Genomic DNA, 93,680 nt, shown 5'->3' with positions numbered 1-93,680 from the left:
TCACGCTTCACGCTTCACGCTTCACGCTTCACGCTTCACGCTTCACGCTTCACGCTTCACGCTTCACGCTTCACGCGATGGCTGGCGCACGCAGTAGCGTCAACAGAGACTGAGCATGCAAGCATGCATCACGGCCCAAATCCGTTAAATAGCCGCCGTCATCTAAAGTAATTAAACCTTTGTCATATAAAGATTTTGCGGCAGCAACTACAGTAGGCTCCGCATCTTTATGCACCTTAATACCTTGTTGTGTGGTGTTTAAGTCAAATTTCAGCAACAAATTAAGTTCGTGTAATGATGAAGTCTCATAGCGCATAGGGCGTTCCTCAATAATAAAGATAACACCCCTACGTTAGCCTGTTCCTGCGCGTACAGTTGCGCCTTCGCTCACAGAAAGCCCTTTATCATTTTCCTTACGGTGTGACTTGCATCACAGGCTAGAGATGTTGATGATAGGGTTTTTCTTTACACCGACTAGGGAAGTTTGCGTTCATGACCGCCAATTCTATTGCCGCTATTCGTATTGCTGCTATTCGTATTGAAAGTGCCGAGTTTATTATTAGTGACCAGCATAGGTTGACCATTGCTCAGCTTGAAATACAGGCAGGCCAGTGTTGGAGCTTTGTCGGTGCCAATGGTAGCGGCAAAACCGCACTGGCGCGCGCCCTGGCCGGTGAGCTAAAACTGGCCAGCAATCAGGTAAACGCTCAGGTAGAAAATAGCTTCAACGCCATAGAATGGGTTTCGTTTGAACAGCTACAAGCTTTAGCAGATCGCGAGCGCGAACAAGATGAAAGCGACTTCTTGGATTATCAAGATGCAGGGCGCACGGCGCGCCAAATTATGTTGGAGCAGGGCGGTGATGAAGAGCAGCTTATTGAGTTGGCGGCGCGTTTTGGCATTAGTGGTTTGTTAGACCGCAGCTTTCAAATTCTCTCTACCGGTGAAACCCGCAAGGTACTATTATGCCGAGCTTTATTACAACAGCCTGACTTATTGATTCTAGATGAGCCCTTCGACGGCTTAGACGTGGCCGCCCACCAAAGTTTAATGAGTCTGCTGCAAGCGCTAGTGGCGAGCGGTTTGACCTTAATACTGATAGTTAATCGCTTAGAGGAGCTCCCCGACTTTAGTGACCAATTAGGCTTACTCACCGAATGTGAGCTGAGCGTGACTGGCCCCCGCGCTCAAGTTGTGGCCTCGGCTGAACTTGAGCAATTACGCCATTTGGCCAGCATGGAAGCGGCACAGCACGCCTTGCCGCCTGCCGATCCCGATGCACAGTATCGTGCGTTAGATGCCCATACGCCACGGATCATAATGCGCAACATGCTGATCAGTTATGGCGATAAGCAGGTGCTGGCGGGCTTAAATTGGCAAGTAGACGCTGGCCAACACTGGCAGGTGATAGGGCCAAACGGTGCTGGTAAATCGACACTACTTAGTCTGGTGACCGGCGATCATCCTCAAGGTTACAGCAACGATTTAACGCTCTTTGGTCGTCGGCGTGGCAGTGGCGAAAGCATTTGGGACATTAAGCAGCACATCGGCTACGTGAGCACCACCATGCAGCAAGATTACCGAGTCACCTCCACGCCGAAGGCGGTGATCTTATCGGGATTCTTTGACTCTATTGGTGTGTATCAGCAGCCCGGTAGCACTCAGATCGCTTTGGCCGATCAGTGGTTGAACTTACTGGGTATGGAGCATTTGGCTAATGAGCCGTTTCGCCATCTCTCTTACGGCCAACAGCGCTTGTTGTTGATTGCGCGCGCCATGGTCAAGCACCCGCCGCTGCTCATTTTGGATGAGCCGCTGCAAGGACTAGACAGCTTTAACCGCCACTGGGTGAAGCGCTGGATTGATCTCTTGGTGGCGGAGGGCAGCACTCAGCTGCTGTTTGTGTCTCATCATCAGCAAGATGCCCCCAGCTGTATTAGCCATCGTTTAAGTTTTGTGCCTGATGGCGATGGGTTTCAATTTGTAACCACAGAGGCATAAATGTGACGAAAAACGGCGTTCTTATTAGATATAGAGATCCGCATGCATAAAGGTGCGCCGTTTTTTATTGATAGCTGGACTTATAAGTGGGATTTTTGCTGCTTAAATGCACCAATAAACCCGCGATTTACGGGGCGAGTTCACAGCGGTTACGGCCATTATTTTTTGCCAGATATAACGCGTTATCGGCACGGCGCAGCAGGTTTTCGAAATTTTCATCGGGTTGCAGTTCTGCGATGCCCACACTAACGGTAATGGAAAAAGAAGGATGGCTTTTGTTAGTTTCCATTAAGCTGGAGTCTATTTCAAAGGCGCACCGTAACCGATTAGCGACGCTTAACGCCGCCTGCATTGAGGTGTTTGGTAGTAAAGCCACAAATTCTTCACCGCCAAAGCGACAAAATATATCTTCCGTGCGCAGTGTCTTTTGCGTCACCGACACGAATCGGCACAATATTTTGTCCCCCAGCGCATGGCCTAACTGGTCATTCACTTTTTTAAATTCATCGAGATCCATCATTAATAAACTTAACGGCTGTGCGTGGCGCCGTGAGTGGGCGATAGCTTTCTTATAAAGCACGTTAGAGGACCGTCGATTAAGTGCACCGGTTAAGGGATCATGATTCGCTTGAATAATAAGGTCCGCTTGCAGGCGCTCGGCCGTCATCAATATCATGCCAAGGGTAATGGCAATCACAGAACACAACAACCAAAGCAACATGAACGCGGCGACCCCATTTGGATTTAAGGGATCGACCATAGTGGGGCTTTCCTGAGCAATCATTGCGCGAGTTAAAAACACAGCGCCATTAATAGCATAAATACTGCCGGTGATGCGCAGTGCAGGTGTGTGTTGTTGAGGCGAAAGCAGCAGATCACGGGCAATTAATAACGATAAGGCTGCCATTAGCACAGAATTACCGATGGCTGTAATTGCTACAGAGAAGTGGCTATATGTAATTAGAGCCCAAATTAAAGTTAAGGTCGTGGCCCAAGCTAAGGTACTGAGTGTTAAGGGCTTGCCAAGGAAACGTCGAAAACCATCCCAACTCAGCATCAGGCTGATAACGACAAATAGTTGTGCCAGTAATAAAGCGGGCTGCCAATGGAATATTCCATAATACAGGATCCAGATAAAGGCGATGATGGCACTGCCACCGGCCAATGCCCAATGACCCAATCCCGGAATAGTCAGGTGCATCCGCCACAATAACAGACGGGCGCCTGCGCAAAAGGCGGTGGCTAATGTCACTGCAACCAATAACGTGCGAATATCAAAAGACATGGTTCAATTATGACTCGCTAGGCTAATTATGGTAATGCGCATTATGGGTACTTACTTAACCTTAACTTTAAATTGGGAAGGAAGTAGACGACCGCATTAGGTGAAAAATTAGGCATGATAAAATTAGCCAGGTTAAAAGTGATCTCCGGCAAAAAGCCGCAATGCCAAATGGGTTTGCGGCTTTTTATTTGGTTTGATTTATCGCGATAGCATTCTAGGGCAAGTTAATACTCAGCATTAACTTAAGCGTTGGTCTGCTGCTCGGTTGCGTTGTCACCTTCGACTGCGGTAACGCCAGAACCCAGGGTGTCGTTTTCAATGGCCGCTAATGGCCAGCCGCCTAAGGCTTTCCAGCGGTTGACTATCAAGCAAAATAGTTCGGTGGTTTTTTGCGTGTCATACAGCGCGCTGTGTGCTTCTTTATTATCAAACTTGATGCCCGCCGTTTTACAGGCTTTTGCGAGCACGGTTTGCCCCAGTGCTAAGCCCGCTAATGCGGCGGTATCGAAGGTGGCAAAGGGATGAAAAGGATTACGCTTCATGTCAGTACGCTCGGCGGCCGCCATCACAAAACCATGATCAAAAGACGCATTATGCGCCACCATAATCGCGCGTTGGCAGTTATTGGCTTTTAAGCCTTTGCGTATACCTTTAAAGATCTGCTCCAGCGCTTCTCGCTCACTCACGGCACCGCGCAGTGCGCTGTGTGGGTCTATGCCGGTAAAGGCGAGGGCGGCGGGCTCAAGATTGGCGCCTTCGAAGGGGGCGACATGAAAATGAAAGGTTTGATCCGGCACTAACCAGCCATTTTTATCCATTTTTAGGGTAATAGCGGCAATTTCAAGCAAGGCATCGGTTTTGGCATTAAAGCCGCCGGTCTCTACGTCTATCACTACAGGGTAGTAACCACGAAAGCGTTCGTTAAGCTGAGTAAAAGTTGCAGTTGCCGTCATTATTGTCCTAATTCACCTTAAAAACTGGGTCGCTATTATGCCAGAATTGGCAATCATAATCGCCTATCTCGCCAACGATCAGCGCTAAAATAGCCAAAGTGGTTATAAAGTGTGCAAGCGATTCTTTATAACTAAAAAAAGATTGCAGCTTAGGCACAGCTTGCCTATCATGCGTCTCGCTTAACGGGGCAGCCTGTTACAGCAAGGTAATGAAAATTTGGTGAAGTGTCCGAGTGGCTCCAAGGCGAAGCCTGTTAAAAGGTAAAAGTCTCGTAGCGAGCTACGAAAGCCCGAGGACATATGTCATCAATAGAGTAGGAGTGAACATGACACTCTTAAATAAAATATGAAATAAAAATTTGGTGAGGTGTCCGAGTGGCTTAAGGAGCTCGCCTGGAAAGCGTGTATACGGCAACGTATCGAGGGTTCGAATCCCTCCCTCACCGCCAAATTAGAAAAACCCGTTGAGCAATCAGCGGGTTTTTTGCATTTCAATATCGCCAGTTTATCTCATCTCAGGCAGTTTATGCCGGAATGCTGCGTTTTTTAGAAGTTTTAATACGGCAGCGATTCCTCTACATTAGAGTTACTTAAACAAGGCTCCGCATGTATCTGCTTGGCTAAGTCCCGCTCGACACGTCTGACGCGAAAGGAATCAATACGTTGACGCTACATCCTGGTTTTATAAAAAATCGTTGGTCATTGCTTACTCTGATGTTCGGACTGGTAATGAGTACATTATTGGCTTGGCAACTGCATCAGAGTAACGAGCAGCGAGTCGAGGAGGCGGTAGCCGACGCTGCCGCGCGAGCCAACACCGCGGTTGTCCAGCGGCTTGACCTCTATCAATATGGATTACGCGGGGCTCGTGGCGCTGTGCTGAGCGCCGGAAATGCCCGACTCGATCGTGAGCTGTTTCATCGTTACAGCCTGGCGCGCGACATCGACAGGGAGTTTCCCGGTGCCCGAGGCTTTGGCTTTATTCGCCGGGTGTCACAGGCCGGCACCGACGCTTTTGTCGAACAGGCCCGTGCCGATGGCTGGCCGGATTTTCGCGTCAGAGAGCTGAATGCCCACGACAGCGAACGTTATATTATCCAGTATATTGAACCCGTGGAGCGTAATATCGAGGCGGTCGGCCTGGATATCGGCTCTGAGAAAACCCGCCGTGTCGCGGCAGATGCGGCGATGCGTAGCGGGAAAGTTCGGCTAAGCGGACCCATCACTCTGGTGCAGGCCAGCGGCAAGCCATTGCAATCCTTTTTGATCCTGATGCCGGTTTATCGTCATGGCATAACGCCAGGCACTGAGGCCGAGCGTGAGCAGCAGGCGATTGGCTGGAGCTATGCGCCCTTGCTGATGGAAGAGGTGCTGTCTACCTTGAATCTGGATGTTGATGCTGCACAACTCGAATTGTTTGATGTGAACTCGTCTGGCGAGCGCACACGCTTCTACAGCAGTAACTCCAAGGCCATCGCGGCTCTTTCTGCCTATACCCAGACCATTCAATTCGAGGCGTATGGTCGTCGCTGGGAGTCCCAGTTTAGTGTTGCTCCGGCCTTTATTGCCGCCCTGCATCAAAGCTCGCCGCTGCAACTTTTCCTGCTGGGCGCGCTGATCAGCCTGTTGGCGGCCTTGCTTATCGGCACCACTCATCTTAGCCGCCAACGTCGCCATCAAGTACTGGATGAGCAGGCCAGGCTGGCGGCCATCGTCGAGAGCTCGGCTGATGGCATTATCGGCAAGACGCTTGATGGGGTCATCACCAGCTGGAACCGGGGTGCCGAACAGCTCTTTGGTTATCCCGCGTCGGTGGCTATTGGCCAGCCGTTGACTCGCCTAGTGGTGCCACAAGACCGGCAGCAGGAAGAAGCCAGCATTCTTGCCCGGGTTCGCAATGGCGAGCATATTCCTCATTTTGATACCCTTCGCCAGCGGCAAGACGGCAGCCGATTCCCTGTGTCTGTTACCGTCTCGCCCATTCTTAACAGCGCAGGCCAGGTGATCGGAGCGTCGAAGACGGTACGGGATATCACCAGTCAGAAAGAGGCCGAGGCCCAGGTACTTGAACTTAACAGCAACTTGGCAGCCGAGATTGCCCTGCGGACCGCTGAACTGACGGCGGCTCGGGATCAGTTGTTGATGGCGGCAGATATTGCCCAGCTGGGTATTTGGACCTGGACGCTGGCGGACAATGCGTTGGACTGGAACGACAAGATGTTCGAGCTTTACGGTTATCCGGTGAGCTTACGCAAGCAAGGCATTGGCTACGAGCACTGGCATGCCCGGCTGCATCCAGACGATGCAGAGCGCGCCGTTGCTGCCATGGAAGCTGCAATGAAGGAAACGGCCTCCTACGATCCCGTGTTTCGGCTACGGTTACCCAATGGCGATATCCGCTATATACAGGCGGGTGCCCAGATCGAACACGATGCCGAAGGTCATGTGATTCGGATCACGGGCATCAATCTCGATATCACCCCCCAGCGTGAACTCGAAACCGGCTTGCGTCAGGCCAAGGCCCGGGCCGACGAAGCCAGTGCCGCCAAATCGACCTTTCTCTCCAACATGAGTCATGAAATTCGCACCCCCCTGAATGCGGTACTGGGCATGTTGCAGCTGGTGCAGCAGACGGCGCTGGATCAGCGCCAATGTGATTACATTGCTAAGACTTACAAGGCCGCCCGAGCCTTGCTGGGGCTGCTAAACGATATTCTCGATTACTCCAAAATTGAGGCTGGCAAGCTGCAGCTGGAGCCTCACCTGTTCGAGCTGGAAGATCTGATGCAGGAGCTGGCGGTGGTGCTGTCCGGTAACCTGGGCATCAAACCGGTGGAGCTGATGTTCGACTTTTCGCCCTCGCTGCCCCGCAGCCTGATTGGCGATCGCTTGCGCCTGCAGCAGGTGCTGATCAACCTAGCGGGTAACGCCATCAAGTTCACCGAGCAGGGAGAGGTAGTCATTCGTCTCAGTGAGCTGAGTCGAGGCTCGGAATGGGTGCGACTGCGGGTAGATGTCATCGATACCGGTATCGGCATTGCCGACGACAAGCTCGATTATATTCTCGAGGGGTTCAATCAGGCGGAAGCCTCGACCGCACGTCGTTTTGGCGGGACCGGCCTTGGGTTGGTGATCAGCAAACGGCTGCTGGCGCTGATGGGGACCGAGCTGCATGTGACCAGCACCTTGGGTGAGGGAAGCTGCTTCTGTTTTGAGGTGGTACTGGGTCTTGAACAGGAAGTGCAGCCGCTGGTGACGGCTGAGGTGTCCGAGCGGCCGCTGCGGGTACTGGTGGTGGACGATCATCAGATATCGGCCGAGATCCTGGCCCGGGTGGCCCGCCAGCAGGGCTGGCAAGTGAGTACTGCCAACAGCGGGCAGCAAGCCTTGCTGGAAATAGAGCAAAACCACGACTATGACCTGGTGCTGATGGACTGGGCCATGCCGGACATGAACGGCCTGGAGGCGGCGACTAAGATCCGGACTCTGGTTCAGGAGCACCTGCCTACCGTTATCATGATCACGGCCTATGGTCGCGAGCAACTGGCTCAGGCTCAACAGACGGCGAATCCGCCCTTTACCGACTTCCTGACTAAACCCGTGACGCCGCAACAGTTGATCAGCACAGTGCAGCGAGCTTTGGCAGGAGAGACCATGGCGTCGGAGCATAAGGCCATTCCTGCTCCCTCACGGCAACGACTCATAGGGTTGCGCCTGTTGGTGGTGGAGGACAATGCCCTCAACCGTCAGGTTGCCGCCGAATTACTGCGCGGCGAAGGCGCCCTTGTCGAGCTTGCCGAAGGCGGGCTGGAAGGCGTCAGCAAGGTAGTTGGGGCACCGACGGCGTTCGACATGGTATTGATGGACATGCAAATGCCCGATATCGATGGTCTGGAAGCCACCCGGCGTATTCGGGCTCATGGTGCCTGCTTGGAATTGCCGATACTGGCGATGACCGCCAATGTGAGCATGGAAGATCAGCGAGCCTGTCTGGCGGCGGGCATGAATGCGCACATCGGCAAGCCGGTGGATATAGAACAACTGGTGGCTGTGCTGCTGTCGTTTTGCTCCACTTCCGGCGGTCTGGTCGTCGAGCGGGCGGTACCGGGCCAAGCCGAGCCTGGCGACAAGATGGACACCATTCTCCGTCGTTTCGGTGGCGATGCCGGTTTGTACCAACGACTGCTGATCGGATTCGAGAAAGAAGCGGGCGCCTTGTTTGATGAGCTGGAACGCCATGTTGGAGTGCGAGATCCGGTGGCAGCGGCGGCGACGCTGCATACCTTCAGGGGCGCGGCGGGCACCATGGGGGCGGCAAGCTTTGCCGCCCGCTTGTCTGCGTTCGAGCAACACCTCGGTGAACAGCACACGGAACAGGCCTTTTCCTCGTTGAATGCCGCCGCTCTGTTTGCCTTGAAAGCACAGCTGGCGCAGGAGCTGACGGCTTTACTTGAAGCCGTCAGCATGCAGGTGACGGCGGCCAAGCCGGTGACGAGTATTGCGGCGATACCAGACACTCGGGATGTCACAGAAGACGGCATCAAAGTACAACTCGAGCAGTTACTGACGCTGCTCGAGGCGGGAAATATGGACGCCATCGACTGCTTTGAACGGCTGCCGGTTTCGGTACTTGAGTCATTGAGTCATCAGCGGGACGTGCTGACGGAGAAGGTCCAAAATCTTGATTTCGCTGTTGCGAGTAGAATAGTACGTGAACGATTGGAGGTTTTATGAATCTGACCCAATTACTGGATGCCTATCCTCATCCGGTCGGTCCGATAAGGATCCTGATTGTGGACGATCAGCCGGTCAACATCCGAGTGCTGCATCAGGTGTTTCGCGGCGAATTCGAGGTGCTGATGGCGACGAGTGGAGAGCAGGCAATAACCGTTTGTCGGGAACAGCACCCAGACATCATATTGCTGGACGTGATCATGCCCGGGATCAGCGGCCATGAGGTGTGTCGCCGATTGAAAGCGGATCCGGGTACTCGGGATATTCCGGTTATTTTCGTGACCTCGCAAAATCAGGATGGCGACGAAGCCCTGGGTTTTGAAATGGGGGCGGTAGACTTTATTACCAAACCGATCAACCCCATTATTGTGCTGGCCCGAGTGCGCACCCACTTGGCGCTAAAGCTGCAAAGTGATCTGTTGCGTTCCATCGCCATGATTGATGGTCTGACCAAAATCGCCAATCGGCGAAAATTTGATGAAGAGTTAGCTATTAACTGGCGTGCCTGTCAGCGAGAAGGGCATCCCTTGTCGTTGGTGTTGCTGGATCTGGACTCGTTCAAGCAATATAACGATACCTACGGACACCAGCAGGGGGATGCCTGCTTGGTGGCGGTGGCTGGCGTATTGACTCAGTCGGTGAGAAGACCCCATGACGTGGTGGCGCGCTACGGTGGCGAAGAGTTTGTGTGTATTCTTCCCGAAACCGATAGCCTGGGTGCTATGCAGCGGGCGGAGACGATGCGGGCGGCAGTCAAGGCGCTGGCGATAGCGCATCAGGACTCGGCCGCCGGCCCCTTGGTGTCGATCAGTCTTGGTGTTGCCACTCAAATACCCAGCGCGGATTCCAGCCCTGAGGCCTTGTTGGCGGCGGCCGATGCGCAGTTATATCTGGCCAAAGCAGCCGGTCGGGATCGGGTGAGTGCGATTGAGCTGACCTGACAGTGATGGTGATTGCCCTCGATTATTTGTGAAATACATCAATCACCTGGGCGTATTTCGGTGAAAAGTTTCGGCTAGGCTATTAAATATGTCACTTCTCAGTTGCCAAGCATGCCCATGACTGACCGCCGATAAGTTGCAGTTGGCCATGCTGTATGAGCGAGCCGAGCGTCAGCCCCAAGATGTTTGCTTACGCCGTACGGCGCTGAACGTAAGGCGCTGTCTGTATTTGCTGACGGCTATTACTTAAGCCGTCATCCTGACGCAGGTCAGGATCTCGCTCTGGCCCTGGCCCTGGCCCTTAGACACAAATAGACACAAATAGACACAAAAACGAGATACCGGGGCAAACCCGATGTATGGCGGCATAATACCAAGAACAGTGTTTGTCTTGAACGTACGGCGTACAGCGCTGAACATACTGCGATGTCTTCACATCTTCAAGGGTGTAAATAACGGCGTAGTAAGGTGACAAATTCAGCAGCGTCGCGGTCCAGTGACGATTCATGGATCAGCAGATCGTAACCATACAGATCCCGTAAATGGGTCATGCGATGGCCAAGCATAGCGATAATGCCCACATATTGCTGGCCGTTCGCCGAGCGAAATTTGCTGTCTTCAATTAACCAGTCATGCAACTCATGGCGACTGATGGCCCCATAGCGAAGCGCCAGCGATAACAGCGGTCTTTGCTCCGTTAGTAAATGCACCGCCAAACGCGCCGTCATTAAGGGCAAAAATTCGTCATAATCGCGAATTCTAAGACCGATATAGGGTAAGTCGACCATTTCAAATCCGCGATTGAGTTTGGGCTGATCGATGCGCATGATATTGCTCCAGTGCAAGCTCCAGCCACCCACTTTATGATGATAATGCAGATTAGCGGCACTGAGGGTGAAGCTAAATTCCGGTTCGCGTAATTTAAGTACCCCTAATAAAGCCGTGACCATGGCTGCTAAAAATAAAAACACTATCACCAGTTGAGCGCGGCCATCCAGCCAATAACCGACGGCCAGCAGCATAGGCATAAGCACCAGTCCGGCTGCGGTGAGCGCTAAACCATTTTGGCGAGACATGGGCTGTATGTGTTGGCTTTCGCGTACTGGATTAATCACATATTTCCTTTCAGCGATGTGGTAGTCCTTATCATACACACAGATAGCGCCAGAGATCATGCTCTGCCACTCAAGGCCTGCGTGAGCAACGCAGGCCTTGAGTGGGTGCTGGTGAGCAAGAGAGATTAAGATCCGAGCTTGGATTCAGACTCGGTGGGGATTTTATCGGATAATTTGATCACCAGCAGATCACAGCCGTCGATGTCGAGAAAACCGCTGGAGTGAGAAAACAGATGGCCGAAAAAGGGCCGCTCTTGTTGGCGGCCACAAATTAATAAGTCGGCTGCCTGAGCTTTCACCGCATTTTGCACGGCTTGACGAATATCCCCATCGGGGAGCGAAATGCTGCTGGCGTTAAACGCCTCTTGTTTGAGCATTTGCATGATTTCATGACCATTTTCAAGGCGCAGCTTAGTTTTAAGTTGGCGTAAATCCATACTCAAGCTACCGGTATACACAGAGCCCAGCTCAGGCGATACATGAATGATGTGCAGCCTTGCTTGATGGCTCTCGGCTAACTCAACCGCCCGCTTAAGCAAGGGCTTTTCACGGGCGTTGAGCTCTAATGCCAACATAATATTGCGATACGGCATCTTGACCTCCTTGTGCAGTGGGTAATCCACTCTTTATAAACAAGCGGCAACCCAGCTGTCTCAATGGCTTATAACCAAGTGGTGGCTAATTGAGTCACTATTAGCCCTGTGACTATTAAATGCAAGAATAGGATGGCGCCAAGCGCCATGGGTTTCCAACCCACAGACTTAAGTTCACTCAAGTGAGTACTTAGCCCCAAGGCGGCCATGGCCATGGTGAGTGCCCAGCTGTCGAGGTGCTTAATGCCCTCCACCAAGTTTAGAGGTAAGGCGACAACCGAGTTAATGATCACCACTAAAATAAAGCCATAGGCAAACCAAGGTTGAGGAGCACGCACCGCGGTTGCGCCTTGGTTACGGCTTAACCAATTACCTAGCAATACTAATACCGGTGCTAGCATCATGACTCGCGTTAGCTTAGTGATCACCGCGGTTTGTGCCACGTCAGGGCTGATCGCATCACCTGCCGCCACTACCTGTGCCACTTCGTGTATGGTGGCGCCGGTGTAAATACCCATGGCTTGTGGGCTTAGGCTTAATAGCGGATACATTAACGGGTATAAAAACATAGCAATGGTGCCAAAAATAACCACTGTGCCCACGGCCAACGTGGCTTGTTGTGGCTTGGCGCGCACCACAGGCTCGGCGGCCAGTACGGCGGCGGCACCACAAATGGCCGAACCGGCACCCACCAATAAGCTGGTAGGGGCATCTAAGCCAAACCACTTGTGACCAATCCAATAACCAAGCAATAACGTAGAGGACAACATGACGATATCGACGACCAAGGCGCCCGTACCTACGGCTGCTATGTGTTGTAGCGTAATATTAATACCGTAAAACGCCACGCCGATGCGCAAGAGTCGCTTCTTACAAAAATCTAAGCCCGCATGCCAGCTGCCTGAGGTAAGTTGTGGGCGAAGATTACCGACTATGAGTCCTAAAACGATGGCAAAAATCAGCGGGCTTATGCTGCTGTGCATGACTTGATTAAGTAAGATACTGATCACAGTGATTAGCGCTGCCAGCCCTAAGCCTTTGATAATTTTAGGCATAACGATATTCCTTTTAATAATATGATTGCAGTGTATGCCTGTTTTGGTGTTGATTAAAATTGAAGTTTTTGACTTTGTTTATCAATATTTCTGATTAATTGAGCGGAGATAGCGCTGAACGCGGCATAAAAATCGTGTTAATATTGGCCAATATTGGAGGTTCATATATGTTTTTTATGTTGATATTGGCCGCGCCTATCTGTGGTGGTTTGTTTTATATTGCAGCCCTGTACAGTGGCTTGCCCCCACGGCGCTGGGCGGTATTAGGCACAGTCTTTGGACCGGCTATTTTACCGCTGTTTATGGCCAAGCGGCGTTGGTCTCTGGTGTGTACCCGAGGTTTGAATGACGACTTATTGCAGGCCTAAACGCGGTGGTCAGATGTTGTGGAATCTAGCTGCAGCAGATAACTCGGACTAAAGGTGTCAGATGGACATATTAAAAGACGTATTTTGGGAACTCTTGGGCGATCTGGCCATGCCGACGCTGTTTGTCTTGGGCTTTATCAGCTTGGCGCTAGTCAGCTGTGTGCTGTTGTTTTGGCTGGAAAAAAAGCGTTAAGTCTACCTGATTACCCACAAAGTTCAGCTATGTTTCAGTGACTTCAGCATCAATAGATTCAATGGGTTACAACGTAGGTGGCCGTCTCTTCGGCGAAGAGGACTTCGCCACGGTTTTATGTTTTTATTTAAAAATTGCCAGCAAAGCTGGCCTGCCGAACAAGTTGGCAGCTACAAAAACCTAAATAAGGCAGCATACTGGCTGAGGTTCATAAGTAATCAGGTAAGTCTAAGTGCTGCGTGAGTTAGAAAGGCGATAAACGCATTTATTGATTGAGATCATGACGCTTAATGGCGAAAGTGATTAGTCTAAACGGGCTTAGCGATGTTTCAGCGTCGCACACTGTGTTTTCAGTAGGGCTTAGGCTCAGCTTGAACAGTTTTATGTTATGCACCTAATATGAGTTTTTTAACTGGCCGCTTGGCCAGTTTTTTTTGTTTTATTGAGCCCTATCTCAAATCCCCATTTATCTATCCCCACTTTATGTACCCCCATTCCGCTTCAAGGGACTAGTCTGGCTATACTGCGGACTATAATAAGTGCCATGGCGGCAGAGCATATTTCGTGAGGGCAGATGTTAATGGATGAAGAGCCTAGTGGATAAAGAGCTTAGTTAAGTTATTTTGGTCGCTTTGATAAATTTTTTTGTATTAGGTTTGGCACATTTTTTACAGTTATTTCGGGAGCTTGGCCTTCAATAGCATACATATGAACGGCAAAGCGTGAGCCAGCTCCTTGAGCCCAGCCTATTGCAGGGGTATGATGCCCGCCGTTGAAAAAGTGGGTTCGCCTGAAAGTGAGGTGTAGATGAATATCTTTGTCATGCGCCATGGTCAAGCAGTACCAGAAGCATCCGAGGATGCGTTACGACCGCTGACCAAGCAAGGAAGAGACGAAGTCAGTTTAATGGCGCGCTGGTTAGCCCCTCAAGTGGCTCAGTTTGATTTGGTATTAGTGAGCCCCTATGTGCGCGCTCAGCAAACTTGGCAGCAGTTATCTAAGGAGCTTCTAGGCTTGCAGGTTGTAGGCTTACAAATAGAAACCTGCGATCAGCTAACACCTGATTGCGATGCAGACTTGGCAGCTAGCCTAATATTGGCCTACGGTGATACGTTTTCAAACGGCAACATTTTAGTCATCAGTCACATGCCTCTGGTAGGCTACCTCGTTGAAAGCCTGTGTGCCGGTATGATGGCGCCCATTTTTGTGACCTCTGGTATCGCTAAGATTACGGTGAATGCAGGGACGAGTGGCATATTGGCGTGGTTAGAAGGGCCGCACAATATTCAGGCGCTGCATAAGCCTACTTTTCAAGCCTTAAGACAATTGGGCTAGGCGACACTGGGCTACCAAAAACCGAGTTAGCTCTATTGAGATGGCTTAACATCACTAGGCGCACCAAATTTAGCCGCGCTAGGCCAAGCAATGGATGCTAGGCGTAGCGTGATTGACTGCATGTCTTTTGCGCCATCGTTGGCCGAGAAAAATGACGACAGCAGTCTTTATAGCCGTAGCTTTTAACCCTACATTTATAACCGTAAAATAAGTCATCGCAACATAAGCAAGGAGTGCTAAATGCGAATTTTTCAGAAGTATCAGCCGTTATTAGTGGCAAAACACGTCAAGGGATTTTTTAGCGGTCGTTTATATATTCACGGTCGTGGTGGTTTTAATTATGCCCAAGGCATGCTGGTGTTGCCCGAAGATGCCAAGCCGAGGCATGAAGAGACGGTACAAGAAATTAATCAGCTGATCAGCAAAATGCAAGCGGCGGCGTAAACTCGTTACGTCTATTAGGCGAGCAGTAATCTGAACATCAAACACCGAGCCTCAAGCTCGGTGTTTTTGTTTTCGCCTTTAAATCTCTACCTTCAATAGCACCAGCAAAGCCGCATCGCCGCCTAAGGCGCGGGTGGCTTGGTGAAACGCCAGTACCTGCGGGTGCTGCACTAGCCACATGGGTAGCCGCTGCTTTAAGACGTTTTTCCCATGACCGTGCATGATGGACACGCATTCGACGTGCTGGCGCTTAGCGGCGAGTAACAGCGCCGATAATTCGTCTTTGGCCTGCTCTTGGGTTAAGCCGTGCAAGTCTAAAAAAAACTCCGGCTGATAGTCGCCGCGGCGCAGCTTTTTTAGCTCATAGGCCGAGGTGTCGGGCTCGCGATAGCGGGTAGGGCCTTCTTGATCTAAATAAGGTTCATAAACATCAGAAAAAGGGTGCGCCTCGGCTCTGTCTTTGCGTACCATTTGTCGCTGGGCTTTTACCTTGACCGGCGCTCGATGCGGACTTATGGTATCCTGCTTTATTTTGCGGACACCCTGCACCGCTGCTTTAAAAAGCGCTTGATCGTCGTCTTCTGGGAAAGAGGAGGGTGTCATGGTAATGGATTCCGTAGTATCTGATTATTAAAAAATAGCCATCTTAGCGAGGCGGAGGTGTTTTGGACACGCTTATTAATGAAGAAGCTCTTACAGAGCTGCATACCATAGGAGATTGGCTGCGTTTTTCCGTTAGCCATTTTCAAAAAGCAGGCCTGTTTTATGGCCACGGCACCGACAACGCCTGGGACGAGGCGGTGCAGCTAATACTGCCGTTACTGCACCTGCCACAAGGGTGCCCGCCGCAAATCCAAAATGCCCGTTTGCTGACCAGTGAACGCAAATTACTGTTCGACGCTCTAAAAGTGCGGGTCGAGCAGCGCATTCCCACGCCCTATATTACCAATACCGCTTGGTTTGCCGGTTTCGAGTTTTTCGTCGATGAGCGGGTGCTTATTCCACGCTCACCGATCGCCGAGCTGATAGGTGGCCGTTTTGCCCCTTGGTTGGCTTTGGAGCCTAAGCGCATCTTAGATATGTGTACCGGCTCAGGCTGTATCGCCATTGCCTTGGCGCACAGTTTTCCGGATGCAGAAATAGACGCGCTGGATATCTCTCGCGATGCATTGGACGTGGCAGAGATTAACATTCAAACCCACGGCCTTGAGCAGCAAGTGACGCCTATTGAGTCGGACATTTTCTCGGCGCTGCCGAAAGGCGATAAATACGACTTAATGGTGGTCAATCCGCCCTACGTCGATGAAGAAGACATGAGCGACTTGCCAGATGAGTTTCATCACGAGCCGGAATTGGCCTTGGCCTCAGGTTTTGATGGCTTAGACTTTACCCGTCGTTTATTGGCCGAGGCCTGCGACTTCTTATCAGAAGATGGCCTATTAGTGTTGGAAGTGGGCAACAGCCAAATCCACATGGAACAGGCGTACCCTGAGTTGCCGCTTACTTGGATAGAGTTTGAGCACGGTGGTCATGGCGTGTGTGTGATCAGTCGCCGTGACTTGGCACCTTTTCAATCGCAGTTTTAATTATTAATAAAGGACATCACTATGGCAGGGAACAGTATTGGCACCCTTTTTCGCGTTTCAACCTTTGGTGAAAGCCATGGTATTGCCTTAGGTGCGGTAGTGGACGGCGTACCACCCGGTATTGAGTTGTGCGAAGCCGACTTGCAGCAAGATCTTGACCGCCGTAAGCCCGGCACCTCACGCTTTACCACCCAAAGACGCGAAGCGGATGAAGTGCGTATTTTAAGTGGCGTGTTTGAAGGTAAAACCACCGGCACTTCGATTGGCTTGTTGATTGAGAATACCGATCAGCGCTCTAAAGATTATTCCGACATTAAAGACCTGTTTCGCCCAGGCCATGCCGATTACACCTATCACCAAAAATACGGCATTCGCGATTATCGCGGTGGCGGTCGCTCCTCGGCTCGTGAAACCGCAATGCGGGTAGCGGCCGGTGCCATCGCGAAAAAGGTGTTGGCGAAATACGGCGTGTCCATTTTTGGTCATTTAACGCAACTCGGCCCTATTAAGGCCGAAGCGTTTGATAAAAGCGTAATTGAAACTAACCCCTTCTTTTTTGCCGATGCGGGCAAGCTGGAAGCGCTTGATCAATACATGCGCGATCTGAAAAAAGAAGGCAACTCCATCGGTGCCAAAATTCAGGTGGTGGCGCAAGGTGTGCCCGTAGGACTGGGCGAGCCAGTCTTCGACCGTTTAGATGCGGACATTGCCCATGCCTTAATGAGCATTAACGCGGTAAAAGGCGTGGAAATTGGCGACGGTTTTGACGTGGTCGAGCAAAAAGGTTCCGAGCACAGAGACGAAATGCAGCCCTCAGGCTTTGCCAGCAATCATGCCGGTGGCATATTGGGCGGCATTTCCAGCGGCCAAGATATAGTGGCCAGCATAGCGTTGAAACCCACCTCCAGCATTATGGTGCCAGGTCATACCATTAGCACGACCGGTGAAGCGGCAGAATTAGTGACCCGTGGCCGTCACGATCCGTGTGTGGGTATTCGTGCCGTGCCCATTGCTGAAGCTATGCTTGCGATAGTCTTGCTGGATCATCTGTTGCTGCACCGTGGCCAAAACGCCGAAGTGTTTACACTGACGCCCAAGCTAGTTTAATACGTGGTATATTTTGCCGCCTTTGCTTAGGCTAGGCGGCAGGGTAGAATAACGGTCCTTAATTGAGGGCCGTTTTTTATGTCATTTTACTATGGGGATCTCATTTCCCTGTTTAACCAATGCTTTGCCGCCAGCACCAATACGCGCCTTGAATTGAGCGATGGCGAGCCGATTTATTTGCCTGCTAACGCGCACATTGATCATCATCGTATCTTGTTCGCCCATGGCTTTTTTGCCAGTGCCTTGCATGAAGTGGCGCATTGGTTGTTAGCCGGTGACGCACGCCGCTTACAAGAAGATTACGGCTACTGGTATTGCCCCGATGGCCGAGACGGCGAGCAGCAAGCCCAGTTTGAAGGCGTTGAAATAAAACCCCAAGCCATCGAATGGGCTTTGTCCTTGTGCTGCGGCTTTCACTTTAACGTGAGCTGCGACAACTTAAACGGCAGCGTAGAGCCAGACCGCCACGCCTTTAAGGCGCGGGTGCGTGAGCAAGCATTAGTGTATTTGGAGCAAGGTTTTCCCGCACGGGCGCAAACCTTAATGCAGGCGCTAGCCAAGCACTATGGCCAAACGCTGCCTACGGCGGCGAGTTTTAGTCTGTGATTGAACATTTTTTGTTAGGTCGCCTTAGGTTAGGTAAAGCGTATTCGACCTCTTTAACATGTAGCCAAAGGTTATGAGCACTAAGAGGCAAGAAAATACCTGACGATTGGCGACTTAGGTTAAACTCAACGCTTGCAGGTCGTCCACTGCGAGTAGACACACAGGTATCACGGTTAGACCTGTCTTAAACGGGTTAAAGCGTGTGATTACTGACATAATGCTAAAGTTTTGGTACGGGTGGCACACCCAGAGTTTGAGGCGTAATACATGAATATTTTTGAGTTTGAACGACTGCTGTTAGCTGAAATTGACGACAATATCGCCACCGCTACCGACGACCAGTTGTTTGCTGGTGGTTATCTGCGTGGCCACATTACTTTGTCGGTTGCTGAATGTGACATTGACGGGCGCACCCACTTGCGTGACGTTAAATCTCGGGTGAATCGCAGCTTGCATGACGCTATTATGGCCGGCGAGCTAAACGAACAAGACCAAGCTTTAGTCGAAGGTTTTTGGAGCAATCTGATCAGCAAGGTTGAACAAACCACGCCCGTAAAATAGCCGTCAGCAAACCAGTAACCCACACCGAGCCTAGGCTCGGTGTTTTTTTTACGTCCGCCATTTTGCTGTTGGTGGTTTGTGTTGATTTTTAACCGCCGGTTTATCCGCAGGTCATAAAAAAGGAGCCTTTCGGCTCCTTTTGTTGTTTACGGTTTGGGTGCGAATGTTCGCATCTTAGCCGTGAATAATGCCGCGCTTACGCAACTCTATGATGACCAAGTCAGCCGCTTCGTCGGCACTCAGGTTAGCTGCATCCAAATGGATTTCTGGCGCAGCTGGGCGTTCATAAGCGGAGTCGATGCCGGTGAAGTTTTTCAACTCACCCGCTCGCGCCTTCTTATACAGGCCCTTAACGTCGCGCTCTTCGGCCACGTCTAGCGGGGTATCGACAAACACCTCGATAAACTCGCCTTCCGCCAACTGCTCACGAGCCATACGGCGCTCTGCGGTAAAGGGCGAGATAAAGGCGGTGAGTACGATTAAGCCCGCGTCCACCATCAACTTAGACACTTCACCAATGCGGCGAATGTTCTCTACCCGATCCGCATCGGTAAAGCCCAAGTCTTTGTTTAGGCCGTGACGCACGTTATCGCCGTCGAGCAGGTAGGTGTGATTGCCCAGTGCATGCAGCTTCTTCTCCACCAAGTTGGCAATGGTCGACTTGCCGGCACCGGATAAACCGGTAAACCACAACACACTCGGCGTTTGGCCTTTGGCTGCCGCGCGTACCGCTTTATTTACATCCACATGCTGATAATGAATATTTTGACTGCGGCGCAGTGCAAAGTGCAGCATGCCGGCCGCGACTGTGGTGTTGCTTAAGCGGTCGATTAAGATAAAACCGCCGGTGTCTTTGTTGGTTTGGTAATCATCAAAGGCAATGGCACGGTCTAGGTTGATATTACATACCGCAATGCCGTTTAGCTCTAATTGCTTGGCGGCGGTGTGCTCCAGCGTATTGACGTTGACCTGATATTTAATATCGGTCACGCTGGCGGTCACGGTTTGGGTGCCAATTTTCAGCAGGTAAGGGCGACCAGGCAGCAGGGCGTCTTCATGCATCCACACGACAGTGCTCTCAAACTGATCAGCGGTTTCGGCTGGAGCTTCGGCAATGGAGATCACATCGCCACGCGAGATATCAATCTCATCTTTCAGCGTTAAGGTAATGGACTGACCCGCGACCGCTTGCTCAAGATCACCATTGTAAGTGACGATGCGTGCCACTGAGCTTTCTTTGCCCGAAGGTTGCACGCGAATACGGTCACCCGGCTTAACGACGCCACTGGTGATGGTGCCCGAGAAGCCACGGAAGTCTAGGTTAGGGCGGTTTACCCACTGGACGGGTAAGCGAAACGGTGCGCGCTGCATGCGAATATCATCGATTTCGACCGTCTCTAAGAAATTCATTAGCGACTCGCCATTATATTGAGGCGCCGAGTACCAAGGCATGCGCGGGCTGGCTTCAACTATGTTGTCGCCTTTAAACGCCGACAGCGGAATATAGGTGATATTCTTTAAGCCCAGTTGTTCAGCAAAGGCGGCGTATTCGGCTTGGATCTCATCAAAGCGTGCTTGAGAATAGTCCACCAAGTCCATCTTGTTGATAGCAACGATAATATGGCGAATACCCAGCAGCGACATTAAATAGCTGTGACGACGAGTTTGGGTGAGTATGCCTTTACGGGCATCGACCATTAAGATGGCCGCATCCGCCGTAGAGGCGCCAGTTACCATGTTGCGGGTGTATTGCTCGTGGCCTGGAGTATCGGCGACGATAAACTTACGCTTATCGGTAGAAAAGAAGCGATAGGCCACATCGATAGTAATGCCTTGCTCGCGCTCGGCGGCAAGACCATCCACTAACAGTGCGAAGTCGATATCTTCGCCTTGGGTGCCCCATTTTTTGGAGTCCGCTTCCATGGCCGCTAACTGGTCTTCAAACAGCATCTTGGATTCAAACAGCAAACGCCCAATCAGGGTACTCTTGCCGTCATCCACACTGCCGCAGGTGATAAAGCGCAACAAACTCTTCTGTTCGTGAGCTTTTAAATATTCTTCAATATCCGTTTCAATCAGAGATGATAAATTCATGTTTTTTCCTTCGGAGCGGTGAGCCTTCCGTTTCTTACTGGCGCCCATGTAGGGCACTCAGCATTATTTATTTCTTTTAGCTTGGTGTTTTCTAAGCTGTGTCGTCGCTTAGAAATACCCTTCTTGTTTCTTCTTTTCCATGGACGCAGCAGAGTCGTGATCTATCATGCGGCCTTGGCGCTCTGAGGTTTTAGTCAGCAGCATTTCTTGAATAATTTCTGGCAAAGTGGTGGCTTCTGACTCCACCGCACCCGTGAGTGGGTAACAGCCCAGCGTTCTAAAGCGCACATTCTTGATCATCGGCACTTCGCCTTCTTTCAACGGCATGCGTTCGTCGTCGACCATGATCAAAGTACCGTCGCGCTCGACTACCGGGCGAGGGGCGGCCAGATACAAAGGCACAATCGGGATGTTTTCTAAATGGATATACTGCCAGATGTCCAGCTCGGTCCAGTTGGAAATCGGGAACACCCGAATAGACTCGCCTTTGTGCTTACGCGCGTTATACAGCTTCCATAATTCTGGGCGCTGATTCTTCGGATCCCAGCGATGCTGCTCGGTACGGAACGAGAAAATACGCTCTTTAGCACGGGACTTTTCTTCATCACGGCGTGCGCCACCAAAGGCGGCATCAAAGCCATAATGATCCAATGCCTGCTTTAGGCCCTCGGTTTTGGTGATATCCGTATGAACAGCCGAGCCATGGGTGAAAGGATTAATGTTTTTCTCTATGGCTTCTGGATTGATGTGGGTCAGCAGCTTAAGGCCGAGCTTCTCCACCATTTGGTCGCGAAAGGTGTACATTTCGCGAAACTTCCAGCGCGTGTCCACATGCAGTAGCGGAAAGGGTGGCAGAGAGGGATAAAAAGCCTTCATCGCCAAGTGCAGCATAACGGCGCTGTCCTTACCGATGGAATACAACATCACAGGATTGTCGGCTTCCGCCACCACTTCCCGCATAATGTGAATACTTTCGGCTTCAAGCCGTTGTAGGTGCGTTAGGTTCATGAGTGATTTCGCTCTCAATTAGGGATTATGCTAATAACCAAATGTTATAATCTATCTATGTATCAAGTTTATTTGATATATATGTACAATGATAGCCCTGCTAAAGAGCGAGTGGTTATATATGACAGCATATTGGGTATTAGCATCGATTGGTGTTTTGTTGGCTTTGCTGATCCACGGGCGCGTGTCGCCCGCAGTCTTGTTTACATCTTGGGCCGTGGCGTTAGTGCTGCTCGGCGTAACTGAACAGCAAGAGCTGCTCAGTAGTTTCTCTAATTCCGCACTTATCACCTTGGTAGTACTCATGCTGGTGTCTTTGGCATTGGAGCGCTCGCCATTGCTGGACCGATTGTCGGATGCCTTATTAAAAGGCCGCGAGTCCATGGCCAGTCTGCGCTTAATGGGCGTGACCGCCTTTATGTCAGCATTTTTAAATAACACCGCCGTGGTGGGATCGCTGCTGGGTGTTATCTCTCGCCAGCGCTATATCCCTGCATCGCGCTTGCTGATCCCGCTGTCGTACGCGTCCATTCTTGGCGGTATTACTACCTTAGTCGGCACCTCCACTAACTTGGTGGTGAACTCGTTTGTGATTAACGCCGGTTTGCCGCCGCTGGGCATGTTTCAGTTTACCTTGGTCGGCTTGCCGGTCGCCATTATTTGTATTTTCGGTTTGATGTTCAGTGCGCGCTTATTACCGAAAAACCGCGTGCTGGATCAAGAGGTGGCTCAATCCTATTTCTTAGAAGCCCAAGTCACAGCTGGCTCGTCACTGATTGGTAATAGCATTGAAGATAATCAATTGCGTAATCTCGATGGCTTGTTCTTGTTGGAAATTGTGCGTCACGACCGCTTATTAAGCCCAGTTACTCCCGAAGAAGTACTCGAAGAGGGCGATGTGCTGGTGTTTACCGGGGAAGTGGAAAAGGTGCAAACCTTACAGCGTTTTTCGGGCTTACAGCTGTTTGGCACCCAAGTTGACCGCCTATTAGCGTCCAATTTAGTGGAAGTGGTGATCAGTCATGAGTCTGAGCTGCCTAATCGCACCTTGCGTGAAGTGGACTTTAGAACCTTGTTTAACGCAGGCGTAGTGGGTATTCGCCGTGGTAAGCGTCGCTTAACGGGTCAACTGGGTCAGATACCGCTGCGCGTGGGTGATAGTTTACTGTTGGCCGTGGGCCCAGATTTTAAAGAGCAGCGCAACATAGACCGCAACTTCCATGTGATGAGCGGCAGTTTGCAAAGACCCAAGCTGGCACCTAAGCAAAGTCTATTAGCCTTCGCCGGTTTTGGAGCCGTGATCGGCCTGTCGGCGTTAAATCTGGTGCCGCTGCTGAATGGCTTGCTGATATTGCTGGCGCTGTTACTGGTGACTAAAGTACTCACAGTGAGTGAGTTACGTCGGCGTTTCCCATTTGAACTGTGGCTAATCATTGGCTCTGCATTGACAGTAGCTAAGGCACTGGAAAGCTCGGGCGGTGCCCAGTTAGTGGCCGATGCGGTGCGCAGCGTCTGCGATGGTTATGGGGTGTACGGTGCGTTTATTGGGGTGTTTTTTATTACGCTTATCTTAACGGAAGTGGTAACCAATAACGCGGCGGCCGCCTTAGTGTTTCCGATTGGCTTATCCACGGCCACCGCCTTTGGTGCCGACCCCATGCCTTTTATTATGGCGGTGGCCTTTGGTGCCAGCGCTTGTTTCATTATTCCGTTTGGTTATCAAACCCACTTGATGGTGTATTCACCGGGCCGCTATCGAATGCTGGATTATCTAAAGGCGGGCTTGCCGGTAAGTATTTTGTACTCGGCCAGTGTGCTCACACTGGTGCCTATGGTGTTTCCGTTTTAATGTTTACTTGTGTAAAGAGGGCCGTATTTGGCTAGTGCGCGGCCTCGCGTTGACACCCGTTGATTAATAAAGCTGCAGTCAGTTTGGCAGGCATTGCAATCAGGCTCAGCTTTGTTAAACTGGCCTCTCTATGGTGACCCCGTTGGTCCTCTCGCATCAGAATCTTGTTTACTAGGCCAGGCCCGGAAGGGAGCAACCAAAGCAGGAACCTCTGAGTGCCGGGATGCGGCTGGCGGGGTTGCCACCCAAATTTAGTATTTGTCGCTTTCACCATAAGTTGACAAATCTTCCCTAATTGCTGACATAAATTGCACCATAAGCTGACATAGCCCGGCTTTGTAGTAACAAAACTACATTCAGGTTGTTTTTATGTATTGGCGTCAATTAACATACTCCCCTATAAAAATCTGTTCCGCTTTGCCAGCTATAAGACTAAATCAGTGCTTACGGTTGGGTCATGTCTTGAGTTTGATACCTGCTTTCACCTTGAATACTCCCCAGAAGTATCATTAATAAGTATTATCAATAAGTACTCTCCGTAATTACTCCCCATAAATAATCTCCCATCAGCGTGAAATCGCGATTTTCTAAGCAATTTATTTTGCGATCAAGCCTTCGAATGCTAATGGCGATAGCGGTATGAGCCTCGATAGCTTAACGGCTGGCATTGCGTATCACCTAACCATGGCATGCGATAAGTATGCAGTCCGACTCTGGTATCAGATTTTTTCTGAGGCAGAAGGTATATGTATTGTTTGTCAGAGGCTTCTTACGAGCAGTATTTGCAGCTGAGCTAAGCTCAATGGCTTCAGATGAGGTGCAAGAGTACGGGGGGGGCGTTAGCAAATAGCTCTTTTCTTTGGGAGAAAGCGTGGGAGTGTTTTTCTCAATTTAATACCCAGTTTATTAAATCGCGTCTACAGTAGATTACAGTGTGTAAGAGAAACTCAGGATGAGTGTTGCTCGCTAAAAGGTATCGAACAAGCATATACAAGGGAGTATGTAATGCGTCTTCTCATCTGGATATCTTTACTGCTACCAAACCTGTTTACTCAGGTGATTGGGGCAGAGCGTACGCCCAAGTCCATCGCTTTTTATTACAACAGCATTGATTCAGTATGTGAGCTGATGATCTATGACAGGGTGGTCGTGACGCCCAATGTAATATCCCAGCAACAGATAGCAAGCTTACATCAAGCCGGCACCCAAGTTTTTGCCTACCTCAGTATCGGGGAATATGACGGCAAAACACTGCCGCAGTCGTTAACAGAGGTTTCCCCAGTACAAAACGTCAGTTGGCAAAGTCATGTGATGGACTTGTCTGCCGTTGAGTGGCAGGAGCATATTGCCGCACTTGCAGCCGAGTATCTGCGGCAAGGCTTTGATGGCCTCTTTCTTGACACCCTCGACAGTTATCAACTGTTTGCTAAGCAAGCCGCGGACAAAACTAAGCAACAACAGGCGCTAGTACAAATCATTCAGGATTTGGCCGCGCTCAAGCCAACACCTACCTTGATACTTAATCGAGGCTTTGAGGTGTTGGAGCTGCTGAGTGGGGTTGTTCATGCTGTAGCTGCGGAGTCTCTTTATCACGCCTACTCTCCGCTCAATGACCATTATCGAAAAGTGAATGCACAGGACCAGGCATGGCTGAGCCAGCAATTAAACAGGGTCAAGGCACTGGGTCTGGAAGTGATCGTGATTGATTATATTCCTGAAAGTGATCAAGGCGCACAACAGGCCGCAGCCCAACGTTTACTCAACGAAGGTTATACCCCCTACATTAGTGACGGCCTCCTGTATCAGTTTGGCGTCAGCACCATGAAGCCGCTAGCAAAACGCCTACCCGAATTTTTCGATGGCAGACCAGATGCCTACCCCTGATCCCTTGATAATGATTGTGCTGCGCCTACGAACCCGACCTATGGTGCAGCGTTGCGGCTTAAGTATGCAGTAACCACACAGCGCACCTGACAGCCCGTTTTATCCGTGATGACGAGTGACACTAAGATTGAATTGAAACGCTAATAGAGAACAACTGACGACGAGAAAAAAATGGAATTATTTTCTAAACGCGTCCTTGAACACGAGCCAAGTAACGGCCAGTTGCATTTGTTGAATCGTCGCACCTTAATAGTGCTGGCGGTCATTATTATTTGGATCTTGTGGTTACTGGCGCCCAGTCAAAGCAGGCTAATACAGCTCTTGCACCAAACAAGCTCACCCCAGGTATCGCGGATTTTTTTACAGCAACTGCATGCCAGAGCCCCCGAAAACGAGGAGCTGAGTAAACTACTGATCGATAATTACGCGCAACTTGGCGAGCTAGACGAGGCCATTGCATTGGCCGGATCAATCCTTGATAAAGATAGCTCGGCACCCGACTGGCCCTTTATCATCCGTTACGCCCAATTATTACAGAATAAATACCATCAAGCTAAAGGCGCATCAGAAACAGAACAGCAAGCCGCCGCGTTAGAAACTGAGCATAAGCTTCAGCAATTTTTTGCTGGAATAGTCTCCCCGACCGAAGCGATGGATGCCAGAGCTCTGGCGGATATCGCGATTTCGATGTCAATGACAGCCAAAGGGGCTGAGTTGTTGTTGCCTCATTTAGAAAGCGGGCACACCAGTCATCAGGAACTGGTGGCGCTGTCACTGCAGATCGCAGACTTTGAGCAAGCCGTGCACCTGCAACAGGCCGCGTTTAAGCAAGCCCCCACCTTAGAAACCGCCACGCGACTGCTGGATTTGTATCTGAGCACTGGGCAAGCGCAGCAAAGCCAAGCATTTATTGCCAATTATCAGGGAGCGTTAAGCAAGAACTTGGATTATCTGCGCCTGACTATCGATCATTCCCGTGCGGTCGGTAATATCGACACGGCACTGGCTCAGTCAAAGATATTGCTGGCCCTCACGCCGAGCAAGGCCTTAAAAGTATCTACTGCCGAGCTGGCCATCGCTGGCGGTGATTTTAAGTTGGCTACCGCTTTGCTTATGGCAGTCAGTGAGACTGATAGCGAGATAGGTGGCTCGGCTACCCACCTTGAACAATTGCATGCCTTATATCGTTGGCAAGGCGATATTGCTGGCGCATCCGGGGTAAGCCGGCTTTTATTGGCGCAGGGAGCAACGCCGGTACAATTGCGCGAAGGCATAGCGGATGCCAACTACCTTGGGGATGTTCCGCTTGAGAGTCTTTATTATCAAAAGTTGGCACAGACAAATCAGCTTAACGCAGCTGAGTATGATGAGGGGCTGAACGCCATCACCCAGGCTCAGGGCACGGTAGCTGCTCTGCAAAGCGCACAAGCGCTGGCGGCATTACGGCCCCATGATACGGCACTCATTATGCATCAGGCTCGACTTTATGCGAGTCTTGGCGATTACCCTAACGTCATCAAGCAGTGGCATAAATTGGCGGCATTGCGCCAGCCCATGCCCACAGAGGCGTTTCTTTTTGCTAACGCCTACATTAAGACAGGCCAAGCCAAGCATGCACTGCAGGTGCTAACCACGACGAGTAATTGGTTGCATGGCGACGATGAATATCTCAGCACGGTGGCAGCCTTGGCTTGGGAGACCCAGCAGCCTGCACTTGCGCAACTGACCAATGAACAATTGGCTGCTCGAGTCAGTAATAAGCTGGATATCTATCGTTATTTAAGCCGCAGTGAGCCGTTAAAGTCCGATGCCGACATAAAGCAATTACTTGGACTTTATCAAGCTAAAGGCAATAGCGCCCCCTTAGTGGCGGCGATTCAGGCCAGTTTGGATAATGAGGATCAGCCAATTTTTGCTCAGCTGGTCGAATTTGCCAGTCAAGATTCGACGCTGACAAATAACACCGTAGTTTTGTTGTATCGAGCCAAGTTGGCCAAAGACACTCAACAGAACGATTCCGCTATGGCACTCTATCGTCAAATACTCGTGCTGGCGCCCGATAATGAGTGGGCGATTAATGGCTTACTGTGGCTGGCCATTGACACCCAAGATCACGCCCTGATGGCCGACATTTATGAGCAGTTTCGCCACACCAAACAAGATCAAAGTGCTTTCTGGCTGACGTTTGCCACCGCAGCCCAGCAGCTGGGTCGACTTGAGGAAGCCAACCTTTGGTATCAGCGCGTATTACTGAGCAATGATCATAATAGTCAGCCCCAGGCTGCGGTATTACTGAATTACGCGACGCTATTGGATAAACAGGGTGAACAGGAAAAAGCGCAGCGAATACGCCATTATCTTGCCAGCCAGCTCAGCGAACAATTGCTGTTATTGCCTGAAGGTGAGATCTCCTATCGTTCTTTAGTGGCCTTGTTTGTGGGGGAGGGGACGGCGCTGCAACTCACCGAGCAAGCGCTAATCAATCAGCAACATCAACCTCCTAACCATAGGCTTGCTCAAGAGTTGTTTGGCTACTATCTGACACTTGGCAAGCCGGACAGCGTGCAAGCTTGGCATCAAGACGCCGCTTTTAGTGGCTATGCCTTACCGGATTGGCAAAAGTTGGCGCTGGCTATGCGAGCCAAAGACCAAGCGGCCATACACGCCTTGCTGGAGCAGTCCATCACGCTTTCGGTGGCTGACCGAAATACCGCTTTGCAGTTAACGGGCCAGCAGACCGCAGCTTGGCAACACGGAGAAGCCTTGCTCGGTAAGTTGAAAGATCCGCAAGTCGAACGGCAATTGCGCCAAACATATGTTGGCCTGCATCCAGATCAAGTCACTGGGGTTAGCGCTCGCGCAGCTCATAACACTGAATGGGAAATTACCCGTTACAGCCTTAATTATTTTGCGCCCTATCAGCCGGATAGTTGGCAGCAAGGCAACTGGCGTTTGGGCACAGACCTGCAAACCGCGACCATGCCGGCTCAGCTGTTAGGTCTTGAGCGAAAAGACGAAACGCGTCTGCGCGCTGGCACGCTTTATCTAAATCCGTTTGCACCAGACGCCTTGATAAATCATCAAGATAGCCGCTGGTCGTTTGGCATTGATGTGGCCGATGGCCTTGGCGACCAGCGCTTAGGATTAGCGACCGAGTATCTGCAGCGTTTGAATGACGATTGGGCAGTTTCACTGCGCTTAGCCGTTAACGCTCCCGTTGAAACCAGTCAACTGCTTACGCTCACCGGTAAAGACAATACCGCAGGTGTTGGCTTTAGTTATCAGCCCACACCCCGTGAAGCCCTCTCGGCTCAGTTCGACTGGCATGACATCAGCAACCGCTTTGGTGATGACATAGCGCAAGGCTGGAGCCTTAACGTGCGGGCCAGTGAGCAATTATTTTTTAATGATCCCGCTTGGCAAGTCTATACCAGCCTCGCCATGCAACAGCTTGAGCTCAGTGATGAGCCGCTTGACGGCATTAATACACAGCTACAAGGCCCAGCCCCACTCACCAGTGGCGACTTTGTCAGTGAGGATTATCAGCGTTTGGCCGTGGGCCAGCGTTTGTGGCATGGCACGCCGGGTTTGCCAGGGTCAACTGTGCCAGCGCCCCGTTATTGGCTAGATACTTCCCTTGGTTACAACGTCACTACTCAGCAACCTGATATAGCCGTGTCGGCGGGCTTGGGCGTGCAAGTGCTCGGTAATGATGAGGTCTCGTTGTCGGTCGACTGGCAGAGTCAGGACCAAAATGGGGATCAAGCTTTGATTTTTTCGTTGGGTTATTCCTATCGTTTTTAAGGGCGCCAAACTATGCAAATACACATGCAAACAAACACGCAAACAAACACCAAGCACATCATAAAAATAACATGGTTACTTGCGGCAAGCTTGGCGCTGGCCGCCTGTGCTCATTATCAGGTGCCCGCCAGCCCAACGTTTGCGGCCCATAGCCGCTGGGCAATTATGCCGATGGTTAATAACTCCAATACGCCGCTGGCGGCGGAAAAAGCCGAGCAAATTCTCGGCGCCGCGCTTTATGCGAAGGGCATTAACGCCACCTTTTATCCGGCCAGCGAGGCTAACGACTTAGCCAGTATTCTTGACAGTCATGCCCGGCAAAAAAAGGCTCAGGCTTGGCTGGCCCGCCAGCAGTTTGATTACGTGATCACAGGCTCAGTAGAAGAATGGCATTACAAGAGCGGTTTGGATGGTGAGCCTGCAGTAGGCATTACGCTGCACGTGCAATCTGCAGCTGATCATGTCACCCAATGGCGAGCGAGTGGCGCGTTAAGCGGTTGGGGGCGAGAGAGCGTGACTGGCGTCGGCCAAAAAGTGATCAGCGAATTACTGGAAGGCTTAAAGGTAGAACGAAACCAATAATATAAAGGGCGAGAATAACCTATGAGCACTTTACAAAAGCGGTTAGCGTCAGGTTTTAAACGCAATGGTATGGCCTGGCTAGAGACCTGTGCGGTTGCAGTCATTGCTCTTTATATCTGGTTACAAACGGGCGGCCCCCAGCTTGCATCTACCCAGATATTTTTCTGGCCTTTGCTGGGTCCTTTGCTGGTGGCATTACGTTATGGTTTTGCTAAAGGGGTGAGCTGTGCGCTTTTGATGCTGGCGGGGTTGGCAAGTTTGATGAACAGTCAAGGTGAGCTGGCCCTTTTTCCACCCTCAATCGCGGTGGGGGTGTTGCTGGTCGCCATGTTGGCGGGTGAGTTTCATGACTACTGGCAGAAGTTGAATAATAAACGTTTTCTTGAACATCAGCAGATGACTCATAAATTGGAGAGCTTTACCCAAAACTACCATTTACTCAAAGTTTCCCATGATAAGTTGGAGCAAAGAGCGGCGGGGCAGACCGTCAGTCTACGTGCCAGTATTAGTGCGCTGCAGCAATTGGCGATCGCACCTAGCAGCAACCGCTTTGATAAACTCGGACAGCCGATCTTGCATCTGTTAGCCGAAATAGGCGGCTTAGAAGTCGCTGGGATTTATCAGGTGATCAACGGCAAACTGGATGCCGAACATAGCGCTAGGCTCGGTGACTATCATGCGCTGGATCTTAATGATCCCATGTTGCAAGACATGCTGAGCCAGCGCACCTTGCTGTCGGTCGCCAGAATGGAGACTTCCCAGACCTCGCAGTCTCGTTATCAGCTCTGTATTCCTTTGCTCGATACCCAGCAAATGCTGCAAGCGATTGTGGTGGTAGAAAGTGCCAAGTTCTTTCAGCAAACGCTCGCCAATCATGCCTTGCTCTCCTTGGTTGCCAGCCACGCCGCCAATCTGCTGAGCGACACCTTAGTTACCCCCCTCTTTGCATCGCAGCACAGCGACCTCTTCTTGGAATACTTAGCGCAGGCTGAGCAGAACCTGCGCCAGTTTGGCATCGATAGTCAGTTGGTATTGTGCAAGGCCAGTAATTTGCTGCAGAAAAAACGCCTAGATGCCATCGTTAATCATCGTCGTGGCGCCGATATTTACTGGGCCTGTCAATCTGCCACTGCAGGGCCTGCATTGTTTGTATTGTTGCCGCTCTCGTCGGCCGCCGACGCCCAGCAGTATATACAGCGGGTCGCACCTTTATTTGGCCTGGGAGCGAGCGCATCGCGCTCGGATTTCGCTATGCAAGGGCCTTTTTCTATCAAGCAGGATCTTAAGCAAATCAAGATCCTTATCGACCAATATGGAGTGTGCGATGAAAATCTTGCTGTTAATGCAGGCCATAGCCGTTGAAAGCCTCGGTCTTTATCTGCTGGCCAGCACTCCTCTAACACTATCAGATTGGTGGTGGCCGTTGGCGTGCCACGGACTGGCTTGCCTCAGCTTTACAGGCTGGTGCTGCTTGATACTGCCGAAAAAATACAGCGAACCGCGGTGGGGATCATTTTGCGCCTTGCTGTTATTTAGCTTGTTGCTGCCAGTGGTCGGCATAGTGGGCATGGCGTGTTCAATATTGCTGGCAGGGTATTTTCCTAAGCTACAGCAGCAATACCAGTGGCAGTCCATAGAGGCATTAGCACTGCCGCCAAGCTCTAGGGATCTGATGACCCAGACTCAATTCGGAACGGGATCGCTGAGAAATATACTGCTGTACCATGACTCGCCAGAGCAGCGCTGTCAGGCCGTGTCTGCTATTAGCCTACTGCCTCGCCAACAGTCTGTGCCTTTGCTCCAACTGGCGCTAAAAGATGTCTCTGATGACACGCGTTTGTTGGCGTATGCGGCGCTGGAAACCATTGAAAATAGCATTAACGAACAAATTTCTCGCTGCCAACAGCGCTATGAGCAGCTGTTGGCAGATACTGAACATGGCTCCATTCTCGCTGTAACTCCTTCTCAAGCCCACACCACCGCTCATGATCTAGCTTACGACATAGCCCAGCATTACTGGGAGCTGTGCTACTTGGGTATTGCGGAAGGTATCTTAAAAAAACACTACCTCACCCAAGCCGAGCAGTATCTTAGGCGCTCACTTGCAGATACTCGTCGTGGGGCCTATGGCCTGTTGCTGGGCCGAGTGCTACTAGCACAACGGCGAGCCGAGGAAGCCCTTCCTTATTTAACGCATGCCTTGGAGCAAGGTTTAAGGCTGGATCTGGTGCTGCCTTATTTGGCTGAGGCCGCTTATCTGGCAAAGGACTATGGTCAGGTTCGAGCCTATCTCTTTGCTTTGGCGGATAATAATAACAACCAATTAGCTCAGCTCAAGGAGTATTGGTTATGACCAAAAAAGTTGATATCTGTCTATTACTAGAGGGGACTTACCCTTATGTGCGGGGGGGCGTTTCTTGCTGGCTGCATCAAATTATCAGCGGTTTGCCTGAGTACAGCTTCCATCTTATTTTTTTGGGTGGCAAGCCTGAGTCTTACGGGGCGCCTGCCTATGAGTTACCGAACAACGTGGTTGGCTTTGAAGCACATTACTTGTTTCATACGCCCAAGCAAACGCCGCCCAAACCGCGCGCGGGTGACGCCGCTATATTCCAGCAATGGGAACAACTTATCTCTTATTTGGAAGACGCCTCTGGGCCAATTAGCGCCGAATTATTGGAGGGCTTGTTTTCACAGCTTGGCAAGCATCAGCGGCTGTCTTTGGAGGACTTTCTCTGCAGCCGCGCTTCTTGGGACGTACTGAGCAAGCGCTACTTGCATACCTCACCCGACCAGTCTTTTGTCGATTATTTCTGGACCTATCGCAATGTCCATCAACCTTTATTTACGCTGGCACACATTGCGAGAAACCTGCCCGACGCTCAGGTTTTTCATACTCTTTCTACCGGTTATGCCGGTTTATTAGGCGCGCTTTGCAAGCAAAAAACCAAACGGCCCTTCATCATTACCGAGCACGGCATTTACACCAAGGAGCGAAAAATCGATTTGGCTCAAGCGAGTTGGATCCCTGACCGGCACAGCCTGATTGATACCAGCATGCACAAAGACATGGGCCAGACCCGAAAAACTTGGGTCCGCTTTTTCGAACAGTTGGGGCTTACCGCCTATCATCAGGCCGACAACATTATTTCCTTGTTCGAAGGCAACCGCCATCGGCAACACTCAGATGGCGCACCAATAGAAAAAACCAAGGTGATCGTCAATGGCATAGATGTCGAGCGTTTTGCCAACGCCTACGCTCAACGACCGACTACGCCGCCGTTAGTGGTAGGGCTTATCGGGCGCGTGGTGCCGATCAAGGATATCAAAACCTTTGTGCGTGCCATTCGGGGAGCCGTCGAAGTCTTGCCCGCGCTACAAGGCTGGATTATTGGGCCCACGGCAGAAGATCCCGCTTATGTACGCGAGTGCGAGCTACTGATTGAAAGCTTAGGGCTAACGGAGCATATCAAATTGCTGGGTAGCCAGAATGTGGCTGAGATGATGCCTAAGCTTGGGGTGGTCATGCTCACCTCCATCAGCGAAGCTCAGCCCTTGGTGCTGCTGGAGGCCATGGCCTCAGGCATACCTTGTATTACTACGCAAGTGGGGGCCTGTAGCGAAATTATTGATGGCGCAAGCGGAGAAGATGCTGCTTTGGGAGCGGCAGGCACCATTATTCAGATTGCTAATCCAGCACAGGCGGCACACGCCATCATAGACACCTTGACCAATACCGCCCAATGGCAAAAAACCGGTGATATTGGTAAGCAACGCGTCACTCGCTATTACCATGAAGCAGATATGTACGGCGCCTACCGCACACTTTATCAGGAGGCTATCCATGGCGGGAATCGGCTTTGAACTGCGTAAAATACTCAAGAGAAATACGCTGCTTTGCGTAGTAGAAGCTTATGGCTTGGCGGGTATTATTAGCTCAGGACCTTGGGTTGTCTCTATTCTGGCGTTGCTGACCATAGGTTTGCTTGGTATGGGCTCGGCCTTTCCAACCTATGAGATTATTCAGTTTCTCATTATCGTCACCTATCTGATGGCCGGCTCCTTGATCATCAGCGGTATTTTTCAGCTATTACTCACCCGCTTTATTTCCGACCGGCTCTATGCCAAAGAAGACGATCAGGTACTGCCTAACTTACTGGGTGCCATGCTAGTGACCAGTGTACTTGCCAGCTTGGTTGGCATCGTCGTGATGAGCGCCGCCGATACCCTGACCCCCATGATGAAAGTGACCACTTTTACTAGCTTGGTGCTCTTGTGTAACCAGTGGCTGCTTATTATTTTTCTCAGTGGGATGAAAAAATACTACCGGATCTTACTCGCGATGGCGTTGAGTTATGCTCTGATGATAGTGCTGAGCCTGACCATTCCTAAGCTTAACCTGCTCGGTTTGCTACTGATTTTCTGCTTTTGCCAAGCCTTACTGACCTTTACGTTTCTGTTTTTTGTGCTGAGGGATTTTCCTGCTCGACAGCTAATAGCATTTGATTTTTTGCATCCTAGCAAAGCGTTTTATTCGCTGATGGCCTGCGGTGTCTTCTATAACCTCGGGGTCTGGCTAGACAAGTTCGTGTTCTGGTTTCGTGAGGAAACATCTCATGTCGTCATAGCGCCATTTCGCGCCTCCTACATTTATGATTTACCTATCTTCATTGCCTATCTGGCGATTGTACCCGGCATGGCGGTATTCATGCTGCGCATGGAAACCAGCTTTGCTCATGCCTGCCTGACGTTCTATGCCACCGTTAGAAAAGGGGCCACCTTAACGCGCATTCGCCAACTGAGAGATAACATGGTGCTGTCTTGCCAGCAGAGCATTTATGCCATTTTTAAGGTACAGGGGATGGCGCTGATATTACTGCTGCTCTGCGCCGAGGATATTTTGAGCTTACTGCACATAGATCTCACCTATCTGCATCTGTTTCACATTATGTTGGTCGGCGTCAGCCTGCAGGTGTTGGTGATGGCAATTTTGAACGTCATGTACTATCTCGACCGCCGGTATGGCGCCTTATGCCTGACCTTGTTGATGATGTGTAGCAACCTAGCGCTGGCCAATGTCAGCATTGATCTTGGGCCCATTTTTTATGGCTATGGGTTTGCCATCACTATGTTAGCAACCACACTGGTAGGCTTGGTGATGCTCAACAAACAGTTTAACGACTTGGAGTATCGAACCTTTATGTTACAGCCTTCTTAACTATCGTTAGAGCGCTAAACGAACATAACGCCAGTAGTCTGTGTGTCGTTAATGTGTGGCATGCCTGATGATTATCAGTAGCTGAAGTCTATAAATCGTAGGATTTTAAAGGAGTAAAAGATGACGATTTTGATAACAGGAGGAGTCGGTTACATTGGCTCACATACGCTGGTGGAATTGCTCAACGATGGCCAGCAGGTGTTGATATTGGATAACTTATGTAATGCCTCAAAAGAGTCATTGCGGCGTGTGATGAGGATCACCGGTCAGCTGCCTCATTTTGTAGAAGGTGATATTCGTGATGCGGTTTTGCTTGATAGGTTATTTCACGAGCACAGCATTGATGCCGTCATGCACTTTGCCGGTCTAAAAGCCGTGGGCGAGAGTGTGGCTCAGCCACTGCGTTATTATGATAACAACGTAAATGGCACCTTAGTGCTGGTGAATGCCATGCAAAAAGCGGGGGTGTTCAAGCTGGTATTCAGCTCGTCTGCCACTGTGTATGGCGAACCTCAGTGCATGCCGATTACCGAAGACTGCGCCGTGGGAGGAACAACGAATCCCTATGGCACCTCTAAACTCGTAGTCGAAAAAATACTGCAAGATGTGGCCAACTCGGACTCGCGTTGGGCGATGGCCTTGCTGCGTTATTTTAATCCGGTAGGTGCCCATGAGTCGGGCTTGATCGGGGAAAACCCAAACGGTATTCCCTGTAATTTACTGCCTTATATTAGCCAAGTGGCGTTAGGGAAATTAACCGCCTTGGCGGTGTTTGGACATGATTACGCGACCTTAGATGGCACAGGCGTGCGTGACTACATTCATGTGATGGATTTGGCGAAGGGCCACCTAAAAGCGCTCATACGTATTGCCAAACACACAGGCGTTAGCATTTATAATCTGGGCACAGGGCAGGGCTATTCGGTGCTGCAAATGGTGAAAGCCTTTGAACAGGCCAGTGGTCAGCCGGTGCCGTTTAACCTAGTACCTCGTCGGCTAGGTGATGTTGCCGAGTGTTGGGCCGATCCGACTAAAGCGCGACTTGAGCTGGGCTGGCAAGCCGAACGTGGCCTAGCACAAATGATGACTGATGCGTGGCGTTGGCAGTCGCAAAACCCCAGTGGGTTTTAGTCGGCAGAGTTTAAAAACGGTGTTGCATGGTCGGCTGTTAGTGGCGGGTAAAGCATGCAGTCAAATAAAGGCCTGTATTGACACCGTAAGTTAGTCATAAGCTATCGGTAACCCATTACTCATGCAAAAAAGCAGCTAAATAAGTGAGTTAACTTTATTTAGCTGCTTTTTAATTTAATTCGTACTCAAATATGTACGCGCTTACCCAAACGTTGTTAGAGGCCGAGCGCTTCATGGAATTATTGATAGATGTTAATTAGCAATTATACACACCTACCGCACAGCGTCTTACGGTTCTGCGAGCTACGCCTGCCACGCTCACTGGGGTTAGCGGCCTACCCACCCGAGCTTGCGCCGAGGATATAGGGCTTTCAAAACCTGGAATGGATAACTGAGCGCCCATTTCTGCACCCGCAAAGCCAATAACAGCCATCACTACTGTCAGGCCAATTCGTTTGAGTTTATTCATTGTGCTGCTCCTTCACTGTGCTTGAAGTTTTCTGGTAAGTGACTGGCGTCAGACAGTTTTTCTAACTTAACCAAAGCGGCATCCGTGCGATTTTTAAAGCTGTAATCCCGTGCCGCTACCGCATCGCCCGTTTGCCAATTACGGGTTTGTATGCTGTATTGCGGGCCATTTTTTACTTGTTTGGAGGTAATCACATATCTAACGGGATAGGGGGTGTCGCCTTGAGCAATCCAAATTTGCCAGTCCACTTCGTCGGTACGAAAGGCCAAAGAGTCACACTCCACGCCGTTCACTACGCCTGTGCCTAAGTCTTTTATATCAGTCACGTTTTCTAAGAGCACCACAGAGGTATTAGTTAACAGTAAGTCTGCGGCGGGCATAGGGACGTGATAGACATTTTTGAGTTCATCAATCAGCTTGTCAGTATCTCCCTCTATTTTCATTTGCGCATACTGATTGGCATCTTTGCCTAATACGCTCAGCGTTTTACCGTCGAAACTCATCTCCACATTGGCGAAACCGCCAAAGCGCGTGGCGTAAAGTTTATTGGGTCTTTGCAGGGAAGCTGAACCTGAACTGGCGATGCCGATGATTTGGTTGTCAGCTGTGACTATGTCTAGTACAGCATCGTAGTCAAACGAGTAGGCTTGCTGGGCATCCAGATAATCGGACATGTTTTTAAGTAATTGTTTAGCATCGTTTTCATCAGCAGTCGTGAGCGGCGAGCCGAGTACGAAAAATAGCGCAAGAACGCCAGTTAGCATCTGGCTTGCGGTGACGCGCGAATAACAGGTCGGTTGTTTAAACATAGGATGGCACCTTTATAGGTAGGGCTATAAAGCCGAGCGGGGTCGAATCAAGTGTAGTCTTGGCTTAAATCTTCTGCAGATAGAATAAAGCTAGGCGCACTCAAAACGTCAGTAGCGAAAAGGCTAATAATAAACACCAGCCACTTAATAAAACTGAATACTCTCGAGGGAAGATGCAGTGCGGGAATGGCGGGAAACCAAGCTAAAGAAATTAAGCAAGGGGCAGCATCCTCAACTAGTATTCGATTAGCCAAAAACTACGATAATAAAAAATATTCTATATCTTACTTTTAAGATTTTGGGTTTGTGATGCGCTGAGTGATAGTTTTCGGTTGTGCTTGTCCAAATACAATATGGTCTGGAGATTGCCATGAAAACCCTAAATATTACCTGCAATGGATTAGTGCTGGGTGTGTGTTTGGTTTTAGGTAGCGTATTTTTTTCATGCTCGAGCGTGGCACAAACTGAATCGGGTGCTAGGCCCAAAATTGGCTTGGCATTAAGCGGTGGCGGTGCCCGTGGCACGGCCCATGTGGGAGTGATCAGAGTACTTGAACAAATGCATATCCCTATCGACTACATAGCCGGCACCAGCATGGGTTCTATTATTGGCGGCTTATACGCATCAGGCATGACGGTGGACGAGATAGAAGCCACACTCAAGACCATGGACTGGGAGCATATTTTTAATGACGATCCCCCGCGTAAAGATCGCTCGTTTCGTCGCAAACGCGATGACAATTTGTACTTTGTCAAAGCTAAGCCCGGCATTACAGACCAGGGTGAATTGAAGTTTCCGACCGGTGCTGTTCAAGGGCAAAAGTTCGATCTGGCGTTACGTGAACTCACCTTACCCATCTCGACCACCACGGACTTTGATAAGCTGTATATTCCCTTTCGCGCGGTTGCCTCAGACATTGAAACGGGCACTAAAGTGGTACTGAGCTCCGGCGATCTGGCCACCGCCATGCGCGCCAGTATGTCTGTGCCCGGCGCATTTGCGGCTACTAAAATTGACGGTAAATTGCTGGTGGACGGTGGCATCACCGACAATATCCCCATAGATGTAGTACGTGATATGGGCGCCGACATTGTGATTGCCGTCGATATTAGTAGCCCTTATATGCCGGGCGAGGATGTAGATAATTTATTCCAGATCACCCTGCAGCTGACTTCGATTTTAACCCGCGTCAATGCCGACCGCCAGATTGCCACCTTAACTGGACGTGATGTATTGATCGTGCCCAAACTGGGCGATATTACCAGCAGTGATTTTACGCGATCCCAAGAGGCAATAGTGAAAGGACAGGAGGCCGCAGACACACAGCGAGCTAAGCTGACCGGTTTGTCCTTATCAGTATCTAGATATCAAGATTATCTGGCGATGCGCAGTGCCCGTCCCGCTAAACAGCTGCCAGTCGTGAATTTTATTCGCGTCGAAAACGACTCAAACGTCAGTGATGGTATGGTCCGTGACCGACTGCATCAACCTATTGGTGAGACCTTAGATCCGTTATTGCTAAATCAGGATCTCAGTACCATTTATGGGCTGGATCTATTCCAAACCGTGCAATACGACATTATCGAAGAGGATAACCAAACGGGGCTATTAGTCGATGCTCAAGCCCGCAGTTGGGGACCTAACTATCTCCAATTAGGTCTCCAGCTATCCAGCGATGAGCTGGGTCAGAGTAGCTATAATTTGGGGCTTGCCTACTTACGTACTGGCATTAACCCCTTGAACGGTGAGCTGCGCCTTGGTACTCAGCTGGGCGCTGAGCCTTTGATTGTAGGCGAGTGGTACCAACCGCTGGACACGCTGTCGCGATATTTTGTTGATACCAGCCTGCGCTATGGTGTGCAGAATATAGGTATCTATGACGCAGACCTAAAAAATGTCGCCGATTATCGCGTTTATAACGGGCAAGCTGATTTAGCTTTTGGCCGAGAAATCAGTGTTTACAGTGAGGCACGACTGGGTTATCGCTATAATACGGGGCAGGTTAAGCTAGAAACAGGGCTGCCCCAGTTGCCGGAATTTAGTTTTGATACATCAAAAATTTACGGCAGTCTTTTTTTTGACCGACTGGATAATTTCGACTTCCCCAGTGATGGTTGGCTCAGTCGCTTGGAATATAGTACTGCGCGTGAGGACCTTGGTAATGATACCAGTTTCGATCAGTTTACCGTGGGCGGCAATCAGTTCTTTACCATAGCTGACGAGCATATTTTTGGCCTAGGTGGATTTGTGAACACGACGGTGAGCGGCACAGCCGAAATCCAGGATCGTTATCGCTTAGGTGGCTTCCTCAATCTGTCTGGCTTTGCTGATAATTCATTAAGCGGCCAGCAAGCGGCAGTGGTCTCTGCACTCTACTACCGACGTTTCCAACCCTCTCGGCTATTAAACTGGTATCTCGGCGGCTCGTTAGAATATGGCGGCGTCTGGGAAGATAAAGAGGATATAGGTACCGATGGTATTGCTGCCGGCAGTGTATTTCTAGGCGCAGATACGCCGATCGGACCTGTGTATTTGGGTGTGGGGCATGCCGAGGGAGGAAACAACGCTATATTCTTCTATCTAGCCAGACCTCTTTTCTATTAAAAAATGATGTCTAATTTTTTATGTTTATATTTTCCATATTGAGGTTTAAATGAATCCAGATTAATAAGCGCATGTGATTAATATGATTTATTTTAAAGTTTAATTTGTGTTTATTTAAAGTTCTGCTAATAAAGTTTCATTTGCATCTATATTTATAAGGTTAATTTATTTTTATCCTTGTGATCGCTAATTTTTTAATTATTAATTTAGTAACTGTAAAAAAATTAACTATGCTCTTAGCATTGTATGGAGATATTCATTTTACCAATGGAGATAGGGACATGGCACCACCATTAAAATATACCCTGCTAAAGTGCTGTCATCTAAAAAAGTACTGTCATCTAAATTACACCCTGTCTTTAAGATATATCAGCCCGCTGAGTCTATTGCTTGTCATTGGGTGGGCTGGATCTTCATCGGCATTTGCCCAAGGCTCAGCCGATGAACTGGCCAAACAATTAGCCAATCCTATCGCTAGCCTCATTAGTGTACCTATGCAGTTGAACTACGACGATGGTATAGGAGCGCTCGATAAAGGCTACAAATTTACTCTCAATGTGCAGCCCGTTATTCCGGTTTCTATCGGTGATGACTGGAACATGATTTCGCGCACCATATTGCCGATTGCGTTTCAAGAAAACATCTTTCCAGAAGCGGGTAATCAATTTGGTCTTGGTGATACCACTCAGAGCTTGTTTTTCTCGCCCAAGGAGTTAACCGCCAGTGGCTGGACGTGGGGGGCGGGCCCGGCTTTGCTCATTCCCACGGCGACCGATGAGCTGCTGGGCGCAGAAAAGTGGGGCGCAGGGCCGACTGCGGTCGTGCTTAAACAAACCACGAACGGCTGGACCTATGGTGGCTTGGCGAATCATATTTGGTCATTTGCCGGTGACAGTGATCGCAATGATATCAACGCTACTTATTTGCAGCCATTTTTGGCCAAAGGCCTTGGTCAAGGGCGTACCATTAATGCCTCATTAGAGTCTACATATAACTGGGAAGACGATCAGTGGACGGTGCCGTTAAACCTTGCTTACAGCAAGGTTACAAAAATTGGCTCACAAATGGTCAGTTTTCAAGGTGGTGCGCGTTACTACTTAGAGGCTCCCGATAATGGCGCTGAGTGGGGGCTGCGTTTTACGGTGACCTTGCTGTATCCGAATAAGAGTTAGTGCTAGCGCTTAATTAACGGGTCTGTAGCGGGAGAAGGGCAATGATCACCGGATGGATAACCTCGGCATCTATACCCAGCATCTTTTTGGGTACTGTGGTACTGGCCTTGATGGCATGCGAAGCGGGTTTTCTGATTGGCCGCCGCCGTGCTCGACTAAGTAAAGAAACCCCTGACTCGATTAGTGCGATGGTCGCCGGCTTACTTAGTATGTTGGCTTTTATCCTCGCGCTCATTTTCTCCATTACTGTGTCTCAGTTTCAAACCCGCAATCAGAACGTGGTGACCGAAGCGGCGGCGGTGCAAAGCGCATACCTGCTCGCAGACTTAGTCGCCACGCCGCAAAAACTAGAGATGAAGCGCCAATTGCGCAGGTACATCCAAGTTCGTCTGCAAGTTATTCAAGATCGCGATCTGCAAACGGCGTTGTCGCAGTCCCATGAAATTTATCAATTGTTATGGGTTCACGCCACCGCCGCGGCTGAAAACAAGCCTGACGATATCACCTCTATGGTGGTGCAATCCATCATAGAGGTGATAAGCCAAGGCGAGCAAAGAAAGGTGGCGGCAGTGCACAGTCAGATCCCAGAAAATGTCTGGTACGGACTACTGGTGATCACGCTGCTTTCCATGGTGATGTTAGGGCTGCAACTTGGCTTTTATGGCAAGCGCAGGCTGGTCGCGGTACTGCCGTTGAACATAGCGTTTGCGGTACTGATCGCGCTGGTGGTAGATCTTGACCGACCGCAACGTGGCTTTATTACCGTCAGCCAGCAGGCGATGGTGGATGTACAAATCATCATGGGCACCATTGATGCGGCTCCTTAAGGTTTTAGTTTGAGTCTTTATTGTTAGCTCAAAATTTAGCAGCTAAATACCCAGCAGCGAAACACTGCAAGCCAAGAATGAAGGGGGTTTGTATGTACAAGGAGGTACATACCCACGCAACACTAAACAGGCACTTTGTTTAAACGTTATCCGTCCGTATGACACAGGTTCGGTCGGTGAAATTCCCGTTTTTTATGGAGCTAGGATGAATATGAGAATGACATTAGCCACCTTCACTTTTGCCGTTATGGTTAACACCACAGCAATAGCCGCACCTACAGATCAGCTCAGCACCGAGCAAGTTAAAGCCATTGCCGAAGAGGGATACATTTACGGCTTACCGCTAGTCATGAATTACGCCGTTATGAACGAGTATGCCGTTGACAAGGCGGGTAGCCAGTTTAAGGCTCCTTTCAATCACATCAAGAACGAGCCGCGCCTCTATACCTACCAAGACACCGCCATCCTCAGCCCGAACAGCGATACGCCCTATTCGGTGACTTGGCTGGACCTACGTGCCGAGCCTGTGGTGATCACAGTCCCCGAGGTCGAAAAAGACCGTTACTACTCAGTACAACTAGTGGACGCTAATCTCTACAACAATGGCTACATTGGCAGTCGTACCACCGGCAGCCAAGCTGGTTCCTATGCGGTAGTCGGCCCAAACTGGCAAGGGGATACGCCTGAGGGAGTCGGCAAGGTCTTCCTGTCGACGACTCCCTTTATGCTCGCTATTTTCCGCACTCAGCTGTTTGATGCCAAAGACATGCCTAACGTAGAAAAAATCCAAGGCCAATATAAGGTAGCGCCACTGTCGGTATTTCAAGATAAGCCCGCTCCAGCTGCGCCCCCCGCCATCGACTTCGTGCCGGCGAACTCGGCTGGGGTCAAAACACACTTTTGGCGCTACCTCGGCGCCGCGCTGGAATTCATTCCCCCCACTGATGACAACCAAGCGATCCGCGCTAAGCTGGCAACGATAGGCGTCGAACCTGGCAAGGAATTTGATATGAACAGTCTTTCGCCTGAGCACCAACAGGCGATGGCCGCAGGCATGAAAGCCGGGGATGATAAGGTCAACCAGTTTGTGAGCAGCGGCGCCACAGACGTTAATAGCTGGCAAGTAGGATCATTATGGGGCGACCGCGCTTTTTACAACGGCGACTGGCTTAAGCGTGCAGGCGGCGCTAAAGCTGGGATATATGGCAACGATGCTGAAGAGGCCATGTATTTGCTGGCGCGTAGCGACAGTAAAGGTCAGCTCTTGGATGGCAGCAAGCATGATTACAGGCTAACTTTCGCCGCCGATAAGCTGCCACCGGTTAATTCTTTTTGGTCGGTCACCATGTACTACGGGGACAGCCAGCTGCTGGTCAAAAATCCGATCAATCGTTATTTAGTCAATTCGTCGATGTTGAAGGACATGCAGAAAAATGCAGACGGTTCGCTGACTCTCTATATACAGCATGAATCGCCCGGCAAAGATAAAGAGTCGAACTGGCTACCGGCACCGAACGGCCCTATTTACTTGGCGCTGCGCATGTATTGGCCCACACCGGCAAGTGACGATTCGTCCGTTTTACCACCTGGCAAAGGCACTTGGCAGCCACCGGGCATTATGGTTGCCGATTAATCCGAAAGTATGGATTTAGTAGCTAGCTGAACCTAGGAAGCGCGAGCAAGACCTGAGCGCTTCCTAAGCAAGGATCTACGGCTATTCGTTTGGAGAACATTATGAACAAATCACTCAAGTCGATAAAAGATTGGCATCGCTATTCAATCGCGTGTGTTGTGCTGTTGGCGGGCTCCTTGCCGACCTACGGGGAGCAAGCAACGCCGGGATACAATCACAAGATCCCGACAAAAATAATGACCCCTGATCAGGTGGAAACCCCCATAGGTACCTTGCGCTTTTTTGATGGCATGCCCGATGCGGCCACTGTGGAGAAGGTGTATGACAACCTTGATTTGATCCGTGCCACAGAAACTTTTTTGAACGGTATTCCTGCCACCTCGATTGAAGGCATGCGCCTAGGCTTTAGGGAGATGGGCGCCGATGCGTCGCACAAAGCCATCATCATGGACAAGCTACTTGATTCCAGCCCACTGTTTCTGACGGGGAATACAGATACTGTTTACTGCTTGGCGTTTCTGGAGCTGGATAAAGACGGGGCAACTGTGGTGGAAATCCCGGCCAATTCAGGGCCTGGAACCGTAGACGACGCCTACTTTCGCTTTGTGACCGATATGGGGACCCCAGGACCTGACGCCGGTAAGGGAGGCAAGTATTTGATCCTACCGCCTGACTACGACGGCGACCTTAATCCACCAGTAGGAGGCATGCAGGCCGAGGTGGATGGAGAAACCTACTTCGTCTCAAAATCTTCTAGCTATGTGAATCTCTTATTCCTACGTGGATTTTTGGTGGATGGTAAGCCAGATGTCGCCACCGCTATGTTTAAAAATGACCTCAAGGTTTATCCGTTAAAGGATGCGGCCAACCCACCCAAAATGGAATTTATCAGTGGTTCAGGGAAAAGCTTTAACACCATTCATGCCAACACTTACGACTTTTATGAAGAACTGCACACAGTGATCGAGCGCGAACCTGCATCGCTGCTAGAGCCACAATTAAGCGGCCTATTTGCCTCGATCGGCATTGAAAAGGGCAAGCCGTTTAACCCAGACGCACGGATGAAGAAAATCTTGACCCAAGGTGTGGCCATTGGCAACGCGACTGCCCGTGCTATCACCTTTCGCCCAAGGCTCGAAGGCTTTGCTTATTATCCTGATAGTAGCTGGGGTACCGGCTTTGTTGGTGGCTCTTACCAATGGTTGAAAGAGGGCGACAAGGGAGCCCGTAACTTGGATGCGCGCACACTCTTTTTTTACCAAGCTACGGTTAATACACCGGCCATGGTCGAGAAAATGGTGGGCAAAGGATCTCAGTATGCCGTTACAGCGGTGGACAATAATGGTGACTACTTACATGGCGACCAGACTTATCGGCTAAATATTCCGGCCAAGGTACCCGCGGCTAACTTTTGGTCGGTAGTAATCTATGACCCGCAGACTCGCTCCGAGCTGCAAACCAGTCAGCCGTTCCCTAGCAAGAACAGCACCCGAGATCCCTTGGTGCAAAACGCAGACGGTTCTGTGGACCTGTATTTCGGCCCGACCGCCCCTCAAGGCAAAGAGGCGAATTGGATCCAGACTGTGCCAGACAAAGGCTGGTATCCGATTTTTCGCCTCTATGGGCCACTGGATCCTTGGTTTGACAAGACCTGGCAGCCTGGGGAGTTGGAGGTAGTCAATTAGGGTCTGTTGACCTTTCGCGGTTAAATTTTGTTCGAGTTAAACGCGTTTTTATCGCGGCGAGTGGGGTGTAGCCTAGTCGTTCTAAGCAAACTCCCACTCAACAAAGAGAAAAACGCGTTTAGCCGAACCCGAAGGGCAGCATTTGTGGCGCCTTTCTACGGCGTTATCGCTTATTGATGGAGAATGACTCCATGGCACAAGCGATGCCTTGTATAAAGACTCCACAACCTGCTGCAAAAATCATCTCGAAAGGTCAACAGACCCTAGTTCCAGCTAAACAGCATAAGCCGCCTTCACAAACAAAGAGCGGCCTACGGCTTTCAGTCTGATTAATGCCAGAGCCCGTGAGTCAGGGCAGACAAACAGACGAGCGATTTGGAGAAATAATGATGAATACTAACTCTTACATCGTCAGCAAGCTGACCTTAGCCAGTGTGTTTGCGCTGGCGCTATGGTCAGTCAGTGCCAAGCAGGCAGTGCAGGCGGTGACTGCCGGACAAGATATGAAAGCGTTGGCGAGCTCAGTTTCTGTCACACCCACCGAAGCCCGTGCCATTGCCAAGGAAGCCTACATCTATGGCTACCCTATGGTGGACAACTACCGTGTCCAGTACTCGTATTTCGTGGATAAGAATGATCCTGAATACATGGCGCCTTGGAATCAGATCAAGAATCTGGCCAAAGTCTATACACCGGACGACAAAGCCGTACAGACCCCTAATTCGGACACACCTTATTCTTGGGCGGGCTTAGATTTGCGCGCCGAGCCTATCGTGATTTCGGTACCAAAAATTGAAAAAGAGCGCTACTACTCTATCCAGATCTTCGACGCTTACACTTATATCGTCGGCTACGCAGGCTCGAGAACTACGGGCAACGATGCGGGCAATTTCATGGTGGCGGGGCCAAGCTGGAAGGGCGAAACGCCCAAGGGCATTGATAAGGTGTACCTTTCTGATACCGACTTCGATCTCGCCGTGTTTCGCACCCAGTTGTTCAATGCGCACGACATGGACAAGGTTAAGCACATCCAAGCTCAATACCAAGTGCAACCACTGTCCGCGTTTCTGGGCACGGCACCGCCACCTGCACCACCGGCCATAGACTTCATTAAACCTATCACCCAAGAAGAGCAGAAAACGTCGCTGGAGTTCTTCAACATCATGAACTTCGTGCTGAACTACAGCCCAGCAGTACCGAGCGAAGTGGCGCTCAGGGAACGCTTCGCCAAAATTGGTATCGAGGGCGGCAAGACCTTTGATCAAGCCGCGCTTTCACCTGAAATCAAGACCGCCATCGAACAGGGGCGCGCCGATGCTTGGGCAGACTTTGCCGGTGGCGTTAAACAGCTGACCGAAGGCAAGATCACTTCAGGTGACGTCTTCGGCAGCCGCGAATTTCTCGGGGACAATTACCTCAACCGTTGGCTCGGTACTGTCGGCATTTATGGCAACGCTAAAGAAGAAGCCATGTATCCGGTTTATCGGATGGACAGTGCAGGGCAGCCGCTTACTGGAGCTAATCGCTACACGCTGAGCTTTGCACCAAATGAGTATCCACCTGTGAATGCCTTTTGGTCGCTGACCATGTACGAGTTACCGTCCAGTTTGTTGGTCGCTAATCCGATCAATCGCTATCTCATTAATTCGCCCATGCTGCCCCAGATGAAGAAGGACGCCGATGGCGGCTTGACTATCTATATTCAAAACGAATCACCCGGCCCAGACAAAGAGTCGAATTGGCTGCCCGCCCCTAAGGGACCCTTTGCCACCTATATGCGCCTGTACTGGCCGGCTGAAGCCGCGCTGGATGGCTCTTGGACCCAACCAAAACTACTGAAGGTTAAGTAAATCAGAGCATCTAGAAAGTATAACGATTGAGCCAAAAGGATTTCGACAATGGAGCGCATAACATAGCGCTTAGTTTGACGTGTTGGTGGGCTTATTCTGCTCTACTCAGCACAGTGACAGTACTTAGATACAAGGAGGGACACATGACTAAGACAGACATGCACGTAACTTATAACAATGAATAATGTTCGCCATAACGGCACCGTCCATAACTACCGCGCCTGTTATGGCCTGAGGCAGCAAGTATGAATACTCACTTAATAATCCATAGCTGAGCCTAGTACTCAGTTATTGATAACGAGACACAGGGATAAATTTACGAGGTGTATCATGAGTGTTAAAAAATACCCCAGCTTATTTATGCTCACGGTGACGGTCATTTTTGTGCCCGCCTACGCACAGGAGGTGCTGCCGTTTCCACCCAAGGCATCTGGTAGTAAGGCGGCTTACAGTATGCAAGAGTCGACTTACAGTCCGCTGGCCCCATCTCGTCATTTACCAGATGACGCGCCTAATATTCTGATTGTACTGATTGACGATACCGGCCCAGGCCAGACTAATACTTACGGCGGTGAAATGAACACGCCCACCTTGAGTGCCATTGCCGATGAAGGTATTTCCTATAATCGTTTTCACACCACGGCTATGTGTTCACCGACACGTGCGGCACTGTTAACGGGGCGCAATCATCATCGCGTTGGCAGCGGCCAGATCACGGAACTTGCCAACGATTGGGATGGCTACATGGGTGTCATCCCTAAGAGCAGCGCCACAGTGGCGGAAGTGCTGAAAAACTACGGCTACAGTACGTCTGCTTTTGGCAAGTGGCACAACACACCAGCCATGGAGACTACCGCCGTAGGGCCGTTTGATAACTGGCCGACCGGTTATGGCTTCGAGTACTTCTATGGCTTTCTCGCCGGTGAAGCCTCCCAATGGGAACCGCAATTGGTGCGTAATACCTCCTACGTGGAGCACCCTAAAACCTCTGGTGGAAACGATTATTATCACCTCAGCGAAGACTTAGCCGATGACGCCATTTATTGGCTGCGAGAGCACAAAGCATTGGCTCCTGATAAACCTTTCCTGATGTATTGGGCCAGTGGGGCACTGCATGGGCCACACCATGTGCCTAAAGAATGGGCCGACAAATATAAAGGGAAATTCGACTCTGGCTGGGATGAGTACCGCAAACGAGTATTTGTGCGTGCTAAAGAACAGGGTTGGATCCCAGAAAACGCGCAGCTCACCCCAAGACCCGATAGTTTGGCATCTTGGGATTCCATCCCAGAAAGTGAAAAACCCTTTCAGGCACGGTTAATGGAAGTGTTTGCGGGTTTTGCTGAACACACAGACGCGCAAGTGGGTCGGATTGTGGATGAAATCGATACCCTCGGTTATCGCGACAATACCCTGATCTTTTATATTTGGGGGGACAACGGTGCGTCGGCAGAAGGGCAAAATGGTGCCATTAGCGAATTACTGGCACAAAACGGTATTCCCGCCACCATTGAGCAGCAGATAAAAGCGCTTGACTCCTTGGGTGGGCTAGATGTACTCGGCTCCCCAAAAACGGACAACATGTATCACGCCGGTTGGGCATGGGCTGGAGGTTCTCCGTATCAAGGCACTAAGTTACTGGCGTCTTATTTCGGCGGCACCCGTAATCCGTTGGCGGTACGCTGGCCAGAAAAAATCAAACCCGATACGGTGGCACGCGCACAGTTTTTGGATGTGAACGATATAGCACCGACTATCTACGATATTTTGGATATTAGTCCACCGAAAGAAGTGAATGGCATAAACCAAGACCCCATAGATGGTGTCAGCTTTACCAGCACCTTTAACGACAGCCAAGCTAAGGAGGTTCAAACCACCCAGTATTTTGAGATCATGGGCAGTCGCGCCATTTATCAAGATGGCTGGATAGCATCTGTTATAGGGCCGCGTTTACCTTGGGTACCCGGTACGCCTAGCGGCCTAAAAGACTGGAACCCCGCTAATGATCAGTGGGAGTTATATAACCTCAATGAGGACTGGACTCAAGCGAATGATCTGGCCGAAAAGATGCCAGAAAAACTGACAGAGATGAAAAAATTATTCCTTGACGAGTTTACCGAAAATAAAGGCTTACCGGTGGGCGGTGGCTTATGGATTATTGCTATGCACCCTGAGTTACGTCTGGCGCCACCTCATACTTCTTGGGCCTTTCCGGGAGCCATAACCCGTATGCCTGAGGTAGCCGCGCCTGCACTGGGTAACAAGGAAAACTTAGTCACGGTAGAGGTTGAGGTACCGGAGAATGCCAATGGTGTTATCTATGCATTGGGCGCATTTTCCGGTGGCCTCAGCTTGTATGTCAAAGAGGGGGTGCTGAGCTATGAATACAATTTATTTGAGATTGAGCGCACCCACATTCGTGCCAAAGAGAAACTCGCGGCAGGCAAACATAAAATCGAAGTAGAGACCACCTATGTCGAGAAAAAGCCAGCGGGTCCCCTTAACGTGGTTATTAAAGTTGATGGTAAAGAAGTCGCCTCTGGTGTGGTGCCCATAAGTGCTCCTTTATTGTTTACCGCCAATGATGCTCTTGATTTTGGTATCGATCTGGGATCGCCCGTAGGGCTGGAATACTTTGATGATGCGCCATTTAAGTTTAATGGCACCATTAAAGGTGCGACGGTGAATTATTTATCACTCGAGCAGGAGCAGAAAAAGTAAATGGCTAAAGGACTCATGGCGGCGCGGGTCGCCGTCATCGCGACCATATTGAGTCTGCATACTAGGGCTTTGGCTAATTCATGCCATACAGGAGGTGCTCAGGGTAATAAGCAGGCTTAAGGTCAGAGAAGGGTAGAAGTGAGACACAATGACAGCGTCATCATTATTTTGAACAAACCGCTAAGGAGAGTAGTTAATGAAAAATTTAAAGCTAGGTTGGAGTCAACCACTACCTGATCAACTCATCTATGTTGCCAAACATGAAAAAAGATGCCGATGGCGGATTGACGATTTACATCCAGAGCGCATCACTTAGCTCAGACAAAGAATCTAACTGGTTGCCCGCACCGCAGGGACCTTTTGCCGCCTACATACGTCTGTACTGGCTCGCCGAGGCCGCGCTGGATGGCTCATGGGCCCAGCCTAAGCTGATCAAAACGGAGTCAAACAGACCCAGAATCGCCCGAACGTTGCGCCTGCCTCAGATTGAGATCCTCCTTGGGCAGAGCAAACAGATCCACGAATCAGGAGCTACATCATGAGCACGTTCCGCCGCACCACCAGTCTGGCATTGGCCAGCGTATTTTCACTGACCCTACTGACGGGCTACGCCAACGAGGTTTCGCAAGCCGCTGTCACGCCAGCCGAAGCACGCGCGATCGCCACTGAGGCGTACATCTACGGCTACTCGCTGATGACTACCGAAATCACGCGGGTGCAGATGACCAATGTTCCCAAACCGACAGAGGATTTAAAGGCGCCGACAGGGATGTTCAGCAATGTCCCTCGCTATCCCGGAGCCAACTATCGTGGTGTGTCGGCACCGAACGCCGACACGCTGTATTCTTTCGCTTGGCTCGATCTTTCCGAACCGCAGGTGTTCAGCCATCCGGATTTTGGCTCGCGGTATCATTTGTTCGAGGTCGTTGATCTCTGGATGAGTGACCTGGCGAACTCACCGGGTTCGCGGACCGGCGACGGTAAGGCCGCAAACTATCTGTTCACCGGGCCGGACTGGAAAGGCAAAGTGCCTGCCGGCGTGAAGCACATTCCAGTGGCCACGCAGTATATGGTCATCGCTGGCCGCATTTTCGCCGACGGCACCGAGCAGGATTACAAGGCGGTCAATGCCGTGCAAGCGCAACTGAAGATTACTCCGCTGTCGGCTTGGGGCAAGAATTACACCCCTACGGCTGCGCCAGTGGACAAAAGCCCGGCATTCTCGATGACCGACAAACCGCAGCAGGTCATTACCGATCTAGGGGTCAAAGGCTATTTCGATATGATGGCAAGACTACTGGTTAAAGCCGCACCGCCGGCCGCCGCAGATGCCCCGATTCTCTCCCGCATGGCACGCATCGGTATCGAGCCTGGCAAGGCATTTGATCTGAGCGCTCTCGACAGTGCCACCCAGGAGGCGTTGAAGGGGGTGCCCCAGCAAGCACTCAAGACAATCGAGGGCAATGTCTCTGCGATGGGTGAAATTGTGAACGGCTGGATCATCAGCAAGGGCTTGGGCGAATACGGCACAAACTATCTGAAGCGGGCCACGGTGGCCGCGTTTGGCTGGCCCGCCAATAGACAGGAGGATGCCGTCTACCCCTACGCACAAGTGGACAGCACCGGTGCTACGCTCAATGGTGCAAACCAGTACACGCTGACCTTTCCCAAAGGGGAAGAGCCTCCGGTGAAGGGCTTTTGGTCGATCACCATGTATGAGATTGACAATGGCTGGTGGTTTGTGCCGAACGTGCTGAACAAGTTCACCGTCAGTCCGCGGGACAATCTGAAGAGCAATGCCGACGGATCAATAACCCTGTACTTCCAGTACGAGTCTCCCGGCAAGGACAAGGAATCCAACTGGCTGCCAGCGCCAAAAGGCGACTTCCTGCCGATGCTGCGCATGTACTGGCCGCAGGACAAGAAACCTTCGGTCCTTGACGGCACTTGGACACCGCCGCAGATCATCAAGACCAAGTAACAAATTGCTTGCAAGCAAGCCCTTGGTATTCAACCCCGAGCGTGTTTGTAGATTGCCCCGAATGGAGAGCTATCCGGGGCCGCCTACAAACAAGCAAAAGTGCAAGCATAGGAGTAGACCCCATGGAAACGATATCTGACACCACCACCATCAGGGTGGTAGGCGTTGTTCTTACTGCCCTGCTGTCCGCGCCAAACGCATTGGCTCAGACCAGCCCCAAAATGAAGATGACGACCCAAATCCCGGCGTCGATCACCACGCCCGCCAAATTAGAAACTCGGCTTGGCGCGCTGGAGTTTCCGCAGGGTTTTCCGACCGAGGAGACTGCCGACAAACTCTATGAACATCTGCAGTTCATGCATGGCGTGGAAGCTTTTCTCTACGCCTTGCCGGGTGCATCGGCTCACGCGGCTGGTAGGGGTATCAAGAGCCAGGGCGGAGACAACCAGACGGTTTTGATCTTCGAGCAATTGATGGACTCCAAATCGCTGTTCCTTACCCCCAATACGGAAAGCATCTACAACATAATGTGGCTGGATCTCAAAGACGGCCCGCTGGTAATCGAGTCGCCACCCGATATTCTCGGTATTGTTAACGATCACTGGTTTCACTATGTTGGTGATATCGGTAACGCAGGACCTGACAAGGGCAAGGGGGGTAAATACCTGCTGTTGCCACCCAGTTACAAGGGGGAGGTGCCGGAGGGCTACTTTGTTTTGCACAGCCAAACCTATCAGAACCTGTATTTCTGGCGCGGATTCATTAAAGATGGCAGCACTGCGACCGCAGTCGCGAACACCAAGAAATTTGCCAAAGTCTACCCGCTGGCCGACGTCAATAATCCACCTGCGATGAAGTATCTCGATGTTTCTGGCAAGGCGTTCAATACCATAGGCGGCAACGATTTCAGCTTCTTTGAGGACATCAATGAGATCGTCCAGGCAGAGCCCAACGAAGCTTTCAGCCCAGAAATCCTCGGCATACTCGCCGCCATCGGCATTGAGAAAGGCAAGCCCTTTGCTCCCGACGAAAAGCTTAAGCAGACGCTTACAGAAGCCGTGGCCGTGGGCAATGCAACCGCACGCACCATCGCCTTCAAGCCCCGGATTAAGGAAGCATACCTTAGTCCGGGCAGCGCATGGTTCTTCCCTTTTGTCGGCGGCAGCTACCAGTTCCTCTCGCAGCCGGGTGTGCGCAACCTTTCGGCACGCGTGTTGTTTCACTACAACTACACCGGCGTCACCCCGGCGATGGCCTTCGAAATGGTGGGTATAGGCTCGCAGTATGTCATGGCGACTACCGACGCCAAGGGTAGCCCGCTGGACGGTGCCAAAACCTACAAAATCCAGCTGCCACCGAACATCCCGGCCAAGGACTTCTGGTCGTTCGTCGCTTACGACAACCAGACCCGCTCAATGCTACAGACTGACCAGCAGTTCCCAAGCATAGGCAGTAAAGACCAAGACATCGTCATTAACGCCGATGGTTCAGTGGATGTCTGGTTTGGACCGACGGCTCCCAAGGGGCATGAAAACAACTGGATCCAGACCGTTCCCGGCAGAGGCTGGAGTGTGCTGCTGCGCCTGTATGGCCCTGAGAAAAGCTGGTTCGATAAAACGTGGAAGCCGGGGGAGTTCGAATTGCAGGGGTAACTAGGCTAGAAAATAGTCGGCTTGGCGAGGACATCACAGTAAACCCTCAGCACCCGAAACTGAACTAAAGTTATGGTTGCCGTGACAGTTTAATCATTATTTTGAACAAACCGCTAAGGAGAGTAGTTAATGAAAAATTCTAAACTAGGTTGGAGTACAGGTTTTCTATGCGCCATGTTGACGGCACCTTTGTTTGCCGCTGAACCTGCCATGGATGCGATGAGCCAAAAGCCAGCAGTGTCGGCAGGCATGCATATGACGTCCACCGCCACGGTGGAAGCCATCGATCAGGAAAATAGGGTGGTTACTTTGCGCAGTGAAGAGGGCGAAGTCACTCGTCTGGCGGTTGGCGATGAAGTGCGTAATCTCGCACAAGTTAAAGTGGGTGATAAAGTTAGCATCACTCACGACATGGGGCTTGCATTGGCACTCAGCCCAGCAGCTGAGGCGGGCGCGCTGCGCACTCGCGTTGAAACCGATACCCTTACTCGCTCCGCCCTTGGTCAAAAGCCCGGCGCCACTATCCGTAAAACAGTAGAAGTAGAGGGCACAGTTAAAGCTTTAGATACCACAGCGCGCACCGTGACGTTGCAAGGTGCCGAGCACTCCATGACGCTGGCGGTAGATCCCGCTATTGATATGTCCGCTATCAAAGTGGGCGACAGAGTCGATGCTGTCTATCAAGAGTCGGTAGCCATCAAAGTGGTGCCTGCTTCTTAAGTTTTAGACTGGTACTGAGGCACAGAGTGCTGAAATGTAGCACAGCACTAAGGTTCGCTAGTACAAAGTGAAACCCTGTGTGGGCAGTGACTTATGCTTGGCTAAGTTAAAAGTCAGGCTAGGTTAATAAGCGAGATCAGGCAGAAGTCAGACCATGTAAAAACAGCCCTAGCAGAGAGTTCACACAACTTCAGGCTGGGGCTTTTTATGGCAAGAGCAATGTCTGGGCAGGAGAGATAACTATGGACAGTCATAAGCAGGATAGTAAGAAGCCCGACAGTTACAAACAAACGGCCTTGTGGCTGGGGTTGCTGAGCTGCGGCTTGAGTCTAGCGAGCTTGGCAGACGAAGGTGAGCACTGGCAATTTGAAGTGACGCCTTATTTGTTCGCCGCAGGTCTGGATGGAACCGTGGGCGTGCGCGGCGTGACCAGTGAGTTAGATGTGCCTTTTAGCGACCTTGTTGATGACCTAGACATGGGCTTTATGGGCTTAGTCACCGCTCGAAAAGGGCCATGGAGTTACGGTTTAGAAACTATCTACGTTAAATTATCCGATCAGGGTTCAAAAAGTGTCACCGGGCCTTTTGGTCGAGTAACGCTTAATGGCGCCTTAGATGTGAGCAGCGAAATGTATATCACCCAAGGCTCGGTGGCATATCGCGTACTGGATAACAGCACTGCCCTCGACATGATTTGGGCGCTGCGCTACACCCAGCTTGATACGCAAGCCAGTGTGGCTATCAACTCCACGCCAAGTATAGTTTTTCCCGGCGGCGAAAAGACCGCCAGCGGTTCAGACAGCTGGACTGACGCCGTGATTGGCGTTCGGGTATTACATCCGCTTAATGAGCAATGGTCGCTGTTGGCCTATGGAGATGTGGGCGGCGGAGGCTCTAAGCTGACTTATCAGCTACTGCTGGGTGCAGATTGGCAGTTTGCTGAAAACTTCACTGCCAAAGCAGGCTATCGCCAGCTCTATTGGGATTACGAAAAAGGGGGCACCGTATGGGATATGACGATGGCCGGGCCGTATCTGGGATTAGGCATTCAGTTCTGATAGCACTCAGGGCTATTTTTACCGTAATGATGCAAACAGGGGCAAATACGGCGCACTGATGACTTATGCAACACATATCATCAAGGCTGGCTAAGCAGCTGGCTTTGTAACTGTAATAATCTTGGGTCTTGATGCCGAGATAAGTAGTCTTTAATTACCGTTAAGGCTTGTGAGTGTTGGCCGTTAGAGCTTAATGCTACGGCGTACACATAAGTGTATTGCGCATTGTCAGGTATTATCAACGCCGCTTTTGCCAATGATGCTATAGCAGGGGCAAGCTGTTGTTGCCGAGCATAGGCTAACCCTAGGCTATGGTATAAATCACCGGCTGTGGGGAGCTGCGTTATGCCGCGTTGTAATATCGCAATCGCCTCATCTTCTCGCTGCATCATCCGATACAGATCAGCAAAATTAATATAAGTCGCCAGCCAATCGGGGTCTAATACCAGCGCGTCTTGATAGGCCGCTTGTGCCTTAGTCCATTGCCCCTGAGCCGTATAAAAACTCCCCAAATTAACATTGGCGGCGGCGGTATCGGCGTTGTGTAGCTGCGAAGTAATATACTCCTGACTCGCTTGTTCAAACGCGCTGCGCTGTAGCGGTGGCAATGATGCCAGTGGCATATCTGCCAACGTCTCGGCGGCCAAGCTTCTCACCACGCGCACCGGATCCTTAAGCAAAGGTGCTACTAATTGCCAACGCATAGGCAATGGCAAAGGTTTAAGCCCAGATAGGGCACCGGCGCGCACTAAGGGATCAGCGTCTTGTAATGCGTGTTGCAGGGTAGCCACAGATGCCTTGGTCAACGGGTGCTGTAATGCGCTTGCTGCGGTGGCCCGTGCGATAGCAGGCTGGCTTAAGTCTTGTAAGAGTGAGCGCAGTTGGTGCTCGGCATCGGGAGCGAGCTGGCGCTGAGCACTCAAGGTCTCAGCAAAATGCTGGAAACCTTGCGGCTCTCGCCCAGTCCAAGTTTGGATATTGTCGGCGGCCCATTGCGCCGTTTTATCTTGGTGACAGTCATTACAGGCATTAGGCGTATTTAAGGTGGAGCTTAAATCAGGGCGAGGAATACGAAAGCTGTGATCGCGCCGCCCATCGACCACCATGAAGTTTTTGGTCGGCATATGGCAATCGACACACTGAGAACCGGCTGCGCCTGGTTGATGAAAATGATGCTGCGGACTCGCATATTGCTCACTCTGATGACACTGCATACAAACTCCATCACCGGGTACCTTAATGGCCAAACTATGCGGGTTATGGCAGTCGCTGCACGTTACACCTTTGGCGTACATCTTACTTTGTATAAAAGAACCATACACATACACCTCGGCATCCACTTGGCCGTCGGCGTGGTACAGCCCTTCATCGAGCAAGGCTGGCAAATAACTGTCCATATACGCTTGCCCTTGGCGGTCATCTTCAAATAATTGTGCCCGCCGAGAATGGCAGGCCGCGCATACTTGGATCTCGGTCTCTGTGGTGCGCATCTGGCTGCGCACCGGTTGCTGGGTGCTGGCATCATGTTGCCAAACTATGCCTTTACGTTCATTAAACTGATGGGTAAGCCCATTATCCTGTGCTTGGCGGTTATCGGCTTTGCTATTATCTACTTGCAGTGCCCAGCTAATATGGTGTGAGCCTGGGCCATGACATGCCTCGCAACTGACATTAATCTCGGCCCATTGCGTGTCATAGGTTTTAGTTACAGCGTCATAATTTTTATTTAGCTGGGTCGAATGACACTCAGCACACATAAAATTCCAGTTCTGCGAGGGTTTACTCCAATGCAGAGGTGATTCAAAGGTAACGGCTAATTCAGGATATAAATGAAACCACTTTTGTCCGCCCAGTTTTTTATCCCGACTGTCCCAAGCAATGCTCAGCGCCTGCAAGCGCCCCCCTGGTTGGGCAATTAAATATTGTTGTAGCGGCTCAACACCAAATACATATTTAATTTCAAAATCTTGTAATTTTCCATCGGCGCCATCGGTGCGCACCATAAAGCGTTTATCATCTTTGAAAAAATGGCTGCGCGTGCCCGCATAATCAAAGTCGGTATTATTAAAGTCGCCTAACACGGTCTGGGTATTGACGGTTTGCATGGATAAGTCGTGGTGCGAATTTTTCCACTGCTTACTTTCTGCTTGATGGCAGCTTTGGCAATGTTGGCCACCCACATAACTTGGCGCTGTGGGGGGGAGGGCAGGGGCAGCTGCTTGGGCTATTGCAGAGGAAACGAGGGATGGGCTAATCGGGTCTGCGATTTCCTTTTTAGGTGGAACAGCTTGATTCAAAGCAGCTTCATATACATCTGTGCTAGATGTTCCTGTATCGGATAGAGGCGTATCAGTCTTGCTCTCAACCAATACCCACCACAGGCCAATAGCCATCAGCATCACTATAACCACCATCACTAGAGGTACGCGCCACGAAGGTGTGTTGCTGTGAAGCGTCGCTTGCTTAGCGTTTGGTTTATTGGGGTGTGCTTTTGATTTGCGGCTCATATGCGGTTAACAGTCCTAGTAGTGTTAAAGACAGTGGTATTGCAGACTCGTGGTAAAAAACATAGCACATCGCCTTGCTGCTCGGCCCAGCTTATCGCGAGAAGCGCGCGGGTGAGCACATAACTGAGTGTGAAATACAGAGTGAGGCTAGGTGTTAGCTCATAACAATGCCCCTGACGTACTTTCGCCCATCAGGGGCATGTGGCGTATTAAACGTTAATGATCGCAGTACTTACGCCATTAATTTCCGAGCGGTAGCGGTACGCTAATGCCCTCGTTTGCAGCGCATACATACTGGAATCGCTGGTAGTCAGTTAGCGTGATTGTGACTGTGTACACCTCATTGTGTAACTTACGTGGCGGATCCTGCTATAAGTCGAAGACCTGCGGCATAATAGCCGCGTACTTCTGTGCGCCTTTCCAGCCTAGGTTTCGGTCAACCGCCATACGTCGGTGGATTAACCGTGGCCACCGCACAGATTAAGCACCGCCTTGTAGTGACCTGCGCAGATCTTAGCTACGCAGATATTACTTACGTGCATATATTAGCTACGCGGAGGGCCACGTTCGACAAGACGGTAGCCTCTAACCCGTCTATCTTCAGCTTCTTTCTTTTTCAGCACAGCCACAGCCCGCATGACTGCATCCTTGGCCCTCAGCACAGGCTTGGCAGCAAAATAAACCGGTTGCAGTTTTAACATTGTTATCATCATTGGCCACTTTACAATTGCAGCCATCAGCCGCGCAATGATAGGTGATGTTCGCCATGTCTATTCTCCGTTTATTAAGTTGTAAATTATAGATTTTTATTGAAATACGCCATTGACTCTCTCACCCGATTTAATAGTGAATGTTCAATTAGATTGGTTGGGTAGAGCTAAATAAATATTAAAGTGTATTCAATAGCAGCGTGTGTATGTTGAAAATAGAAAGGTGGCCTGTTCAATAAGGCCCATTCGGACCTTATTAATTGCTGCTCATTACCATTTATATTTATGCGATTCTTCCCAGTCAGAAACTTGCTTTTCAGCTTCGTCTTGCGCTATGCCGAAGCGTTCTTGAACTTTGCCAACCAGCTGTTCGCGTTTGCCGTCAATGACATCGAGGTCGTCATCGGTTAATTTTCCCCACTGCTCTTTGACCTTGCCTTTAAACTGCTTCCAGTTACCTTTAACAATATCTTCGTTCATAACACTGACCTCTCAAGTGAGACTAAAAAGGTGAGACAGAGTGCCTAAGCACGGCTTAAAGTGTAGCTATGTTTTTAAGAAAGTTTTTAAGAAAGTTTTAGGAAATCCTCCCCAATGGTGTTTTAGCTATTTTCCGCGCCAAGTAAGTGTTTCTTCCCTCAAGAGTCGGCCGATATGGCACAGTGTCAGGCTGATGTATTGAATATTATGGCGTGCCATGCTCATGGCTACTTCCTCGTACTACTCCGGCCTTTTGGTCAATGAGGTTGTGAAACGTAATTTCGCTCGTGCTAATGTTATTTGTATGACAAACCATTTCCCTTCTGAGGAATATTTATAATGGCGAATGACTTAGCGTTTTTATCCAGCTATTTATTTAGTCAAAATATGCGGTTTGGTACTTGGCTGGCCGCCAGCGTCATAGCGTTAAGCGGCTGTGCCAGCATGAGCAAGCAAGAGTGCTTAACGGCTAATTGGTTGGATCAGGGCTTTCGCGATGGGCGTAACGGCCAGCCCTTATCCCGCATTGCCGATCACCAAAAAGCCTGCGCTAAAGTTGATGTTAGACCTGATCATGTGCTTTATGCTCAGGGCCGGGAACAAGGCATAGTGCTCTATTGCACACCTGAAAATGCACTGATAGTAGGGCGTCAAGGTCAGCCTTATCGCAATGCTTGCCCTGCGGCATTAGAGCAGCAATTTTTAGTTTCTTACGAGAAAGGCAAACAACTTTATGATGCAGAGCAGCGCATAGAGGCACTGAATCAAGATACGCGGCAGCTAGAGCTGTTATTAAGAGATGAAGACAATAATGATATACGGCGCTACTTACGCCACAACATTCGTGAGCTGGACTGGGAGCGACAACGCGCCCGAGATGAGCAATATTATTTAGAGCGGCGCTTAGGTGATTGAGTGACGAGCAATGCCCTTTGCTCGATGCCGCGTGAGGTAAATGAAACACGCATAATTGAAACTTAAGTCGGTTCTTAAAATACTATGTTGAAAAACCATATTGAACTTAATGGCTGCGCCGTTGCGAACAAAGACGCGCAAAAGGGTGACGATTTATCAAATTGATTGCCACTTATCATCAACGTCATTTTTGCAGTGGCAATCCGTTTAGACGCGACGAAACACATTCTCACGCCAGACATACACCATGACAGCAAGCGCGGCCATTCCAATAGATAAGGCGGGGGCATAAGGGCCGCCTATCAAAAAGCCGAGCGTGTAACAAGGCGTGAGTATAGCCGCGGCTATGAGTGCGGGCCGATTGATGCCCCCGAAGATGAGATTAACAGGAAATAACACCCCGATAACAAAGAGCAGGGTGCGATAAATGAGATCACCAAACGCGAATTTGAATGCTGGCGCCAGCCAAGCGACGGCGAAGTGAAACCCACACAGCAGGCAGATAGACACCACTGTGGGCAGAGCAAATTTTATCTTCAACCAGCGGCTGCCTTCTAGCTCACGTAAGTGTGCGGCTGTGGTGAAGGATGTTTGCAGAACGAGCAACCCCACAACAAGTTGCAAGGCTGGGTTAGCCAAACCTTGTTGGGTGATCAAAGCGGAAAAAATAGGGGTAGCGTAGAACATACCCACTAATAACAAAGCAAATAAGCCACCAAAGCCAATCAGGAAGCTCAGCCGCGGATTTGGGCTTTCGGCAAAGGCGCGATGAAACGTTAAGTCAAAGTAAGGTGCCAGCAGAAAGCCAAGGGCTAAGGGCAGAATATAATGTATGAAACCCTCGGCAATGGGCGTTGGTGGGGCAATGGGCGCAGGATAGCTTAATGCCATTACAAACAGCGCCACCGTCGCCACAAACACCCCAATAGACAGGCCAATCAGCCTGTGGCGCAGTGCAATAAAGGCAAAAGTTGCAGCAAGAAAGCCAATAATGGGCCAAAGCGTGCCGAGCAGGGTGGTGAGCCACGAAATAAAAACGAAATGATATGCGATCACGACCACGGAGAATAACTGCGCCGATGGCGCGAAGCGTGCTAGAAATCGAGCCCTTTTTTGAGCATCTAATACGAAGCCAAACAGTGCCGCGCCCGTGACATTAACGATAAAGAACACCACAAAGGCCACAGGGCCAAAGTCATGATCAAGCAATACCGGGAAAAATCCGCCGATGCACCAGAACCAAGCGCAAGCAAGAAAAAATGCCGTGGGCAGATTGCGCATCACTCACTCTCCTGAACGGGCCACAAATGAAAGGTGACTTCGCCTCGTCCGATACGGTGCCCTGGTTTTCCGGGGGCGTCGCCACGGGTATAAACATTGACCTTAAGCTCAGCATTAAAGGGTTTATTGCTTTTGATTCCCTCCTCTATGTCTTGGCTGATGGGCTCTACCTTAAAGTGGAGGCCATTATTCGACGGCAGCCTAAAACGATAAGATATGTTTCTACACACCAGACGATGCCCGCCATCGGTACGCATAAACAGATAAGAACCCGCGGCCAGCTCTAAGTTGGCCAATAAGGCAGCCCCACCAATAGTGCCATAGGCATTGCGATTGAATCTTTTATGCGGTACTTCAACGTAAAAGTTATCCGCTGAATAGTTAATGCGCATGCCAAAGCGACAAACCATAGGCAAAAATAGAAATGACAACAGCCACCGTAAAATAGGCGACTTTATGGTGGCTTGGTTAAGCGCGCGTTCTAATCTTGGGCCTGCCCACTTAAAGCCAGTCGCTGGCGGCCGGTATTTTTTATCGCCGCTACTTGCCGTTTCCTTTGACATCATTCGTTTCCTAGTCGTGCTTTGCCATTAAATGTTTGGCCGAGACCATAGAGTTTCCTTGGTCTGCGCGCAAGTATTAGACTCAATTTTTGTTATTATGCTGCAACTTTGTGCAGTAAATTGGCCGCAATCCTTGGTGGCAGTCTCGAGCCGCTACCTCGAGTCACAGTGCCGTCAGATTGAAGACAAGGTGCAGCGTGTTTACCAGGCCACTCACAACGTCAATCTAAAGGACTCATGATGAAACAGGTAAAGATAGATATTGTTTCCGATATTGCCTGCCCATGGTGTGCTATCGGTTATGCTCGATTAGCGCGTGCCATGAAGCAATTGACCGCAGAATATGAATTTACCATTCAATGGCATGCCTTTGAATTGAATCCTGAACACAGCGGCAAAGGTGAGCCCATCTTGCCCGCACTTGCCAAAAAATACGGGCGCAGTGAAGAAGAGATGCGTGCCAATCAGCATAATATGATGACGGTTGCCAAAGATCTTGGCCTTAATTTCGAAAAAATACAGCAGCGATCAACGTGCAATACCTTCGATGCCCATCGCTTGGTTAAATGGGCGGGTGAACAAGGCCGGCAAACCGCGCTCAAGCAAGCCCTGTTCGAGGCCTACTTCGGCAAGGCAATGGACGTGTCCGACCACAAGGTGCTCTTAAGTTGCGTTGCCGCACTGGGGTTAGACTCAGTAAAAGCCAAACAAGTATTAGCATCGGATCAATACGGTGCCAAGGTGCGTGAAGACGAAGCCAACTATCGGCAGGCGGGCATCACTTCGGTACCGGCGTTCATTATTAACAACAAATATTTAGTTTCTGGGGCTCAAGAACCCGAGGCTTGGGTGCAGACGTTGCTGACCTTGGATAAGGCAGGCGCTGAGCCCGTGTGAGCGACTAAAGGACTGATCAGGAGGCTTACATGTACGTACCCCGTCATTTTAAAGAAGACGATGTAGTAAAACTGCAGCAATATATTCGTGACTATAGCTTTGGCACTTTGGTGATTGCCGATGAGCAAGGTATAGAGGTTAATCATGTGCCTTTTTACTTAAGCCTTGGAGCAGACGGTGGGCTGGGCACCTTGCAGTGCCACCTGGCGCGCAGCAATCCCGTGTGGCAACGCTTGAAGAGCGGTTGTTCTGTGTTGGCGGTATTTCAAGGGCCTAATGCTTATGTCTCACCATCTTGGTACCCCAGCAAAGCAGAGGCGGGGCGCGCAGTGCCCACCTGGAATTATCTGGCGGTGCATGCAGGCGGCAGCGCGCGGGTTATTCAAGACTCGGTGTGGCTTAAAGCGCACCTTAGTCAGTTAACTCATCAACATGAACAAGCGCGAGAGCAGCCTTGGGCTGTGGATGATGCGCCTAAAGCGTACCTCGAAGGTTTGATGCGCGGGCTGGTGGGAATTGAGATCCGCATTGAAACATTAATCGGAAAGCTAAAATCCAGTCAGAACCAAGCTGTGGGTAATCAAGCTGGGGTGAAGGCGGGCTTGCAAGGAGAACAGTCGAGTCACGCCCTTGCCATGTCGGAGTTTATTCGCTAACCCTTAGTTTCAGGGGCGGGCAATTTCTGCCGAAGTACCCTGTTTATTTGTTATGCCGATGGCAGACACAGAGCTTATTCTTCTACGGTATCAAACAGCTCTGCCATGGACTGATTGTGAATACGCGAGCTTTTGAACATGGCTTTATTACCGGTGTCGGTTTCTGCCCAAAAGTTGATGTTAAATTGCGCGTCGTCACTTAGCTCCACACGATGCCAATATTGTGGCGGGCTCACCGCAAACTGGCCGGCTTGGATCTCGACTGTCTTTTCTGGCGCGGTAGCGGCTTCATTAGCAAACCCATAAAAGGTGACAGTGCCTTGCATCACGCAAATTTGGCCGTACACACCTTCCGCCGTGTTGTGATGAGTGAGCAGCGCTTTAGGAATATTATCCTTAGTGAAGAAATGGGTGGAACGCTTTATTTTCCAATGGCTCGGGATTATCAAATCATTCATGATCATTCCTCGGTGAGTTAGGCATTTTTCTTGTTGCTCTGTAGCCTGAGTACCATATTAATCTTCAAAGCCTAAACCTTTTGCCAAACAAGGGTCAAGTGAGTGGCTGCGGCTCGGGCTGCAAAAAATGCGTGATAAATCCCTTCAAAGAATAGGTATTTGAATATGAGTCAAGATACGGCAGGAATCTTCGATAGAATGCTAGCGGGTGGCATCATTAACCACGATGACCCCGAGATGAAGCGAGTCTGGGCAAAAATTGCCCGAACCATTAAGTTGTCATCACTGCTGAATGCCTCGACGGATGTGCATCAGATCAGGGGGCGGCTGAGTGAGATTACGAACAGCACCATAGATAGCAGTACTATTATCTTTGTGCCTTTTTACACCAATTTTGGGCAGCATATAAAAATCGGCCGTCAGGTGTTTATCAATCATGATTGTAGCTTCTTGGATATGGGCGGGATCACCATTGAAGATAATGTACAGATTGGGCCTAAAGTCAGCCTCATTACCGAAAATCATCCGCTCGCACCCGCGCGAAGAAAAGATCTCGACCTTAAAGGTATTACGCTTAAAAAGAATGCTTGGCTGGGGGCTGGGGCAACGATTTTGCCGGGGGTGACGATAGGTGAAAATGCGGTGGTGGCTGCAGGCTCGGTTGTGAGCAAAGATGTAGCTGCTAATACTGTGGTTGCGGGCGTGCCGGCTAACGTTATCAATACTATCCCAGACCAGGAAATGTGAATGCTTGAGAGAGGGTCTTTAATGTTATTGAGCCGTTACCGACTAATTCAGTCACTGGATGCACAGTGAGCCGTGCTAAGGGAGTTGATATGAGGTGTCTTATGTTAGGTTGCATGTTGCTCTCGAGCGTGGCGATGGCTCAAGTTGATTTGGTAACGGTTAAAAAATCTGAGCGTAAGATGGTGTTACTGGCGGGAGACCAGATCGTTAAGACGTATCATGTCTCATTTGGTGGTGATCCTAAAGGCCATAAGCAGCAAGAAGGGGATCAGAAAACACCCGAAGGTTTGTATATTTTAGATTATAAGAAAGAAGATTCTATCGCTTATAGATCCATGCACATCTCTTATCCGAATGAGCAAGATATAGCGAATGCTGAGGCTAAAGGTGTGGCGCCAGGCGGTTTTATTATGGTGCACGGTCAAATGAATGGTTGGGGTTGGCTGTCGCCGATCAATCAACGATTTAATTGGACCGATGGTTGTATTGCCTTAACCAATGCGGAAATGGATGAGTTTATGGCCTTAGTAGCGGTGGGCACGAAAATACACATTACTTATTAGACTCGTCAGCTATCACCAGTTACATAACACTTATCATATAAATATCTGATTACTTATGAGCCTCAGCCATTACGCTGCCTTATTTAGGTTTTTGTAGCTGCCAACTTGTTCGGCAGGCCAGCTTTGCTGGCAATTTTTAAATAAAAAACATAAAACCGTGGTGAAGCCCTCTTCGCCGAAGAGACGGCCGCCTTGTAACCCATTGAATCTATTGACGCTGAAGTCATATAAACAAGCCATATAAGGATAAGTGAGATGTCTGGAATAACTGCGTTGGATGAATTGTTGTCGTCATTAAAGCCAAGGTTATTCGCTACAGAGTATGTGTTTTGCAGCGTATCTGGGAGTGTGGATCAGTATCTTGGCTTAGCGCCGATTGCTACCTTTGCGGAGCCAGAAGGTCTGACACTGGTGCTGAAAAAAACAGATGCACAAGCCGCTGGGCTCAGCTTCGACGGCTCGTTTCGCCAAATTACGCTTACCGTACATTCTAGCTTAGCGGCGGTGGGGCTAACGGCGGCGGTTTCTGCTCAGTTGGCGTCAAAAGGTATCAGTGCCAATGTTATTGCGGCCTTTTATCACGATCATATTTTTGTGCCGACAACGGATGCCGAGGCGGCGCTGCTAGCATTACAAGAGCTAAGTATTTAGCCTGCACGGTGCGAGCGAGGCGGCAAAATGGCGAGCTATGTTTTGTCCATAAAACTCAAATTAGCTCTGAATGAGGCTTGTAGAGGCCCTTGGTAGCGTACGGCTTGCGCTTGAGCTGTGCTTGGCGATAGAAATCCACTGAAATTGGCAGTTATCTTGTGGCTAACCATGTAGAATGCGTCATTCAATGATCATTCAACCCTTGAGTGTTGAATGCAGCGTTATCGAAACCCAGTAGGAACTCCATGAAAAAGACATTCGCTTTAGCTGACCCTAAGTTACCACTCGCGCGCAGGGTAGATGCCATTAAGCATGAAATTAAAAAATACCTGAAGAGAGAGCGTAACAAAACACTGCCTAGCGGTATGAACTACTGGGCGTTTGACTGCCGTTTTGGTGTTTCAGCTGAGCAGGCCACGCCAACCTTTCCTTCTGAACTCAACAAGCTGATTGATAACGTTGTGGCCCAAGAGCTGCCCGAGTTTTATGTTGAGATACTGGCCCGCGCCTGTAAGCATGATCCACGCTCGCCGTTGTCTTCCATGAATGATCAAGCTTAAGTGACTGTTTAATGCCGTTGAGTAAGCTAAATGAGCTCGGCGGTACAGATAATGAGGAACTGAGTTCCTCTTATCCTATCCGCTCTAATTTCCCTCTACTACTAACAAGTAGCTCTTTGCTTTAGCCGTAGCTCGGCATCAGCCGTTAACGCCTCAAAGCTAAACGCCACCATACATGCCCATCATGCCAAACTTGTGTTGCCCCACTTTCTGAATTCTGAATAATGCCAACGCTAGCTAAAACCGAATAATTTTTTGCTTACTTGGCGATGAGGAGTGGCGTTGGTCTTTATGCGATATGCGACTCGCGCCTTAGGTCGGCGAAAATTTACGCCAACTAAGAGCAAAATAGAGAGGTTATTAGGCAAAGCAGTGCAGTCCCTTAGCGTCAGCACTGCTCTTAATCGCCAAAAGTGATATCCTGTTTGTTCTCAATACTCAAATTCACATAGAGCATCTTCGTTAACATTATGATTGAACACCGACACTACTTAGCAGGTTGCCTGTGAAGACACCCAAACGCCTACAACCACTCGTTGAAGAGGGGTTGATCGATGAAGTTATTAGCCGCCTGATGAGCGGCAAAGAAGCCGATGTGTTCGTGGTTCGCTGTGGTGAGCACATTCGTTGTGCGAAAGTCTATAAAGATGCCATTAAACGCAGCTTTAAAAAAGCGGCGCAATATCAAGAAGGGCGCCAAGTGCGCAGTGGCCGCGAAGCGCGCGCTATGGCTAAGCGTTCGAAGTTTGGTCGCGAGCAAGAAGAGAAAATTTGGCAAAATGCCGAAGTGGATGCGCTATCTCGCTTAGCCCGAGCGGGTGTGCGTGTGCCTGAAACCTTCGGTTGTATCGATGGTGTGCTTTTGATGGAGCTGGTTACCGACGACACCGGCGATGTAGCGCCTCGACTCAACGACGTTGTCATGTCAGACGAGCAAGCCCTTGAAGATCATGGCGTTATGATGCACTACATCAAATTGATGTTGTGTGAGGGTATTATTCACGGGGATTTATCCGAATTTAACGTGCTGGTAGATGATGATGGCCCTGTGGTGATTGATTTACCGCAAGCGGTGAATGCGGCGGCCAATAACAGCGCTAAGGCCATGTTTTTGCGCGATGTAAATAACATGCGCCGCTATTACGGTGCCTTTGTGCCTGAGCTGATGCACACCCAATACGGCAAAGAAATGTGGGCGCTCTATGAAGAAGGTAATTTAACACCTAACTCAACGCTCAGTGGCGACTTTGCCGACACGGGTGAAGATGCTGACGTGGGCTCAGTGCTTGATGAAATCAATGCGGCCATGGAAGAAGAGTTCGAGCGCCGTGACCGCATTCGTGATGCGGATCAAGGCGACTGATCCGTCCGCATCCAATCCCCTTATGGCTGGGCCTTAATCGGGCGTAGCCATACTTAACACCTCAAATAATTATTTAATAATGAGCACCTCATGTTTAAACATCTTATCTTGAGCGCCATCACATTATGTTTACTGAGCGGTTGTAAGCCTGAGGCTGAGACGATCCAGCAAGCAGCGGCCGTCATAGATCAACAACAGCTCTGCGAAGTAAAAAACTGGCAGAAAGATGTCACCGCCTTGGCCTGTCAACCTGGCCAAAAACTCCTGTTTTTGCCGACTAGCTTTGGTAATGAACAATTGCCTGTTTTATTCGCAGCGGTTAATTGTGATCACCGCTTTAGCATAGCCCTGACCAATGGCGGCGTGTCTTGTATCTATACGCCGCTAAAGATGACGGCAGCAGAAGCGCGAGACGCCATCGGTAAAGATGAAATAATTAAATAAGCGTTGCCACACTTATCCGCCCCTTTCTTCACTCCTCACTCATACTGTTCAGCCATTAAACGTTAAGCCAGCGTTATTCCAGCTCGGGCTGATGCTGATTTTTTAGTCACGTTCGCCTTTTGCCGATTATTGACGACGTAAGCAAAAAATTAGCGTTCCGTGCCTTCGTGACTTTCGGCTTGAATCTGCTCAAGCTGACTTTTCTCTATGACGGTAACCCCAGAAAAACGCGCCGATGCGAAGCGTACCACTAGTATGGCAATGGCTAGCAGTAAGATGGCGCCTGATACATAGAGCACGCCCATATCGGGGGCATTATGGTGCGAGATATCGGAGATCATTAAGCGGGTTAATGCGGTGATGGCCACATAGATTAAAAAACGCACCGGCATATGGTTGGTTTTAAAGTAAATGCCGACCATGGCGCCCAGTTCAAGATAAATAAACAACAATAAAATATCGTCGATGGAGGCCGCACCTTTGGCAAACATGTCGATGGCGGCCAGCGTGCCGGCCCACACCGTCATGGCGCCAATGGCGAACAAGGCTAAATAGTGGAACACTTCCACTAATAGGTTGCCCATCGATTCAGCAGAGTGATGCAGTTTAGCGCGCAAGCGATTGGCGAGATTATTGGTCATGGATTTTATCCTTGTTAGTTGTGCAAAGCACTGAGCATAGCGGGCAACATTGGCGAAAATAAAACCAGACAAGCGTTTTGCGAGGTTACTGTAGTTTAGTCGGCCATAAATGGCGTGCATAATGCATCGGTGTGGGTAATAAATAAGAAGCTGATAAATAAGCGCCCTGAGTGTATGACCTGCTGTTACGCTTTGAGCTATCGAGGGTTGACGGTAGAGTGCAGTAATTAGGCTGTGAGCAGCAGCAAGAGGGAGATGACTTGAAATGATGAGATATAACGTCTTAGTGATAGCCTTACTAGTTGGCTCCGTTTTACCCGCTCACGCCGCGGATGATATGCGTTTTGTGACTAAAACCAGCTTGCCCAACGGGCAAACCCTGGTGGTCGCCGAAGGGGATTTTGAAGCGCGTTCTATCGGGAGTGTTAGCGTGCGTCTCTATGAGACGGCAGACGAGCCTAATGAAACCACGTTCTTTATGGATGGACTGATCCTGCCCCGAGAGGGTGTGCTAGAGAAAGTGTTGCTGGCCGATATTACTGGAGATCAGCAGCCAGAGATTATTGTGCTGGCGCGTTCGGTGGGGACGGGCAATTTTTTGTCAGCAACGGCCATTGCCGTGACGGATAAGCAGTTGGTGTTAAGTGCCGCAGTGACTGGGCTTAACGCGGATGCCGACCCCGTGATTGCCTTACAAGATGCCCACCAAAACAGACCTTAAAACCCGAGTAAAATCGAATAAAAAGTCGTTAATAAAGTAGGCGCGTATTAAGGTAGGCTTAGTACGAAAGTTCGGCCTGCCTTGAGTCTTACGCGCTCATAAATGGATAGTCAGCAGCGCCTGAGGGATAAAAGGTATCTGAGTCGGGGGTGTTGAGCTCGGCACCCGCCTTGATACGGGCCGGTAGATCGGGATTGGCCATAAAGGTGTTACCAAATGTGACTGAGTCAGCCCTGTTGTCGCGTAACAGGGCCGCGGCTTCGGTGGCGTCAAATGCCATATTCACCATCAGATGGCCTTGGTAATGCTCGCGCGTCATCGCCCGTACGTCTGGACCTTCCATACTGAAAAAACCACCGCGCATCGCGTGCAGATAAGCTAGCTCCAAGTTGCTAAGACGCCGGGCGAGATAGCGGATAAATTCCAGCGGCTCGTGGGTGTTCATGCTGTTGAAACTGTTCAGCGGTGACAGGCGCACGCCCACGGGGGCAGTTAATTCCCTCGCTCAGCACTTCCATCAGAAAACGGGCGCGATTCTCCAGCGAATTCCTGTTTTCGTCGTTACGCGGGTTGGCACTTTCACGCAAAAACTGGTCGATAAGGTAGCCGTTGGCGGCGTGTATTTCCACTCCACTAAACCCGCCGCCATGGCGTTGGCCGCCGTTTGACGAAAATCTGCCACGATAAGTAATCACGCATAACTTATGTGCTTGTATGCGACTGCCCAACTTGGCAAAGAAAAAACGAACACTTAAACCTATTTTTGCCACGCTTGTTTGTTGCGAGAGGCACGGAACGCACTGACGAAGAGCGACAAACCAAGAGCATATCTCTTGTAAGGTCTTACCAAGTCAATGTTCGTTTTGGTCTTAATCTTACCTGATTACGTATGAACTTCAGCCATGATGCGCGTTGTTTTGGTTTGTCCTTTGTAGCAGCCCGTCTCTTTAATAAAGAGGACTTCGGCTGGCCAGCTTTGCTGGCTGTTATTGAGGTTTAGATTTAGACCAAAACACTAAATCGGGCCGAAGTCCTCTTCGCCGAAGAGACGGTCCCCTACAAGGTCAAAACACCAAACTGAGTCCCATATTCTTACCGAAAATACGAGTCGTTTCATGTATCTTTTTGAATTTATTGATGATTAGTTTACTGAAACATGGCTGAGCTTTGTTGGTAATCAGTTAATCTTAATTTTTCCGTGGGTTCAGTGCTTATCGTAGCAAAGAGTCGTGGCGAAGAAGTCTTGAGTCTTTAAAAGCAAAATTTCGACAAAATCCACATTAGTTTCGAGGTATTACTTAGCGGTAATCTCGACGTGTCTAATCTCGAGTGGCACCGTATAGCTTGCTTGTCGGCGGGAGTATGAACGTCTCCATCAATGGCAATCGCGCTGGAGCCAACGGCGGGCTTGCCGTTGTTTAACTGCGGGTGCGCGGCGCGACCTGAGTGCCAAATTTGCACAAATATTTTCCCGCCTGCTTGGTGCAGGGCTTGGTGCTATGCCCTACTTGGCTATTGCTTACTCATCTTGAGACGGGCGCCTTGTTCCCTGTACTGGGTGCGTGGGATGTGGCCGCCGAGCCTGGCACCCAAGAGCTTAATCTTATTTATCCGGAGAACAAGCTGCGCTTGCCTAAGGTAGCGGTTTTTATCGAGCATTTGCTGAGTCACGCCAAGCAACTCGTCGGCCAGTCTTATTAACGTCTGCGGCTATAAATAGTTGACCGTGCTCATATCATGCATAAAAGTTTTAATATTCAGAGCGTTACCATCGCGCAGTAAAAAAGGATTCAGCCCATGAAGACAAGTAAACGAATGACGTTAAGTTCTGCACTGCTGGCGTTCACACTCACCGGTTGTGATCACAGCCCAACGGCAGACGAGCAAGTGGCTGCGGCCATTGCCAAATTTACTGAGCAAGCGGATATTGACTATCAACATGGCTTTTTTGACTTAAACAGTGACGGTGTGGAAGATGCTCTAGTGTTGCTCACCGGTAGCGATTGGTGCGGCTCAGGGGGCTGTACGCTGTTAGTGCTTGAGGGCAAAGTATTAAGCCCACCAAATATGCTCCCCAGTTTTAATGTCATCTCCCAAAGCACAGTCACGCGCACGCCTGTAGGCGTGGCCGACTCTAAAAGCCAACGTTGGCATGACGTAATCGTGCACAGCGGGGGAGAAGAAAAAATTCTGCAATCTGATGGCCAGCATTATCCACACAATGCCTCTATGCAGCCCGCGGCTACCGCCGAGCAGCTTAATGGCGCCAAGATAGTGCTGCCCTGATCCGACGGTGCGAGGCTTATCACCATTCCTCGTCCACACTCTCTGTCCACTCTTACCGGCAATAATAAGGACCCACCACCATGACGGCACTATTAAAAAAAGATACGGCTATCACGGACTCAGTACTCAGAGCCATGGCGCATATGCCGACCCTAAGCCTTGGCGTATTAATCGATGATACGCTGGTGGCGCACTTAAGTGCGGCGGATTTTATGCGTATCGCCGTGTATTTGGCAGAAAAAAGTCTTGATGAAGGCGGCTGCCCGATAGGGGCCGTGATCGTCGATAATGATAGCGGGCTGATTGTCGGCAAGGGGCACAATACCTTGGTACAAGAAAATCATCCCTATAACCACGGTGAAACCGCCGCTATTAAAGATGCGGGGCGCCGTGATTTTAGTCGCACTACCTTGTATACCAGCTTGAGCCCCTGTGTGGTGTGCGCCACTTTGCTCTATATGCGTGGCTTTGGCAAAGTGGTGGTGGGGGATGTAACCAATGCGTCCGGCACTGAAGCCTTGCTGCAAGAAAAAGGCGTGCAGGTGGTCATACTCGAAGACGTGCTCGGTATTAAGCAATACGCGCGCTTTCGCCGTGAGCACCCAGAGCAAGACTTAGAAGACTGGCAAGGCGTAAGTGCGGTACAAAAAACTGCGGTGCAAAAAAGCGCGGTACACACAACTCATGAACAGGGCGTCTGAGCTTAGGGCTAGATCCTGATAGCGCGATTAGAGTTAGGTTTAGGTTCGGTATTTCTGATGGGAGCGTACAGCCTATGGCAAGCCAAGAAGCAAAGTTTAGCCTGCTAGTTAAAGAAATGCCTTTTGAAGTGCGCGAGTATGAGCGCCATGTGTTGGCGCAAACTCAGGTGAACGGCGATTTTAGCGAGGCGGGTAAGCAGGCCTTTGGCCGCTTGTTTCGCTATATTTCTGGCCATAATCTCAGTCAGCAAAAAATCACCATGACAGCTCCCGTCACTCAGCAGCAAGAAGGTCAGCAGCAACACAGCCCGAGCCAAGCAAGCGGCGGCTGGTGGGTGAGTTTTATTATGCCTGCGGAATTTCAATTAGCAGATACGCCACAGCCCAAAAACGCCAGCGTGCATTTGCAAGAGGTGCCCACACAGCAGATGGCGGTGATCCGCTATTCCGGTAGTTGGAGTGAGGCAAGCTATAACATCCATAAACGTAAGCTTGAAACCTGGCTACAGTCTAAGGGCTATCAGGCAAGCGGCGAGGCTATTTGGGCACGTTATAATCCGCCTTTTACGCTGTGGTTTTTACGCCGCAATGAGGTGCTTATCCCCATCGCAATGCCACCAGGACTGACCAAGAAAGTCTGATCAAGAAGGCGAGTGAGCGAGACCGAGCACAGGCCTAGGGCGGTCTGCATATGGCGCTTGCTTATAAACGGAAAAAGTAGAAAAACGCGCGGTGTGAGATCTAAAAAGGGTAGCCAACAGGCTACCCTTTTGCATTATGGCAAAGCCAGCCGATTATTCATGGGGCAGGGCTTACTGTTTCTAAGTCTACTATTTGGGGCTTATTGTTTTTGAACCAGTGCCGTGCCAACGCCGTGGCGCTTAGACTCACTGACTGCGGTGACAGTACCGTCAGCGTTAAATACGATGCCGTTGGCGGCGCCTATTTGGTCGGTTTCACTGAATTTATGACCTTTGGCCTCTAATAACTTGGCTTGCTCGCTGTTAGGGAAGTTTAATAGGGTTTCTACCAGCGTGGTGTCGCCGTTACGTTGACTTAAGCGCGGTGCGTCTATGGCCTCACTCAGTGACATGCCCAGATCGATATGATTAACCATGGTTTGTAGCACTGTGGTGATAATGGTTGAGCCGCCCGGTGAGCCTATGGTGAAGGCGGGTTTGTTATCTTTGAGCACTATAGTCGGGCTCATGCTGGAGCGCGGGCGCTTATAGGCTTCGGCCACGTTGGGGTGTGGCGCGTTAAAATCGAAGTCGGTCAACTCGTTGTTCAATAAGAAGCCGCGACCGGGCACCACTATGCCGCTGCCGCCCCAATCTTCGATGGTAAAGGTGTAGGCCACTACATTGCCCTCGCGGTCTGAGACGGCTAAGTGCGTGGTGTGCAGGGATTCGTGGCCGAGCTTGCTGCTTGCTGGACGCTGCGGCATAGATGGATCGTCTTGATACAGAAACGGGTCGCCGGCGTCACTTTTGGCCAGTGCCGTGCCTGTCATTAACTTGGCGCGCGCTTTGGCGTAGTCTTTCGATAGCAAACCAAGTGTTGGCACATCCGTGTATTCTGGGTCGGCCACATAGGCGTTACGATCCGCAAAGGCTAAGCGCGAGGCTTGCAGATACAAGTGCTCCACCTCGGCGCGAGGCATGTTCGCTAAATCAAAGGTTTCTAGCATATTTAGCGCTTGGGCGATGGCGATACCGCCACTGGAGGGCGGCGCCATGCCATAGACATCATAACCCCGATAGGTGGAATGGATAGGCTGGCGCAGTCGTACTTCGTAATCTTTAAGGTCGTTCAAGCTCATTTGGCCGGAGAGCACGTGCGTACCCTCGGTAACCGGCGGGGTATTCACGGCGGCCACTATATCGGAGGCAAGCTCACCCTCATAAAATGCCTTAGCGCCGCCTTTGGCCAACAGGCGATAGGTGTTGGCTAAGTCGGGATTACTAAAATGATGGCCGATGGCATGAGCTTTGCCTGCTGTTAAATACAGTTGGCTGGCGCTGGTGAAGCGGGCAAATTTTGGCTCATTGATTTGGCTAATACGATTAAAGTTTTCGCTGACAGCAAAGCCGTCGTCGGCGACCTTGATGGCGGGTGCTAATAACTGTTCAAAACTCATGGTGCCATAGCGCTCAAGCGCGGTTTGCCAACCTAAAACTGTGCCGGGTACGCCCACCGAAATGCCATTGGGAACTGCGGCTTCCCATTCCAGGGCCACGCCATCGGCTAAAAATACCGAAGGGGTAAAGTAAGCAGGCGCGGTTTCTCGGTGATCTATGCTAATTACTTTGTCGTCTTTAGCTGAGTAAATCAGCATAAAACCGCCGCCGCCAATGCCACAGCTAAAGGGGGCGGTAACGCCCAGGGTGGCGGCTGCGGCTACGGCCGCATCGATGGCATTGCCACCTTTATCTAAAATCTGTAATGCAGCTTGGCTGGCTTGTTCCGATACGGTGGCCACGGCGCCGCCATGACCTGTGCTTACGGCGGGGGCCGCTTGCACGGACAAGGCCGTTAATAACAGGGTTGTGGTGAGGGCGAGCCTTAAATTTCTTTGCATATTACTCTCCTGAAATATATCAATGGCAAAACACGCAGATCATGACGCTCTGGCAGTCTAGTATTTTTAGATGTATTCAGGTGAGTCAGATGGTCAAAATGTGTCTGAGCTCTCGCATTATCCCTTCTCAAGCGCTGTGAAAATCTTGCATCATAGCGATTCGGTTGTGTTGTTAAAGGAAAGCAAGATGGCAATTAAAATGAGGGTGTTACGCGCCGCGACTTTAGGAGGCAAGCGGTTAACAGCCAAGTCATTAACAGCGATGGCGGCTACCCCTTGGTTGCTTGGCTGTGCGGCCTTAGGCTTAATCGGGTGTTTTGATGACAGTGGTGAGCCACCCAAGATTGAGCCTGAAGCCCAAATGAGTGCGCAAGTGCAAACCAGCGCCGCGCAGCAAGCGAATACAAATAGCCCTCAGTTAATCACGCCCAGCGAGTTGCCACCTAGTCTGTGTCATACCACTTGGTATCAGGCCGTGGAAGACGACCTTAATACAAGTGATGGGCAAGGCCATGGTCCCGACTTGGGCAGTGCAGAATGGCGCTCGGTCGTGGAATTTAAACTGAATATTCGCGACGACAGCGAACTGCCTCAGGTGGAGACTGATGCCTGGTGTCGCTATATTGATGAGCACTACTTGCAAACCCAAGATTGATTGCTCGCACAAGGCGGACGCTAGGCACAAGGTCGAGCATCCTACAATGAGAGGTGTTTCGCATTTCATTAAATAAATCTAATTTAGCTATCTTGATTATAAGTACTAGGTGTAGAGTGCAGCCGTCTTTTAACCGTTAGGAAGTATGCATATGATCAGCTATATCACCTTAGGTGTCAGTGACTTGGCCGCGGCCAAATATTTTTACAGCGAATTATTAGCCGACCAGGGCGCGAAAGTGCTGATCGACATGGATCGCATCAGCTTTATTGGTAAGAGCATGGCCGCGCCTATGCTAGCCGTGTGTATTCCTTTTAATAATGCGCCGGCTCATCCGGGGAATGGCAACATGGTGTCATTTGCTCCGGGCAGTAAGCAGGGGGTTGATGCGTTATATCATAAGGCCATTGCGTTGGGCGCGAGCTGTGATGGCGCGCCTGGCCAACGCATTGCGGACGTTTTTTATGGTGCTTATGTAAAAGACGTGGATGGCAATAAGCTGTGCTTTAACCACTTCGGTTAACATGAGCGATTCGTTTCTAGGGCATCCCAAGGGCTGCCCTATCTTATATTCTGCTCTAAATTACTCAGAATCAGGTGTGGTAAAGGCGCATCCGGCGACTAAGCTCAATGAGTCAGCTAATTTAGGTCGCTAAACCTATACAAAGAACGTGTGCAAAGAAACCTATGCAAATAAACAGTGATTTCAACCAAAGGGTGGTGATACGCCCAGAGCAATATCAATTTATTGACTCGCCATTAGCGGGTGTCAGCCGGATGATGCTTGACCGAGCCGGTGCTGAGGTGGCGCGCGCCACCAGCATAGTGCGTTACGCGGCGGGTGCGGGTTATAGCGGCCACACTCACGATGGCGGAGAAGAAATTCTGGTGCTAGAGGGTATGCTTTCTGACGAGCACGGCGATTATCCAACCGGCACCTATTTGCGCAATCCGCCGGGCAGTCACCATCAGCCCTACACGCTGGCAGGCTGCACGCTGCTGGTTAAACTGTGGCAGTTTGCCGCCGATGACAATGCGCAAGTTAGGGTGGATACCCAACAAACGCAGTGGCTACCCGGCTTAGTTCTTGGCCTGTCGGTCATGCCCTTACATGAACATAATGGCGTGAATACCGCCTTGGTACGCTGGGCGCCCCATACCCAATTTAGTGCACATATGCACGTGGGCGGTGAAGAAATTTTAGTGCTGGAAGGGCTGTTTTGTGATGAATTCGGTGAATATCCGGCGGGTACTTGGCTGAGAAATCCCAGATACAGCCAACATGCGCCTTTTACCGGTAAAGAAGGCGCGTTAATTTATGTGAAAGTGGGGCACTTTGATGCGGGCTTATTGGGTGACCGCTTTATTCAGCAAGAGAGCTAGATGAGCGGTGTTCGATGCGGGGTAATGGATGCAAAAAGTTAGGCGCGCTTAGTCAGTGAAAGAGGCAAAATTTTGGCCAACATATTTGAAAACTTGCCTGATGATCTCAGCGCAGAGCACTTTTTAGATTTATTTAAGGGCACGGCACTTCGCATCGAGCGCATTGTGTCTAAGGGGCACAGCTCGCCGGCTACCGGTTGGTATGATCAAATAGAAGACGAATGGGTGCTGGTGCTGCAAGGTGAAGCTTGCTTGGTGTTTGCCGATGGCCGCGAGTTGACGCTGAGCGCCGGTGACTTTATGCATATTCCCGCCCACACGTTACACAAAGTCAGGCATCCTCAGGCAGATAAAATTACCGTTTGGCTGGCAATTTTTTTTAATACGGCCTAACACTGGACTCTCGCAGACTAGTCAGTCACCTAGTCGCAAGGATAAGCGTTTCACGGCTAGCGGATAGCGAGGTGTCTATGGAATTGCAGTTTTTAGGTACGTCGGCGGGCACGCCCACTAAAAGCCGTAATGTATCGGGTTTGGCGGTGAAAAAAGCCCAGAGCAAGCTGTGGGTGTTGGTGGATTGTGGCGAAGCCACCCAGCATAGGGTGTTGCACACGGCGTTGTCGTTGCATCATTTACAGGCTATTTGCATTACTCATGTGCACGGTGACCATTGCTATGGCTTGCCGGGGTTACTGGCCAGCGCGAGTTTACAGGGGCGCACGGCGACCCTGATGATTATTGGCCCCCGTGAGTTGCAAGAATGGTTGCGCCTGACTTTGCAGCTTACACAAGTAAGCTTGAGTTATGCGTTGGATTATATCGATGTGGCGACCCTTACCGAGCCTGTTCCTCTGCAGGAAATGAGCGTCTCGGCCTTCCCCTTATCCCATCGCGTGCCGTGCTTTGGTTATCAATTTACCGAAGCTGAGTTGCCATGTCGGCTCAATAAGGAAAAATTACTGGCCGAAGGCATACCTTCTGGGCCGATTTGGGGGCAATTACAGCGGGGTGAAACCGTCATCTTGAGTGATGGCCGCCGTCTAGATAGCGCCCAGTACCTGTTGGCTAATAGGCCTGCGCGTAAGGTGGTGGTGGCGGGTGATAATGATAATCCTGCGTTACTGCACGAGGCGGTGCGCTCGGCACAAGTACTGGTGCATGAAGCCACATACACCCAAGACATTGCTGACAAGATAGGCGTTGCCCAAGAGCTTGCTGACTCCGTGAGCCAGCAGTCTAAAGTCGATCCCCAGCATAGCTCGGCTAAATTAATCGCCGAGTTTGCCCACGCCGTGGCCTTGCCCAATCTTATTCTCACCCACTTTAGCCCGCGTTATAGCGGTGGGGCCAAAGGCCGCAGCATGAATGAATTAGGGCAAGAAGCGCTGTCCTATTACTCGGGCACATTGTTTTTAGCTCGAGACCTGGCGCGTTATTATTTAGATACCGCAGGTGTGCTGAGAAAAATACCGATGGATAATACTAAGTCATACCGTCTTTAGTCATACCCTGTTAGCCAGCCGTCCCTTCTCGTGCCCCAGCTTAGCTAAACCGGCTAGCACCTTATTTTGCCGAATTTGACGCAGAGTCCTCAGTCAGCTCACCGCGTCTTACCGGCGGCTGAGTGAATGAAACAATTGATGGCTAAGCTCAACGTATAACTGAACGAAGGAACTGAATACTAGATGAATTGAGGATTAGGTCAGGGAAGATAGCTGGAGATTGGCGTATGAAGAGGTGTGTTATAAGAGCAACAGGCTCAGCCGCATTAGCGGCTGAGCCTGTTTAATTTAGCGACAGGTATAGCGCCTAAAAAATTTACTCGGCCTGCTCACTGACGATGTGGGTACCGGCCTGACCGGCCAATAATGCCAACGCCTCAGATAAACGACCAATGGCACTAAAGCCACCGGATTCGGCAAAGGTGCATGCGGCCTTGATTTTTGGTCCCATGGAGCCTGCGGGTAGGTTAAGCGCATCACTTTCGGCTACGGTCAGCGTGCTTAACGGCTGCGCTTCTGGAGTCCCAAAGGCATGGTATACGGCTTCAACATCCGTCAGTAGCAATAGTGCATCGGCACCAAGCTGCTTAGCCAAAAATGCGGTAGAGAGATCTTTATCGATCACAGCTTCAATGCCTTGTAGGCCGTTATTGGCATCACGTACCACAGGAATACCGCCACCGCCGTTGCAGATCACCACCACGTTTTTTTCCACCAACAGTTGGATTACGCCTAAGTCAGGAATATCCAAGGGTTGAGGGGAGGCTACTACGCGGCGCCATTTATTGCCATCTTGGGCAATCTGCCAGCCGGCTTTAGCGGCGCGCGCTTCGGCTTCTTCTTGGCTGTAGACGGGCCCAATAAACTTAGTCGGCGTTAAAAATGCCGGGTCTGCGGCGTCCACCACTACCTGCGTGAGCAAGGTGGCAATCGGGCGACTGTTTTGCAGGGCATTTTCTAGCTCTTGTTCAACTAAATAGCCAATCATGCCTGCGGTTTGTGCGCCTAATACGTCCAACGGATAGCTTTCTGCTGCGTTATAGGCTTCTGCTTGCAAAGACAATAAACCCACTTGTGGGCCGTTGCCATGGGTGATCACCAATTGATGACCGGCGCGAACAATTTGCGCCAAGGCTCGCGCGGCTACTTTAACGTTCTCGCGCTGTACTTGGGCCGTAAGCGGCTCACCGCGCTGTAATAAGGCATTCCCGCCTAGTGCTGCTACAACTAACATAATTATTATCTTACATTTGTTTACATCAGGCGTGCTGACGTGGATAGGACCCTTGCTTGAAAAGACACCGGCAAGCCGGTGCTCAAACAGCTCTAAAATGATGCGCATCGCAGACTGAGTCGGCGAAGGCTGGCTGTTTATTAGCGAAGCTCAGCTTGAGAAACTTCAACCGGCTCGAATAATGCAGCAACACATTCTACTCATTTAGCTCAATAAAAGCAGCAAAAACTGACCTTAACGACAAACCTCAGCAGCAAAGGCCGATTTTATGCCAGCCTTGCGGCTCAAGAAGCTGAAACTATTAGTATTTATGTCTGACTAGGCTGCATATTCAGTGTGTTGCGCTCGCGTTACACAAGGCGCACGTTTTAGCTCTTATTAGATGAATAGTTAAGTGAATAGTTAAGTGAATAGATAAGTGAATAGATAAGTGCATCGTTAAGTAGATAATTAGGACGATAAGGTAGTGAATAGCTCAGCTTAAAATCACCGACACTTTACTGTAACTGCCTAATGCGGGGCGCTCGCGAACACAGACTTGTGCATGGCTAAAGCCTAAGTGCGGCGCGCTTACCAATAGATTTAGGTGGCGCCCTCAGCTACCAAGTGGCTATCAAGCGGTAAGCATGCACAGTCCTGACGCTTGCCCTGGCAGAAAAACGCTAAAAGTGTAATTTTGCTTAGCAATAAACGATATCTGAAAATTAACAAATACTGAGCAAGTCATTTACTTTCAGGCAGAATCCATGTCAAGTTGATGATAATCATGTTGATTTTATATCTTTATTTAAAGATGGTTTTATTGACTGAGTGTTAAAATGTAACGGCTTTGTGACTCCATATTCGCAATATGCTAAATATGACTTTTAATTCAACTTTTGTATCCTAGTGTCGATATAATAAGGTCTTCTTTTGCCCACTGGCGGCCATTAGCACTTAATGTTGCCGATTTTTTAGTCAAATACGCGGCGCGCAAAGGAACATTAGATGAAGTGTCCACGCCAATGCTGGCGCTGGCACGTACTTTTTGGCTGTTGGAGCAGGCATGCAAAAATTTAAATTACGCACGGTATTTATTGGCTTTGTCGCCTTGGCATTGGTGTTATTAACGCTGGTGTCGACGCTGATTAACGTAAATCAATTCTCGGGTTTGTATTATGGGCAGACCGAAAAAGAATATTTGCCTAATAGCGTGGGTCGTATTGCCGAACAGGTGCGGGCTGAGTTGATGCCGGCCATTATTTTATCGGATGACATGTCCAACAACAGCATCTTGCATGACTGGATGAAAGATGGTGAAGAGGCGGGCGGACAGCACGACCAAGTGCTGCGCTACTTTAAGCAGCAAAGGGCCAATGCCAACGCCAACACCTTATTTTGGGTCTCGGGTTTATCGAATACTTATTACACGGATGCGGGCGCCTTTAAAAAAATATCCACCACGGATCCCCGAGATAATTGGTATTACAACTTTTTAAAGAGTGGCGCCAAGCAAAGCTTGTCGATTGACCCAGATGAACGCACCGAAAAGTTAACGTTGTTTGTGAATACGTTAGTCACCATAGAGGGTAAACCTGTGGGCGCTGCGGGCCTAGGCTATGACGTGTCTGCTGTGGTTAATATGATTGCCGATTATAAATTGGGCGAGAACGGTTTCCTGTTTTTGGTGGACCAAAACGGCATGGTGGCCGTGCATCCTGAGATGGCCTTAACACGTAAAAATATTGCTGAAATTGACAAGTACCGCCCTGTAACTCAGTTACTGGCGCAGAAAAAATCTGGTTTCTCTTTTGAGCTGACAGAGCTAGAAGACCAAGAGGTGTATTTGGCAGCGCAAGAGGTGCGTGATACCGGATTAACGCTGGTGGCGGTACTGCCGTCGGCAGAGATCAGTGGCGCCATCAATCGCGTGATTTCTTCCTCTGTGTGGGTGAGCGTCTTGCTGACGGTTGGCTTTATTTTGCTGACGGTATTATTTGCTAACTCCCTGAGTAAGTCGATTCGCCAAGTAGGTGATGATTTGTTAAGCATGTCTGGCAATGGTGGTGATTTAACCACACGCTTAGATGATAGCAATGACAATGAGTTAGGGCACCTTGCTAAGGGATTTAACGCCATTATTGGTAAAATTCGCGAATTGGTGGCGGAAATTAAACAAACAGAAACGGCGATGAAGAGTGGTATAGAGCAACTCGCGCAGTTGGCCAATGATACCTTTACTTCGACGGATCTGCAGCGTGGGCAAACCGATCAAGTCGCGACAGCTATTACTCAAATGGGTCAAACGATTACTGAGGTGTCCGGAATTGCCCATCGCACTGCCGAAGATACCGAAAGTGCGGTTTCAGATACGCAAAGCACAAATGACAACATGGCGCTCACTTCCAATACCATGCAAGAGCTGACCTTAGTCATGAGCGACATTGAAAAAACCATCATCGACTTCGCGACTCAAGCGGGCGCCATTAATTCTGTGGTAGAAGTGATCAACGGCATTTCAGAGCAAACTAACTTATTAGCGCTGAACGCGGCCATAGAAGCAGCTCGGGCCGGTGAGCAAGGCCGAGGTTTTGCGGTGGTGGCAGATGAAGTGCGAAGTCTAGCGCAACGCACCCAAGCCTCGACGTTAGAAATTCGTGAGCAAATTAGTCAGTTGCAGCTCACGGCAGAACAGTCGACCAAGGCCATCCAGCAAGGGACCGTTAGCAGCCAACAGGTAGCGGCCAATACCGAGCTGTCAGCGATTGCTCTGCTGGGTATTAAGAAAAAATTTGAAGCCATTAGCTCAGGCAACCACCAAGTGGCGGCGGCGACCGAAGAACAAGGTGCGGTGGCCGAGCACATTAATGAGTCGGCGCACCTGATTTCTGATAGTGCGGCCAGCATTCACCATAATGCAGAACAGCAATTAGAAGCCATTAATATGCTGCAGTCCCGTGCCGATCATTTACGCGCTCTGGTGACGCAATTTAAGGTGTAATCGAAAGCACTCAGTCACACGTTCTATGCGAATACCTAACACCCTGACACTTTGTGTCAGGGTGTTTTTTTATCTGGCGCGGCGGCTGATTTTGGACGTTTAATCAAAAAGTTGCGTATATGCTAATATAGCGAGCTGTCAGCTAGGCTGACGTTCATGATGGATAGTAGGAGTGGGGCGTGTTTAGCGAATTTATTCTTGGCGATGGCGTTGAATTTAACTCAGATCTTAATGTGCCTTTCGTGCCCTCTGATGAATTGATAGTAGAAAGCATGCTCGATTTGGCTCGGGTGACCAGCCAAGACCTGATCTTTGATTTAGGCTCAGGCGATGGCCGCATTCTGGTATCGGCGGCCATGGGTCGAGACGCGCGGGGCGTGGGCGTCGATATGGATCCTTTACGCTTAGAAGAAAGCCGAGAATTTGCCGCCTCCATGAGCATGGATCACTTGGTTGACTTCATCGAAGATGATTTTTTTAATGCCGATATTAGCCGCGCCACTGTAGTCACGCTGTATTTGTTGCAAAGCATTAATCTACTATTACGACCCAAGCTCTTAACCGAGCTGAAACCGGGGACTCGCATCGTCTCAAATTCATTTGATATGGGCGAATGGGAGCCCGATGACCGCTGCTATGCGGCGGGTTCACATATTTATAAATGGGTAATACCGGCCAACGTGGCAGGTGTATGGCAGTGGCAAATGCAGGATAAGCAACACTATAAAATCGCGCTCAGTCAGACGTTTCAGCGTCTTAGTGCTAAGGCGTGGTTGAATGATGCGCCCGTCGAGGTGCTGGCCACCGATCTGTGTGGCAGTCGCTTAATGTTGACCATCGCAGGCACAGATTTGAATGAGCCGCGCACCTTTTATTGGCGCTTGGTGGGCGAACAGCTTCAGGCCAGACCCGGTGAAACCGATTATATGACGGCCACGCTTATCTAGTTTTTGCTCGGCCTAGGCTCACTAACGCCACCCCAGTACCAATTAATAGCGCGCCCCATAATAGCCCCGGCGGCGGCGCTTCCCCCTGCAATAACACGGCAACAGGCACGCCCACTATGGCGCCGACCGCACCGAGCAAACTTAATAATACGGGGCCACCGTTTTTTTGCAGCGTAAATAAGACTAAGAATTGCCCAGCAAACACCAAAGACTGAGCGCCAATTAAGGCCAAGGGCAGGGCTTTGGTTTGCGGTAAGCTCAAGGGCAAGTCGGTAAGCAAACCGGTTGCTAATAGCATCAATGCCGCAGCCAGCAGCATGCCGGGCGCTAAAGACGCTGCCGCCACGCCGGGTGGCCAGCGCAGCGTACGATAGAGATTGCCTGTGGCCAGTAATACGGGACCCAGTAGCGCCACTAAAATCCAAAAATTATCCGCATTAGGTCCGCTTAGTTTATTGATGGCTAATACGCCAGCACCGGCTAAGGCGGCCACCACGCCGCTGGCGCGCATCAGATTAAAGCGCTCCATGCCTAATGCTAAGGCACCCACATAAGTTAACAGTGGCGGCAGTGAAATGATCAAGGCTACAAAGCCAGCACCCACATGGGGCACGGCAGAAAAGAAGATAAAGTTTGATCCCGCTACCCCTACTAATGCAGAAACCGCGTAATATTCCACGGTACGCTTGGTGAGGGGCGGCAAGGTATTGCGTACTATGGCAAGGCTGAGCAACATAACGGCGGCACCAACGATGGACCACGTTAAGAACGCCAAGGGCGCGAGCGACATTTCACCGGCCAGTTTGGCTAAATTCGTGGATAAGCCGAGTAAGGCGCCCCCTAACAACAAGCATAATAAAGGCACTAACCATGCTTTATGCTGGGCGTTAGGGTGAGAGAATGCCTTCGTCATGGTTGCGGCCTATGTTAGAGGAAATATTAGGGGAAATAAGTGTATGAAAAGAATTAATAAAACATAACCCTAACATGTATGTAAGCTGAATATGCATGTAACGTGCATAATGAACATAACCTGATCGCGGGCATTCGGTATTGTCGTTGGGATGTTGCCTAAGGTATTAAAATGAAAGCGGATGGCTGTCCGCTTTCGCGTGCTTGGTGCTTGTTTCTTGGTGTAGGGCTAACTACTCGACGTTAGCCTCTGCCATTAGCATATCGTTGGGTAACATATCGACCGGTAATACGTCGGCAAACACTAAACCGTCGCGGGTGACCACGTCACCTATATGTACGTCGAGAGCGTACTTAAACATGGGGCCATCAAACACAAAGGTATGGTATTCGCCATTCTCGCCGCACGGATCGGCATCATGGGGCAGGGCGGCGAGTATTTCTGGGCATAGCTCTAAGCCTGCAAAGTGGGATGGGACTTTATTGGGATCCAGACAGGTGATTAAGGCTCGCTGGCCGGCATTAAACATGGCTTGCGGCAGCAGATCCGTGGCCAAGCCCCACAGGGGAAATAAGGCTTGCATGCCGACTGCAGTGAGCTGCTGCTCTCGAAAGTTTCGTACATCTTCAAGCAATAGGTCGCCAAACGCCATGGCCGTCACGCCGCATGCTTTAGCGCTCTCTACAAAGTTTTGCATCAACTGACTGTATTGTTCATTGGTACAAGGGTTTGGCAGGCGAATGATCTCCAGCGGCAAGCCCAGACTGTCTGCTTGCATCTGCACTAATTGAGTGCGTACCCCGTGCATGCTGACGCGCTCAAACTCCTCGTTCACGGCAGTAAACAATCCTACTACCTCAAACTCTGGATTTTGTTGTAAACAATACAGCGCCCAAGCGCTGTCTTTGCCACTACTCCAAGACATTAATATTTTTTTTATCATCATTTCCTTCGCTTTATTACTGGTCTGTCCAGTGGGGCCTGAATGTTAGGATCACTATTAATGGCGTTTATTGAGACCATTGTGTGTTTATTGAATAGTCGGCGGCCAAGACCAACAATGTTTTATTGTGTGCTACATCTGGTTAACAAATGTAAGTGTGACTAGGCTCAAAGGCAGCAATCGAGAAAGCAGACTTGGCTTCTTGAGCTTTTCAACAGAATGACCATACTCAGAAAACGTAATATGCATCCCATATGAATCAATAGGATCCATTATGACGCCTACCATAGCAGTCTTGCTAATTATTACATTTTTGCTGTCAACAGTGGGTTTACTGCTATTGATTTGGTCAATTGCCACCAATCAATTTAGTCAAAGCCAAGCGGCAGCTCGGACCATTTTTACCCCTGGGGAAGAAGGACACAGCGAAGATCCCGCACTCAAGAGTGATCAGCCTTTTTTAGGCGAGAATAAAGAACAACACGAGGCAGTAACGGCGCGCTGGATAGCCGACCACTCATCTAAAACGGCCGTACTTACTTGGCTAACCTCCGCCATCATCTGGTTATTAATCGGGTCTGTCTACGGACTTTTTTCCTCCATCAAGATGCATTATCCCGAGTTTTTGGCCGACAGCCAATGGTGGACCTTCGGTCGTATTCGACCCATGCACCTTAATGCCGTGACCTATGGTTGGGCGTCAATGGCGGGCATTGGGGTGGTATTATTTTTAATACCCCGATTGTTTAAAACGCCCTTGTTTGGTGCCAAATATGCGATCAGCGGCGCCGTGCTGTGGAATGTTGGCATGCTGCTGGGGTTGGGCGCCATTAATCTCGGGCTGTCTGATGGTCAAGAGTGGCTGGAGTTTCCTTGGCAAATAGACACCTTATTCGTGGTGGCTGGCGGTCTGTGTGCCGTGCCCTTACTGATCACCTGCGCCAAGCGCAAAGTGCAGCACTTGTATGTGTCTAGCTGGTATTTTTTGGCCGCCTTGGTGTGGTTTCCGTTCTTATTTTTAATTGCCAATGCCCCTTACTTGTTCCCGGGTGCATCAGGCGCCACCGTAAACTGGTGGTTTGCCCATAACGTATTGGGCTTGTGGGTGACGCCGCTCGGTATCGGTATTGCCTATTATATGATCCCTAAAATTTTAGGGCGGCCGATTGTTTCTTATAAGCTGTCGTTACTTGGCTTTTGGGCGTTGGCCTTGTTTTACAGTCAAGTGGGTATTCACCACCTCATAGGCGGACCTATTCCAACTTGGTTGGTGACCTTGTCTATCGTGCACAGTGTCATGATGTCGATCCCCGTCATTACCGTGGCCATCAACCACCACGGCACCATGTGGGGACATTTTTCACGGCTAAAAGACTCACCTACCTTGCGCTTCGTCTGGATAGGTGCGCTTATGTATACCTTCACCTCTTTGCAAGGCTCGATGGAGGCACTGCGCAGTGTTAACGTTATTACTCACTTTACTCACTACACTGTTGCTCACGCGCACTTAGGCATGTATGCCTTCTTAAGCTTTATCTTGTTTGGTGCCGTGTATTTCATCATGCCGCGTTTAACCGATTGGGAGTGGCCATGGCGTAGCATGATCACCTTGCATTTTTGGCTAGTTTTCATCGGTATCTTGATTTACTTCGTCTCGCTCACCACCGCCGGTTGGTTACAAGGGGTCGCTTTGTTGGACGCGAAAACGCCGTTCCTTGAAATTGTGCAAATGACCATTCCTTATCTGCAAGGTCGTTCGGTGGGGGGCGGAATGATGGCACTGGGTCATGTGGTGTTTGCCGTGCATTTCTTTGCCATGCTGAAACGCCGCGGTATTGTTAAAAATGAGCCGACGCTGTTCCGTGTTAATACCAAGGAGGCCTCATTATGAAGCGTGCTCTCGCAATTATGGTGGGTGCGGCCTTTATTCTGCTGCTGGCCACCTTAACCTTAGTGGTGCTGCCCTACATTCAAATGACCTCAGAAGCCGTGCCACCGGATCTTAAGCCTTATACGGAGCAAGAGCTGGTGGGTCGTCAGTTGTACATCGCCAATGGCTGCGTTTATTGCCATAGCCAACAACCTCGCGACCCCAGCTTTGCACCGGGTGACCGAGACCGTGGTTGGGGGCGCCCAAGTGTTGCAGGTGACTATATCTACGATAAACCCCACCTGCTGGGCACCATGCGAACCGGTCCCGACTTATTTAATATCGCGGCCCGTCAACCCAGTGCAGACTGGCATCTAATTCATTTATACAACCCACAAGCGGTAATGAAGGGCAGTATTATGCCGCCATACCGTTTCTTATTCCGTGAAGTGGATAAGGCAGGCCCCGATGACAGAGTAGTGAATATTCCGCCTCCCTATGGTCCTGAGTCTGGCCAGATTGTGGCAACCGACGAGGCTCTTGCGCTGCTCGCCTATTTATTGTCGCTTGATCATACCTATCCGGCACCCACGTTACCGCAGCCCTCAGCACAACCTAAAGCAGCTAAGGAGTAGATGATGAGTCCAGATGAACATCGCGCGCAACGCCGTGAAGCTCCCGAGCCTGAAGAAGGTGATCGCGGGATCCCGAAAATTGTTATGGTGTGGATAGTGGTGCTGCTGTTTTGGGGCGTAGGCTATTACCTCTGGCAAATAGGCAAACCTATGCTAGGTGGCGACAGTCGCAGTGTGCCGGTACAGGTGGTGGCGAGCACCGAAGGTGGCGCGGCCGCCATTGATGGTGGCGTTATTTATAATGCCAACTGCAGCGCTTGTCACCAAGCCACCGGCCTAGGTATTCCGGGCGCCTTCCCGCCGTTAGCCGGCAGTGAATGGGTGATCGGCGATCCGGCTATTGCCGTGTCTATCGTTCATGATGGTTTACAAGGCGCGATTAACGTGGCCGGTGGCAGCTATATGGGAGTGATGCCCAAGTTTGGCGGTAATTTATCTAATGCCGAAATCGCTGCCGTGTTAACGCACATCAGAAGCGAGTGGGGCAATCAAGCCGGTGCCGTTGAAACCTCATTAGTTGATGAGCATGTGACTCGCTTTGCTGAGCGTGGCCCTTGGTCAGAAGCGGAGTTAATAAGCACCTTTGGCAAGCCATAACCTTATGGCGGCCACAGCAGCGTTTCCGTTTATTGACGAAGATAAAGGCCGACAAGATGACACTGAGCACAGTGTCATCTTGATGGTTGAGGGAATGCGCTGTGCTAGCTGTGCCATCGCGGTGGAAGCCCGCTTGAAAAAACAGCCTAAGGTGAGCGATGCGGCGGTCAATTTTTCCGCAGACATCGCCATGATAAGCTGGCAGTATGATAAGCCTGATATAAACCAACTCAAGCGTGCCGTGGCGCGTTTGGGCTATCAATTACATACCTCTGTCTGCTCTGAACGCAGCGCCCAACAAGCCGAGTGCATGCGCCAACAATTGCAACTGCGCCTAGCGGTGGCTGTGGTGTTTGGCATGTGGAGCATGATGCCAGCCATCTTGCTTTATTTAGCGCCCCTAGGAGCTGTAGAGCCCGAGCTTATGTGGCCACTGGCATTAGCCAGCGGCCTGTTTGCCATTCCCGTGCTGCTGTATTCTGGCAGCCATTTTTATCGGGTGGGTTGGCGCACATTAAGCGCGGGCTCCCCAGGGCTAGATAGCTTGATAACGCTTGCCGTATGGGCGGCGGTGCTGCTCTCTAGCTGGCAGCTATATCTAGGATCGGCGCACGTCTATTTTGATGCGGCTGTGATGCTCATCACCTTTCAACTGGTGGCGCGTCTGCTCGACACCAGCGTGCGCCGCCGTGCCTCAGAAGTGGTACGGCGTTACTTTCAACACCTGCCAGAACAGGTCGAAGTACTGGGTGCTGCAGGTAATATAAGCCCGCAAACGGCCAGCAGCGTGACGTTGGGACAGCGCATTAGGTTACGGGCGGGCCAACAGCTGGCGCTAGATGGTGTGGTACAAAGCGGTACTGGGCAAGCGGATTTATCTCTGCTGACCGGTGAGCACGAGCCGCAAATGGTGACGCTGGGTGACGAAGTATTAGCAGGCTGCAGCTTGGTGGAAGGTGAGCTCACGTTAATCGTCACCGCTACCGTCGGCGAGCGGCGCATTGACCGCCTTTCGTATTCAATCAGCAAAGTGTTAAGTCGCAAGACGGCGCTGCAGCAGTTAACGGATCGTATCGCACGTTTTTTGATCCCTATTATCTTAGTGGCCGCTTGCTTAAGCATACTTCTGGCGTGGTGGCAGGGTGCTGATCTTACCTCGGCCTTCGGGCGAGGGGTGGCGGTCTTGATTGTCAGTTGCCCTTGCGCCTTGAGTTTGGCTATTCCCTTGGTGATCACCATGGGCCATGCGCGCATGATCAATGCCGGCATTATCTTACGCGATCCGGCGGCACTGGAAACCGGTGCCGATGTAAAGGTAGTGGTCTTTGATAAGACAGGTACCTTAACGACAGATACGCCGAGTATTAAAAAGCTGCTGCCTGTGATCGGCTGGAGTCAGCAAGCGTTACTGCAACTTGGATTAAATATTTTAAGCCAAGGGAGGCATCCGGTAGCGAAAGGATTACTCGCGCATGTGGCGCAGCTGAATAAAGAGCGAGATGAGCAGTTAAACGAACAGCTAAATACAGAGCCAGACAGCGCTGAAGGCGGGGCTGAGCTTAAGCCAATGAGAGCCGTTAGCGAAGGCGAGCGAGAAAGTATCGTCGGCCAAGGAACCTATTGGCACGCAGAGCATGGCGTGGCACTGGCGGGGCGTGCCTCTTGGTTGGCGGCGCACGGCATTAGCTTACCTGAGTTAATGGATTCGGGCATGCAGTTGCATTTGGCCATTCAGGGTCAATATGTGGGCAGTATCGAGTTTCAAGAAACCTTGCGCCCTGCGGCTCAGTCGACCATAGAGACCTTGCAACGCCAAGGTTATGTGACTTATTTGCTCAGTGGGGATACGGCGTTGGCGTGTCGCGAGTTGGCCTCCCGACTCGGTATTGCTCAAGCGCAGGTTTTACATGATCGTAGTCCAGAACAAAAGCACCGCTTTATTGAAGCATTGGAGCGCAAAGCTAAGGTCGTGTTTGTGGGTGATGGCCTTAATGATGGCCTGGCATTAGCCAGTGCCGGCTTAGGGATTGCCGTGGGGCATGCGAACTCAGCCACCGGCATGGCCGCCGCCGTGTATTTACCGGATGGCGTAGCACAGGTGCCCACCACCTTGCAGTTGGCTACACGAGCGCGGACCTTGATGTATGAAAACTTGTTTTGGGCATTGGCTTACAATAGTGGCGTGATCCCCTTGGCGATATTTGGCTGGATCCATCCGGTGATTGCCGCCGTTGCCATGTCGTTAAGTAGCTTATGTGTGTTATTTAATAGCGTGCGCATGCAACATAAAGCGGCCTGAAAACAGGCTAGTCTAGGCACATTAGTCACTTAGTCAGAAGCCAAAAAGCAAACAGCCAGCGCTAGGCTGACTGTTTGCTGTGCTTATTACATTACTTACTGCTGTACGGGTAGAGGATTATTAGAAGTTATAACCCATACCTACCACATAGTTCCAGCGACCATTATCGTAGTTTTTGCCAGCACTGTCGCTGCTATCAAACAAGAACTGATATTCAGCACGAGCCTGCACGAAGGTCGAAGGCAGCACGTAGTACTTGGCACCCAACTCCAAACCTGCGGTACCGGTTTCTTTTATGCCATCACCATATGCTGCGCCTAGTGTTGCACCCACAAACGGACGAAACTCAGCCTGACCAAAGTGATAGTCGATAAAGCCAGTAGTGCTACCTTGCCAAACATCATCACCGTTATCTACGGCACCCCAGTTAACTGCTTGACGAACACCTGCCACGGTTCGGTCATTCAAATACCAACCCATATCACCAGATAAGCCCATGCCACCGTTGTCGAAGTTTTTATCGCTGCTACCTGAGCCACTGATAGAAAACTCGCGATCGCCTTGTTTAGGCCCCACACCCTGATGAGTACCTTGTGCCTGTGACAGTGTCGGAATTAATAAAGCACTAACAGCCACTGTCAAAGAAATCTTTTTGAATGTTTTCATGAAAAAATCCTCGTATTAACTAACAGGTCTTATCGTAAAAAAGGGTGTACAGCACGATACTTACTATCAAGTTACCATGATGAACCTAGTCTCACCTGTGGAGACAAACCCGTTGCAATCACCATTAAGGTTTAAGCATAGGGGACTCGGATGTCAAACCTTGAATCCCAGATAAATCCGTTAGATCGTGTTTTTTTAACCATTATCATCGAGTGAACGTCTTGCTATCAGATGACTAAAATACCAACATCATTAGACAGCGTTAGAGATGGATAAAAGGGCATTAGTTACAGTAAAAGCAAGCCCCACAAGGACTACATTAACTTTAGACGTTGTCGCTAATTTTGCCATTTTTGATGATAAAAAAATAAATAATCACTGAGATATCAACTGAATTGATGGGTAAAGTCTGCTAGTGCGCGCGACATAACATGACGTAAATGACAGGGCGTAGAATGAGTGCAAGGGCCCCAACGTGAGCTAAAAGAGTGATGAGACTGGCTAGCCTGGCCGTGTTTATTTTGATAGAGAGCTCTGAACTGTCGATATGAACCTTGCAAAGTAAGGCGCGATTGAAATCAATAAGCGCAGTAAGATAAGGCAACAAAGTGATCATAAGCCGTGATTTTTTTGTTTATCAATACGTTAAATGCTTTGAATGTGGGGTTGGCAAGCAACAACACAGAGCTCAAATAGAAGGTGCGTATGAAAGTAGTAAAGTATTGGGTACTGGCCGTGTGTGTTGGTCTGTTATCGGCTTGTAACCATGGTTTTGAAGGCGAATACAAAGTTAAGCCGGGCTCCAGCATTGAGGTGCTGAATGAATTGTCCGCCTTGGTGGGCGTAAAAAATATGATAGTCGGTCGTGACTATCTGGAATCAGAGGGAGAGCGTACTTACTTCGATAAAATTTTTGTGCGTAAATCGAATAATGGTCAGCGCTACTTGGTTTTTAAGAAGGGTGAGCAAGAAGAAGTGTGGAAAATCATCGATGACAATACGCTGCAGCAAGGCAATGACTTGATTAACGTAACGCTACAAAAAATTAAGTAGCACTCATGCTCAGTCGATGGCTTAAGTAGTCATAAAATAGACATAAACCCCTCACCAAAGAGGGATCTTTTTCGGTTATAAAACAGGTCAGGATGATGTTTTGGTTTATGTGACACGACTGCATAAAGTACTGGGGCTGTTGATATTATTACCTGTATTAGGCTGGGTGGTGACGGGTCTCTTGTTCTTTATTAAGCCTGGCTATCAGGCGGCGTATGAGAGCTTAACGGTCAAAACCTATCCGTTAGATGTCAACGTACAGATTACACCAATGAATGATTGGCAAGAGCTGAGGCTGTTGCACACCGTCTTGGGCCATCATTTATTAGTTAAACAACAAGGACAGCTGCTGCACTTGGACCCATTAACCTTGCTACCATTTACGCCATCGCTTGAACAGACCACCTTATTGCTCAGTGAAGCGATTGCCGAAAATTCTGAGCGTTATGGTAGCTTAATAGAGTGGGACGGCAGCCAAGGGCTGACCAGCACGGGAGTGGCGCTTAGCCTTGATTGGCAGCAACTAAACTTGCGCCAGTTAGGGCCCGACACTCAGCACATTAATACGTGGTATAATACCAATCGGATTAAACATTAGATCAGTTTTGTCCAGCTTCGATTACATAGTGATTTCACTCGATCCACGTCG

General features: G+C 50.2%; 83 protein-coding genes, 1 tRNA gene and 1 other RNA gene. 61 read left to right on the top strand and 24 right to left on the bottom strand.

What is annotated here, in order from left to right:
- Positions 1–70 precede the first annotated feature (70 nt).
- On the bottom strand, positions 71–316 hold the full coding sequence (locus tag ACEN2G_RS08570; protein WP_442021065.1) for a TIGR02647 family protein: 246 nt from the start codon (positions 314–316) through the stop codon (positions 71–73).
- Positions 317–492: 176 nt separating this feature from the next.
- On the opposite strand from ACEN2G_RS08570, the gene modF reads away from it, so the two are divergent.
- Complete coding sequence (modF, locus tag ACEN2G_RS08565; protein ID WP_442021064.1) at positions 493–2,001, top strand: molybdate ABC transporter ATP-binding protein ModF; 1,509 nt, start codon at positions 493–495, stop codon at positions 1,999–2,001.
- A gap of 127 nt (positions 2,002–2,128) precedes the next feature.
- Here modF and ACEN2G_RS08560 read toward each other — a convergent pair whose 3' ends face one another.
- Together ACEN2G_RS08560 and rnt are read right to left on the bottom strand one after the other, a co-directional pair.
- Positions 2,129–3,286 carry a diguanylate cyclase gene (locus ACEN2G_RS08560; RefSeq protein WP_442021063.1) on the bottom strand — a complete coding sequence of 386 codons (1,158 nt, stop codon included), beginning with the start codon at positions 3,284–3,286 and terminating at the stop codon, positions 2,129–2,131.
- Positions 3,287–3,528: 242 nt separating this feature from the next.
- Entirely contained in the window at positions 3,529–4,239 is a 711-nt protein-coding gene (gene rnt / locus ACEN2G_RS08555) for a ribonuclease T (RefSeq protein WP_442021062.1), read from the bottom strand.
- Between the two features lie 361 nt (positions 4,240–4,600).
- Here rnt and ACEN2G_RS08550 point away from each other — a divergent pair.
- From ACEN2G_RS08550 to ACEN2G_RS08540, 3 genes are all read left to right on the top strand, one after another.
- A tRNA-Ser gene (locus ACEN2G_RS08550) sits at positions 4,601–4,688 on the top strand.
- Between the two features lie 280 nt (positions 4,689–4,968).
- Entirely contained in the window at positions 4,969–8,973 is a 4,005-nt protein-coding gene (locus tag ACEN2G_RS08545; protein ID WP_442021061.1) for a CHASE domain-containing protein, read from the top strand.
- Positions 8,970–9,914: a diguanylate cyclase domain-containing protein gene (locus tag ACEN2G_RS08540; protein WP_442021060.1), complete on the top strand. Its 945-nt coding sequence runs from the start codon at positions 8,970–8,972 to the stop codon at positions 9,912–9,914. The genes ACEN2G_RS08545 and ACEN2G_RS08540 overlap by 4 nt, the downstream gene beginning before the upstream one ends.
- A gap of 440 nt (positions 9,915–10,354) precedes the next feature.
- Here the strand turns inward: ACEN2G_RS08540 and ACEN2G_RS08535 are convergent, their stop codons facing one another.
- From ACEN2G_RS08535 to ACEN2G_RS08525, 3 genes are all read right to left on the bottom strand, one after another.
- Positions 10,355–11,029, bottom strand: a complete 675-nt coding sequence (locus tag ACEN2G_RS08535; RefSeq protein ID WP_442021059.1) for a DUF2982 domain-containing protein — start codon at positions 11,027–11,029, stop codon at positions 10,355–10,357.
- Positions 11,030–11,154: 125 nt separating this feature from the next.
- Entirely contained in the window at positions 11,155–11,622 is a 468-nt protein-coding gene (locus ACEN2G_RS08530) for a universal stress protein (protein WP_442021058.1), read from the bottom strand.
- 68 nt (positions 11,623–11,690) lie between these two features.
- Entirely contained in the window at positions 11,691–12,677 is a 987-nt protein-coding gene (locus ACEN2G_RS08525) for a YeiH family protein (protein WP_442021057.1), read from the bottom strand.
- Between the two features lie 167 nt (positions 12,678–12,844).
- Between ACEN2G_RS08525 and ACEN2G_RS08520 the strand changes: the two genes are divergently transcribed.
- From ACEN2G_RS08520 to ACEN2G_RS08505, 4 genes are all read left to right on the top strand, one after another.
- Positions 12,845–13,045, top strand: a complete 201-nt coding sequence (locus tag ACEN2G_RS08520) for a hypothetical protein (RefSeq protein ID WP_442021056.1) — start codon at positions 12,845–12,847, stop codon at positions 13,043–13,045.
- 61 nt (positions 13,046–13,106) lie between these two features.
- Positions 13,107–13,238, top strand: a complete 132-nt coding sequence (locus tag ACEN2G_RS08515) for a TIGR02808 family protein (protein WP_442021055.1) — start codon at positions 13,107–13,109, stop codon at positions 13,236–13,238.
- Positions 13,239–14,045: 807 nt separating this feature from the next.
- Positions 14,046–14,573 (top strand): phosphohistidine phosphatase SixA, encoded by a 528-nt coding sequence (gene sixA, locus ACEN2G_RS08510; RefSeq protein ID WP_442021054.1) that lies wholly within the window; start codon positions 14,046–14,048, stop codon positions 14,571–14,573.
- A gap of 240 nt (positions 14,574–14,813) precedes the next feature.
- Positions 14,814–15,017, top strand: a complete 204-nt coding sequence (locus ACEN2G_RS08505; protein WP_442021053.1) for a DUF1107 domain-containing protein — start codon at positions 14,814–14,816, stop codon at positions 15,015–15,017.
- Positions 15,018–15,095: 78 nt separating this feature from the next.
- Here the strand turns inward: ACEN2G_RS08505 and smrB are convergent, their stop codons facing one another.
- Positions 15,096–15,620: an endonuclease SmrB gene (gene smrB / locus ACEN2G_RS08500; protein WP_442021052.1), complete on the bottom strand. Its 525-nt coding sequence runs from the start codon at positions 15,618–15,620 to the stop codon at positions 15,096–15,098.
- 62 nt (positions 15,621–15,682) lie between these two features.
- On the opposite strand from smrB, the gene prmB reads away from it, so the two are divergent.
- The 4 genes from prmB to ACEN2G_RS08480 all read left to right on the top strand — a co-directional run bounded on the left by prmB (position 15,683) and on the right by ACEN2G_RS08480 (position 18,877).
- Positions 15,683–16,603, top strand: a complete 921-nt coding sequence (gene prmB / locus ACEN2G_RS08495) for a 50S ribosomal protein L3 N(5)-glutamine methyltransferase (protein WP_442021051.1) — start codon at positions 15,683–15,685, stop codon at positions 16,601–16,603.
- Between the two features lie 21 nt (positions 16,604–16,624).
- Positions 16,625–17,710 carry a chorismate synthase gene (aroC, locus tag ACEN2G_RS08490; RefSeq protein ID WP_442021050.1) on the top strand — a complete coding sequence of 362 codons (1,086 nt, stop codon included), beginning with the start codon at positions 16,625–16,627 and terminating at the stop codon, positions 17,708–17,710.
- 78 nt (positions 17,711–17,788) lie between these two features.
- The gene (locus ACEN2G_RS08485) at positions 17,789–18,316 is read left to right on the top strand and encodes an elongation factor P hydroxylase (protein ID WP_442021049.1); all 528 of its coding nucleotides are present in this window, start codon (positions 17,789–17,791) and stop codon (positions 18,314–18,316) included.
- Between the two features lie 267 nt (positions 18,317–18,583).
- The gene (locus ACEN2G_RS08480) at positions 18,584–18,877 is read left to right on the top strand and encodes a YfcL family protein (RefSeq protein ID WP_442021048.1); all 294 of its coding nucleotides are present in this window, start codon (positions 18,584–18,586) and stop codon (positions 18,875–18,877) included.
- Positions 18,878–19,051: 174 nt separating this feature from the next.
- Here the strand turns inward: ACEN2G_RS08480 and cysN are convergent, their stop codons facing one another.
- Together cysN and cysD are read right to left on the bottom strand one after the other, a co-directional pair.
- Complete coding sequence (cysN, locus tag ACEN2G_RS08475; protein WP_442021047.1) at positions 19,052–20,971, bottom strand: sulfate adenylyltransferase subunit CysN; 1,920 nt, start codon at positions 20,969–20,971, stop codon at positions 19,052–19,054.
- Between the two features lie 108 nt (positions 20,972–21,079).
- Positions 21,080–21,979, bottom strand: a complete 900-nt coding sequence (gene cysD, locus ACEN2G_RS08470; RefSeq protein ID WP_442021046.1) for a sulfate adenylyltransferase subunit CysD — start codon at positions 21,977–21,979, stop codon at positions 21,080–21,082.
- 121 nt (positions 21,980–22,100) lie between these two features.
- On the opposite strand from cysD, the gene ACEN2G_RS08465 reads away from it, so the two are divergent.
- The 10 genes from ACEN2G_RS08465 to galE all read left to right on the top strand — a co-directional run bounded on the left by ACEN2G_RS08465 (position 22,101) and on the right by galE (position 36,447).
- The gene (locus tag ACEN2G_RS08465; RefSeq protein WP_442021045.1) at positions 22,101–23,828 is read left to right on the top strand and encodes an SLC13 family permease; all 1,728 of its coding nucleotides are present in this window, start codon (positions 22,101–22,103) and stop codon (positions 23,826–23,828) included.
- 140 nt (positions 23,829–23,968) lie between these two features.
- Positions 23,969–24,066: signal recognition particle sRNA small type (gene ffs, locus ACEN2G_RS08460), an RNA gene on the top strand.
- 767 nt (positions 24,067–24,833) lie between these two features.
- On the top strand, positions 24,834–25,712 hold the full coding sequence (locus ACEN2G_RS08455) for an endo alpha-1,4 polygalactosaminidase (RefSeq protein WP_442021044.1): 879 nt from the start codon (positions 24,834–24,836) through the stop codon (positions 25,710–25,712).
- Positions 25,713–25,883: 171 nt separating this feature from the next.
- Positions 25,884–29,516, top strand: a complete 3,633-nt coding sequence (locus ACEN2G_RS08450) for a tetratricopeptide repeat protein (RefSeq protein ID WP_442021043.1) — start codon at positions 25,884–25,886, stop codon at positions 29,514–29,516.
- 24 nt (positions 29,517–29,540) lie between these two features.
- Complete coding sequence (locus ACEN2G_RS08445) at positions 29,541–30,098, top strand: hypothetical protein (RefSeq protein ID WP_442021042.1); 558 nt, start codon at positions 29,541–29,543, stop codon at positions 30,096–30,098.
- A 21-nt stretch (positions 30,099–30,119) separates the two neighbouring features.
- Complete coding sequence (locus ACEN2G_RS08440; protein ID WP_442021041.1) at positions 30,120–31,460, top strand: PelD GGDEF domain-containing protein; 1,341 nt, start codon at positions 30,120–30,122, stop codon at positions 31,458–31,460.
- On the top strand, positions 31,423–32,451 hold the full coding sequence (locus ACEN2G_RS08435) for a hypothetical protein (protein ID WP_442021040.1): 1,029 nt from the start codon (positions 31,423–31,425) through the stop codon (positions 32,449–32,451). Before ACEN2G_RS08440 ends, ACEN2G_RS08435 begins: the two co-directional genes overlap by 38 nt.
- Complete coding sequence (gene pelF / locus ACEN2G_RS08430; RefSeq protein WP_442021039.1) at positions 32,448–33,962, top strand: GT4 family glycosyltransferase PelF; 1,515 nt, start codon at positions 32,448–32,450, stop codon at positions 33,960–33,962. Before ACEN2G_RS08435 ends, pelF begins: the two co-directional genes overlap by 4 nt.
- Entirely contained in the window at positions 33,943–35,316 is a 1,374-nt protein-coding gene (pelG, locus tag ACEN2G_RS08425; RefSeq protein WP_442021038.1) for an exopolysaccharide Pel transporter PelG, read from the top strand. The genes pelF and pelG overlap by 20 nt, the downstream gene beginning before the upstream one ends.
- A 120-nt stretch (positions 35,317–35,436) precedes the next feature.
- The gene (galE, locus tag ACEN2G_RS08420; protein ID WP_442021037.1) at positions 35,437–36,447 is read left to right on the top strand and encodes a UDP-glucose 4-epimerase GalE; all 1,011 of its coding nucleotides are present in this window, start codon (positions 35,437–35,439) and stop codon (positions 36,445–36,447) included.
- Positions 36,448–36,703: 256 nt separating this feature from the next.
- Here the strand turns inward: galE and ACEN2G_RS08415 are convergent, their stop codons facing one another.
- Both ACEN2G_RS08415 and ACEN2G_RS08410 read right to left on the bottom strand, forming a co-directional pair.
- On the bottom strand, positions 36,704–36,916 hold the full coding sequence (locus ACEN2G_RS08415) for a hypothetical protein (protein WP_442021036.1): 213 nt from the start codon (positions 36,914–36,916) through the stop codon (positions 36,704–36,706).
- Positions 36,913–37,725: a DUF2092 domain-containing protein gene (locus ACEN2G_RS08410; RefSeq protein ID WP_442021035.1), complete on the bottom strand. Its 813-nt coding sequence runs from the start codon at positions 37,723–37,725 to the stop codon at positions 36,913–36,915. Before ACEN2G_RS08410 ends, ACEN2G_RS08415 begins: the two co-directional genes overlap by 4 nt.
- A gap of 370 nt (positions 37,726–38,095) precedes the next feature.
- Between ACEN2G_RS08410 and ACEN2G_RS08405 the strand changes: the two genes are divergently transcribed.
- The 12 genes from ACEN2G_RS08405 (at position 38,096) to ACEN2G_RS08350 (ending at position 55,629) form a co-directional block, all read left to right on the top strand.
- Entirely contained in the window at positions 38,096–40,330 is a 2,235-nt protein-coding gene (locus tag ACEN2G_RS08405; protein WP_442021034.1) for a patatin-like phospholipase family protein, read from the top strand.
- A gap of 281 nt (positions 40,331–40,611) precedes the next feature.
- Positions 40,612–41,502: a hypothetical protein gene (locus ACEN2G_RS08400; RefSeq protein ID WP_442021033.1), complete on the top strand. Its 891-nt coding sequence runs from the start codon at positions 40,612–40,614 to the stop codon at positions 41,500–41,502.
- 41 nt (positions 41,503–41,543) lie between these two features.
- Entirely contained in the window at positions 41,544–42,329 is a 786-nt protein-coding gene (locus ACEN2G_RS08395) for a bestrophin-like domain (protein ID WP_442021032.1), read from the top strand.
- A gap of 211 nt (positions 42,330–42,540) precedes the next feature.
- A complete protein-coding gene (locus ACEN2G_RS08390) occupies positions 42,541–43,962 on the top strand; it encodes a DUF1254 domain-containing protein (protein ID WP_442021031.1) in 1,422 nt (473 codons plus the stop codon).
- Between the two features lie 101 nt (positions 43,963–44,063).
- Positions 44,064–45,647 carry a DUF1254 domain-containing protein gene (locus ACEN2G_RS08385; protein WP_442021030.1) on the top strand — a complete coding sequence of 528 codons (1,584 nt, stop codon included), beginning with the start codon at positions 44,064–44,066 and terminating at the stop codon, positions 45,645–45,647.
- Between the two features lie 386 nt (positions 45,648–46,033).
- On the top strand, positions 46,034–47,497 hold the full coding sequence (locus ACEN2G_RS08380; RefSeq protein ID WP_442021029.1) for a DUF1254 domain-containing protein: 1,464 nt from the start codon (positions 46,034–46,036) through the stop codon (positions 47,495–47,497).
- A gap of 330 nt (positions 47,498–47,827) precedes the next feature.
- Positions 47,828–50,218 (top strand): arylsulfatase, encoded by a 2,391-nt coding sequence (locus ACEN2G_RS08375; RefSeq protein ID WP_442021028.1) that lies wholly within the window; start codon positions 47,828–47,830, stop codon positions 50,216–50,218.
- Between the two features lie 233 nt (positions 50,219–50,451).
- Positions 50,452–50,760, top strand: a complete 309-nt coding sequence (locus tag ACEN2G_RS08370; protein WP_442021068.1) for a DUF1214 domain-containing protein — start codon at positions 50,452–50,454, stop codon at positions 50,758–50,760.
- A complete protein-coding gene (locus tag ACEN2G_RS08365) occupies positions 50,757–52,199 on the top strand; it encodes a DUF1254 domain-containing protein (RefSeq protein ID WP_442021027.1) in 1,443 nt (480 codons plus the stop codon). The genes ACEN2G_RS08370 and ACEN2G_RS08365 overlap by 4 nt, the downstream gene beginning before the upstream one ends.
- A gap of 122 nt (positions 52,200–52,321) precedes the next feature.
- On the top strand, positions 52,322–53,851 hold the full coding sequence (locus ACEN2G_RS08360; RefSeq protein ID WP_442021026.1) for a DUF1254 domain-containing protein: 1,530 nt from the start codon (positions 52,322–52,324) through the stop codon (positions 53,849–53,851).
- 129 nt (positions 53,852–53,980) lie between these two features.
- The gene (locus tag ACEN2G_RS08355; RefSeq protein WP_442021025.1) at positions 53,981–54,571 is read left to right on the top strand and encodes a hypothetical protein; all 591 of its coding nucleotides are present in this window, start codon (positions 53,981–53,983) and stop codon (positions 54,569–54,571) included.
- A 242-nt stretch (positions 54,572–54,813) separates the two neighbouring features.
- On the top strand, positions 54,814–55,629 hold the full coding sequence (locus ACEN2G_RS08350; protein ID WP_442021024.1) for a hypothetical protein: 816 nt from the start codon (positions 54,814–54,816) through the stop codon (positions 55,627–55,629).
- A gap of 80 nt (positions 55,630–55,709) precedes the next feature.
- Here ACEN2G_RS08350 and ACEN2G_RS08345 read toward each other — a convergent pair whose 3' ends face one another.
- Complete coding sequence (locus tag ACEN2G_RS08345; RefSeq protein WP_442021023.1) at positions 55,710–58,136, bottom strand: tetratricopeptide repeat protein; 2,427 nt, start codon at positions 58,134–58,136, stop codon at positions 55,710–55,712.
- A 980-nt stretch (positions 58,137–59,116) separates the two neighbouring features.
- Positions 59,117–59,326, bottom strand: a complete 210-nt coding sequence (locus tag ACEN2G_RS08340) for a CsbD family protein (RefSeq protein ID WP_442021022.1) — start codon at positions 59,324–59,326, stop codon at positions 59,117–59,119.
- A gap of 339 nt (positions 59,327–59,665) precedes the next feature.
- Here ACEN2G_RS08340 and ACEN2G_RS08335 point away from each other — a divergent pair, with 339 nt between their 5' ends.
- Positions 59,666–60,241: a DUF2799 domain-containing protein gene (locus tag ACEN2G_RS08335; RefSeq protein ID WP_442021021.1), complete on the top strand. Its 576-nt coding sequence runs from the start codon at positions 59,666–59,668 to the stop codon at positions 60,239–60,241.
- A 207-nt stretch (positions 60,242–60,448) separates the two neighbouring features.
- Here the strand turns inward: ACEN2G_RS08335 and ACEN2G_RS08330 are convergent, their stop codons facing one another.
- Together ACEN2G_RS08330 and ACEN2G_RS08325 are read right to left on the bottom strand one after the other, a co-directional pair.
- A complete protein-coding gene (locus ACEN2G_RS08330) occupies positions 60,449–61,522 on the bottom strand; it encodes a hypothetical protein (RefSeq protein ID WP_442021020.1) in 1,074 nt (357 codons plus the stop codon).
- Positions 61,522–62,088, bottom strand: coding sequence for a hypothetical protein (locus ACEN2G_RS08325; protein ID WP_442021019.1), 567 nt, complete (start codon positions 62,086–62,088; stop codon positions 61,522–61,524). The genes ACEN2G_RS08330 and ACEN2G_RS08325 overlap by 1 nt, the downstream gene beginning before the upstream one ends.
- 237 nt (positions 62,089–62,325) lie before the next feature.
- Between ACEN2G_RS08325 and ACEN2G_RS08320 the strand changes: the two genes are divergently transcribed.
- Positions 62,326–62,982 carry a DsbA family oxidoreductase gene (locus tag ACEN2G_RS08320; protein WP_442021018.1) on the top strand — a complete coding sequence of 219 codons (657 nt, stop codon included), beginning with the start codon at positions 62,326–62,328 and terminating at the stop codon, positions 62,980–62,982.
- Positions 62,983–63,011: 29 nt separating this feature from the next.
- Positions 63,012–63,638: an FMN-binding negative transcriptional regulator gene (locus ACEN2G_RS08315; RefSeq protein ID WP_442021017.1), complete on the top strand. Its 627-nt coding sequence runs from the start codon at positions 63,012–63,014 to the stop codon at positions 63,636–63,638.
- Between the two features lie 74 nt (positions 63,639–63,712).
- Here ACEN2G_RS08315 and ACEN2G_RS08310 read toward each other — a convergent pair whose 3' ends face one another.
- Positions 63,713–64,096 carry a DUF1971 domain-containing protein gene (locus tag ACEN2G_RS08310; protein WP_442021016.1) on the bottom strand — a complete coding sequence of 128 codons (384 nt, stop codon included), beginning with the start codon at positions 64,094–64,096 and terminating at the stop codon, positions 63,713–63,715.
- 165 nt (positions 64,097–64,261) lie between these two features.
- Here ACEN2G_RS08310 and ACEN2G_RS08305 point away from each other — a divergent pair, with 165 nt between their 5' ends.
- The 6 genes from ACEN2G_RS08305 (at position 64,262) to ACEN2G_RS08280 (ending at position 68,424) form a co-directional block, all read left to right on the top strand.
- Entirely contained in the window at positions 64,262–64,843 is a 582-nt protein-coding gene (locus ACEN2G_RS08305) for a sugar O-acetyltransferase (protein ID WP_442021015.1), read from the top strand.
- An 89-nt stretch (positions 64,844–64,932) separates the two neighbouring features.
- Positions 64,933–65,406 carry a L,D-transpeptidase family protein gene (locus ACEN2G_RS08300; protein WP_442021014.1) on the top strand — a complete coding sequence of 158 codons (474 nt, stop codon included), beginning with the start codon at positions 64,933–64,935 and terminating at the stop codon, positions 65,404–65,406.
- Between the two features lie 255 nt (positions 65,407–65,661).
- Positions 65,662–66,057 carry an ACT domain-containing protein gene (locus tag ACEN2G_RS08295; protein ID WP_442021013.1) on the top strand — a complete coding sequence of 132 codons (396 nt, stop codon included), beginning with the start codon at positions 65,662–65,664 and terminating at the stop codon, positions 66,055–66,057.
- Between the two features lie 245 nt (positions 66,058–66,302).
- Positions 66,303–66,617, top strand: a complete 315-nt coding sequence (locus ACEN2G_RS08290; protein WP_442021012.1) for a DUF6172 family protein — start codon at positions 66,303–66,305, stop codon at positions 66,615–66,617.
- A 505-nt stretch (positions 66,618–67,122) separates the two neighbouring features.
- Complete coding sequence (locus ACEN2G_RS08285; RefSeq protein ID WP_442021011.1) at positions 67,123–67,980, top strand: PA4780 family RIO1-like protein kinase; 858 nt, start codon at positions 67,123–67,125, stop codon at positions 67,978–67,980.
- 90 nt (positions 67,981–68,070) lie between these two features.
- On the top strand, positions 68,071–68,424 hold the full coding sequence (locus ACEN2G_RS08280; RefSeq protein ID WP_442021010.1) for a hypothetical protein: 354 nt from the start codon (positions 68,071–68,073) through the stop codon (positions 68,422–68,424).
- A gap of 149 nt (positions 68,425–68,573) precedes the next feature.
- Here ACEN2G_RS08280 and ACEN2G_RS08275 read toward each other — a convergent pair whose 3' ends face one another.
- Positions 68,574–69,065: a phosphate-starvation-inducible protein PsiE gene (locus ACEN2G_RS08275; protein WP_442021009.1), complete on the bottom strand. Its 492-nt coding sequence runs from the start codon at positions 69,063–69,065 to the stop codon at positions 68,574–68,576.
- A gap of 265 nt (positions 69,066–69,330) precedes the next feature.
- Between ACEN2G_RS08275 and ACEN2G_RS08270 the strand changes: the two genes are divergently transcribed.
- Complete coding sequence (locus ACEN2G_RS08270; RefSeq protein ID WP_442021008.1) at positions 69,331–69,786, top strand: PliI family lysozyme inhibitor of I-type lysozyme; 456 nt, start codon at positions 69,331–69,333, stop codon at positions 69,784–69,786.
- An 88-nt stretch (positions 69,787–69,874) separates the two neighbouring features.
- Here the strand turns inward: ACEN2G_RS08270 and ACEN2G_RS08265 are convergent, their stop codons facing one another.
- The gene (locus ACEN2G_RS08265; RefSeq protein WP_442021007.1) at positions 69,875–70,231 is read right to left on the bottom strand and encodes a hypothetical protein; all 357 of its coding nucleotides are present in this window, start codon (positions 70,229–70,231) and stop codon (positions 69,875–69,877) included.
- Positions 70,179–70,415 carry an oxidoreductase gene (locus ACEN2G_RS08260; RefSeq protein ID WP_442021067.1) on the bottom strand — a complete coding sequence of 79 codons (237 nt, stop codon included), beginning with the start codon at positions 70,413–70,415 and terminating at the stop codon, positions 70,179–70,181. Before ACEN2G_RS08260 ends, ACEN2G_RS08265 begins: the two co-directional genes overlap by 53 nt.
- A gap of 826 nt (positions 70,416–71,241) precedes the next feature.
- Between ACEN2G_RS08260 and ACEN2G_RS08255 the strand changes: the two genes are divergently transcribed.
- The 4 genes from ACEN2G_RS08255 to ACEN2G_RS08240 all read left to right on the top strand — a co-directional run bounded on the left by ACEN2G_RS08255 (position 71,242) and on the right by ACEN2G_RS08240 (position 73,414).
- On the top strand, positions 71,242–71,487 hold the full coding sequence (locus ACEN2G_RS08255; protein WP_442021006.1) for a hypothetical protein: 246 nt from the start codon (positions 71,242–71,244) through the stop codon (positions 71,485–71,487).
- 96 nt (positions 71,488–71,583) lie between these two features.
- Complete coding sequence (locus ACEN2G_RS08250; protein WP_442021005.1) at positions 71,584–72,072, top strand: hypothetical protein; 489 nt, start codon at positions 71,584–71,586, stop codon at positions 72,070–72,072.
- Positions 72,073–72,152: 80 nt separating this feature from the next.
- On the top strand, positions 72,153–72,773 hold the full coding sequence (locus ACEN2G_RS08245) for a nucleoside deaminase (protein ID WP_442021004.1): 621 nt from the start codon (positions 72,153–72,155) through the stop codon (positions 72,771–72,773).
- A gap of 74 nt (positions 72,774–72,847) precedes the next feature.
- Entirely contained in the window at positions 72,848–73,414 is a 567-nt protein-coding gene (locus ACEN2G_RS08240; RefSeq protein WP_442021003.1) for an SOUL family heme-binding protein, read from the top strand.
- Between the two features lie 200 nt (positions 73,415–73,614).
- On the opposite strand, the gene ggt is transcribed toward ACEN2G_RS08240, so the two are convergent.
- Positions 73,615–75,354, bottom strand: a complete 1,740-nt coding sequence (gene ggt / locus ACEN2G_RS08235) for a gamma-glutamyltransferase (protein ID WP_442021002.1) — start codon at positions 75,352–75,354, stop codon at positions 73,615–73,617.
- Between the two features lie 187 nt (positions 75,355–75,541).
- On the opposite strand from ggt, the gene ACEN2G_RS08230 reads away from it, so the two are divergent.
- The 5 genes from ACEN2G_RS08230 to ACEN2G_RS08210 all read left to right on the top strand — a co-directional run bounded on the left by ACEN2G_RS08230 (position 75,542) and on the right by ACEN2G_RS08210 (position 78,894).
- Entirely contained in the window at positions 75,542–76,009 is a 468-nt protein-coding gene (locus ACEN2G_RS08230) for a hypothetical protein (RefSeq protein WP_442021001.1), read from the top strand.
- A 151-nt stretch (positions 76,010–76,160) separates the two neighbouring features.
- The gene (locus ACEN2G_RS08225) at positions 76,161–76,532 is read left to right on the top strand and encodes a VOC family protein (protein WP_442021000.1); all 372 of its coding nucleotides are present in this window, start codon (positions 76,161–76,163) and stop codon (positions 76,530–76,532) included.
- Positions 76,533–76,696: 164 nt separating this feature from the next.
- Positions 76,697–77,392, top strand: coding sequence for a cupin domain-containing protein (locus ACEN2G_RS08220; protein WP_442020999.1), 696 nt, complete (start codon positions 76,697–76,699; stop codon positions 77,390–77,392).
- Positions 77,393–77,464: 72 nt separating this feature from the next.
- Entirely contained in the window at positions 77,465–77,785 is a 321-nt protein-coding gene (locus tag ACEN2G_RS08215; RefSeq protein WP_442020998.1) for a cupin domain-containing protein, read from the top strand.
- Between the two features lie 77 nt (positions 77,786–77,862).
- Positions 77,863–78,894 carry an MBL fold metallo-hydrolase gene (locus ACEN2G_RS08210; protein ID WP_442020997.1) on the top strand — a complete coding sequence of 344 codons (1,032 nt, stop codon included), beginning with the start codon at positions 77,863–77,865 and terminating at the stop codon, positions 78,892–78,894.
- A 316-nt stretch (positions 78,895–79,210) separates the two neighbouring features.
- Here the strand turns inward: ACEN2G_RS08210 and arcC are convergent, their stop codons facing one another.
- Positions 79,211–80,128 carry a carbamate kinase gene (gene arcC / locus ACEN2G_RS08205; protein WP_442020996.1) on the bottom strand — a complete coding sequence of 306 codons (918 nt, stop codon included), beginning with the start codon at positions 80,126–80,128 and terminating at the stop codon, positions 79,211–79,213.
- A 1,045-nt stretch (positions 80,129–81,173) separates the two neighbouring features.
- Here arcC and ACEN2G_RS08200 point away from each other — a divergent pair.
- The gene (locus ACEN2G_RS08200) at positions 81,174–83,108 is read left to right on the top strand and encodes a methyl-accepting chemotaxis protein (protein WP_442020995.1); all 1,935 of its coding nucleotides are present in this window, start codon (positions 81,174–81,176) and stop codon (positions 83,106–83,108) included.
- 179 nt (positions 83,109–83,287) lie between these two features.
- On the top strand, positions 83,288–84,055 hold the full coding sequence (locus tag ACEN2G_RS08195) for a class I SAM-dependent methyltransferase (RefSeq protein ID WP_442020994.1): 768 nt from the start codon (positions 83,288–83,290) through the stop codon (positions 84,053–84,055).
- Here the strand turns inward: ACEN2G_RS08195 and ACEN2G_RS08190 are convergent.
- On the bottom strand, positions 84,048–84,968 hold the full coding sequence (locus ACEN2G_RS08190; RefSeq protein ID WP_442020993.1) for a DMT family transporter: 921 nt from the start codon (positions 84,966–84,968) through the stop codon (positions 84,048–84,050). The genes ACEN2G_RS08195 and ACEN2G_RS08190 overlap by 8 nt on opposite strands.
- A 232-nt stretch (positions 84,969–85,200) precedes the next feature.
- Positions 85,201–85,911, bottom strand: a complete 711-nt coding sequence (locus ACEN2G_RS08185; protein WP_442021066.1) for an ATP-binding protein — start codon at positions 85,909–85,911, stop codon at positions 85,201–85,203.
- 274 nt (positions 85,912–86,185) lie between these two features.
- Between ACEN2G_RS08185 and ACEN2G_RS08180 the strand changes: the two genes are divergently transcribed.
- The 4 genes from ACEN2G_RS08180 to ACEN2G_RS08165 are packed head-to-tail and all read left to right on the top strand — an operon-like array spanning position 86,186 to position 91,312.
- A complete protein-coding gene (locus tag ACEN2G_RS08180; RefSeq protein ID WP_442020992.1) occupies positions 86,186–87,802 on the top strand; it encodes a cbb3-type cytochrome c oxidase subunit I in 1,617 nt (538 codons plus the stop codon).
- The gene (locus ACEN2G_RS08175; RefSeq protein WP_442020991.1) at positions 87,799–88,416 is read left to right on the top strand and encodes a cbb3-type cytochrome c oxidase subunit II; all 618 of its coding nucleotides are present in this window, start codon (positions 87,799–87,801) and stop codon (positions 88,414–88,416) included. Before ACEN2G_RS08180 ends, ACEN2G_RS08175 begins: the two co-directional genes overlap by 4 nt.
- Positions 88,417–88,419: 3 nt before the next feature.
- On the top strand, positions 88,420–89,013 hold the full coding sequence (locus tag ACEN2G_RS08170) for a c-type cytochrome (protein WP_442020990.1): 594 nt from the start codon (positions 88,420–88,422) through the stop codon (positions 89,011–89,013).
- A gap of 4 nt (positions 89,014–89,017) precedes the next feature.
- Positions 89,018–91,312 (top strand): heavy metal translocating P-type ATPase, encoded by a 2,295-nt coding sequence (locus ACEN2G_RS08165; protein WP_442020989.1) that lies wholly within the window; start codon positions 89,018–89,020, stop codon positions 91,310–91,312.
- Positions 91,313–91,432: 120 nt separating this feature from the next.
- Here the strand turns inward: ACEN2G_RS08165 and ACEN2G_RS08160 are convergent, their stop codons facing one another.
- Positions 91,433–91,978, bottom strand: a complete 546-nt coding sequence (locus ACEN2G_RS08160; RefSeq protein ID WP_442020988.1) for a hypothetical protein — start codon at positions 91,976–91,978, stop codon at positions 91,433–91,435.
- 705 nt (positions 91,979–92,683) lie between these two features.
- Here ACEN2G_RS08160 and ACEN2G_RS08155 point away from each other — a divergent pair.
- Both ACEN2G_RS08155 and ACEN2G_RS08150 read left to right on the top strand, forming a co-directional pair.
- The gene (locus tag ACEN2G_RS08155) at positions 92,684–93,031 is read left to right on the top strand and encodes a hypothetical protein (protein ID WP_442020987.1); all 348 of its coding nucleotides are present in this window, start codon (positions 92,684–92,686) and stop codon (positions 93,029–93,031) included.
- Positions 93,032–93,131: 100 nt separating this feature from the next.
- A complete protein-coding gene (locus ACEN2G_RS08150) occupies positions 93,132–93,629 on the top strand; it encodes a hypothetical protein (RefSeq protein ID WP_442020986.1) in 498 nt (165 codons plus the stop codon).
- The last annotated feature ends 51 nt before the right edge of the window (positions 93,630–93,680 follow it).

Source organism: Oceanisphaera sp. W20_SRM_FM3, from assembly GCF_052119705.1.
Lineage (GTDB): Bacteria > Pseudomonadota > Gammaproteobacteria > Enterobacterales > Aeromonadaceae > Oceanimonas.
The sequence above is the reverse complement of the archived record's forward strand: the minus strand, read 5'-3'. Positions and strand labels throughout refer to the sequence as shown.

Coding starts and splice junctions, on each gene's coding strand:
- ACEN2G_RS08545 (WP_442021061.1), top strand. CDS start 4,969: ATGAGTACATTATTGGCTTGGCAACTGCATCAGAGTAACGAGCAGCGA.
- ACEN2G_RS08415 (WP_442021036.1), bottom strand. CDS start 36,916: ATGAATAAACTCAAACGAATTGGCCTGACAGTAGTGATGGCTGTTATT.
- ACEN2G_RS08380 (WP_442021029.1), top strand. CDS start 46,034: ATGATGAATACTAACTCTTACATCGTCAGCAAGCTGACCTTAGCCAGT.
- ACEN2G_RS08180 (WP_442020992.1), top strand. CDS start 86,186: ATGACGCCTACCATAGCAGTCTTGCTAATTATTACATTTTTGCTGTCA.
- ACEN2G_RS08165 (WP_442020989.1), top strand. CDS start 89,018: ATGGCGGCCACAGCAGCGTTTCCGTTTATTGACGAAGATAAAGGCCGA.
- ACEN2G_RS08310 (WP_442021016.1), bottom strand. CDS start 64,096: ATGAATGATTTGATAATCCCGAGCCATTGGAAAATAAAGCGTTCCACC.
- ACEN2G_RS08455 (WP_442021044.1), top strand. CDS start 24,834: ATGCGTCTTCTCATCTGGATATCTTTACTGCTACCAAACCTGTTTACT.
- ACEN2G_RS08375 (WP_442021028.1), top strand. CDS start 47,828: ATGAGTGTTAAAAAATACCCCAGCTTATTTATGCTCACGGTGACGGTC.
- rnt (WP_442021062.1), bottom strand. CDS start 4,239: ATGACGGCAACTGCAACTTTTACTCAGCTTAACGAACGCTTTCGTGGT.
- galE (WP_442021037.1), top strand. CDS start 35,437: ATGACGATTTTGATAACAGGAGGAGTCGGTTACATTGGCTCACATACG.
- ACEN2G_RS08250 (WP_442021005.1), top strand. CDS start 71,584: ATGAAGACAAGTAAACGAATGACGTTAAGTTCTGCACTGCTGGCGTTC.
- ACEN2G_RS08300 (WP_442021014.1), top strand. CDS start 64,933: ATGAGGTGTCTTATGTTAGGTTGCATGTTGCTCTCGAGCGTGGCGATG.
- cysD (WP_442021046.1), bottom strand. CDS start 21,979: ATGAACCTAACGCACCTACAACGGCTTGAAGCCGAAAGTATTCACATT.
- ACEN2G_RS08320 (WP_442021018.1), top strand. CDS start 62,326: ATGAAACAGGTAAAGATAGATATTGTTTCCGATATTGCCTGCCCATGG.
- ACEN2G_RS08465 (WP_442021045.1), top strand. CDS start 22,101: ATGACAGCATATTGGGTATTAGCATCGATTGGTGTTTTGTTGGCTTTG.
- ACEN2G_RS08230 (WP_442021001.1), top strand. CDS start 75,542: ATGGCAATTAAAATGAGGGTGTTACGCGCCGCGACTTTAGGAGGCAAG.
- ACEN2G_RS08485 (WP_442021049.1), top strand. CDS start 17,789: ATGTCATTTTACTATGGGGATCTCATTTCCCTGTTTAACCAATGCTTT.
- ACEN2G_RS08210 (WP_442020997.1), top strand. CDS start 77,863: ATGGAATTGCAGTTTTTAGGTACGTCGGCGGGCACGCCCACTAAAAGC.
- ACEN2G_RS08290 (WP_442021012.1), top strand. CDS start 66,303: ATGAAAAAGACATTCGCTTTAGCTGACCCTAAGTTACCACTCGCGCGC.
- ACEN2G_RS08445 (WP_442021042.1), top strand. CDS start 29,541: ATGCAAACAAACACGCAAACAAACACCAAGCACATCATAAAAATAACA.
- ACEN2G_RS08325 (WP_442021019.1), bottom strand. CDS start 62,088: ATGATGTCAAAGGAAACGGCAAGTAGCGGCGATAAAAAATACCGGCCG.
- ACEN2G_RS08525 (WP_442021057.1), bottom strand. CDS start 12,677: ATGCCTAAAATTATCAAAGGCTTAGGGCTGGCAGCGCTAATCACTGTG.
- ACEN2G_RS08405 (WP_442021034.1), top strand. CDS start 38,096: ATGAAAACCCTAAATATTACCTGCAATGGATTAGTGCTGGGTGTGTGT.
- ACEN2G_RS08365 (WP_442021027.1), top strand. CDS start 50,757: ATGAGCACGTTCCGCCGCACCACCAGTCTGGCATTGGCCAGCGTATTT.
- ACEN2G_RS08400 (WP_442021033.1), top strand. CDS start 40,612: ATGGCACCACCATTAAAATATACCCTGCTAAAGTGCTGTCATCTAAAA.
- sixA (WP_442021054.1), top strand. CDS start 14,046: ATGAATATCTTTGTCATGCGCCATGGTCAAGCAGTACCAGAAGCATCC.
- ACEN2G_RS08435 (WP_442021040.1), top strand. CDS start 31,423: ATGAAAATCTTGCTGTTAATGCAGGCCATAGCCGTTGAAAGCCTCGGT.
- ACEN2G_RS08170 (WP_442020990.1), top strand. CDS start 88,420: ATGAGTCCAGATGAACATCGCGCGCAACGCCGTGAAGCTCCCGAGCCT.
- ACEN2G_RS08350 (WP_442021024.1), top strand. CDS start 54,814: ATGGACAGTCATAAGCAGGATAGTAAGAAGCCCGACAGTTACAAACAA.
- ACEN2G_RS08395 (WP_442021032.1), top strand. CDS start 41,544: ATGATCACCGGATGGATAACCTCGGCATCTATACCCAGCATCTTTTTG.
- ACEN2G_RS08280 (WP_442021010.1), top strand. CDS start 68,071: ATGTTTAAACATCTTATCTTGAGCGCCATCACATTATGTTTACTGAGC.
- ACEN2G_RS08200 (WP_442020995.1), top strand. CDS start 81,174: ATGCAAAAATTTAAATTACGCACGGTATTTATTGGCTTTGTCGCCTTG.
- ACEN2G_RS08355 (WP_442021025.1), top strand. CDS start 53,981: ATGAAAAATTCTAAACTAGGTTGGAGTACAGGTTTTCTATGCGCCATG.
- ACEN2G_RS08155 (WP_442020987.1), top strand. CDS start 92,684: ATGAAAGTAGTAAAGTATTGGGTACTGGCCGTGTGTGTTGGTCTGTTA.
- ACEN2G_RS08340 (WP_442021022.1), bottom strand. CDS start 59,326: ATGAACGAAGATATTGTTAAAGGTAACTGGAAGCAGTTTAAAGGCAAG.
- ACEN2G_RS08360 (WP_442021026.1), top strand. CDS start 52,322: ATGGAAACGATATCTGACACCACCACCATCAGGGTGGTAGGCGTTGTT.
- aroC (WP_442021050.1), top strand. CDS start 16,625: ATGGCAGGGAACAGTATTGGCACCCTTTTTCGCGTTTCAACCTTTGGT.
- ACEN2G_RS08540 (WP_442021060.1), top strand. CDS start 8,970: ATGAATCTGACCCAATTACTGGATGCCTATCCTCATCCGGTCGGTCCG.
- ACEN2G_RS08270 (WP_442021008.1), top strand. CDS start 69,331: ATGATGAGATATAACGTCTTAGTGATAGCCTTACTAGTTGGCTCCGTT.
- ACEN2G_RS08245 (WP_442021004.1), top strand. CDS start 72,153: ATGACGGCACTATTAAAAAAAGATACGGCTATCACGGACTCAGTACTC.
- ACEN2G_RS08175 (WP_442020991.1), top strand. CDS start 87,799: ATGAAGCGTGCTCTCGCAATTATGGTGGGTGCGGCCTTTATTCTGCTG.
- pelG (WP_442021038.1), top strand. CDS start 33,943: ATGGCGGGAATCGGCTTTGAACTGCGTAAAATACTCAAGAGAAATACG.
- ACEN2G_RS08265 (WP_442021007.1), bottom strand. CDS start 70,231: ATGAACACCCACGAGCCGCTGGAATTTATCCGCTATCTCGCCCGGCGT.
- ACEN2G_RS08190 (WP_442020993.1), bottom strand. CDS start 84,968: ATGACGAAGGCATTCTCTCACCCTAACGCCCAGCATAAAGCATGGTTA.
- ACEN2G_RS08410 (WP_442021035.1), bottom strand. CDS start 37,725: ATGTTTAAACAACCGACCTGTTATTCGCGCGTCACCGCAAGCCAGATG.
- ACEN2G_RS08240 (WP_442021003.1), top strand. CDS start 72,848: ATGGCAAGCCAAGAAGCAAAGTTTAGCCTGCTAGTTAAAGAAATGCCT.
- ACEN2G_RS08160 (WP_442020988.1), bottom strand. CDS start 91,978: ATGAAAACATTCAAAAAGATTTCTTTGACAGTGGCTGTTAGTGCTTTA.
- ACEN2G_RS08345 (WP_442021023.1), bottom strand. CDS start 58,136: ATGAGCCGCAAATCAAAAGCACACCCCAATAAACCAAACGCTAAGCAA.
- ACEN2G_RS08275 (WP_442021009.1), bottom strand. CDS start 69,065: ATGACCAATAATCTCGCCAATCGCTTGCGCGCTAAACTGCATCACTCT.
- ACEN2G_RS08315 (WP_442021017.1), top strand. CDS start 63,012: ATGTACGTACCCCGTCATTTTAAAGAAGACGATGTAGTAAAACTGCAG.
- ACEN2G_RS08220 (WP_442020999.1), top strand. CDS start 76,697: ATGCAAATAAACAGTGATTTCAACCAAAGGGTGGTGATACGCCCAGAG.
- cysN (WP_442021047.1), bottom strand. CDS start 20,971: ATGAATTTATCATCTCTGATTGAAACGGATATTGAAGAATATTTAAAA.
- ACEN2G_RS08185 (WP_442021066.1), bottom strand. CDS start 85,911: ATGATAAAAAAAATATTAATGTCTTGGAGTAGTGGCAAAGACAGCGCT.
- ACEN2G_RS08515 (WP_442021055.1), top strand. CDS start 13,107: ATGGACATATTAAAAGACGTATTTTGGGAACTCTTGGGCGATCTGGCC.
- ggt (WP_442021002.1), bottom strand. CDS start 75,354: ATGCAAAGAAATTTAAGGCTCGCCCTCACCACAACCCTGTTATTAACG.
- ACEN2G_RS08560 (WP_442021063.1), bottom strand. CDS start 3,286: ATGTCTTTTGATATTCGCACGTTATTGGTTGCAGTGACATTAGCCACC.
- ACEN2G_RS08480 (WP_442021048.1), top strand. CDS start 18,584: ATGAATATTTTTGAGTTTGAACGACTGCTGTTAGCTGAAATTGACGAC.
- ACEN2G_RS08295 (WP_442021013.1), top strand. CDS start 65,662: ATGTCTGGAATAACTGCGTTGGATGAATTGTTGTCGTCATTAAAGCCA.
- pelF (WP_442021039.1), top strand. CDS start 32,448: ATGACCAAAAAAGTTGATATCTGTCTATTACTAGAGGGGACTTACCCT.
- ACEN2G_RS08450 (WP_442021043.1), top strand. CDS start 25,884: ATGGAATTATTTTCTAAACGCGTCCTTGAACACGAGCCAAGTAACGGC.
- ACEN2G_RS08570 (WP_442021065.1), bottom strand. CDS start 316: ATGCGCTATGAGACTTCATCATTACACGAACTTAATTTGTTGCTGAAA.
- ACEN2G_RS08305 (WP_442021015.1), top strand. CDS start 64,262: ATGAGTCAAGATACGGCAGGAATCTTCGATAGAATGCTAGCGGGTGGC.
- smrB (WP_442021052.1), bottom strand. CDS start 15,620: ATGACACCCTCCTCTTTCCCAGAAGACGACGATCAAGCGCTTTTTAAA.
- ACEN2G_RS08225 (WP_442021000.1), top strand. CDS start 76,161: ATGATCAGCTATATCACCTTAGGTGTCAGTGACTTGGCCGCGGCCAAA.
- ACEN2G_RS08330 (WP_442021020.1), bottom strand. CDS start 61,522: ATGCGCAATCTGCCCACGGCATTTTTTCTTGCTTGCGCTTGGTTCTGG.
- ACEN2G_RS08335 (WP_442021021.1), top strand. CDS start 59,666: ATGGCGAATGACTTAGCGTTTTTATCCAGCTATTTATTTAGTCAAAAT.
- ACEN2G_RS08505 (WP_442021053.1), top strand. CDS start 14,814: ATGCGAATTTTTCAGAAGTATCAGCCGTTATTAGTGGCAAAACACGTC.
- ACEN2G_RS08440 (WP_442021041.1), top strand. CDS start 30,120: ATGAGCACTTTACAAAAGCGGTTAGCGTCAGGTTTTAAACGCAATGGT.
- ACEN2G_RS08520 (WP_442021056.1), top strand. CDS start 12,845: ATGTTTTTTATGTTGATATTGGCCGCGCCTATCTGTGGTGGTTTGTTT.
- ACEN2G_RS08385 (WP_442021030.1), top strand. CDS start 44,064: ATGAACAAATCACTCAAGTCGATAAAAGATTGGCATCGCTATTCAATC.
- ACEN2G_RS08390 (WP_442021031.1), top strand. CDS start 42,541: ATGAGAATGACATTAGCCACCTTCACTTTTGCCGTTATGGTTAACACC.
- modF (WP_442021064.1), top strand. CDS start 493: ATGACCGCCAATTCTATTGCCGCTATTCGTATTGCTGCTATTCGTATT.
- ACEN2G_RS08530 (WP_442021058.1), bottom strand. CDS start 11,622: ATGCCGTATCGCAATATTATGTTGGCATTAGAGCTCAACGCCCGTGAA.
- arcC (WP_442020996.1), bottom strand. CDS start 80,128: ATGTTAGTTGTAGCAGCACTAGGCGGGAATGCCTTATTACAGCGCGGT.